Raw genomic sequence first — 110,267 nt, 5'->3', positions numbered from 1 at the left:
ATCCCGATGTCGCCCGCATGCTTCTGACCATGAAGGCGCTGACCCAAGGGGCACGCGCCATCTCCTATGCCTGCGCTCACGCGATCGACATGTCCCATCGCGCCGGTGACGATCGTCGCCACTGGCAGGAGCGCGCCGCTTTGCTGACGCCGATCGCCAAATCCTTTTCGACCGATGCCGGCGTCGACGTCGCCTCGCTCGGCATTCAGGTGCATGGCGGCATGGGCTTCATCGAGGAGACAGGCGCGGCGCGGTATCTCCGCGATGCCCGCATCGCCCCGATCTATGAGGGTACCAACGGCATCCAGGCGATCGACCTCGTCACCCGCAAGCTGCCGCTCTCCGGCGGCGAGCAGGTGAACGGCTTCGTCACCGAGCTTCAGCAGATCGCCGATAGCGTCCGCGGCTCCAATCTCGATGGTTTCGGCGAGACTGCCGTAAGGCTCGATGCCGCGATCGTCGATCTCGAACAGACGACCGCCTGGCTGATGAAGGCGCTTGCCGAGGAGAGAGCCGCCGAGGCGCTCTCGGGCGCAACGCCCTATCAGCGCCTCTTCGGCCTCGTGCTCACCGGCTGTTACCTCGCCAAGGGCGCTCTCGCCGAGGCCGCCGATGGCGCAGGTGAGGGCCGCATCGCGCTCTGCCGCTTCTCTGCCGAAAACCTGCTCGCCGAGACCGCAGCCCTTCGCGACCGGGTCGTCAATGGCGCGGCAAGCCTTGCCGCCGCCCGCATCCTGCTTGCCTGAGGAGACCCCATGACCGACCACATCATCGTCGAGCAGCCTTCCGCCTATCCCGGCGTCCAGTCCATCCGCTTCAACCGGCCGGAAAAGAAGAACGCCATCACCCGCCCCATGTACCGCATCATGGCCGATGCTTTGAATGCGGCCAATGCCGATCCCGGCATCCGCGCCACCGCCTTGCTCGGCACCGAAGGCTGCTTCTCGGCCGGCAACGACCTGAACGATTTTCTCGCTGCCGCAATGGGCGGCCGCGGCCTGGAGCAGGAGATCCTCGATTTCCTCTATGCGCTGGTGAATGCCGAAAAACCCGTCGTTTCCGGCGTCGATGGTCTGGCGGTCGGCATCGGCACGACGATCCATCTCCATTGCGACCTGACCGTCGCCTCCAGCCGCAGCCAGTTCCGCACGCCCTTCGTCGATCTGGCGCTGGTGCCGGAGGCCGGTTCCAGCCTCGTCGCGCCGCGGCTGATGGGACATCAGCGCGCCTTCGCCATGCTGGCCGCCGGCGAAGCATTTTCGGCCGAGGAGGCAAGGCAAGCCGGTCTGGTCTGGAAGGTTGTCGAACCAGGCGAGGTCGATTCACTGACGCTTGGCCTGGCTGCCAAACTCGCGGCCAAGCCGCCGGAGGCGCTGCGCATCGCCCGCGATCTTATTCGCGGCGATCGTGGCGAGATCATCGCCCGGATTGACGAAGAGGCCCGCTATTTCTCCGCGCGGCTGAAAAGCGCCGAGGCCCGGGCGGCCTTCGAAGCCTTCATGCGCCGCTAAACGTCGCCTGACATCGTTTTTCAGGCAGCCGGCACATTGAATACTTCGCCGGCCCTGAGCGGCCGAAACCGTTCGGGGGGAATATCATGCTCGCTCATTGCGTCTTGCAACGCTCTTGCCGGCGCGTCGACCGCTTCATTTGTCAGTTGGAACGTGGCGAAGTGATGCCCGGCCACATAGGCCGCATTTGCTAACTTCATCCCCATCACCGCCTCCCGCGGATTCTGGTGCTGCCCTTTCATGAACCAGCGCGGCTCATATGCGCCGAAGGGTAAAATAGCCAAGCGAAAGCTGCCATGTTTCCGCTGTGCCGCTTTGTAATTGATGCCGTGGTGAAAGCCCGTATCTCCGACGTGATAAATTTTTCCGGCTGGAGTCGACAAAACGAATGACGCCCAGAGTGCCATCCGGCGATCGGTGGTTCCGCGCGCGGACCAATGGTGTGCCGGCTCTGCATCAATGCTTATTCCGGCGTGGGAAATGTGCTCGCCCCAGTCCATCGATGTCGTCTGTATATCGGGCACGGCACGGCGAATGATCGTGTCATTGCCGAGTGGCGTCACGACACGCGGCCGATGCTTCGCACCCAACCGCCTGAGCGTTGCGATATCGAGATGATCATAGTGATTGTGCGATACCAGCACGAGATCGATTGGCGGCAAATCATCGAACGCGATGCCTGGTGGGACGACGCGCTTGGGTCCGGCAAAAGCGAAGGGACTTGCGCGTTCCGACCACACCGGGTCGGTGAGGATATTGAGCCCGGCGACCTGCACGAGCAGTGTTGCATGACCAACCATGGTCACCCTTAGATCCTCGCCGTCCACGCATGGATCCGGCTTGGCCGCCGGGTACGGACTTGGGACCGATTGCGGCCAACGCTGACGGCCACCGCCGAATTGCCAGCGCAGCAGGTCGCGGAAACCAAGGGGCTCGATGCCGTCGGGATTGAAGAAATGCGTGCCGTCGAAATGATCGGACACCGGGCCGTTATAGTAGGGGTTGCGCCTTTTGGTCTTTCCGACAGGCACGCCTATTTCTCCAGTGTCGCCACCACCTCGACATGCGAGGTCCAGAGGAACTGGTCGATCGGCGTTACGCCAGTGATCCGGTAGCCGCCCTCGACGAGGATCGCGAGGTCGCGCGCCAGCGTCAGCGGATTGCAGCTGACGGCCGCGATCTTCTTCACGCCTGAGCGGGCAAGTTCCTTGCACTGGAATTCGGCGCCGGCGCGCGGCGGATCGAAGACGACGGCGTCAAAGGGCTTGAACTCCTGCGTCATCAGGGGACGGCGGAAGAGATCGCGCTTTTCGACGCTGACCGGCTTCAGCCCCTGGGTGTTGCGGGCGGCGTGATCGAGGGCTGCGAGCGCCTTTGCCTCGGCTTCGACGGCATGCACGCGGCCGATCCGCGCCAGCTGCAGCGAAAACGTGCCGGCGCCGGCAAACAGATCGGCGATCCGTTTCGCCTTGCCCACATGAGCGAGCACCAGCTCCGCCATCGCCTGTTCCGCCGGCTTCGTTGCCTGGGTGAAACCGCCCGGCGGCGGCGCAACCTGGATGCCGCCGAAATCGACCAGCGGCTTCGACGGCTCGATGAGGATTTCGCCGTTCAGCGAAACGCGGGCGATGCCGCGCAGGCTGAGCACCGTCTCCACCGCCTTGCGCCGCTGCGGGTCGGAGAGTTTCTTCACCTCGTCGACCGAGATATCGAGGCCGGAAAGCGTTTCGAGCACGGAGATCCGGAAGGGCTCGGCATTGGTCGCCAGCGATGCGGCAATCGCCCTGATCGCCGGCAGTCGGGCGATGATCCCTGCCGACGAGATCGGACACTCCTCGATCGCGACGATATGATGGCTTTCGGCCTGGTTGAAGCCGATCAGCATGTCCTTCTCGGTCTTGCGTGCCGCAAACACCACGCGCCGCCGTTCGCCAGGGCGGGCCGGAACGATCTCGCCGACCTCGGGTGTCAGCCCTTTCGATTTCAGCGCGTCGATGACCAGCTGGCGCTTGAAGGCGCGGTAGGGGGCATCTGCCAGGTGCTGCAGCGTGCAGCCGCCGCAGGTGCCGTTCAGGCCATCCGGGCCGAAATGCCGGCAGGGCGGCTCCTGCCGGTCGGGCGAGGGCGTGGTGATCGACATGATCGTGCCCTGGCTCTTGACGCGGGCGATCGCCACCGTTTCCCCGGGCAGGGAGAAGGGTACATAGACAGGTCCGCCGGCATTGCTGGCGATGCCGTCGCCCTGGGCGCCGAGTTTTTCGATCGTGACGGTTTCGGTGCTCACGGTTTCAATCCTGCCAGAAGGAATTCCTGATTGCCGTCGCCGCCGGAAATCGGGGAGGGGATGAGGCCGAGGCTGTTCCAGCCCATGTCCTCGATGAACCAGCGCTGCAGTTCGGCAGCGACGGCGGGCGCCGAGGCGGGATCCTTCAGCAGTCCGCCCTTGCCGATCGCCTCGCGCCCTGCCTCGAACTGCGGCTTGACCAGCAGCACGGCGATAGCACCCGGCTCGGCGATCTCCAGCGCCGGCGCCAGCGCCAGCTTCAGCGAGATGAAGGAGACGTCGGAAACGATGAAGGTGGCGGGATGGCCGATATCATCTGCCGTCAGGTTGCGGGCGTTGAGGCCTTCCTTGCTGGTCACGCGCGGGTCGCCTGATATGCGCGGATGCATCTGCCCATGGCCGACATCGATCGCGGTGACATGGACGGCGCCCCTTTGCAGCAGCACCTCGGTGAAGCCGCCGGTGGAAGCGCCGATATCGAGACAGTGATGACCAGCGGGATCGAGCCGGAAATGCTCGAGCGCGGCGGCAAGCTTCAGCGCGGCGCGCGAGACATAGTCCTGCGCCGGATCGTCGATCTCGATGACGGCATGCTCGCCGAACAGCGCGCCGGCTTTGGTTACCACCTGGCCGCCGATCCTGACGGTGCCGCGCTGGACGGCGTCGCGGGCGCGCGAGCGGCTGGCGAAAAGGCCGCGGGAGACGAGAAGCTGGTCGAGACGTTGACTGTTTTGATCGGACATCGGCTGTGAATGACCGGCAAAGCCGCCGGTTGCAAGCATTTTGTTCCCAAGAGTGTCATTGACCCTCAAAAGCTTTCGGCGATAATCCTGCCGCGGCGATCGCGGGGCGGGCCGCAGACACGGGGGTGTTTTATGCTGAAGCTCTTCACTCTGCCTGTCGTGGGGCCCGTCGCGGTGGGGCCTATCGCTGCGGGGCTTGTTGCGGCGGGGATAGCATCGCCCGCATTTGCGAACGATACGATGGCCGAGGTCAAGACCGGCGGGCTGATCTTCGCCCAATCCGACGATGTCAGCATGGCGCAAGAGGATCTTTTCATCTCCGCTTCGGAAGTGCGGGTCGACTATGTCTTCGAGAACAGCTCCGACAAGGATGTCGAAAGCCTGGTCGCCTTCCCAATGCCTGACATCACGGGCCAGATCGACAACATCTCCGCCATATCAGATTATGACAGCGACAATTTCCTGCATTTTTCCACCGTGCAGGATGGCAGGCCGATCAGCGCCAAACTGCAGCAGCGCGTCGTCTCGCTCGGTATCGACGTCACCGACGAGTTCGCCAAACACGGCATTCCTGTCCTGCCCTACAGCCAGAAGACCGCCGAGGCGCTCGCCAAGCTTCCCGAAGCGGTCCGCAAGGACTGGATCGCCCGCGGCCTGATCTATTCCATGGGTGCGGGCGATGCCGGGGGCGATCTCGTGCCGCTCTGGACGCTGCGCTCGACCTATTGGTGGCGCACCACCTTTCCGGCGAAGAAGAAGGTCAGCGTCGAGCATCGTTACAAGCCGGCCGTCGGCGGCACCGTCGCCATCAGCTTTCTCGAAAATGGCGAGCCGAAGGGCGAACGCTTCGAGGAATATTCCCGCAAATACTGTCTGGACGGAGATTTCGTCAGGGTTGCCCAGCAGCGGGCCAGGGAAGCCGAGGCCGGAGGGGCGAACTATACCGAAAGCTGGATCTCCTATGTGCTGTCGACCGGCGCCAACTGGGCGGGGCCGATCCGGCGCTTCCAGCTGACGATCGACAAGGGCAAGCCCGCCAGCCTCATCAGCTTCTGCGGCAGCAACGTGCAGAAGATCGGTCCGACGACCTTCCGGATGACGGCTGAGGATTTCGATCCCGCGAAGGATTTCGACATCCTGATCCTCAATCCGCCGGAGGCGGCACAATAATCATCGGCCCCGACCGCCGCAGCGCACAAATTTAAACAAATTTAAAGCCCGTCCGCATAGGTTTGGCTTGATTGCAGCGGTTCGTCCGAACTGTTTCGTGCCATGACGGCGCCGGCATCCTATCGCCAATCATGTTCTCAGGTTCAGAAGTCCCTGCGGTTGCGCCTTTCGCGCCACCCGCCTTTTGCCGCGTCGACTGTCGTCAGGAGAAATCACCGATGTCCGCCAAAAACATATCCTTGAACGGTAAGCTTGCGGCCACGTTCGCAGCCCTCATTCTCATCTTCGTCGCCGTTTCCGCTTTCGTTTATTCCAAGGCGATGGCGTCGGCGGCCGCTTCCGCCGAGCAGGAAAAGTCCGAGCTGCTCGTCAACCAGATCGACGATGCGCTGCAGGCGATGCTCGAACAGGCCGTCAATCTGCGCGGCTTCATCCTTTTCCGCAGTGACAGCACCTATGGCGATGTCTTCGCCAATCGCGAGCGCATGCTGAAGGCGATTGCCGCTGCCAAGCAGACGGCGGCTGATGAGCCGCAGCTGGTCGAGATGATCGACGGCATGCAGAAGGCCGCCGACCTCTATTTCCATGAACTGGCCGAGCCGCAGACCAAGGCGCGCAAGGAAACCGACATGCCGATCGAAGAGGTCGTCAAGATCGGCGTCAACGCCACCAAGGGCCAGCTCGACGGCTTCCGCCAGGCCTCCGCCAAGATTAAGGCCAGCGCCCGTGAAAAGTCGAATGCGCTCGCCGCGGTCCGCGCCGATGCCAACCGCGATCTGAAGACGACGCTGCTTGCCGGCGGCATCCTCGCCTCGCTGGCCGCTGCCGTGCTCGCCTGGCTGATGTCGCGCACCATCGTCCGCCCGGTCGTCGGCATGACCGCGGCCATGGATCGCCTCGCCGGCGGCCAGAACGACATCGAGGTTCCGGCGGTTGAGCGCGGCGACGAAATCGGCCGCATGGCCCAGTCGGTGCTGGTGTTCAAGCAGGCTGCCATCGAGAAGCTGCGCCTTGCCGGCGAGACCGACCGCATGCGCGATGACGCCGAGCGCCAGCGCCGGGCAAACGACGAGCAGAAGGCGCGCGAGGAAGGCGAGCTTCGCCATGCCATCGACGCTTTGGCGGGCGGCCTTGCCGAGCTTGCCAATGGCGATATGGCCGGTCGTATCCAGACGCCGTTCGCCGCGCAATATGACAGCCTGCGCAATGACTTCAACCAGGCCGTCGAAAAGCTGCAGGCCGCTCTGCAGTCGGTCGGCCGCAACGCCTCGGCGATCAATGCCGGCGCCGGCGAAATCCGCTCGGCTGCCGACGATCTCGCCCACCGCACCGAGCAGCAGGCTGCCGCCGTCGAAGAGACCGCTGCAGCGCTTGAGGAAGTGACGACGACCGTACGCGACAGCGCCAAGCGCGCCGAGGATGTCGGCAATCTCGTCGAGCGCACCCGCCTCGGCGCCGAAAAATCCGGTGAAGTCGTCCGCAAGGCGGTCTCCGCAATGCAGCAGATCGAGAAGTCCTCGGGCGAAATCTCCAATATCATCGGCGTCATCGACGACATCGCCTTCCAGACCAACCTCTTGGCTCTGAACGCAGGCGTCGAGGCAGCGCGCGCCGGCGATGCCGGCAAGGGCTTTGCCGTCGTCGCCCAGGAAGTGCGCGAACTCGCCCAGCGTTCGGCCAAGGCCGCCAAGGAGATCAAGGCTTTGATCACCACCTCGGGCGAACAGGTCGTCGCCGGCGTCTCGCTCGTCGGCGAGACCGGCAAGGCGCTGGAAGCGATCGTTTCCGAGGTGCAGGAGATCAACCACCACGTCAACGCCATCGTCACCGCCACCCGCGAACAGTCGATCGGCCTGCAGGAGATCAACACCGCCGTCAACAACATGGACCAGGGCACGCAGCAGAATGCCGCCATGGTCGAGGAGCAGACTGCGGCAAGCCATGCGCTCGCCCAGGAGGCAAATGCCCTCGACGAGCTGCTGCGCCAGTTCAAGCTCGGCGAGGCAGCCCCAGCGCCGCGGGCAACCGTTGCCACCGCAAACGCCCGCCCGGTCGCCTCTCCGGCCCACGCTCTCACCCGCACCGTCGCCAAGGCCTTCGGCGGCAGGCAGGCGAGTGCCGCGGCTACCGTTCAGGAAGAGTGGACGGAGTTCTGAGAAGCGCTTTCTTCGGAAAGGCACGTTGAACAAAGGGGGCGGTGCAGTGATGCGCCGCCTTTTTCTATTGAGATGACCTGCTTGGCGGCCCCCTCATCCGCCTGCCGGCACCTTCTCCCCGAGGGGAGAAGAGTTTTGCGGCGACGTTTCGATTCCCTCTTCTCCCCTCGGGGAGAAGGTGCCCGTAGGGCGTATGAGGGGGCCACACGGCACGCCCTCACATAGCCTCGGCTACCCAGCAACCCCAACCGCAACACCGCGCCCCAGCGCCTTGAACACCGTCGAGACGATGCCGGCGCGGTCGAGGCCCGCATGGGCGTTCATCGCTTCGGGCTTGGCCTGTTCCATCCAGATGTCGGGCATGACGAGCGAGCGCAGTTTCAGGCCGTTGTCGAGCAGGCCTTCGTTGGCGAGGAAGTGCATCACATGGCTGCCGAAGCCGCCGATCGAGCCTTCTTCGACGGTGATGACGATCTCGTGGTGGCGGGCAAGCTGGCGGATCAGCTCGTGATCGAGCGGCTTGGCGAAGCGCGCATCGGCGACCGTCGTCGACAGCCCCGCGGCGTCGAGATCCTCGGCGGCGAGCAGACAATCGGCCAGCCTTGTGCCGAAGGAGAGCAGCGCTACTTTGGTGCCTTCCTTGACGATGCGGCCCTTGCCGATCTGCAGGATTTCGCCGCGCGCCGGCATGTCGACGCCGACGCCTTCGCCGCGCGGATAGCGGAACGAGATCGGCCCGGCATCATAGGCGACAGCCGTGCGCACCATGTGCTTGAGTTCGGCCTCATCGGCGGCCGCCATCACCACGAAGCCGGGCAGGGTGGTGAGGAAGGCGGTGTCGAAGGAGCCGGCATGCGTCGGCCCGTCGGCGCCGACGAAGCCGGCGCGGTCGATCGGGAAACGCACCGGCAGTCCCTGGATCGCCACGTCGTGCACGACCTGGTCGTAGGCGCGCTGCAGGAAGGTGGAATAGAGGGCGGCGAAGGGCTTGTAGCCTTCCGCCGCAAGGCCGGCGGCGAAGGTCACGGCATGCTGTTCGGCGATACCGACATCGAAGCAGCGCGACGGAAAGAGCTCGGCGAGCTTGTCGAGGCCGGTACCATTCGGCATGGCGGCGGTGATGCCGACGATCTTGTCGTCGAGCGCAGCCTCCTGCACCAGCGCTTCGGCAAAGACGCTGGTATAGCTCGGCGCATTCGGCTTGACCCTGGCCTGGGCGCCGGTGATGACGTCGAACTTGTTGACGCCGTGATATTTGTCGGCAGCTGCTTCCGCCGGCGGATAGCCCTTGCCCTTCTGGGTGACGACGTGGATCAGCACCGGTCCGCGGCCATTGTCGCGCACATTGCGCAACACGGGCAGCAGGTGGTCGAAGGAATGCCCGTCGATCGGGCCGATATGGTAGAAGCCCATCTCTTCGAACATCGTGCCGCCGGTGACATAGCCGCGCGCATGCTCGACGGCGCGGGTGATCGCCCGGTCGATGTTCTTGCCGAGATAGGCCGTCAGCTTCTTGCCGAGATCGCGGAAGCCCATATAGGTGCGGCCCGAGGCGAGGCGGGCGAGATAGGCGCTCATCGCGCCGGTCGGCGGCGCGATCGACATGTCGTTGTCGTTGAGGATGACGATCAGCCGGGCATCGAGCGCGCCGGCATTGTTCAGCGCCTCATAGGCCATGCCGGCCGACATCGCCCCGTCGCCGATGACGGCGATGACCCGGCGATCGGTCTTGTCGAGATCGGCGGCAATCGCCATGCCGAGGCCGGCCGAGATCGAGGTCGAGGAATGCGCCGCCCCGAAGGGATCATATTCGCTCTCGGCCCGGCGGGTGAAGCCGGACAGCCCGTCTTCCTGGCGCAGCGTGCGGATGCGGTCGCGCCGGCCGGTGAGGATCTTGTGCGGATAACATTGATGGCCGACATCGAAGATCAGCCGATCATCAGGCGTGTCGAAGACGCTGTGGATGGCGATCGTCAGTTCGACGACGCCAAGACCGGCGCCGAGATGACCGCCGGTACGCGACACCGCATCGATCATCTCGTCCCGGACTTCGCGGGCGAGCTGCGGCAGGTCGCGATCCTCGAGCTTGCGCAGGTCGGCGGGATAGATGACCTGGTCGAGCAGGGGGGTCTTCGGCAGTTGTGTCACGGGCGGGCGCTCTTTCTTGCTTTTCCTTGTTCCGCTTTATTCGATTAGATTGCGGCAAAACAAGTGCATTTCAGGAACCGAAGGTTTTCACCCTAGAGCATGACGCTGAAAAGTGTGAGCGGTTTTGCACGATATCACGCTCTATTTCTGTGGTTAATCGAAGCCGGGTCGGCGAAATCGCCATGAGGTGGGGAGGCCCGATCTTCGCCGGGGCGTGTGCCGCTTCTCCCTGCTGTCGCGGTGGCAACCGAAGGAGAGGCGCTTGAATATGACACGGAATGGTAGCAAAGTCGCCGCACTGGCTGGGGGGACGGGGCATGGGAACGATTGTTGCAGCGCACGCCTATGTGAACAACGAGGTCGCCTATGTGGCCTGGGACATAGACGCCAAGATCGATGGATGTCTCGGATTTGAAGTCGTCCGCGTCTATCTCGACGAGCAGGGGAACGTCGCGAAAAGACCCGATGGTGCGGATGACCGCGTAACCTGTGCCGCGTGGGTCGCCTTCAAGGGTCAGCGCAATCGACACTGGCTGCCGCAAACGACGTCGCTCTGGCCGGTGCAGAAGCTGTCCTGGCGCGATCTCACGCTGCGCAAGCGGCGCAACGAAATGAGACGGCGGCCGGACGAGGTCCACCTGCGTTACGAAATCCGTCCGCTCGGCGACCTGAAGCCGGGCATGCAGGCAGCACCCGATCCGACGCCGCAGCTCGTCGAAATCAACAAGCGGGACGGAAACGGCAGGCCGGTCAAGAAGGCCGACGGCACCTATGAGAAGATCGCGGTCAAGGCCTATGAGGGCCCGCCGCGGCCGCTCGGTTATCTCGGGCCGGCTGTCGCCAGCAATCCCGTCCATGTGACGCGCAAGCGTGGCGCCTTCGAGTCCACCTTCACCAACGGCATCCTCGCCGCGCAGTGGCTGAGAAACGTCCTGCTGGAGGACGGCGTGAAGCAGCCGAACGAGCTGATCGAGATGATTTCCAACCCGTCGAACGGCATCCGCAAATATCTTGCCGGCGATGTCATTCCGATGCTCAAGGGCTTCATCAATGCGCCCGGCCGCTTCCTTGTCGCCCTCTACGAACTGGAGGACGAGGAACTGCTGGAGCTGCTGCTTGCCAACAAGGACAAGTTGCGCATCATCCTCGCCAACACCGGAAAGGTCGGCGACGCCTGGGATGTGCGCAATGCGCATGCACGCCAGGCGCTGGTCGATGCCGGCGTCGAAATTCACCACCGGATGTTCAACAATTCGAGCCAGATCGGCCACAACAAATTCGTCGTGCATATTCCGTCCGATGGCGCTGCGCGCAGCGTCTTCACCGGCAGCACCAACTGGACGGCGACGGGGCTTGCCGGCCAGTCCAACAACGCGTTGATCGTTCGGAACGATGCGGTTGCCGCCGCCTATGTCACCTATTGGGAGCGGATGCTGGAAGACAATGCGACGCTGGAAGCGCCCATCGAATTTGATGACGGCATGCCCGACAACCAGCAGAGCAAGGAGTTCCGACGCTTCAACGAGACGCCTTCTCTTGTCCCGATCGGCGATGAGGCCTCGGGGCATTCGGTCGAGGCGTGGTTCTCACCGAACATGCAGAGCCGCAGAAAGGGCAAGGCAACGCCGCCCGATCTTCGCGAAGTCTACCGGCTGATGCGCCGTGCCGAACATGCGGTGCTGTTTCTGGCCTTCTATCCCGGTCAGTCGGGCAGGGATTGCATTGTCGGCGAGGCGATCGATATCGGCCTCAAGGACCAGAAGCTGATCGTCACCGGCGCGGTTTCCAGCGCCCAGGCCATGCCCAACTACGTCGCCGGCAAGAAGAACGATCCCGACGATGAGGACGACGATGTCGACGCCGTCTCGCCCCACACATTCGAGGAGGCCAATGTCTCGATCGTCCGGGCTTCGCGGATCGACGACCGCCAGCTGTTGGCGGATTTCGGCGCGGAGGAACTGACGGCCAAGAAGGTGGGCGCCATCATCCACGACAAGGTGCTGGTGATCGATCCCCTGTCGGAGGATTGCGTCGTCGTGCTCGGCAGCCACAATCTCGGCTTCAAGGCCTCTTACGGCAATGACGAAAACATGCTGATCGTCAAAGGCGACCGCGCGCTTGCCGAGGCCTATGCGGTGCATATTCTCGATGTCTATGACCACTATCGGTTCCGCGCCGTCGAGGCGGAATTGAAGCGCCAGGGCAAGAAGGGCTGGTCGGGCTTTCTCAATGTCGACGACAGTTGGCAGGAGGGCTACGTCAACCGCACGAAGGGCGCGCTGACGCGATATTTCGCCAAGGGTTGAAGGTCCGGAGAGGTCGACAGCCGCGCTCCGCTGCTGCCGTCAGCCCTCCGGCAAAGGCACGAATTCCTCTTCGTCGCCGGGCACGATGTCGAAGCGGCCGGAGCGCCATTCCTCCTTGGCCTTTTCGATCCGCTCTTTCGAGGACGACACGAAATTCCACCAGATATAACGTTTCGAATTCAGGCTGGCACCGCCGAAGAGCATCAGATGACAGCCATCGCGGCCGGCTTCCAGCGTGATTGCATCGCCCGGCCGGAAGACCAGCAGCTGGTCGGCGGCAAAACGGTCGCCCGATATGACGACCTCGCCCGAGAGCACGTAGACGGCGCGCTCTTCATGGGCCGCGCCGAAGGGAAATTTGGCGCCGGGCTGCAGGTCGAGATCGACATAGAGCGTGTCGGAGAAAACGCCGACCGGCGACGTCATGCCTTCGAACGAGCCGATGACCACACGCCCGCGCACGCCTGTTGTCTCGATCAGCGGCATCTCGGTCTTTTCCGTATGGGCGAAGGAGGGATCGATCTCCTCCTTGTCGTCGGGCAGCGCCAGCCAGGTCTGCAAGCCCGACATCAGCAGCGGATGGCCGCGCAGATTGTCGGGTGTGCGCTCGGAATGCACGATGCCGCGGCCCGCCGTCATCAGGTTGATATCGCCGGGGCGGATGACCTTTTCGGTGCCGAGGCTGTCGCGATGGCGGATCTCGCCGTCGAAGAGATAGGTGACCGTCGACAGGCCGATATGCGGATGCGGCTTGACGTCGAGCGCCTCATCCGGCTTCAGGATCGCCGGACCCATGCGGTCGAAGAAGATGAACGGCCCGACGAGCCGCCGCTGTCTCGTTGGCAGCGCGCGGCGCACCTGAAACCCGCCGATATCGCTGGTGCGCGGGATGATCAGGTTCTCGATTGCGTCGCAGGCGAAGGCATCGCCGGGCAGGGGATCTTTACCGGGAAAGAAGGACATCAGGGATCTCCGATCGCAAAGGCTTCAGGCACAGATAGTGCCTGGAGCGCCGCACGTCCAATCGGACGCGCTAAGGACGCTCCAGCACCTGAAAGCGCGCCGCACGTCCAATCGGACGCGCTAAGGACGCTCCAGACGTGAAAGTGCGCCGCGCGTCCAATCGGACGCTGCATGGCTCAGATCGCCGTGAAGCCGTTATCGACGAAGAGATGCGCACCGTTGACGAAGCTCGACTCGTCGCTGGCGAGATAAAGGGCGGCGCGCGCCACATCCTCCGGCTCGCCGATCCGTCCCTGCTGGGCGGCAATGGCGGCGTCGGAAACATCGACACCGAGCGCCTGCAGGTCGGCCACCTCGCGCAGGCCGTGCGGCGTGCGGATGAAGCCGGGGCAGACGGCGTTGCAGCGGATGTTGCGATCACGGAATTCCACGGCGATGGCGCGGGCAAACATATGCACCGCCCCTTTGGTCGTGTCGTAGAGCACTTCCATCGGCGTGGCGGCGACCGCCGAGATCGACGAGGTGCAGACGATCGATCCGCCGCCGCTTTCAATCATCTTCGGCAGCACCGCCTTGGTCATCAGGAACATCGAGCGCACATTGACGGCGTGCAGCCAGTCCCATTCCTCGACGGTCGTTTCCAGGAAAGGTTTGATGACGATCGTGCCGGCATGGTTGAAGAGCACGGTGACGGCGCCATAACGCGCCTCGACACCGGCGACGGCGGCATTGACGGCGGCTTCGTCGGAAACGTCAGCCGTCCAGCATTCGGCCTCGCCGCCGGCATCACGGATCGCTTTGACGGTCTCGGCGGCTGCATCGCCATTGCGGTCGATGATCGCAACGCGCGCGCCTTCCGCTGCAAAAAGCTTCGAGGCGGCACCGCCCATGCCGGTCGCGCCCCCCGAGACAATGGCGACCTTGCCCTTCAATCTGTCCGACATTTTTCCGTCCCCTCATTGTTTGCAAGGGGATCATAGATCGGTCTGAAGCCGATCGCCAAGCGCCTTAAAGAGAGTTCCGGTACGCCTCAGGCGCCGTCGAGCGGCTCGACGGCCTGCGGCTTGCCGGCGCGGTCGAGCCGGATCTTCTCGATGCGGTTTTCGGCGGCCGAAAGCAGGGTTTCGCAATGTTTCTTCAACGCTTCGCCGCGCTCATAGATTTCGATGGATTCATCCAGCGCCACATCGCCGCGCTCCAGCCGGGCGACGATGCTTTCGAGTTCGGCAACCGCCTTTTCGAAGGAAAGGCCCGATACCTCAGGCTTGGCGCTGTCAGTCATTCTCAACCCTTCATCATTCGCAGAATATGCATGCCCGCCGATTCGGCGAGTCCCTCGAGATCATAACCGCCTTCGAGCAGGCTGACGACCCGGTTCTTGGCGTGCCGGTCGGCCAGTTCGAGCACGCGCCCGGTCGCCCAGTCGAAATCCTCGCCGGTCAGGTTGATCTGCGCCAAGGGATCGCGGTGATGGGCGTCGAAGCCGGCGGAGATGATGATCAGATCCGGCCGGAAATCGTCAAGGGCCGGCAGCACGCGCGATTTGAACGCCTCGCGGAAATGGTCGCTGCCGACATTCGGCGAAAGCGGCGCATTGACGATGGTGTTGTGCTTGCCCTTCTCGTCCTTGGCGCCGGTGCCGGGATAGAGCGGCATCTGATGCGTCGAGCAGAACAGCACCGAGGCATCGTCCCAGAAGATATCCTGCGTGCCGTTGCCGTGATGCACGTCCCAGTCGACGATGGCGACACGCTCGGCGCCATGCATTTTTTGTGCGTGGCGAGCGGCGATCGCCGCATTGTTGAAGAAACAGAAGCCCATCGCCGTCATCTTCTCGGCATGGTGCCCCGGCGGGCGGGCGGCGACGAAGACATTGTCGGCCCGGCCGGTAAAGACGTCGTCGACTGCGGCCATCGCCCCGCCTATGCCGGTCAGCGCCGCCTGCAGGCTCTTTGGGCTGGCATAAGTATCGGCTTCGATCTGGTTGATCTCATCCTCTTCCTCGGGGATCTCCCGCATCACGGCGATGAGATGTTCTTCGGGATGGGCCAGCAGCACCGCATCCTCGCTCGCCTGCGGCGCTTGCCGGCGCTCCAGCCGCTCGAAATTCGGATGTTCCAGCGCGACATTGATGGCGCGGATCCTGTCCGATCGCTCCGGATGGCCGGCGGGGGTCACGTGTTCCAGGAAGATCGGGTGTTCATAAAGACGGGTGCTCATGGAGACACTCTATCGGTCGCTTATGTCATGTGCCACAGCAGATGGGGCATCGCCCGACGATTTCAACAAGCGCCGTTGCCGCGCCGTCCGACCGCCCGCTCTATTTTTGCGGCATTGCGCCGGTTACCTCGGAGGCGCTGTAACACTTTGAACTGTTGTATAATTTCATCCCTAAACCGGTTTCAGTTTAAGGAATTATGCAGTACTGTCATCAATGGGGAACTTTGTAAGGCAGTTGCGTTGATGAGTCAGTCGAAACGTCCTGATGTGACGGACATACGCGTGCCGTTTCGCGATGTCGATATGAACGGCCGAATGTTTCTGGCCTCCTATATTTCCTATGCCGAATCCGTACTTGCAAGCTTCTGGTCGTCGCGGCCCGATGTCGATGACGAACCGGTCTATAGCCCCAGCAAAGTTTCCTGCATGCTCCACCGCCCACTGCACTACGACGAGCCGGTCACCTTCACCACCACCGTCGACAAGATCGGCATGCATTCCATCGGCTTCCTCGTTTCGATCGACACCGGGGAGGAGCGTGCCGCCGAGGTCGAGATCATCTGGCAGGCCCGCACCCGCGAGGACCAGTCGCCGGCCTCGCTGCCGGAGGAAACGCGCGACTGGCTGTATCGGTTTCTGGATTAGGGTGCCGTGCGGACGGCGGGATACGCTTCCGTTTTCAAGCTGGAGTCCAATCACCTGGCCGCCATGCTTGCGACCAGATCGCTGAACCTCTCTCCCTGAATGCCGACATGCGTCCGCAGCAGGCGGCGGGCTTCGTCGCCGTCTCCGGCAAAGATCGCCTCGACGATGGCGCAATGTTCGGAGAAGGAGGTCGACAGGCGGTTGCGCACGCGCAGCTGGAGGCGGCGGTAGGGCCGCAGGCGGCGGTGCAATTGCAGGCATTGCTCCTCGAGGAACTCGCTGCGGCCGGCTGCGTAGATGGCCTTATGGAATTCCTCATTGTCGTAATAATAGGCGTCGCTGTCACCGGCCGCGGCCGATTGTTCGCAGCGGCTGTGGGTGGCGGTGATCGCTTCCCGGGAGGCCTTGTCCAGCCGTCGGGCGGCGAGCGACCCGGCCAGGCCCTCCAGCTCGGCCATCACCTCGAACATTTCATAGACGCGGTGCGGCCCCGGATCGATGACAATCGCGCCTCTGCGCGGCCGGATTTCGATGAGGCCGATCGCATCGAGCTGCATCAGCGCCTCGCGCACCGGTGTGCGGGAAACCCCGAAACGCGTCGCAAGCACCATTTCGTCGAGCCGCTCACCGGGGGAGAACTCGTTGGAAAGAATTGAATTTTCAATTTCATCCCGAAGCCATCGGCCGACATTTTCGGACATACGTTTCACTTCCATCATACATAAACACGATTCTTGTATACACGATTGTTGACCTCGTGTACGAAGAGTGGCATTCTACATACTACCGGTGAAACCCGACGATGGGAAGCAGCCGTCAAAACGATCCGTGCACCCGCGGCCGGCAGAAGAAACCAGCGGAAGAGAGGAGAATGGCATGTCTGAGGCTTCCTTCTTCACCGACATGCTGCAGAGCATCACCGATCGCGGACGCCAGCTTCTGTTTTCCGGCGCGCGCGCCACGCAGGCCGCAGCCAAGGCCGATCTCCAGACGCTCTGTGAAATGCTGCTGTCGAGCCGGGGCGAAGCCTCGGGCATGGCGCTAGCCGCCGAGATTCTCGATCGCTGGGAGGCGCTCGACAGTGAGGGCGCGCAGGCATTTCTCGATATGCTGCATGAAAAGTTCGGGCCCGACACGGTGAGGCTCGACCAGGCGATTGAAAACTACCGCACCGACAAAAGCTCTGCCGCAATCATTGCCCTCCACCAGGCAGCCGAGCCGCGTCGACAGGAGCTTCTGCGCCGATTGAACCATGCCCCGAACGGCACGGCCAAGCTCGTCCGGATGCGCCAGCAGCTGCTTGCGTCCAAAGACCAATCCGAAGGTTATCACGCGCTTGACGCCGACTTCACCCATCTGTTCGGCTCCTGGTTCAATCGCGGTTTCCTGACGCTGCGTCCGATCGACTGGACGACGCCGGCTTACATCCTTGAAAAGATCATCAAATACGAGGCCGTGCACGAGATCGCCGGCTGGGAGGAACTGCGCCGCCGTCTGGCGCCGGCCGACCGTCGATGCTTTGCCTTCTTCCACCCCCGGCTGGCCGACGAGCCGCTGGTGTTCGTCGAGGTGGCGCTGACACGATCGGTGCCGAGCGCGATCGGCGATGTGCTCGTCGAGGGCAGGGAGCAGATCAATGCCGACGAGGCGACGACGGCCGTCTTCTATTCGATCTCCAACTGCCAGGACGGCTTGCGCGGCATCTCGTTCGGCAACTTCCTGATCAAGCAGGTCGTCGAAGACCTGCGCAGAGATCTGCCCGGCCTGAAGAATTTCGTAACGCTGTCGCCGGTGCCGGGTTTTGCCCGTTGGCTCGCCAAGGCGCGCCCGGAAACGCTGACGGCGCTCGACGACCCGAAATGGCCCGACAACGAGAAGACGGCGGCCGAAGTGGAGCGCGTGCTGCTGCCGCTTGCGGCGCGCTATTTCCTGACCGAACGGACGCCGGAGGGCCGCCCCGTCGATCCCGTCGCCCGCTTCCATCTCGGCAACGGCGCTCGACTGGAAAGACTGAATTTTCTCGGAGACCGCTCGGCCAAGGCGATGCAGCAGGCCCACGGCCTGATGGTCAACTATCTCTACAAGCTCGACGACATCGTGGCCAACCACGAGGCCTTAGCGCAGCGCGGCGAGGTGATTGCCTCGCCGGCCGTCAAAAGCCTGCTCAGCCAGACCGACGAAAGCCGCCGCAGCGGCAATGGCCAGCAAGGCTCCCGGCCATTCGCACAGATAATGAACACCACGCTTGGAGGAGGGCGAAAGTGAGCAACCATCTTTTCGACGCCATGCGGGCGGCTGCGCCCGGTGACGCACCGTTCATCCGGATCGATGACACCCGTACATGGACCTATGACGACGCCTTCGCTCTTTCCGGCCGGCTTGCCGGCGCGATGGACACGCTCGGCATTCGCCCGGGCGACCGGGTGGCGGTGCAAGTCGAAAAAAGCGCCGAGGCATTGATCCTCTATCTCGCCTGCCTTCGAACCGGCGCGGTCTACCTGCCGCTCAACACCGCCTATACGCTGGCCGAGCTCGATTACTTCATTGGCGATGCGGAGCCGCGTCTGGTGGTCGTGGCGCCGGCTGCCCGGGAAGGCGTGGCGGCGATCGCCAAGTCCCACGGCGCGATCGTCGAAACGCTCGATGCCGATGGCCGCGGCTCGTTGCTGGATCTCGCCCGCGATGAGCCGGCCGACGTTGTCGATGCCTCGCGCACTGCTGACGATCTGGCGGCGATCCTCTACACTTCGGGAACGACGGGCCGTTCCAAGGGGGCGATGCTCACCCATGGCAACCTGCTCTCGAACGCCCTGACCTTGCGGGACTATTGGCGCGTCACATCAGACGACCGGCTGATCCACGCCTTGCCGATCTTCCACACCCATGGGCTGTTCGTCGCCACGAACGTTACGCTGCTCGCCGGCGCCTCGATGTTCCTGCTGTCGAAATTCGACGCCGACGAGGTCGTTTCGCTAATGCCTGAGGCAACGATGCTGATGGGCGTGCCGACCTTTTACGTGCGCCTCCTGCAGAGCCCGCGCCTCGACAAGCAAGCGGTCGCCAACATCCGCCTGTTCATCTCCGGTTCGGCGCCACTGCTTGCCGAAACCCATACCGAGTTCCTTGCCCGCACCGGTCACGCCATTCTCGAGCGCTACGGCATGACCGAAACCAACATGAACACGTCGAACCCCTATGAGGGGAAACGCATTGCCGGAACGGTCGGCTTCCCGCTGCCTGACGTGACGGTGCGCGTCACCGATCCCGCCACTGGGCTCGAGCTGCCGCCTGATGAAACCGGCATGATCGAGATCAAGGGGCCGAACGTCTTCAAGGGCTATTGGCGTATGCCGGAAAAGACCGCGGCCGAATTCACCGCCGACGGTTTCTTCATCAGCGGCGATCTCGGCAAGATCGACCGGGACGGCTATATCCACATCGTCGGCCGCGGCAAGGACCTGGTGATTTCGGGCGGATACAACATCTACCCGAAGGAGGTCGAGGGCGAGATCGACCAGATCGAGGGTGTGGTCGAGAGCGCTGTCATCGGCGTGCCGCATCCCGATTTCGGAGAAGGTGTCACTGCCGTCGTCGTGCGCAAACCCGGCGCCGTGCTCGACGAAAAGACCATCGTCAGCGCCCTTCAGGACCGTCTCGCCCGCTACAAACAACCCAAGCGCATCATCTTCGCCGACGACCTGCCGCGCAACACGATGGGCAAGGTTCAGAAGAACATCCTGCGGCAGCAATACGCCGATCTTTATACAAGGACCTAGAGCAATTCCAGGAAAAGTGTGAAGCGGTTTTCCGCCGGGAATTGCGTAAAAACAAAGACTTAGAGCGGTTCTGCGTTTCCATGAAAAGCTGAACCGCTCTAAGGCGGTCGCGCCCTCTGGGAGGAGGGTGCGCCGGCATCCCGCATCGATCTTGAACACAACAGCTACGGCGCTGGAGGCGTCGGAGGGAGGGGAATCATGGGTATTGAATTACTGGCCATAGGCCTGCTGGTCGCCATGTTCATCATTGCGACGATCCAGCCGATCAACATGGGTGCGCTCGCCTTTGCCGGCGCCTTCGTGCTCGGCTCGATGATCCTCGGCATGAAGACCAACGATATATTTGCCGGTTTTCCGAGTGATCTGTTCCTGACGCTCGTCGCCGTCACCTACCTCTTTGCGATCGCGCAGATCAACGGCACGATCGACTGGCTCGTCGAATGTGCCGTGCGCCTGGTGCGCGGGCGGATCGGCTTGATCCCCTGGGTGATGTTCCTGGTCGCCGCCGTCATTACCGGCTTCGGGGCTCTTGGGCCGGCCGCGGTCGCCATTCTCGCGCCCGTCGCCTTGAGCTTTGCCGTGCAGTACCGCATTCACCCGGTCATGATGGGCCTGATGGTGATCCATGGCGCGCAGGCGGGCGGCTTTTCGCCGATCAGCATCTATGGCGGTATCACCAACCAGATCGTCGCCAAGGCCGGCCTGCCTTTTGCGCCGACCTCGCTGTTTCTCTCCAGCTTCTTCTTCAACCTGGCGATCGCGGTGCTGGTCTTCTTCATTTTCGGCGGCGCAAAGGTGATGAGGCAGGACGCCGCATCGCTTGGCCCCTTGCCCGAACTCCATCCCGAGGGCGTGTCGGCGTCGATCAGAGGTCACGGCGGCACGCCGGCAAAACCGATCAGGGAACATGCCTATGGGACGGCGGCCGATACCGCGACGACGCTGCGCCTGAACAATGAGAGAATTACCACCTTGATCGGCCTGACGGCGCTCGGCATCGGCGCCCTGGTCTTCAAGTTCAACGTCGGCCTCGTCGCCATGACCGTGGCGGTCGCCCTGGCGCTGTTGTCGCCGAAGACCCAGAAGGCGGCAATCGACAAGGTCAGTTGGTCGACCGTGCTGCTGATTGCCGGCATCATCACCTATGTCGGCGTCATGGAGAAGGCCGGAACGGTCGATTACGTGGCGAACGGCATATCCAGTCTCGGCATGCCGCTGCTGGTGGCGCTGCTGCTGTGCTTTACCGGCGCCATCGTCTCGGCCTTCGCCTCCTCGACCGCGCTGCTCGGCGCGATCATCCCGCTCGCCGTTCCCTTCCTCCTGCAAGGGCATGTCAGCGCCATCGGCGTGGTCGCGGCGATCGCCATCTCGACGACGATCGTCGATACCAGCCCATTCTCCACCAACGGCGCCCTAGTCGTGGCCAATGCGCCGGATGACAGGCGCGAGCAGGTGCTGCGGCAGCTGCTGATCTACAGCGCGCTGATCGCCATCATCGGCCCGATCGTCGCCTGGCTGGTGTTCGTCGTGCCCGGGCTGGTGTGACGGCGCATGTCGGCAGACGCGCTTGCCGGCCTGACGGTCGCCCACTCCTCAGGCTTGATCACCGTGTCAGACGATGAGTATGGCGCGGATATCGTTGACATTGGTCAGGGTCGGCCCGGTTTTGACGAGATCGCCGATCTCGTCAAAGAATGAATAGCTGTCGTGCGAAGCGAGATGAGCCCGGGCATCGAGTCCCTTCTTGAGGCCGCGCTCCAACGTGTCGGGAGTGACGACTGCACCCGCCGCATCTTCGGTGCCGTCGATGCCGTCGGTATCGCCGGCAATCGCCCATATTCCGGCATGTCCCTTGAGGGCCACCGCAAGCCCGAGGAGGAATTCGGTGTTGCGGCCACCGCGGCCCGCGGCTTCGCGGCCGATCGACACCGTTCCTTCGCCGCCCGACAAAAGAACGGCAGGTCCGCGAACGGGAAGCCCCTTGATCTTTGCGGATAGGGCGATGCCCGCCATGACCGTGCCGAGCTCGCGCGCCTCTCCCTCGATGGCATCGCCGAGGACAAGTGGTTGCAGGCCTGCGCTGGCGGCCGCTTTTGCCGCGCTCTCCAGGGCCAGCGAGGGGGCGGCGATGATGCGGACATCGCTCTCGAGATCGGCGGGCTTCGGCGTCTCGTCACCGCTGTCGAGGACGGCGCGTGCCGTATCGGGCAGGACGATCCTGTAGCGGGATAGGATGCCGCGAACCTCGTCGATCGTGCTTTGATCGGCGATCGTCGGGCCGGAGGCGATGGATGCGGGATCATCGCCCGGCACATCGGAGATAACAAGGGTAACGACTTTCGCGGGCCGGGCGGCCAGGCCGAGACGGCCTCCCTTGATCCGCGAGAGGTGTTTGCGAACGGCGTTCATCTCGGAGATCGTCGCGCCGCTCGCCAGAAGCGCACGATTGACGCTCTGCTTGTCCGCTAAAGTCATGCCGCCCGCCGGAGCGACCAGAAGCGCCGACCCGCCGCCCGAGATGAGAGCAATCACCAGATCGTCCGGTGTCAATCCGCGAACGGCCTGCAAAAGATCGGCAGCCGCCGTTTGGCTCATCGCATCCGGAACGGGGTGCGATGCCTCGATGATGCGGATACGACCGGCAGGCACCGCGTGACCATAGCGTGTGACGACGACGCCGGAGACATCAACATCCGGCCAGGCGCTGTCGAGAGCGGCGGCCATGGCCGCCGACGCTTTTCCGGCGCCGACGACGATGCATCGGCCTCTCGGCTTGTCCGGGAGGTTCTTAAGAATCGCCCGCTGCGGATTGGCGCTTTCGACCGCTGCGTCAAAGATCTGATGCAGCACTGCCCGTGCTTTCTGATCGGTCCAGACCATCGGTGGATCGTTCAGACGTTCGATGCGTGGATTGCATCGACGACCGCGTCGGTGACTTCCTTGGTGTTGGCCGTTCCGCCGACGTCTGGCGTCAATATGCCTGCCCCCGTCACCCGTTCGACGGCCCGCATCAGGCGTGCGGATGCATCTGTTTCACCGAGATGGTCGAGCATCTGCGCCGCTGTCCAGAAGGTCGCCACCGGGTTTGCGATGCCCTTGCCGGTGATGTCGAAAGCAGAACCATGGATCGGCTCGAACATCGACGGGAAGCGGCGTTCCGGATCGATGTTGGCGGTCGGCGCGACGCCGAGGCTGCCCGCGAGCGCGCCGGCAAGGTCCGAGAGGATATCGGCATGGAGATTGGTGGCGACGATGGTGTCGAGGCTCCTGGGATTGAGGGTCATGCGGACGGTCATGGCGTCGACGAGCATCTTGTCCCAGGTGACATCGGGGAATTCCGTGGCCACTTCGGCCGCGATTTCATCCCACATCACCATGCCGTGCCGCTGGGCATTGGATTTGGTGACGACGGTCAGGAACTTGCGCGGCCGGGACTGGGCGAGCTTGAAGGCATAGCGCATGATGCGGGTGACGCCGACGCGGGTGAAGATGGCGACCTCAGTGCCGACCTCTTCCGGCAGCCCCCTATGGGCACGGCCGCCATGGCCGGAATATTCGCCTTCGGAGTTTTCGCGGACGATAACCCAGTCCAGATCGCCCGGGCCGCAGTTGCGCAGTGGCGGCGTGATCCCGGGCAAAATCTTCGTCGGGCGAACATTCGCATACTGGTCGAAGCCCTGGCAGATCGGCAGCCGCAAACCCCAGAGCGTGATGTGGTCGGGAACATCCGGCGCGCCGACGGCGCCGAAATAGATGGCGTCGAACTTCTTCAGCTGCTTCAAGCCATCGGCCGGCATCATGACGCCGTGTTTTTTGTAATAGTCGGATCCCCAGTCGAAATTTTCGACGTTGAACTTGATCCCGCCTTCGCGCTTCTCGATGGCAGCCAGGACGCGTGTGCCGGCCGCGATGACTTCAGGACCGATGCCGTCGGCGGGGATGGTGGCGATTGCATATTCACGCATGGCTATTCTCCGATCGTGTCAGGGGTGATCAGTGTTGACTGGCGGCGCGGGTATCAGCCGCCTTGGGGCCGGACCGCGCCAGGACGAGTGTGAGGATTGCCGAGATCACCAGGAGCCCGGCGACGAAATAGAGGCCACCGGCGAAACTCCCGGTCGTGTCCTTGATCCACCCGATCATCGACGGACCGACGAAGCCGCCGAGATTGCCGATGGAGTTGATGGTGGCGATGCCGGCCGCCGCAGCCGGGCCGGACAGGAACAGGGTCGGCATGCTCCAGAGCGGCGGCTTCGAGCAGCTGATGCCGATGTTGACGAGGGTGAGAGCGATCAGGACCATGTATACGCTGGTCGCACCCGTTGCGAAGGCCAGCCCTGCGGCCGCCAGCAGGCAGGCGCCGACCACGTGCCATGTCCGTTCGCCCGTCCTGTCGGAATGACGCGCCCAAAGAACCATGGCGACCACGGCGAAAATGCCGGGAACAGCATTGATGAAGCCGACCTCGAACGCCGACAGGCCGAACTGTTTGATGATCTGCGGAGCCCAGATGCCCAAGGTGTAAAGCCCGGCAGAGGTGCCGAAATAAACCAGGGCGAGGGCAAAGACGCGGATGTCGGCCAGTCCCGCCAGGATGCTGTGGCTGGCCAGGCTTTTGCCCGCCTGTTCGGCATTCATTGTTTTGACGAGCCAGCTGCGCTCTTCATCCGTCAGCCATTTCGCCTTTTCCGGGCGATCGGTGAGATAGAAGAGGACGATGACACCCAGGATGATGGCTGGGGCTGCTTCGATCAGGAACATCCACTGCCAGCCGGCAAGGCCGAGAAGACCGTGCATTTCCATCAGCGCACCGGAGACCGGCGACCCCAGGACCGTGGAGAGCGGTGCTGCGGCCATGAAGATCGCGGTCACCGCGGCGCGGCGGCGGGCCGGGAACCAGAAGCTGAGATAGAGGATGATACCGGGGAAAAAGCCCGCTTCGGCGACGCCGAGAAGAAAGCGCAGGATGTAGAAGCTGGTGGTCTCCTGCACGAACGCCATGAGGCCGGAGACGATCCCCCAGCTGATCATCACCCGAGCGATCCAGATGCGGGCGCCGACCTTGTTGAGAATGAGGTTCGAGGGAACTTCGAAAAGGAAATAACCGACGAAGAAGATGCCCGCGCCGATGCCGAAGACGGTGGACGAGAAGCCGAGGTCCTCATTCATCGTCAGGGCGGCAAAGCCGATATTCACGCGGTCGAGGAACGCGATGAAATACAGCAGCATGATGAACGGTACGATGCGGAATGTGATTTTGCGCAAGACACGCGTTTCCAAGTCGTGAGTCACGACGGTCTCCTCCCGGAATGGATGATAACAGAGCGCACCTCCTGCGCTTGTGAACATCTATGACCACCGCCGGCTTGATCCTCAAGCGACACAAGAATATATAAAAATTTGATATAATCGAATTCCGGAGCAGACGTTCGTGGACCTGAACCAGCTTCGATGTTTCGTGTCGGTGGCCGATGAGCTTCATTTCGGGCGGGCCGCCCAAAAGCTCGGCCTCCTGCCGGCGTCGCTGTCGCGGCACATACGCCTGCTTGAGGAATCCCTCGGGACGCGGCTGATGGCGCGAACGACGCGCAGCGTGTCGCTGACGGAAGACGGCCTCGTCCTCCTGGAAGGCGCGCGGGAGATCCTGGCCAAGACCGAAGCTCTTCAGCAACGGTTCCACACGTCCCGCCAGGCAAGAGCGGATGTGCTGCGGATCGGGGCGATCGACAGCGCGGCAGCAGGGCTCGTTCCGATGTTGCTGCACGATTTCCGGCAGCAGTGCCCCGACGTCTCGACGCAGTTGTTGGAAGACAAGACAATCAGGCTGATCCCCAAACTCTTGTCGGGCTCATTGGATTTGGCATTCATCCGCGCCCCCGATATCGTCGACCCCAAGCTGAAGACGATGTTTCTTTTCCATGAGACCGCGGTCGTCGCCATGTCCGAGAACCATCGGCTGGCGTCGAGAGCCAGCGTGAGAATCGAAGACCTCGCCGACGAACCGTTGATCGTCCCGGAGCGTCGGTCGCGCCCTCATAGCCACGACCTGACGATGAAGCTGTTCATCGAGGCGGGACTGCAGGCACGGGTGGCCCAGCTTGCGGAAGAAAAGCAGACGATCGTCAACCTCGTGGCCGCGCAGATCGGGCTGGCGATCGTACCCCAATGGACATCCCGGCTCGCCGTCAGCGGCGTCCGTTACATCGCTCTGGACATGGAAGGCAGGGCTGCCATGAACAAGCTTCCCCTCTCGGTCGCGTGGTTGAAGGGCGTCCGCGATCCCGGACGAGACCGCATTCTGACCATGCTTCAAGACAAGCTGGCCCATTATGCCGAGCTTGCCTGACACTCGAGATTGCCGCTGCGTCACAATGACGGCGGGCACCACCGCGCACGCTTGTTCGAAACGGCTCTCGATGATAAGAAAATCGCATGGACAACACCCTGATCAGCACTTTCGTGATGATGATGCTGCGCTCATAGCGTGGCGGGTTTCGTGCGTCCATAATGCACCAGTGACCGCCCTCGAGGCGGTCTTTTCATGGGTCGATCCGTCTCGCGGGGCAAACAGCCTTTCGAAAGGAAACGCCGATGAACAAGATCTACATCACCACCTCGATCCCCTATGTGAACGCCGCGCCGCATGTCGGCTTCGCCCTCGAACTCGTCCAGGCCGATGCCTATGCCCGCCATTTCCGGCTTCTCGGCCACGACATCAGGTTCCAGTGCGGGACCGACGACAACAGCCTGAAGAACGTCCGGTCGGCGGAAGCCGCGGGGCTGCCGGTGAAGGACTTCGTCAATGCCAATGCCGACAGGTTCGAGCGCCTTGGCGGACTGCTCGATATCTCCAACGAGGAATTCGTCCGCACCTCCCGCGATCCCAGGCATACCGCCTGCGTTCACGCCCTGTGGAGGGCATGCGCTTGTAATGGCGACCTCTATCGCAAGGCATATGAAGGCCTCTATTGCGTCGGTTGCGAGCAATTTTACGAGCCGTCCGAACTCGATGACGGGCGCTGCCCGGAACATGGCATTGCCCTTGAGGCCATCCGTGAGGAGAACTGGTTCTTCCGTCTCTCCCGATATGGCGACCGGCTGCTTGAACTCGTCGAGACCGGCACGCTTCGGATCGTTCCAGCCCATCGGCGCAACGAGGTCCTTGCCCTGCTGCGGCGGGGCCTGAGCGATATCAGCGTGTCGCGCAGCGCCGAGCGGGCGCGCGGTTGGGGCGTTCCCGTCCCCGATGGGGATGAGGTCGTCTACGTCTGGTTCGATGCCCTGGCGAACTATCTCACAGGTCTCAGCCACGGGTCCGATCCAACCCTGCTGCAGCACTATTGGAACGGCGGCCAGCGCATCCACGTCGTCGGCAAGGGTATCTCCAAATTCCACGCCATCTACTGGCCGGCTATCCTGCTTTCCGCCGGTCTGCCGCCGCCATCGTCGATCCTGGTGCACGGCTACGTCACGGTGGACGGCCGGAAGATCGGCAAGTCGGCCGGCAACGGGATCGATCCGGAAGGCATCATCCAATCCTACGAAACGCCGGATGCGCTGCGATATTTCCTGCTCCGGCACATTCGATCGGCAGACGACGGCGACTTCTCGGGCGAGCGTCTTGAAGCCGCCTGGTCGGGAGAGTTGGCAGGGCAACTCGGCAATCTCGCCAACCGGGTGCTTGCGCTGCTGTCCGCCTCGTTCAACGGCATCGTGCCGCCCGTGCCGGACAATGACTTCGTCGAGGCGGCGGCCCGCCTTCCGGCGAAGGTGGCCCGGGCCTTCGATGCCTACGAACTCCATGTCGGCCTCGCGGATATTTTCGAATTTGTCGGCGAGGCGAACAGGCGGTTCACACAACGCGCACCATGGGCGGATGCCAAAACGCTGCTTGACGATCTCGCGCCGGAGGACCGGAAGGCGACCGCCGCGCGTCTCGGCGCTTGCCTGGCCGAACAGGTCCACGGCCTTGCGATCGTGGCCCGCTGCCTCCTGCCGTTCTTGCCAAGCTCGGCCGCAAAGCTGCATTCCAGGCTGAGGATACCGGCTCCGCGCCTCTACCGGGACCCTTTGATCGTGGCTGGGATCAAAGCCGCTCCGCAGGCCGTGCTCTTTCCCCGCAGAGCGACGGCTTGAAGGGGAACCAGTCTAGGGATTCTCTGCGCTGCAATTTAGGCAGCGCGGAGTTCGAGCCTGCTAGGAGGAGGCAACGCGGAAAACGCATGACCGGAGATTCCGGTGGTTTTCGCTCGGGTCTTTCCGGCTCGGACACTTGTTCTTGATGACCGATGATACGCTTGCTATGATTCACTTCTGGGGGCCCCTCCAAACCTGCTGCCGGGTTGAAGGGCAGATTTTCCATTGAAGGCGACCGTGTCCATAAAGGTCGAAGTGTAATCGGCAGACTTCGACCAAGACAACGGATCGTCTGATGTTACACGCCACAATTAAGTTTGCTCCCTCCAATATAGCTGCACTGAAAAAGGCACTGAGAAAACAGTACGCGAATGTCAGATCATCGCATGCCGATGAAGCACTGGCTGCCTCGTTTGGGTTCAGATCATACGCAGCAATGCTCAGCGTTTTACATCAAGTCAGTGGCTCGGCTCGGTTGATGATTCAATTGGACGCTGCTCTGCTCCTGGTTCGCCTTGAGCAACTGGGATATAACGGGATCCCTCTACAAGCCTTGCGGCGGCTGACTTGGGAAGTGCCATACCCTGACCGCTGGCAAGACGACGAATTGCAACAGTCTCTCAAGGGCCGCTTCGCACCAATTGCAGCGAATTCGGAATGAAGAGCAGATTCCTTCCGCGTCGCGTCCCCATGCCTGGCGTGGAGACCCATTGCTGAGGTCTGCCATGCGCCGCCGTAAGAGGCGTAGCACGACTATGACGCGGGCGGCCGAACGAGAGCCCATCACGCCCGCCCTTGATGCAGCCGGCGACTTCCTCTGCTCACGGAGCAAATAGCTCTCTTTTTTGACGTGATCCTGAATGTCATGAAAGTTTCATATTCAGGCTATTTCCAGGAGTGGGAAAGTAATCTACTATTTTAGTCAGGAAACGAGATTTCCTGAAACAACGAAAGGATACTGATTGGAGACATTTCTTGTGGCTACCGGAATCGTTGGAGGCTTCGCACTGATCTTTGCGCTGATCGCAAGGGCAGAAAGAACCACCCAGACCACCGCAAACACCAAGCGCAGGTGGGGCAATTCGGAAGGCTCCGGCGATGGAGGGGGAGGCTGGTTCGACGCCTCAGGCGACGGCGGCTGTGATGGCGGGGGAGATGGTGGAGGAGGAGACTAAATCAAACTGAAATCGATAGAATGCCCGACCGCCTCAAGGCGGTTTTTTGTTGCCCGGATTCCGGCCGTGACGGCAATAGACCGGAACGGAGACAGGGCTGCTGACGCTATCTGCCCGGCAAGTGGCCATACTGAGCCACGATTATAATTCCCACGCCAAATGCGAGTATATTGCACCAATGCCCAAGTCCAGGTAGTAGATGGCTAGGGTTTGGGGGGAATCGCTATGGTAAAATTTCAAGCCGGCAGCCCGTATATTTACGGTGTCGACGCACTACGATTTGTGTGCGCATTGATGGTGACGGTATTTCATCTTGGATTTGCTTCCTGGGCTTCGCCCTTATATCTGAGACCCTACAAAATGCCTCTGATTGAGAATGTCGCCCAACCCGGATGGGTCGGCGTCGAATTGTTCTTCGTCATATCGGGGCTCGTCATCGTCAACTCTGCCGCTGCAGCCACTCCGATGTCATTTCTCAAGGGACGAATTCTGCGGCTTTATCCGGCGGTATGGATTTGCGCATCACTGACGCTGATTGTCATCGCCACGCAAGATGTGAACAGACGTGTCATCAAGAACTACCTCAGATCGATCACTCTCTATCCCGGCGGCCCATGGATCGATGGTCAATATTGGACCCTGGCATGTGAGATCTGCTTCTACGCTCTGGTCTTCATCCTCTGCGCGACCGGTCAAAAGGTGAGGATACCTGCCTTGGCGCTCGGCCTGTCGCTGGCCAGCACCGTTTTCGTTGCCCTGTTAAACGCCTTTCCCGATTCAGACAGTCTGGCCATATTCACGGAGACGGCCTGGCGGGCCATCCCGTTTTATTATGGCTGCCAATTTGCCATCGGCATCTACATCTACATATGGCTTTTGTCTCAAACTCGGATGAGCCGAATTTCCTGGGTGGGTTTTGCCTGCGCCTTGGTGACTGGGGCTGCCCAGATATATATGGCGGGCGAAAATACCAGCGACCGCACTCTCGCCGCAGCCGGTCATTCCTTCTCGCCGCTTCCCGCAATCGCAATCTGGGTGGCGGGACTGATATCGATCGTCGCCGGCGTGACTTATGCCAGGCAGATCAGTCGTCTGCCGACCGGCTTCCTGCAATCGGTCAAAACCCTCGGCGCGATGACCTACCCGCTTTATCTTCTGCATTTCGCGATCGGCGTTCAACTTCTCGACTGGCTGACCGGTCTGGGGATGACACCGCTGCTGGCGCTGGCTTTGGCCGTTGCAATCATCTGTGCAATGTCGCTGGCTGTGTGCAAATGGGGAGAGCCTCCCATCCGCAGCATTTTACGATCGGTCTTCGACAGGCTTGGGCAGCGCGGTGCTGGTTTGCAGGCGAAAGAGTCTCGGGTGTAGGTGAGCCGAGGAGCCGCACGCCAGCTTGGTCAATCCAACGGCATCACAAAGGTGAAGCGTGTCTCCTCGTCATCGGAACTTACCATGATCGTCCCGCCATGGGCGCGGGCGATTTCCGAGGCGATGTGTAGACCGAGCCCCAATCCTCTTTGACTTGTCCCGGCTTCGCCTTTGAAGAAAGGTTGAAAGAGCCCTGTCATCGCATCGCTGGAAATCGGGGCGCCGCCATTGGCGATCCAAAGCTCCAGCCTTTGCTCGTCAGTTGCCGCAGAAAACCGCACCGGTTCATCCGGCGTTCCATGGGTCAGGGCATTGCCCAGAAGATTGGAGACCAGCTGACCGATCCGGCCGCTGTCGCAATTTATCGGTCCGTCGAATTCGATGCTTACCTCGATTGCGCGGTCGGGATGGCTGGAGCGGAGTTCATCGATGACCTGCCGCAAGATCGGCTCGAGATCCTCCACTTGCCTCTTGAGCGTGATGCCGCCGCCCAATTGTCCGCGCGCGAAGTCGAGCACGTTGTCGATCAGGCCGGACATGCGGATGACGCTGCCCTGCATCAAATCGAGAATTTTCGTGGCGCGATCGGTCTGCTCTTCCTTTCGCAGCATGCGCGCCGCGGCCGCGATCGAGGCAAGCGGGTTGCGCAGGTCATGGCCGAGGATGGCGATGAACTGTTCCCGCAGCTCGGCGGTTTCCTGTTCGAGCTCGAGCTGGGATTTGACCATGGCACTGGCCGCGTCCGCGGCGGCGCGCGCGTCGACCAGTTCCCGTTCATACCGGCGACGCTCGGCGGCCTGAAACATCGTCACACGGGTGAAAAGCAAGGCGCCGTCTTCGGCACGCCTTTCCATTGCATTGGCGAGCACGGGCAGCTTTCTGCCATCTGATGTCACAAGATCGAGGGCAACCTCGTTGAAAAACCCCTGCATGCGCAGCAAGGGCGCAAAATGGGTTTCGTAGAATATCCGGCCCGGCATGTTGAGCAGATCATGGAGCCGTTTGCCGAGAAGCTGATCGACAGGGATGCCGATCCAGGCCGAAAGCGTCCGGTTCACCTTGACGATGCGCCCGTCCGGCTGCAGCGAAAGATAGCCGCAGGGTGCGTTTTCGTAGAGGTCCTCGAGGTCCTCGGTCGGCGGGGAGCCTTGCGTGCCGGCGCCGGTCATCAGACGAACCGCCGGATTGCCGATATGACCTCGCCGGGAGCGCTGAGGTTGGGGCAGTGGCCACTGGCGTTCAGCACGACCAATTGACTATCGGGGATCTGTTGATGGACGAATTCGCCGATCTCTTCGGAGGCGATGATATCGTCGCGGCATTGAAGGATCAGCGTTCTGGCGGTGACGCGCTGGAGGTCGCTGCGATTGTCCGACGTGAAGGTCACCCGTGCGAAGGCCTTGGCGATCTCGGGATCGGTGCGGCAGAAACTGTTTGTCAGCTCTTCGGCGAGTTCCGGTCGATCCGGATTGCCCATGATGACAGGCGCCATGGCGGCAGACCAGCCCATGTGATTGTCGTCCAACGACTGCAGGAGGTCGTCTATATCAGCCGCGCTGAAACCGCCGATATAGTCACCGTCGTTGATATAGCGCGGCGACGGCCCGACAAGGACCAGGCTTTCAAACAGGTCCGGCGCCTCAAGCGAGGCGATGACGCCGATCATCGCGCTGACGGAGTGCCCGACGAAGACCGTTTGCGTCAGGCCGAGCGCGCGGCAAATTTCCACGAGGTCATCGGCATAACCGGATAGGGAAGAATATTTTCCGGCATCATAAGCCGCAAGATCGGATCGTCCCGCGCCGACGTGATCGAACAGCACCGTCTTGAAGTCACCTTCGAAAGCCGGCGCCACGAAGCGCCACATGTTCTGGTCGCATCCGAATCCATGCGAAAAGATCATCGCACGCTGACCATCGCCGCGGATTTGAACATGATTTCGATCGATGACGGTCATTTCGTCCTCTTCCCTGCTTTCGTAGCATGTTCGGGCTGTTTTGGATTGAGGAAAGATTATCCAGCCGCCAGCCGTTTGCTGCACAGCTCAGTCCATCACTTTCCGGAGCTTGAAGAAGAACCGCCGAGGGTCGTCGCGCACGCACATCATTCCGGCAATCTCGTCATCGTCAATCCTCCGGAAGTAGTCCACGATCGGCTGTTTGTCGTAGATCATCGCAGCCGTTTCGATGCCGTCGAGGGCCTGAAGCCGCAACGAAGCGGTCGTGCCTCTCGCTCGAAGCATCTTCTGCAGGTATGAGAACCAGCTGCGGGCGACGAACGTCCGGCCAAAGGGCGCCAACTTGATCGCCAGCCTAACCGGTAAGAAACTTGGCTCGAGCGGCACGAGTCGGCCCGGTCTCCACGTGAAGAGCAGGGCGTCCGCCCGCATGTCGGAATGGAAGCGCTTGCCAAACCAGTTGAGATTCTCGAGCACGCCGTCCAGTGGATGATCCGACGGAATACCGAGGCCGCTCCAAAGGCCGACCATCTCCTTCGGCTGGACAGGATCCAGCGAGCGGAACCAGGCAGCCATCTCCTCCTGCCGGTCGCCTCGCATGGGTTCTCCTTCAGGAACGTTCATTGCGGAAAAATGAAAGGAAGGTTTGGAAGTTCCCGCTCCTGCGGACCGGGCGGAGCGCCCGGTGAAGGCTTTCGCTTTTGGCCATATGCGTCTTTAAGCCCAACGGCCCCCGAAAGGGCCGTCGGGTATTCGTAGACAATAACGGCTTGTGCGTCAGGCGCGCGACGGCAGCAGGGGATAACCGACCATGACGGCACGGCCAAGCAGGGCTGCGACGAAAGCCTTGATCACATCGCCGGGAATGAAGGCCATCGAGCCGACGAAGGCTTTCGTGAAGCCGAGGCCGGCGACGGTGGCGAGATAGGTGATGCCGAAGGCGTAGAGCACGACGATGCCGCCGGCCATGGCGGTGAGGAAGAAGCTCACCGTCTGCACCAGAGCGGATTGCTGATGGTTGACCAGCCGTTCGCTGAGATAGCCGGTGACGAAGGCGGCAAAGATCCAGCCGATCAGGAAGCCGGCCGTTGGTGACGCGAAGATCGCAAGCCCGCCGCGGCCGCCGGAAAGCACCGGCAGGCCGATGGCGACCAGCACCAGCACGATCAGCACGGCAATCGCCCCGCGCCGGGCTCCGAGCACGACGCCGGCCATCATGACGCCGAGGGATTGGGCGGTGATCGGCACCGGAATGAAGCCGAGCGAGATCGGCGGCAGCAGGCCGAGCGCCACGATGATCGCGGCAAAGAGGGCGGTAAGAACGAGGTCGCGAGTGCTCATCATGAATTCCGTGTTTATTAATCTTTAACTCACATGCCGCCGAATACCGCGCGCGTCAATCGCCGCGGCGATATTATCCGCATCCCTGAGCGTCAGGATGATCAGCGGCGCAAGCAGCGTTATCGGCCGGATTTTCAGCCCGCGCGCCCTGTGCGCCTCGCAAATCGCCTGATAACGGCCGACGATCTCAGGCACGAAACGCAGCACCAGCCCCAGCGCCAGGCCGATATCGTCGGCCTGCACCCAGCCGGTGCGTTCGAGCGGGCGGGCAAGGGCGGTCACCTCGTCGATGAAGGAGGTGATCGACGTCGTCGCCGTCACCGTGGCGGCGAGCAGCATCAGTGCGGTCAGCCGCAGCAGGGGTACCAGCGCCTGCTGCCAGGGATTGAAGATCAGGTTGAAGAGCGCCACGACCGCAATCGTCAGGAAGATCGGGCGCAGCCGCCTGAGGGCATCGGCAAACGGCAGGCCGACCATGCCATAGAGAACCGCCGTCAGCAGCACGGCGATCGAAAGCAGGACGAGGTTCTGGCTGATAAACAGCAGGACGCCGAAGGCCGTCAGCGACAACAGCTTCAGCCGCGGCGAAAGCCGGTGCATCACGCTGTTGCCCTCGACATAAAGCGACTGCATCAGGCGGCGATCTCCCTGTAGCGAGCGATCGCCTCGGCAGCCGGCGCATCGGCGGCAAGCCGGCCCTCATGAAACAGCAGCACCCGCTCGAAATCGGCGATCAGGTCGAGATCATGGGTGATGACGATGGCGCTTTCCGGGAGCCCGGCGATAATCTTCTCGACCAGCGCCCGGTTCTTGAGATCGAGCTGGTTGGTGGGTTCATCGAGGATGAGAATGCCCGGCCCCGTCGCCAGCACCGAGCAGAGCGCGGCCACCTGCAGCTCGCCGCCGGAAAGCTCGTGCGCGCGGCGATCGGCCAGCGCCTCAGCGCCGAAGCGGGCCAGCACCGCCTGGACCTTCGCCTCGATCTCCGCCTTGGTGAAGCCGCGCCGCTTCAGCCCGAAGGCGATGTCGTCTTTGACGATCGGCAGGATGATCTGGTTCTGCGGCGATTGGAAGATGAAGCCGACATCGGCCACCGCAGATTTCTCATCGCCGGTGTCGCGGCCATTGACGGTGACGCGGCCGATCGACGGCTTGGTCAATCCGTTGATCAGCCGCGCGAACGTGGTCTTGCCGGAACCGTTCAGCCCGATGACGCCGATGCGTTTCCCACTGATGCCAAGCGTCAGCGGCTGCAGCGCCACCCGCGCCCCGAAACTGACCCCCGCACCTTCGAAACGAATATCCAAACCCATCCCTCGCATTTTTCGCCGGCGGAGATTGCCGATGCCGGCCCTCATCCGCCTGCCGGCACCTCTGCCTGGGTCGGGCCACGTGTCTCGACCCGTCCTTCGGACCCCCGCTCGCGGGGAGAAGGGATATGCCGCGCCGGCTTCCTTTACCCTCGACATTGCGTTTGGCACGTCCCCTCGCCCCGTTTGCGGGGAGAGGGTTAGGGTGAGGGGTAGCCGCAGCCATTGCGCCAACCTGACAGCAGTGCTTCTACACGGGGAATCGAGGATGATGAAAGCGCAAATCGCGATGTTGATATTGGCTCGATATTGGGTGGCCAGAGCAACTCCAGCAAAAGTGCGCAGCGGTTTTGCGTCCGGGATTGCGGAAAACAAAGCTAGCGCATTTCCGTGACTCGAAGAAAAACGGAATGCGCTAGGAAGATTTTCCGGATTATGATGCGGTCATGACGAATCTGCTTTCCAATTCCGACGCCCGCCGTGTCTTTCTTGCCAAGCAGGGCCTCAGCGCTCCGCCGAACCGCGCCTTGACCAAGGACGGCCTGCTGCAGCTCATCCATGAGCTGGGTTTCGTCCAGGTGGACAGCATCCAGACGGTGGAGCGGGCGCATCACCAGATCCTGTTTTCCCGCAACCAGACCTACAGGCGCGAGCATCTCACGGCACTGCTCGAAAAGGATGGCGCGCTGTTCGAGCACTGGACGCATGACGCTTCCATCCTGCCGAGCGCCTTCTTCGTCTATTGGAAACACAAGTTCCGTCATCAGGAGCAGGTCATCATCGAGCGCTGGCGCAAATGGCGCGGCGAGGGTTTCGAGGCGGCGTTCGCCGAGACCTATGAGCGCGTTGAGCGCAACGGCGCGATCCTCGCCCGCGAGATCAAGGCCGACGGTCACGTTTCCGGCGGCTGGTGGAACTGGCATCCGAACAAGACGGCGCTCGAATATTTCTGGCACACCGGCAAGTTCGCCATCGCCGGCCGCTCGAATTTCCAGAAGATCTATGATCTCACCGAGCGCGTCGTCCCGGCCGAGTTCCGCGAACCGGAGGTGAGCCGCGAGGAATTCGTCGACTGGGCCTGCCGCAGCGCGCTTGCCCGGCTCGGCTTTGCCACCCATGGCGAGATATCGGCCTTCTGGAACCTGGTCTCGCCCGATGAGGCCAAGGCCTGGGTCTCAGCCCATCGCGACGAACTGATCGAAGTGCTGATCGAACCGGCGCTCGGCGGCAAGGCGCGCCCGTCCTGGGCCTTTGCCGATTTCCTCTCGACCCTCGACGATTACCCCGGCGCGCCGCCACGCATCCGCGTGCTCAGCCCCTTCGACCCGATGATCCGCGACCGCAACCGCACCGAACGCCTGTTCGGCTTCTTCTACCGCATCGAGATTTTCGTGCCCGAGCCGAAGCGCGAATATGGCTACTACGTCTTCCCGCTGCTCGAAGGCGACCGGCTGATCGGACGCATCGACATGAAGGCGGATCGGAAGAAATCGACGCTCGACGTCAAACGGCTCTGGCTGGAACCGGGCGTGAAACCTTCGGCCGGGCGATTGGAGCGGCTGGAGGCGGAGTTGGATCGGGTTGCGCGGTTCGCCGGTGTGGAGAAGGTGGTGTTGCTCGACGGGTGGAGAGGGTAATCCCTTCTCCCCTCGGGGAGAAGGTGGCGGCAGCCGGATGAGGGGGCTTCATGGCACGCCGCTCAATATTGCCCTTCGCTCGCGCTCAGTGCACTCGCTCCTAACATCGCTCACCCCTCATCTGTCCTTCGGACATCTTCTCCCCGCTGGGGAGGAGAGGAGGAGCCGCTCAGCAGATCTCCGTCTTGCTGATCTTGATCCCGAAACCTTCCAGGCCGACATAGTGGCGCTCGCGGCTGGTGAGCAGCTTGATCGAGCTGACGCCGAGATCCTTGAGGATCTGGGCACCGAGGCCGATTTCCAGCCATTCGCTGTCGCGCGTCTGGGCTTCGGCATGGGCTTCGCGGCCCTGGTTGCGGGCCTTGCGGCCGTTGTCGTGGTGGCCGACGCCGACCGAGCCCTCGCGCAGATAGACGATGACGCCGCGGCCTTCCTCGGAAATCTTCCGCATGTAGAAATCGACCGGGCTGTTCTTGCCGAAGAGATCCTCGGCGACATTTTCCGGATGCAGGCGCACCGGGATGTCGACGCCGTCGCGGATGTCGCCGAAGACGACGGCGAGATGCTGCATCGGATCCCAGGGCAGGGAATAGGTATGAGCCTTGGCCTTGCCGAACGGCGTGTCGACGTCGAAGCTGGTGCCGAGCTCGATCAGCGTTTCCTTGCGCTGGCGATAGGCGATGAGATCGGCGACGGAGACGAGCTTCAGCCCGTGCTGTTCGGCGAAGTCGACCACCTGCGGACCGCGCGTGACGGTGCCGTCATCGTTGACGAGTTCGGAGATGACGCCGATCGGCGGCAGGCCGGCAAGCTTGCAGAGGTCGACAGCGGCTTCGGTATGGCCGGAGCGCATCAGTACGCCGCCTTCGCGCGACACCAGCGGGAAGATGTGGCCGGGGCGGACGAAATCGGCGGCGCCGACATTCGGATTGGCGAGGTTGCGCACCGTCAGCGTCCGGTCGTCGGCCGAGATGCCCGTCGTCGTGCCATGCTTGAAATCGACCGACACGGTGAAGGCCGTCGTATGGGCCGAATCGTTTTCCGCCACCATGGCGTTGAGGTTGAGGCGCTTGGCCTCTTCCTTCGGCATCGGCGCGCAGACGATGCCGGAAGTGTGGCGCACGATGAAGGCCATCTTCTCCGGCGTGGTATGGACGGCGGCGACGATCAGGTCGCCTTCGTTTTCGCGGTCATTGTCGTCCATGACGACGACGATCTCGCCGGCTTCGAAGGCCCTTATGGCGTCGACGACGCGCTTTTGGTCATAAGACATGGGCGAGCGCTCCTATTTCAGACGGCCGGTCTGGCCGCGGTCGCGAAGATAATGGTCGGCGATCGCGCAGGCGACCATCGCCTCGCCGATCGGCACGGCGCGGATGCCGACGCAGGGGTCGTGCCGGCCCTTCGTTCGGATGTCGACATTCTTGCCATCGGCATCGATCGACTGGCGTTCGGTCAGGATCGATGAGGTCGGCTTGACGGCGAAACGCGCCACCACCGGCTGCCCGGTGGAGATGCCGCCGAGAATACCGCCGGCATTGTTGGAAAGGAAGATCGGCGTGCCGTCATTGCCCATGCGCATCTCGTCGGCATTGTCTTCGCCCGAGGTTTCGGCAGCGGCAAAACCATTGCCGATCTCCACGCCCTTGACGGCGTTGATCGACATCAGCAGCGAGGCGATATCCTGGTCGAGCTTGGCATAGATCGGCGCACCGAGACCGGCAGGCACGCCTTCGGCGATCACTTCGATGACCGCGCCGATCGATGAGCCGGTCTTGCGGATGCCGTCGAGATATTCCTCCCAGACCGGTACGATCGCCGCATCCGGCGAGAAGAACGGGTTCTGCCCGACCTGGTCCCAATCCCAGTTGCGGCGGTCGATCTTATGCTTGCCGATCTGCACCAGCGCGCCGCGCACGGTAACACCTGGTACGACGAGGCGGGCGATGCCGCCGGCGGCAACCCGTGCGGCGGTTTCGCGCGCCGAGGAGCGGCCGCCGCCGCGATAATCGCGAATGCCGTATTTGAGGTCGTAGGTATAGTCGGCATGGCCGGGGCGGTATTGCCGGGCGATCTCGCCGTAATCCTTGGAGCGCTGGTCGGTATTTTCGATCAGCATGGAGATCGGCGTGCCGGTGGTCGTCATCGTCTCGCCATCGGCGTCGAGCATGACGCCGGACAGCACCTTCACCAGATCGTCCTCGCGCCGCTGCGTCACGAAACGGGATTGCCCTGGCTTGCGCTTGTCGAGCCAGACCTGCAGCTCCTCGAGCTTGAAGCGCAGCCCCGGAGGGCAGCCGTCGACGACGCAGCCGAGCGCCGGACCATGGCTTTCGCCCCAGGTGGTTACGCGGAAGAGGTGACCGAATGTATTGTGCGACATGTGTTCCCACGGTGGCGCGCCAAAGCCGGTTGCGCCATTGCTTGAAAAGGCGCGACACTCATAGGCCAAAAAACCGTCCAGGCAAAAGCCTTTCTTTGCGTCAAACCGGCAGGTGCGGAAATGCTGTTTCGGTCTTCTGGCGCGACCATCTTTTCGCGGGCTGGGAAGGGGTCAGGCTGAGGCCGATCGGCGGGCGGCGGTCATGAGGCCAGCCGCCACCCCGTTCCTGTGGCTTCCGCAGAGAAATCCTCGAAGGAGAGGGGCCGCGAGAAGGCAAAGCCCTGCAGGATATCGCAGCCGAGATCGCGCAGCAGTTCGGCATGCGCTGCCGTCTCCACCCCTTCGGCCACCGTCTCGACGCCGAGCGAGCGGGCGATCTCGATGATCGAGCTGACCAGCGCCCGCTCCTGCGAGGCGTTGACGATCGGCTTCACCAGTTGGCGGTCGATCTTCAGCCGCTTGGGCTTCAGCTTCAACAGGCTGACGATCGAGGTATGGCCAGTGCCGAAATCGTCGATCTCGATATCGATGCCGAGCGCCTTGATGCGTTCGAGATTCTGCGAGGCAACATCTTCGCTCTCGTCGAGAAAGATCGATTCCACCAGTTCGAAGGAGAGTTCGCCGGGGCGGATATGCAGATCGGCGAGCGATTCCAGAAGGCTGCCGTCATGCAGCCGCCGCGCCGAGACATTGACCGAGACTTTGGGCACGGTGATGCCGTGCGCCGCCCAGCGCATCTTGTCGCGCAGCGCCGTTTCCAACACGATCCGGTCGAGCATCTGCACGACATTGATCTCGTCGGCGATGCGCAGGAACTTGTCCGGCGTCAGCAACCCCTTGGAAGGATGCTTCCAGCGCACCAGCGCCTCGACGCCGGTCAGTTCCATCGTCCGGGCCGAGAATTGCGGCTGGTACCAGGCGGTGAATTCGCAATTGTCGATGCCGGCGAGGATCTCGTCGGCCGTGCGCTTGGTGTTGATGATATCGGCCTGGAGATTGTGATTGAAGAATTCGAAGCGGTTGCGGCCCATGCTCTTGGCGCGGTAGAGCGCGATATCGGCATTGATCAGCACCTTGCGTGCATCGACATGGATGCCGTTGGCAAGCGCCACCCCGATCGACACGCCGCAGCGGCAGGAGAAACCCTGGAAATCGATCGGCTGGCGCATCTCCTCGATGATCCGCGCCGATAGCTGCGCCATCTCCTTATCCCCGACGTCGAGCGCGAGGATGACGAATTCGTCGCCGCCGATGCGCGCGACGACGTCGCTGCCGCGGACATTCTTGGCGAGCACCTTCGAGGCATGCACCAGCATCGCATCGCCGGCGGCATGGCCGAGCGTGTCGTTGATGTCCTTGAAGCGGTCGAGATCGATGTGCAGGATCGAAAATTTCTGCCGCTGTTGGCGGCCGTCATTCGTCAGGCTTTCCAGGGCGATGTCGAGCTTTCGGCGGTTGGCGAGTGCGGTCAGCGGGTCGTGCAGCGAATTGTGCTCGATCCTGTTCTTGGCAGCCTCGAGCTCGATATTCTTGGCGACCGCCTCGTCCTTGGCGGCCTTCAGCCGGATCGTCATCAGCACGTCTTCGGTGGCGTCGAAGGCGATGCCCATGATCTTCATCTCGCCGGTCCCCGTCTGGTGGACCTTGCCGACCGAGCGCACATAACGCACCGAGCCGTCGTCGACGATCACCCGGCAGACGAGTGTGTGCGTATCTCCGTTCTGCCTGAGGTGGCGGGCGCTTTCGAGTGCGAGAGACCGGTCCTCGGGGTGGATGCAGCCAAGCCAGGTCTCCTCGGTCATGAAGCCGTTGCGCGGCGCAAGCCCATAGAGCTCGTGCATGCGCTCGTTCCAGATCGAGCCGCCCCGGCCGGGCCGCGCCTCCCATATGCCGCACTGATAGGAATTGAGCGCCAGGTCGAGCCGGCTCGAAAGCTCGGCGAGCTGCCCCTCGCGGCTCGACAGCTCTTCAAGCGCCAGCTCCAGCTCGGCATTCTTGACCTCGCTCATATCCTTGGCCTTGCGCAGCGTGTCGGTGGTCACCGCATCGGCGGTCACGTCCCAGACGATGCCGATCGTCTTGCCGACGCCGCCGGCATCCGTATAGAAGGCGCCGACCGAGCGCAGATGCCGGATGCCGCCGTCGCCGAGCAGGATGCGGTATTGCGCCGTGCAGGCAACGCCGGCGACGCTGCAGCTGAAGAAATGCACCTCGGCGGTTTCACGGTCCTCGGGCAGGACCGCCGCCAGCCATTCGTCGAGCGCCCGGCTGCCTTCCTGCGCCGGCTTGCCGTGCAGGGCCGCCGCGCGTGCGTCCCAGAGCAGGCTGCTCGAATCATCCTGCAGCTCCCAGATGCCGATATTCGAAGATTCCAGCGCCAGATTGAGCCGCTGCGACAGTTCCAGCAATTTCGCTTCGCGCGTCTCCAGCTCGGTAATGTTGCGATTGCGCTCGCCGAGCAGGAGAGTCGCGAAGAAGATCGGGATGATGATGATGCAGCCGGCGGCAACGACGATCAGCCGCAGCTCGGTCTGGTTTTCCGGGATCGCGTCCCAGCCGCTGTTCGGCACGACGGAAAGCTCCCACTTGCCGCCGGCAAAGCCGATCTTCTGGCGCATCGGATCCTTGGCGTCGATATCGGACGACCCGAAGAAGGGGGCTGCCGTTGCGCTCGCCGCCGGCAAGCCGATATCGCGGATGGCGATGGAGAGATGGTCGAGATGCGGATAGCGTTCCTGATTCTCACGGTCGCGCGCCGGCATCAGCCCGGTCGCCTCGTAGAACATCTTCTGGTCGATGACGAGCTCGACCGCTCCCCAGATCCGCCGCTGGCCGTTCTCCTTGACGAAGACCGGGAAGAATATGGCAAAGGCACCCCGGCCATCGGTGCTGACCGGACCGTAGAAGCGCGCCGACTGGTCGCCGGTGGCGGGCGTTATCGCCTGGCGGAAGAAGAGGGCTTCGCGCACGTCGCGGCCGATCCGCTCAGTGCCCGATTGCGGCGGGTAGACGTTGCTGACGATGAAATCAGGTGCGACGGCGATATGAATGAAAGGCGGATTCTGGATCAGCAGCCAGTTGATCTGGCGCTCCATCTCGTCCCGGTTCGCCGCGCTGACGGAGATCAGGTTCGCAAGGTCGCGGACGATGCTGAGGTCCATGCTGATCTCAGCCATGACCCGGGCGCGGATGAGATTCGCCTCGCTTTCGGTGCGGATATGAAGTTCGCGTTCATAAGCTGCAGTATTGGCCCGGTCGAGGCCGAAGCCGACCATGATGACGACAAGGGCGACGAGCGACGAAACCAGAAACGAGACGCGGGTATTCTTCAACACGCGCCGCAACTGCTTGCTGTCGCTGAGCCTGGATAACAAAATGAAACTCCCCTGTTGGCGAGCAACTGTAGGACGCGCGGGTTAATTTACGATTGCCCGCAGGCAGTGCCGAAAAATCCTGGGAAGGGGAAAACCGCAGTGAATGCGGCATCTTGATTATATTTAAAATCCTATTCATCAATTGGGCGGGAAAAGCCATTCTTACGGGCAATTTTCGCCATATTCAGGAGCTTATCTGTGGCCAGTCATTTTTTCGTGCAGCCTCTCGTGCAGCGTTTCAAAAGGATTGTCGCCATGCGTTTCGTCGTCGCCACGCTTTTGGCAACAGCAAGTTTCCTGTCGCCGATGAGCGGTTTTGCCGAGAGCGCCGATGTCGAGGCGACGATCAAGAAGGTCGATACCGCCAACCTCGTGCTGACGCTCGATGACGGCAAGACCTATCAGGCGCCCGAGGAATTCAATTTCGACGGCCTCGAGGCCGGCGTGAAGGTGATCGTCTTCTATACCGAGGTCGACGGCAAACGCGTCATCAACGATCTCGATATCGTCAAATAGGCAATTCTCTGCAGTATGACCGGGTGAGGTCGCGCTCATGGTTGCCCCTCACCCTAGTCCTCTCCCCGCTCGCGCGGCGAGGGACGTGCCCTACGAGATGTAGATGGGGACGGAGAGGGCGCGGCATGTCTCTTCGCCCGGTTTACGGGGGTCCGAAGGACGGGTCGAAACGAGGGGCTCGACCCCGGCTGGTGGCGGCAGCCGGATGAGGGGGCTCATATCGGCAATCTCCCGGGCCAAACAAGTCGCTCCTATCCCCCTCCGACCTAACTGAGCGCCCTGCGGCGCCCTACAGCCAGACGATCGTCCGCTCGGCGGTGTCGATCCTGGCGATCCGGTCCTGCGGGATTGCGCCTTCCGCAGCACTGCTCTTCGGCAGGTCTGAAATCGTCTGGAAAAGCGTGCGGATGACGCCGCCATGCGTCACGCAGACCGTCGGGCGATCGACGGATTGCAGCCATGAGCCGGTGCGCCAGGAGAGGATTTCATAGCTTTCCGCGTCATCGCCGGGCGGGATGAAATCCCATTTGGAAGCGTTGCGTTCCGCCACCCGCTCGCGCTGCGTCGCCTTCAGCTCCTTGAGCGTCGAGCCCTCCCAGTCGCCGAAGGAAATCTCCACCAGCCGCGGATCGGTGCGATAGGCGAGCGGCGGCAGCCCCATGGCGGCGCGCATGATTTCCATCGTCGCGCGCGTGCGTGCGAGCGGGCTTGCGACAAAATCGAATTCGTCGACTCTGTTGCCGAGAATCTCGGCAAGTGCCACGCCGTTCTGCCGGGCCTGTTCCAGGCCCGTGGCATTCATCGGGATATCTTTTTGACCTTGCAGGCGGCGCTCGGCATTCCAGGCGGTCTGGCCGTGTCTGATCACGTAGATAAGCACGGTCTCAGCCCCACTCGAAATGCTCTAGTCCTTGACGACGGAAATGTCGGGCGCGTCGACCGCCTTCATGCCGATGACATGATAGCCGCTATCGGCATGGTGCACTTCGCCGGTGACGGAGCGCGACAGATCCGACAGGAGATAGAGGCCGACATCGCCGACTTCCTCGATGGTGACGGTGCGGCGCAGCGGTGCGTTATATTCGTTCCACTTCAGAATGTAGCGGAAATCGCCGATGCCCGAGGCGGCAAGCGTCTTGATCGGTCCGGCCGAGACGGCGTTGACGCGGATGTTCTGCGGTCCGAGGTCGACAGCGAGGTACTTGACGCTCGCTTCGAGCGCAGCCTTGGCGACGCCCATGACGTTATAGTTCGGCATCACCTTTTCGGCGCCGTAATAGGTCAGCGTCAGCATGGCGCCGCCATCCGTCATCAGCTTCTCGGCGCGGCGTGCGACCGAGGTGAAGGAATAGACGGAGATCTGCATCGTCTTGGCGAAATTGTCGGCCGAGGTGTCGACGTAGCGGCCGGTCAGCTCGTCCTTGTCGGAAAAGCCGATCGCATGCACGAGGAAATCTATCTTGCCCCAGAGCTTTTCGACGTTGCCGAAAACCTCATCGATGGTGGCTTCGTCGGCGACGTCGCAGTGGCCGACGAGCGTCGCGCCGATTTCGGCGGCCAGCGGCTCGACGCGCTTCTTCAGAGCATCGCCCTGATAGGTGAGCGCGACTTCTCCGCCCTGCGCATGAATGGCCTTGGCAATACCCCACGCAATCGAACGATTGTTGGCGACACCCATGATGACGCCGCGTTTGCCTGCCATGAGGCCGGATGCTTGAGCCATATTTCGCTCCCTAGGAATTCTGATCGATCCTGCCTATGGCATAGGCCGTTAATCGGTTCAAGCTTGGCCTGGATCATCAACTGTTAGGTATCGTAACAAAGGGTGCGATTGTCATAAAAATTTCACAGGAACAGGCCTTCGCGCATGCTCCGCATGAGATCGGTGACTTTGTCGTCGGGCTTTTCCCACAGGATAATGCGCAATTCGACGACGAGATCGCCTCTCCCACCCTCTTCGCGGGGCAATCCCTGGTCGGGGATTCTGATCGTCTTGTCCGAGCCCGACCATGCGGGAATGGTAATCTTGAGCGGCCCGCTCGGCCCCTCGATGCGCGCCTCGGTGCCGAGCACGGCATTTTCGATGCTGAGCGGCAGCACCGCGTGCAGATCGAAACCGTCGACGGTGAAGCGCGGATCGGCTGCGATGCGGATGTTGATGACGGCGTCGCCCCGCTGCATGCCCGGCAGCTTGAAGCCTTGACCCTTGAGCCTGATCTCATGACCGTCCGTCGTGCCTGCCGGCAACGCGAAGCCGATTTCGCGGCCCTCCGGCAGCGACGCGGTGATCCAGCCGCTCTTCAAGACGTCGTCGATCGTCACCGTCGCCGTCGTCACCTCATCCGGTGCCTTTTCCAGGCCGGTATCCTTGGCGCCGGTGAAACGGCGCACCAGGTTTGTCAGGATGCTGAGCGGCAGCGGCAGGTTGGCGCCGGCATTGGCCGCAGCCTCGCCGGTCTCCTCGTCGCCCTTGGGCTCGGCCTCGGCGGCGTCGCCGTCTGCGCGCCTGCCGGTCTCGCCCGTCTGCTGATTCTGTGTCTGCTGGTATTGTGCCTGCTGGGCGCGGCCCTGCGCCTGGCCGCCGGCCGCAGCGCGCGCCTGGGCGCCGAAAATGCGCTCCACCATCTCGTCGGCAGGCTCAGCCGCTCCCGCCTGTTGCCTGGCGCCTTCGGCGGCCGACTTCTGGGCGGCGCGTGCAAGCTCTTCCATCACCCGCTCGGCATTGGCCTGCGCCGCCTTGGCGCGGATCGCAGCCTCGCGCGCGGCCTGGCGCTGCTGCATGATCGTCTGTTCTTGTTTCTTGGCTTCCGCCATCCGCACGGCATTGTCGAACAGGCTGCGTTTACGCGGGTCCTTCAGCGTTTCATAGGCGCGGCCGATCTCGGCGAACCGGGCCGTCGCCGTCGGGTCGCCCTGATTGTGGTCGGGATGGGCTGATTTGGCCATGTTGCGCCAAGCCGCCTTGATCTCGTCTGCTGCCGCGTCGCGCTTGACGCCCAGAATTTTGTAAGGATCGCGCATGTCAAAACCGCCGGTGTTGCGATGCGGGAAGCCACGTCCTTGCCCGGCACCCCGAAACTCCAATATCAAGTGCGCGGCGCCACCCGCCGCAAAAGGCAGGGAGAGCCACTCTCAACGCCGATCGTGCGTTGGAGTTGCTAATCACTTCTTATTTCTATGGAGAGATGTGGGGTGTTTCGCCCCGAATGGTTAGCTCTTTGCTAAGCATTCGGCGGAAAGGCGTCGGGCGTTAACCTGTCGGCGAGCCGGATCAGCTTTCCCGCGGGATCAACTTTCCGGCTGAAAGCTCAAAAGCTGCCAGTTGCCGCCGCCGACGAGGCAGGTCTTGCCGTAGAATTTGGCGATGCCGACATAGGAATGCCGGGTCGTGCGGAACTGGCGGCAGACCTGGCCTTGCTCGTTGTTCTCGACGATGGTTTCGATGACGCCGGCGCTGCCCGTCGATGCATTCGCCCAGGGAAGCGGCTGGCCCTCGAGCCGCTGCACGTCGGCCGAGGTCACGGCGTTGCGCACGGTCATCTCGTCGGAAAGCGTGTCGGTGCTCGGCGGCGTCTGCGGCACGGTGCCGGTGGCAACCGAGCGGTCGACCTTGGCCTCGCTCAAGAAATCCATGCCGCTGCCAACGCAGCCGGAAAGCGAAAGCATGGCGACGCCGATGACGAAGAACGCGCTGCTGCGTCGCCGCAGGCTCTTTGTATGGCGATATGACTTTGCTATGACTTCCACCCTGCGTCCTGTCCAGTTACCAAAAGCTGGGCGAGTTTTGAATAATCCGGGGCATTTGAACCAATATGTCGGCAAACGAGTTAACAAGCGGTGACTTTACCGAAAGTGGCGAACCCTTCAAGCTCTTTGCCGAATGGCTGAAAGAAGCGGAGGCTTCCGAACCCAATGACCCGAACGCGGTGGCGCTGGCAACGGTCGATGAGGATGGTCTTCCCAATGTCCGCATGGTTCTCCTGAAGGGATTCGATGAAGACGGTTTCGTCTTCTACACCAATTTCGAGAGTCAGAAAGGCCGTGAAATTCTGGGCCAGAAAAAGGCCGCCATGTGCTTTCACTGGAAAAGCCTGCGCCGCCAGGTGAGGCTGCGCGGCCCCGTCGAGATCGTCACCGATGCCGAAGCCGACGCCTATTTCAAGACGCGTGCGCGCGGCAGCCGCATCGGCGCCTGGGCGTCCAAGCAGTCCCGCCCGCTCGAGAGCCGATTCGCGCTGGAGAAAGCCGTGGCCGAATATACCGCCCGTTATGCCATCGGCGAGATTCCGCGCCCGGCCCACTGGTCGGGCTTTCGCATCCGCCCGACCTCGATCGAATTCTGGAAGGACCAGAAATTCCGCCTGCATGACCGTGTCGAATTCCGCCGGCCTTCACCGGAAGGCGAATGGGACAAGGTGCGGATGTATCCCTGACGGGCTTACCTGCCCATCAGCTTCAGCGGGATCCCGGAGGCGAGCGCCGAGACGTAGCGCCGCTTCTGGTAGAAGCCGTTGAGCGAAAGGCGCGGGAGATAGCCGGTCAGCTGTGCTGCCGGCAGCCCGGGTTGCGTGGTGACCGCGAGGGTAAAGCCGAGATTGCGCGCAATGCGCGCCTCGCGGGCGGTCGCAGCCGCCGGCGTGCCGTAGGGATAGGCGATCGTATCGGGACGGATGCCGGCCACCGCCTCGACATAATCCGCCGAAACCTGCATTTCGATTCGCGCTTCGGCTTCCGGCAGGCGGGCGAGCGCGCGATGGCTGATCGTATGGGCGCCGAGGGATGCGAGCGGATGTGTCGCCAGCCATTGCAATTCGTCGGGATCCATCACCAGATCGCGGACGATATCCGTCGGCTCGATGCCGTTTTCCCGTGCCAGCATATCGATGGCGGCGACGGCATGCGCCTCGTTGGAGCCGTGGATGTAAGCGGCGAAACGATCGAAGGCAGTCCATTGCTGCTGCGGGGTGTCGAGCCCCAGCCGCTCGCTGCCGCGGCCGAAATCGAAGCGGATTTCCGGTGCCCGGCGCAGGAGGATGGCGAGCGTCTCCCACCAGATACTATGCGAGCCCTCGGCAAAACCCTTCGCGACGAATACCGTAAACGGCGCCTGATGCCGCTCGAACACCGGCAGCGCATATTCCACATTGTTGCGGTATCCGTCGTCGAGCGTGAAGGCTGCGAACGGCGGCCCGCCCTCGGGTTCTGCCAGCAGCACCGGCACCTGATCGAGCGGCACGAAGCGATAGCCCTTCCGCCGCAACCGGCTGAGCGCCGCGTCGAGAAAACGCGGGGTGATTTCGAGATGCGCATTCGGCGCGAAGGCTTGCGGTACATGCGGGCGGACATGGTGCAGCGTGAAGACGACACCACGTCCGCGCGCTTCGCGCATCAGTCCGGCAGCGGCGAGCAGCCAGGAAAGCTCGAGCCCGGCGCCGATCGCCGCGCGTTTTGCCAACCGCTTGAATTGTCCCGTCATGCGCCGTCCGTCCCTTGCCTATGCGGGAACCTAGCAGCGGCGACTTAAGCCTTGCTGAATCCCGATTCGGCACGGGTCTTTGATTTCTTGTTAACCAAGGCGATGAAAAGACTAGAAAAATGATAGGCGTTGCCTCAAAGTCGCGCCAAACTTACGGCTTCTGTCACATTACGGCACAAATGCCGGTCCTGTCGCGGATCAACGTTTGAAGGGCCAGCGCATCAGGGGCCAGCGTCAGGGGCAAGCAGATGAGGGGAAGTGTATGAGAAAGCTTTTGGCGGCTGTTTTGACCGTAACGCTTGCCGTTTCGGCGCCGCTTGCAGCCCTTGCCGGCAACGCTTCGCTGATCCTCGATGCCCGTACAGGCAAGGTTCTCGCCGCTGAAAACGCCGATACGCTGAACCATCCGGCCTCGCTGACGAAGATGATGACGCTCTATCTCACCTTCGAGGCGCTGAAACGCGGCAAGATCGCCTGGGATACTCCGATCACAATGTCGAAATACGCCGCCGCCCGGCCGCCGACCAAGCTTGGCGTCAAGGCCGGCGGCACGATCACCGTGCGCGAGGCGGTCTATGGCATGATCGTCAAATCCGCCAATGATGCCGCCTCCGCCATGGGCGAGAAGCTCGCCGGCTCTGAAAGCGCTTTTGCCCGGATGATGACGGCCAAGGCCCGCCAGCTCGGCATGAGCCGCACCGTCTTCGTCAACGCCTCCGGCCTGCCGGACGGCCGCCAGGTGACCACGGCGCGCGACATGTCGACGCTCGCCGTCGCGCTGATGAAGAACTATCCGAACGAATACCGCCTGTTTTCGGCGGCAAGCTTCAATTTCCGCGGCCGCACCGTGCGCGGCCACAACAATCTCATGTACCGCTACCAGGGCATGGACGGCATCAAGACGGGCTACACCAACGCTTCCGGCTTCAACCTCGTCAGCGCCGTCAAGGACGGCAACCGCCGCGTGGTCGGCGTCGTGCTCGGCGGCCGCACCGCCCGCAGCCGCGACGCCAAGATGGCTGGTTTGCTCGACCGTTACCTCGGCCGTGCCTCCTCTTCCGGCGGCGCCAAGCTGGTGGCGAGCGTCGGCGCCAAGGAGGCTGTCGAAGTCGCGTCCGCCGCCGACGATTCCGATGTTCCGGTGCCGCTCAACGCACCGCGGCCGGCCGATGATCTCGGGGCCAAGAGCCTGGCTTATGCCGATGACGCCGTCGTGCCGCTGGAGCGTCCGGTCGCGATGGAGGAGATCCTGAACGCCGGCAAGACGCCGAAGACATCGGCAGAGAGGGCCGATGGCGACTGGCAGATCCAGATCTCGGCTGCTCCCAGCGCCGATGCGGCGCGTGCGCTTCTCGCCCAGGCGCAGTCGGAAGGCGGCGCGCCGCTCGTTTCCGCCTCGCCCTATACCGAGGCTGTCGGGCAGGGGGCCAACAGGATCTATCGCGCCCGCTTCGTCGGCTTCGCCAGCAAGGATGCCGCCGTCTCGGCCTGCGATGCGCTGAGGCAACGCTCCTATGACTGCATGCTGCTGCCGGACCACAGCTGATCGCCGCGACACCACTGCGACAATTCACCCTGGACAAGCAACGGGAATCAGCGTCTCCTCCGTAAACAAAAGGAGAACATCCATGTTGCGTCGTCTCGCCGACCAGTTCGAAATCTCATCCTCTGTTCACGTCGCTGCCAACAACATCGAGCGCGATGCCGACTGGTTCCTGCTGAAACTGCAGGAGGAAATGGGTGAACTGACCCAGGCATGGAACCGGCTGACTGGCCGCGGCCGTGCGAAAGGCCGCTCTCCTGAAGACATGCAGCGCGACCTGGCCGACGAGACCGCCGACGTTCTCGGCCATCTTCTGCTGTTTTCCCGCCACAACGATCTCGATCTTGCCGCCGCGATCGAACGCAAGTGGCTGTTTCGGCCGGGCAACACGTTTTAAGAGGGATCGTCTATCTTCGGAAAATCCGGCTGCGCCTCCGGCCTTGCCGACCGGAAGGCTTCAAGCGTCACGCAGCGCTGTTCGACCGCAAGCAGCAGCGGATAGGGCGAAAGATCATGGCCGAGACGGCGGGCATTGCTCATCTGCGGAATGAGATGCAGGTCGGCCCAGCCCGGACGATCGCCGAAACAGAAGGGCGACGAGACCTTGCGCTGTCTGAGCGTCTCTTCGAGCGCGGTAAAGCCGAGGCCCAGCCAGCGCGCGAGCCACCGTTTCACCTCGGCTTCGCCAGCGCTGAGTTCATCGCGCAGGAAATGCCGGACGCGCTGAACTGTCAGAGCGTGCATTTCCGCAGCGATATGGGCGGCAAAACCTCTCGCCTCGGCGCGCAGTGCGGGATCCTCGGGCAGGAGGCTCGGGTCGGGATAGGCCTCCTCGATATAGGAGAGGATCGCTGACGACTGCGGCACGACACGGCCGTCGCCGATATCGAGTGCCGGCAGCAGCCCCTGCGGATTGGGTCTGTGATACTCTCCGGGCTCAAGCGAACTCACCGGAACGTAACGATAGGAAATGCCCTTGAGGTTGAGGGCGATCCGCACCCGTTCACCCGCCGAATTCTGCCATCGCGAGATCAGCAGCATCATTACCGTCCCAAAGCTGGAGTCAGCCGACCTTATATCGGTAGAATTTGCTGTCCACCGCCATCAGCGGAAAGGAGCGGGGCAGAGCGCTCTTGGCAATCTCGCTAAAGCCGTTCTTCTCGTAAAAACGATGCGCGGCGACGAACTTGTCCGTCGTGCCGAGGAAGATATCGGTGATGCCGGCATCCCTGGCGTGAGCGATCAGGCGATCGAGGAGCAGCGCCGCCACGCCGTGTTCGCGGCCGCGAACCTCGGCTGAGACGAACATCTTGCGCAGCGCCGCCTGGTTGTTGCCGATATCCTTCAGCCCGACCGTGCCGACGATGGCGCCGTCCTTGACGGCGACCCAGAACTGCCCTTTGCCGGACTGGTAGAAATCCGGGATGACCCTGAGATCCGGCTGCGCATCCGCGGTGATGTCGATGCCGAATTCCTCGCGCTGGATCGGCAGGATCACCGAAAGCACGGCATCGGCGTCATCTGATGTGAAGGTTCTGATTTCGATGTCCGCCATCTGAGAATCCTTTCGCCTCAGGTCTGCGTGCCGCCGACCGTCACCTGATCCATGCGCAGATGCGGCTGGCCGACGCCGACGGGAACCCATTGGCCGGCCTTGCCGCAATTGCCGATACCGGTATCGAGCTTCATGTCGTTGCCGATCATCGACACCCGTTTCATTGCATCCGGTCCGTTGCCGATCAGCATGGCGCCCTTGATCGGCGCGCCGACCTTGCCGTTCTCGATCAGATAGGCCTCGGTGCAGCCGAAGACGAACTTGCCGGAGGTGATATCCACCTGGCCGCCGCCGAAGGAGACGGCATAGATGCCCTTCTTCACCGAGGCGATGATCTCCTCGGGCGTCTTGTCGCCACTGAGCATATAGGTGTTGGTCATGCGCGGCATCGGCACATGCGCATAGCCCTGGCGGCGGCCGTTGCCGGTGGGCGCCATACCCATCAGCCGGGCATTCTGCCGATCCTGCATGTAGCCGACGAGCTTGCCGTTTTCGATCAGCACGTTGTAGGCCGACGGCGTGCCCTCGTCGTCGATGGTGATCGAGCCGCGGCGGTTGTCGATCGTGCCGTCGTCGACGACGGTGACGCCGGGCGCGGCGACCATCTGGCCGAGAAGGCCTGAAAAGGCCGACGTCTTCTTGCGGTTGAAATCGCCTTCCAGCCCGTGACCGACCGCCTCGTGCAGCATGACGCCCGGCCAGCCGGAGCCGAGCACAACGTCCATCGTGCCCGCCGGCGCATCGATCGCCTCGAGATTGACGAGCGCCTGGCGCAGCGCCTCGTCGGCGCCATATTGCCAGCTGCCCTCGGCGATGAAGTCACCGAAGCCGATGCGCCCGCCATGGCCGTAGGAGCCGCTCTCCTGCCGCTCGCCTTCGCCGACCATCACCGAAATGTTGATGCGCGTCATCGGCCTGATGTCGCGCACGCGGTGCCCGTCAGCGCGCAGGATATCGACGACCTGCCAGCTGGCGGCGACCGAGGCCGTCACCTGCCGCACCTTATCGTCCTTGCCCCTGAGATAGGCGTCGATGTCCTGCAGGACCTTGACCTTTTCCTCGAAGCTCGGCTGGCCGATCGGGTTCTCGTCGCTGTAGAATTTCTTGTTGGTGCCCTGGGGTGCGGCGGCATAGGAGCCGGAATAGCCGCGCGTCACCGCGCCGACCGCATCGGCCGCCCGCTTCAGCGCTGCCACCGACAGATCGCCGGCATGCGCGTAACCCACAGCTTCGCCGGCAACGGCGCGCAGGCCGAAACCCTGTTCGGTGTTGAAGCTGCCGCCCTTCAGCCGGCCATTGTCGAAGGTCAGCGCTTCCGCCTGCGCATGCTCAATGAACAGTTCGCCGTCATCGGCGCCGGACAGCGCCTCGGCCACATGCTTGCGCATCGTCGCTTCATCGGCATCGAAAAGCGTCAGGAGATCGGTGGTCATGTCTTGTGCTCCGCTGAAGAGCAGGAGTGCTCATAGCCGATGTAGGTCTGTTGGATAGTCCGAGCAAGCCCCGGCCTCAGGGCAGGGCGTCGAAGCCTTCGGCGAAGCCCTTGAGGTCGACCGGGATGCCGATGCCTTCTTCCGGGGTCTGGAAGACGATGAAGGTTGCCTGGGCGCCGCTGCGGAAGGTCTTGAGCAGTTCGTCCTCGAGCACGACCTCGGCATAACAGCCATCGGCGAAGCAGCGGACGAAATAGGCGCGGCCGATATCCTTGCCGTCGACATTGAGCCCGAGGCCGTTCGGCAGCAGCACGCCGAGCGGCGCGAGCACGCGGAGAATCTTCGACTTGCGGTCGGCCGTCTTCAAGACGACGACGGAAAGCCCGACTTCTGGACGATCCTCGGCGATAACATTCTGCATCAGCGCGCATTGTTCGGTCGCAGCCCCGGCCGGCTTGTCGCAGACGACAGACCATGCGCCGTGATTGGACTTCACCGTGCCCGGCGCCTGCGGCTGCGTCTGGCCGGGCGTCACCTGTTCGATATTCGGCTTGGCGGCATTCGGCTGTTGCGGCGCGGGGGCAGGGGCCGGCGCGGCAGCGGGCGGCTTGGCCTGTGACGGCGTGGGTTGCTGTGCGAAAACGGGCGTCGTCGCTGCGGCCGCGATGCTGGCAGTCACGAGAAGCGACTGCACGAGGGAACGGAAACCCATGGAAACCTCTGGATATCGAATCATTGCGGCTATTGTTGAAGCTGCCCACCAAAAATGAAAAGCCCCACCCCGTGAAAACCGGGGGACTGCGGCGGAAATTGGACCTTTCCGAAATAATGTGCGGCGCGCGGATTGGCCGGAAAGCCGATTTTTCATATGCTGATGAAAAACTTGGGATGTTTTGCCGTTCAGGGCTGCCTACACTTTGAGCAAAAATGCCGCATAGACAATTGCTCTGACCTGTTGCGGCAAATGCCAAACTGTGGTTTGAAGCGCTGAAGATGGCAAGGATTCTGCGTTCTATTTTGCAGGTCAAGCGCTCGAGGGAGATAATAAGGTGATGAAGAAGGCTTATGCAGCCCTGACCACGCTGGTCTGTCTGCTTTTTGCTTCCGGCACATATGCCGACCAGCCAACGCCGTGGCAGGCAACGCTGCAGCCGGCGGCAACGCCGATCATGCGGGAAATCCACTGGTTCGAACAATATACCCTGTGGTTTATCGTTCCGATCACGCTCTTCGTTCTGGTCCTGCTCATCGTCGTCTGCGTCAAGTTCCGCGCCAGCGCGAACCCGGTTCCCTCGAAGACGAGCCACAATACGCTGATCGAGGTTGCCTGGACCGTGGGGCCGGTCCTGGTGCTGCTCCTTCTCGCCATTCCTTCGTTCAACCTGCTGACGGCGCAGCTGACGCTGCCTGAAAATCCCGACGTCACCATCAAGGCGACCGCCACCCAGTGGCAGTGGAACTATGAATATGAAGGCTCGGGCGAAAGCCCGCTCGCTTTCGATTCCTACCTCCTGAAGGATCAGGACCGCGCGAGCGCCGGCAAGGAAGACAAGTCGATCTATCCCAGGCTTCTCGCCGTCGATAACGAGCTGGTCCTGCCGGTCAACAAGACGGTCCGCGTTCTCGTGACCTCGGCGCCGACCGACGTCATCCACGCTTTCGCCATGCCGTCCTTCGGCGTCAAGATCGATGCCGTGCCGGGCCGTCTGAACGAGACCTGGTTCAGGGCCGAGCGCGAAGGCCTGTTCTATGGCCAGTGTTCCGAGCTCTGCGGCAAGGACCATGCGTTCATGCCGATCGCCATCCGCGTCGTCTCCGAGGACAAGTATAAGCAGTGGCTGACCACGGCCGCCAGCGACCTGCCCGGCGCCTACAAGACACTCATGGCCGCAACCGATGGTCCCGCAAAGACCCTCGACGTTGCCGAAGCACAGTAATTAAAGGGGATCGGGACAATGGCTGGACCTTCCGCTCACGACGATCATTCTCATGATCACGCCCATCACGACCACGCGCATGACGATCACGATCACCACGATCACGGGCACAAGCCGAGCTTTGCCAATCGCTGGCTGTTCTCGACCAACCACAAGGACATCGGCACGCTCTACCTGATCTTCGCGATCATTGCCGGCATCATCGGCGGCGCGCTGTCGGTTGCCATGCGCATGGAGCTGCAGGAGCCGGGCATCCAGATCTTCCACGGCCTGGCCTCGATGGTCTACGGCTATGAAGGCGATGCCGCGATCGATGGCGCCAAGCAGATGTTCAACATGTTCACCACAGCGCACGCGCTGATCATGATCTTCTTCATGGTCATGCCGGCGATGATCGGCGGCTTCGCCAACTGGATGGTGCCGATCATGATCGGCGCGCCCGACATGGCCTTCCCGCGCCTGAACAACATCTCCTTCTGGCTGATCGTTCCCGCCTTCGCGCTGCTGCTGCTGTCGATGTTCGTCGAAGGCCCGGCAGGCGCCTATGGCACGGGTGGTGGCTGGACGATGTATCCGCCGCTGGCGACAAGCGGCACGCCGGGACCGGCGGTCGACCTTGCGATCTTTGCGCTCCACATTGCCGGCGCCTCGTCGATCCTCGGTGCGATCAACTTCATCACCACGATCCTCAACATGCGCGCTCCGGGCATGACGCTGCACAAGATGCCGCTGTTTGCCTGGTCCGTGCTGATCACCGCCTTCCTGCTCTTGCTGTCGCTGCCGGTTCTGGCCGGCGGCATCACCATGCTGCTCACCGACCGCAACTTCGGCACCTCCTTCTTCTCTCCGGAAGGCGGCGGCGACCCGATCCTTTACCAGCACCTGTTCTGGTTCTTCGGTCACCCCGAGGTCTACATCCTCATCCTGCCGGGCTTCGGCATGATCAGCCACATCATCTCGACCTTCTCGAAGAAGCCGATCTTCGGCTATCTCGGCATGGCCTACGCCATGGTCGCGATCGGCGCCGTCGGCTTCGTCGTCTGGGCCCACCACATGTACACGGTCGGCCTGTCGCTCGACGCGCAGCGCTACTTCGTCTTCGCCACGATGGTCATCGCCGTTCCGACGGGCGTGAAGATCTTCTCCTGGATCGCGACGATGTGGGGCGGCTCGATCTCGTTCCGCACGCCGATGCTCTGGGCGATCGGCTTCATCTTCCTGTTCACGGTCGGCGGCGTCACCGGCGTCCAGCTCGCCAATGCCGGTCTCGACCGCTCGCTGCATGACACCTATTACGTCGTGGCTCACTTCCACTACGTTCTGTCGCTCGGCGCCGTCTTCGCGATCTTCGCCGGCTGGTACTACTGGTTCCCGAAGATGACCGGCTACATGTACAACGAGTTCGTCGGCAAGCTGCATTTCTGGATCATGTTCATCGGCGTCAACCTGGTGTTCTTCCCGCAGCACTTCCTCGGCCTCGCCGGCATGCCGCGCCGCTACATCGATTATCCGGATGCCTTTGCCGGCTGGAACTATGTGTCCTCCATCGGCTCCTACATCTCGGCCTTCGGTGTGCTGATCTTCCTCTACGGCGTCTTCGAAGCCTTCGCCAAGAAGCGCGTCGCCGGCGACAATCCGTGGGGTGAGGGTGCGACGACGCTCGAATGGCAGCTGCCTTCGCCGCCGCCCTATCACCAGTGGGAACAGCTTCCGCGCATCAAGTAATTTGCGCGGACATCAGGACGCCGCATTCGATACGGCGTCCTGATCTTGAGACATGCAGGACGGAATGATGACGGTCATCGACAATCACGGGGCGCTTGCAAAGGACGGCGAATTGTCGGAAGCGAGTGCGCGCGATTATTTCGAATTGTTGAAGCCACGGGTGATGTCGCTCGTGGTCTTCACTGCCTTTGCCGGTCTTGTGCTGGCGCCGGGCCATATCCATCCCGTCCTCGGCCTGATCGCCATTCTCTGTATCGCCGTCGGCGCCGGCGCCTCCGGGGCGCTGAACATGTGGTATGACGCCGATATCGACGCCGTCATGAGCCGCACCGCCAACCGTCCGATCCCGGCCGGCCGCATCGCGCCGTCGGAGGCGCTCGCCTTCGGCCTGGTGCTCTCGGGCTTTTCGGTCGTGATCCTCGGCCTGGCCGTCAACTGGCTCTCGGCCGGCATCCTCGCCTTCACCATCTTCTTCTACGCCGTCATCTACACCATGTGGCTGAAGCGCTCGACGCCGCAGAACATCGTCATCGGCGGCGCCGCCGGCGCCTTCCCGCCGATGATCGGCTGGGCCTGCGTGACCAACAGCGTGACGATCGAGAGCACCGTGCTCTTCATGATCATCTTCCTGTGGACGCCGGCGCATTTCTGGGCGCTTGCCCTCTTCAAGATGCGCGATTACGAAGCCGTCGGCGTGCCGATGCTGCCGAATGTCGCCGGCGAGCGGGTGACCAAGCATCAGATTGTCGCCTATGCGGTGCTGACCGCCATCTGCGCAGTCTTGCCGACCGTCCTCGGTTTCGCGAGCCTCGGCTATGGCTTCGTCGCTGCGGCGCTCGGCGCGATCTTCATATACTGTTCCATCGCCGTCTGGCGCATGCCCGACGGCGATCTGAAGATGATCCCGGCGAAGAAGCTCTTCGGCTTCTCGATCTTCTATCTCTTCGCCGTGTTCTCCGCCTTGATGATCGACCGGCTGGCTTCGGTGCTGGTCTCGCATGCGGGAGGTTGGTTCTGATGGAAATGGTCAAGCTGACGGAAGCGCAGCGCAAGTCGCGCCGCAACCGCAACGTCGCCCTCGGGCTGGTGCTTGCCGGCCTCGTCATTCTCTTCTACGCGATCACCATCGTGAAGATCGGCGGGGGAATGGCTGGATGAGCGAAAACGCCGGTACACCGAAGAAGCAGGGCCGCAACAACGGCGCCGTCGTGATGATGTGCCTGAGCTTCGTCTTCGGCATGGGGGCGATGAGCTATGCCGCCGTGCCGCTCTACCGCATCTTCTGCCAGGTGACCGGTTATAACGGCACGACCCAGCGCGTCGACCAGGTGTCGAGCGTCGTGCTCGATCGCACCATGCGCGTCACCTTCGACGCCAATGTCGCGCCCGGCCTGCAGTGGGACTTCAAACCGGTCGAGCGTGAGGTCAATCCGAAGATCGGCGAGACCATTCAGGTGAATTTCACCGCCGAGAATCGCTCGAACGAAACCCAGCGCGGCCAGGCGGTGTTCAACGTCACCCCGGGCGAGGCGGGCGTCTATTTCAACAAGGTGCAATGTTTCTGCTTTACGGAAACGGACCTGAAGCCGGGCGAGAAGCTCGACATGCCGGTGGTGTTCTACATCGATCCTGACATCGTCAAGGCGGTGGAATCCAAGAACATCCATACGGTGACGCTGTCATATACGTTCTACCCGAAAGAGGGTCCGAAGCCGGTGGCTTCGAATGAGGGTGGAGCGGAGAAGATTGAAAAGAAACTTTGATCAAGGCTCGTTTCCGGCTATGCCGGGAGCGGAGTGAAGGAAGACATCCGGGGATAGCTACATGGCCGATGCTCATCAGAAGAATCACGACTATCACATCATCGATCCGAGCCCGTGGCCGATTCTCGCCTCGCTCGGCGCCTTCATCATGGCGATCGGCGGCGTCTGCTACATGCGCTACCTGAACGGCGGTTCGTTCAAGGTCGCCGGTGCGGAGCTTGCCAATCCCTGGCTTTTCTATATCGGCTTCGCTCTGGTCATCTATGTCATGTACGGCTGGTGGGCCGATACGGTGAAGGAAGCCCATGAGGGCGCCCACACCCGCGTCGTCTCGCTGCACCTGCGCTACGGCATGATCATGTTCATCGCTTCGGAAGTGATGTTCTTCGTTGCCTGGTTCTGGGCCTATTTCGACGCCAGCCTCTATCCGAACGAAGCGATCCAGGCCTCGCGCCTGCTTTACACCGGTGGCGTCTGGCCGCCGAAGGGCATCGAGGTCCTCGATCCCTGGCACCTGCCGATCTACAACACGGTCATTCTGCTGCTCTCGGGCACGACGGTCACCTGGGCGCACCATGCGCTGCTGCACAACGACCGCAAGGGCCTGGTCCAGGGCCTGACGCTGACGGTGCTGCTTGGTATCTTCTTCTCCAGCGTCCAGGCTTACGAATATGCCCACGCGCCCTTCGACTTCAAGAATTCGATCTACGGCGCGACCTTCTTCATGGCGACCGGCTTCCACGGTTTCCACGTTCTGGTCGGCACGATCTTCTTGGCTGTCTGCCTGATCCGCGCGCTGCGCGGCGACTTCACCCCGAAGCAGCATTTCGGCTTCGAGGCAGCCGCCTGGTACTGGCACTTCGTCGACGTCGTCTGGCTGTTCCTGTTCTTCTGCATCTACGTCTGGGGCGGCTGGGGCGCTCCGGTCGCCGGCTGATCGGAACGATATTTGAGAAAAGGCGGGCCCGGTGCCCGCCTTTTTTGTTGGTGGGTGTCGGTTTACTCGACCTCGGTCACGACTGTTCGCGCCAATGGCGGCCCCTCACCCTAACGCTCTCCCCGTTCTGACGGGGAGAGGGGACGTGCCCCGCGAGAGGGCCTGTGGGGAACGGAGGGGTGCGGCGTATCCCCTTCGCCCCGCGAGCGGGGAGAAGGTGGCGGCAGCCGGATGAGAGGCCGCCACCGGCAATCTCTGCGACCGAGGTAAGGGCTCCGCGCCCGCTCTCCATCGCCTCAGCGCATACCGGCGATCCGTTCGAAGGCCGAAGGCTCGGGAATGCCGAGATCCAGCTGATGGCGGATCGCCTCGGCGCATTCGAGCGGTGTCAGCACTGACGTATCGACCTCCATATCGTAGATGCCGGGCCGATGCACCTCGTCCTGCCAGCGTTGCACTGGTTCTGGAATGGGCACTTCCTCCGTGGCCCTGAGATAAAGCGTCTCGCGCCCTTCCTGGGCAGTTTCGCGCCGCTGCATGATTGTCTCGATCGGACAGCGCACGCCGACGAACAGCACGGGAAAATCCTCCAGTCGCCGGGCGCAATCGGCAAGAATGCCGAGCGGCTTGGTATAGCTGTCATGGTGGCCGAGATCGGCGATGACATTGAGGCCGAACCCGGCATGGATGGCGATCGACTCGTAAAGGGCGGCATAGAGGAACGGCACCAGCTCTTCGAGGTCCGGCCGTTCGCCGCCCGGCCTGAGGCCGATGCCGGGCAGATAGCGCTTCGGTGTCATGGCATTGTAGCTGTCAACGCCGAGGTTGATCCACGGCCCGTCGAAATGTTCCTGGACTGCGCGCGCAATGCTGGATTTTCCGCTTCGCGGCGCGCCGTTCAGGATGATGATCTGTGCGGAGTGGCTATCGTTAGTCATCAGTCTTCTTCTGTTTGGCGCGAATCGCTGAGGCGAAAAAGCGCAGGCATTTCCCTTCGTCCTGCGAATAATTTATGGGAGAGTTAAGGCAGCGTCGAAAAAGCCGCGGCCGCAAGGTTACGCAAAGGAATGGCATGAACGAGGACAGCGCCCATTTTCCCCCCGTCGATCCGGTGAAAACCGGCATCAAGGGCTGCTGCCCGCGCTGCGGCGAGGGCAAGCTGTTCGATGGCCTGTTGGCCCTGAAGCCGCGCTGCGCCGCCTGCGGCCTCGATTATTCCTTCGCCGATTCCGGTGACGGCCCGGCCGTCTTCGTCATCCTCATCGTCGGCTTCATCATCATCGGCATGGTGCTGTGGCTGCAGGTGAATTACGGGCCGCCGATCTGGGTGCATATCATGCTCTTCGGCCCGCTGACGATCATCCTGTCGCTCATGACGCTGCGCTGGTTCAAGGGCATCCTGATCGCCATGCAATACCGTCATAATGCCCGCGAAGGACGCCTGAGTGATTGATATCGACCATGCCGCCCCGCGCCGCCGGCTGCCTGTGGCAACCGGCATCCTGGTGCTGATCGCGCTTGCCATCCTGATTTCGCTCGGCACCTGGCAGGTGGAACGCCTCCACTGGAAGGAGGGCCTGCTTGCCGATATCGCCGAACGGCAGGTCGCAGCACCCGTGCCGCTGGCCGATATCGAGGCGATGGCGGCTGCAAGTGGCGATATCGAATACCGCAAGGTCACCGCCACCGGCCGCTATATCAACAACAAGGAGCGGCACTTCTTCGCCACCTGGCGCGGCCAGACCGGCTATTACATCTATACCCCGCTGGAGCTTGCCGATGGGCGCGCGCTCTTCGTCAATCGCGGCTTCGTTCCCTTCGAGAACAAGGAGCCGGAGATGCGCATGCAGGGCCAGCTGACGGACCAGCAGACCGTCACCGGCCTGGCGCGCCAAAAGCTTCCCGGCAAACCGTCCTGGGTGGTGCCCGACAACGACGTCGCCAAGAACATCTTCTACTGGAAGGATCTCGACGTCATGGCGGAGAGCGTCGGGCTGGACAAGGCCCGCGTCATTCCCTTTTTCGTCGATGCCGATTCCACCCCCAATCCGGCCGGCCTGCCGATCGGCGGCGTCACCCAGGTCGACCTGCCGAACGACCACCTGCAATATGCCTTCACCTGGTACGGGCTCGCCGCCGTGCTCGTCGTCGTGGTGGCGATTTCCTGGTTCCGCAGGGGGAGCAAGGCACCCCCGCAATAGTATTGCTTCAATTCCTGGCCATATTGGGCTAGAGGTCCCTTATTCCCATGCGGGACGGAATTCTTGACGGAACAGACATGAATATTGCGGCGAAACCTCCCTTGACGATCAGGCTCTGCGGCCCACGCGGCTTCTGCGCCGGCGTCGACCGCGCCATCCAGATCGTCGTGCTGGCGCTGAAATCCTATGGCGCGCCGGTCTATGTGCGTCACGAGATCGTCCACAATCGTTATGTGGTCGAAGGGCTGGAGGCCAAGGGCGCCGTCTTCGTCGAGGAACTGGACGAAATCCCGGCCGAACATCGCGCCCAGCCGGTGGTCTTCTCCGCCCATGGCGTGCCGAAATCCGTGCCCGAGGATGCGACAAGCCGCAACCTCTTCTATCTCGACGCCACCTGCCCGCTGGTCTCCAAGGTCCACAAGCAGGCGATGCGCCACAATCGCCTCGGCCGCCATGTCGTCCTGATCGGCCATGCCGGCCATCCCGAGGTGATCGGCACGATGGGGCAACTGCCGGAGGGCTCGGTGTCGCTGATCGAGACGATCGAGGATGCCGACGCCTATACGCCTGCCGATCCCGACAATCTCGGCTATGTCACCCAGACGACGCTGTCGGTCGACGATACGGCCGGCGTCATCACCCGCCTGCATGAGCGCTTCCCGAACCTGACGGCGCCGGCGGCCGATTCGATCTGTTATGCGACGACCAACCGCCAGGAAGTGGTGAAGCAGGCGGCCCCCGGCTGCGATCTCTTCATCATCGTCGGCGCCCCGAATTCGTCCAATTCCAAACGCCTCGTCGAAGTGGCGCTCAGGGCAGGGGCGAAGAAATCGATCCTCGTGCAGCGCGCCGCCGAGCTCGACTGGGATGAGATCGGCGCGATCTCGACGCTCGGCCTTTCCGCCGGCGCCTCCGCCCCGGAGGTCATCGTCAACGAGATCATCGAGGCCTTCCGCGCCCGCTTCGACGCCCGTGTCGAACTTGCCGAGACGGTGCAGGAAAACGAACATTTCCTCGTCAACCGCGAACTGCGCAGCATCGAGCTGACGACGGCCGACATGGCCTTCGTCAACGGCTAGATCGAGCCTTATCGCAGCCCGGCCAGTCGGTCGGGCAATCCAATATCAACAATGCAAAGACGAGACCTCACTTGGCAGTCTATACCGATATCGCCGAAGACGATCTGAAATGGTTCCTGACGGAATATGACGCAGGCACGCTGCTGTCCTACAAGGGCATCGCCGAAGGCGTCGAAAACTCCAACTTCCTGCTTCACACTTCCAAGGACCCGCTGATCCTGACGCTCTATGAAAAGCGCGTGGAAAAGACTGACCTGCCTTTCTTCCTCGGCCTGATGCAGCATCTCTCCGCCCGCGGTCTGTCCTGCCCACTGCCGCTGCCGCGCCGCGACGGCGCGCTGCTCGGCTCGCTGTCCGGCCGTCCGGCTGCGCTGATCTCCTTCCTCGAAGGCATGTGGCTGAGAAAACCGGAGGCCAAGCACTGCCGCGAGGTCGGCCGGGCGCTGGCCGAAATGCATGTGGCCGGCGATGGTTTCGAGCTGAAGCGGGCGAATGCGCTGTCGATCGACGGCTGGCGGGGGCTCTGGGAGAAATCCGAGGCGCGCGCCGACGAGGTCGAGCCCGGCCTGCAGACCGAGATCCGCAGCGAACTCGACTTTCTCTCCGCACACTGGCCGCAGAGCCTGCCGGCCGGCGTCATCCATGCCGACCTCTTTCCCGATAACGTCTTTTTCCTCGGCGATGAGCTCTCCGGCCTGATCGATTTCTATTTCGCCTGCAACGACCTGCTCGCCTATGACGTCTCGATCTGCCTGAATGCCTGGTGCTTCGAGAAGGATGGCGCCTATAACATCACCAAGGGCACGGCGATGCTTGCGGGCTACCAGAGCGTCCGGCCGCTGAGCGAGGCCGAGATAGCTGCCTTGCCGGTGCTGTCGCGCGGCTCGGCGCTGCGCTTCTTCCTGACCAGGCTCTATGACTGGCTGACGACGCCCGAAGGCGCCATGGTCACCAAGAAGGACCCGCTTGAATATCTCCGCAAGCTGCGCTTCCACCGCCAGATCAAGTCGCCGGCCGAATACGGATTGAGCCTATGAAACACGTCGATATCTTCACCGACGGCGCATGCTCCGGCAATCCCGGCCCCGGCGGCTGGGGCGCCGTGCTGCGGTATGGCGATGTCGAAAAGGAGCTTTGCGGCGGCGAGGCGGATACGACCAACAACCGCATGGAGCTGCTGGCGGCAATTTCGGCGCTATCGGCCTTGAAGACGCCTTGCGAGGTCGATCTCTATACCGACAGCGCCTATGTCAAGGACGGCATCTCCAAGTGGATTTTCGGCTGGAAGAAAAACGGCTGGAAGACCGCAGACAAGAAGCCGGTGAAGAATGCCGAGCTCTGGCAGGCGCTGGAGGAAGCCCGCAGCCGCCACAAGGTGACGCTGCACTGGGTCAAGGGCCACGCCGGCCACCCCGAAAACGAACGCGCCGACGAACTCGCCCGCCGCGGCATGGAGCCGTTCAAGAAGGGCAAGGCGGTTTCGTTTTAGCCTGGCACGGCAGATATTGATTCGCGTTGCCAAGACATCCGATTCGCGCCAGTCGGTCCATTTTGTCGTCAAGACTCCACGCGAAACATACAGAAAACTTACGATAGGGACTAATGCTCACAGGAAAAATGCAGCGTTAACAAACCGTTAGCAGTAGCCCTGTAACAGCCTGATTCCACACAGATTTCGGGCGTAGGAAGTCAATAGAAACAGCCGCTTAGCGCAGGCTTTAGACAGCGGCGCCCGTAAGCATCCGTTGACGATGCTCGCTGTTTACACTCATATTTCCTTCGCCTGCGTTCGCGGGTCGATACGACAAAGGCCGGGGTTGCAGCCCCGGCCTCGTGTCGAATGTACCGGATGCCTCGGTCGGCAAAACGGATCACCCCTAACACCCCGAAGATACGCGGGGAGGCTGGTCTGTCAAGCCGATCGAGGTTCCTAACCCAAAAGGAACTCGAAAATGAAGCATATATATCGTCTCACTCTCGATGATGCCGTGCAGGTCTGGCTCGCAAGATGGAGCGGCGCGTACCAGCACGAAATCGCCGCGCGCTTTAGCGTCAATCAGGGCCGCGTTAATGAGGTTCTCAAGGGCAAGCGCCACTCCGGCAGCGAGCAGATCGCTCGGGAAAAGCGAGACCTTCATTGATTTAAGGGGTCTCGCGCCCCCTTAAGCTTGAAGACCTCCGCCGGAACTGTCAAACCTTCCGGCGGAGGGTAGCTGTTGGCAATACCTCAAGACAGATTGCTCGGACGCTCGATATTCCGAGCCAAAGTATAGTAGGGCCACATTCAATTGCTCTCATTGCGGCGTGCGCGCCAACCCGTGACGGTCGATTTGGCAACTGGCAAGAACACCTCCTACTGCGCCGTCCCCGCGCCCTGGATCAGCCGGTGCAGATATTCAAGCTTGGCCACGACAGGCGAGGACAGCACGAAGGGGTAGGAGTCCGGCTGGCCCATGCTGCGCTGGATGGCGTTGATCGCGAGGCTCAGCGGCACCCAGGCGCTGACCAGCTGTTCGGCGCTTCTGGCCCTGTAGGGGATGAAATCCACCTCGCCTGATATTTCCTCATGGCCGCGCGGATCGATCGCGATGCCGAAGGCGCGGGCCGTTTCCAGCGTATCGACGATATGGAGGTAATGCGCGAAGCATTCGGCGAAATCTTCCCAGGGGTGCGACGCCGCATAGGCGCTGATGAAATTGTCCTGCCATCCCAGGGGGGCGCCGCCGGCATAATGGCTCTGCAGGGCTGCGGCATAATCCTGCCGCTCGTCGCCGAAGACGGCGCGGAAATCGGCAAGGCCGCCCCGATCGCGCACCAGCTTGTTCCAGATGAAATGGCCGGCCTCATGGCGGAAATGGCCGAGCAGGGTACGATAGGGTTCGTTCATCGAGCTGCGCGCCTGTTCGCGCGTCGCATCGTCGGCCTCTGCGGCGCGGATGGTGATCAGGCCTTCCTCGTGGCCGGTCATAGCCGGCACGACATAGCCGTTGCTCTCGATCGAATCCTCGAGGAAATCGAAGACCAGGCCGCCCTGCGGGTCTTGCGCCCGATCGGGATGCGGCAGCCTCCAGCGCAAGAGCGAATAGAACAGATGGCGCTGCGCCTGGCTGATGCGCCGCCAGCGGTCGATGCCGTCCTGGCTGTCGGTGTTCGGCACCAGCCGGTTATGGCGGCAGGCCACGCAGAATTCGCTGTTCCCATCGCCGTCCACCAGCCAGTTGCAGATGTCGAGGCCGGCATTGGCGCAGAAGCGGACCTCACGCTCGGGATCGGAAACCAGCTGCCAGAGGATCTCGTCGCGCGGCTCCAGCGCATGCATGGCGAGATCGCCGGGCAGGAAGCCGAGGCGATGATTGCAGCGCACGCAGTGGCGATTGTCGAAGTGGACGACCTGATCGCAATTGTCGCAGGCAAAAAGCTTCATCGTGTCTATCTCTGCAAAGCATTGGCGTGGGGGATTAAAAATGCCTGCCGCGCGAGGGCGCAGCAGGCATGGTGATAAAGGATGAGCGTATGGCTCAGAGCCGGTCGACGGCGCCCTTGAGCTTGTCCTTGACCTTGCCGGTTGCGACCTGGCCCTTGCCCTTGGCTTCCTGGACGGCGCCCTTGGCCTGCATTTCGCGATCGTCCGTGGCCTTGCCGACCGCCTGCTTGGTCTTGCCGGCAATTTCGTTTGCCTTACCGGAAATCTTGTCGCTGGTGCTACCCATATGTGATGTCTCCTTGGTCGGCATGGGCCTCTTGCCCATGCTTGCCGAAATGAAACGTCACTTGCGGCTATTCGTTCCCACTGGCGCAAGCCAGCTGTTTCTCACGCCAGCTGTTCTCAGGCCAACTGCTTTTCAGGCATGCCCGGCTTCAGCCGAAAGCATGGCGGCGGTCACGCCCATGCCGGCGAGCGCCCGCTCGTATTTGTCGTCGAGACTGCGGTCGAAGATCAGTTCCTCATTGGCCGGGCAGGTGAGCCAGCCATTGTTGACGACTTCGCTCTCCAGCTGGCCGGCTGCCCAGGAGGAATAGCCGAGCAGCATCGTCGCCCGCGTCGGCCCGTTGCCCTTGGAGATGGCGCGCACGATGTCGAGCGTCGCCGTCAGGCAGATATCGTCGCTGACCGGGATCGAGGAGTCGCTGGCATAATCGTCCGAATGCAGCACAAAGCCGCGGCCGCTCTCCACCGGGCCGCCGGTCTGGATCGGGAAGTCGCGGGCGCGCTTCGGCAGCACGATCGAATCTTCCTGCTTGATCATGTCGAGATGCTGCAGCACATCGGTGAAGGTGAGGCTCTGAGGACGGTTGATGACGAAGCCCATGGCGCCGGCATCCGAATGCGCGCAGATGTAAATCACGGTGCGCGCAAAATTGCGGTCTTCCATGCCGGGCATGGCGATGAGGAACTGGCCATCGAAGAAGCCACGTTCCCGTCTGTTCTTCAGCGTCGATAAGGACATCGTTCCTCCTGCTGCCAGACCGCACCAAGGCCTCGACAAGAGAAACATGGGCCAATGTCACACATCAATCAACTGAAAATGAAGATTTAAATCGCCGCGACTTCTGGCGGTCAAACACCGCTTTCGGTAAACCTTTGTTCCATGATGATTATTTCCTCAGTCCCGCGCGGTTTTTTGATTGCGGTCGTTTCGGCGGTCGCAGCACCTGTGCCGTTTTCTTCGGTTCATGCGGAAATGAGCGGCTGGGCGGAGAACGAAGGCGGCCGCATGCGCCTGGTGGCGCTTGCGCCCGATGCCGGCGGCAAAATCCGCGCAGCGCTTCAGATCGAGCCGAAACCCGGCTGGATCACCTATTGGAAAGAGCCCGGCGGCAACGGCATTCCGCCCCAGCTCACCATCGCGGCGGAAAGCGGCGTCACGCTCGATGCCATCGCCTATCCCGTTCCGAAACATTTTTTCAACGGCGCGATCGAGGATATTGCCTATGATGCGCCGGTGACGCTGCCGCTTTCGCTGAGTGCGGCCGGTAAAGGCCCGGTCGAGATCGATGCCAGTGCCTTCATCGGCATCTGCAAGGATATCTGCATTCCCTTCCAGGCGAATTTTCAGCTGAAGCTCGGCCCGGCCATGCAGTCGCGTCCGCAGGAGGAGGCGATCCTCCAGGCCGCCGATGCGAGCCTGCCGAAGCCGCCATCGGCGGATTTCGACGTGACCGCGCATGCGATGTCGCCGGACAGGAAGACGCTGTCGCTGACGCTGGTTTTGCCGAGTGAGGGGCCGAGCGACGGGAAAGCCGCCGCGCCCGATATCATCGTCACCGGCCCGAGCGGCTATGCCTTCACCAAGCAGATCGGCGGCAAACGCGACGGCGCCACTTTCAAGGTCGATGTATCCATCGGCAAGCTGCCGAAGGATTACGACATATCGGGCAAGCGCTGGGGCGTGCTGGTGATCGACGGCGCAAGGGCGATGGAGACGACTCTTGCCTTTGAATGACTGGTCTTGCCTTTGAATGACCGGGTCTTATAGTCGCCGCAGAACCCCCGCGGCGCCCGCCGCCGCCAAGGCAGAACCCCAAAGCCACAACTCAAGGAGAAGACCATGACCATCGCGATCGGCGACAAGCTTCCTGCCGCCACCTTCAAGGAAAAGACGGCCGACGGTCCGGTCGAAATCACCACCGATCAGCTCTTCGCCGGCAAGCGCGTCGTGCTCTTTGCCGTGCCGGGCGCCTTTACGCCCACCTGCTCGCTGAACCACCTGCCGGGTTATCTCGAAAACCGCGACACCATCCTCGGCAAGGGCGTCGACGATATCGCCGTTGTCGCCGTCAACGACTGGCACGTGATGGGCGCCTGGGCGCAATCATCAGGCGGTATGGGCAAGATCCATTTCCTCGCCGATTGGGATGCCGGCTTCACCAAGGCCGTCGGCCTCGACGCCGACCTCTCCGCCGGCGGCCTCGGCCTCCGCTCCAAGCGTTATTCGATGCTGGTCGAGGACGGCGTGGTGAAAGCCCTCAACGTCGAGGAAAGCCCCGGCCAGGCAACCGTCTCGGGCGCTGCCGCGATGCTGGAACAGCTGTAAGCGTTCATTCCTGATGGATGAAGGGCGGCCCTTCGGTCGCCCTTTTCGATCGTGTGAGCCTTCGGTGGGAGTCGAGCGGCGTCTCGCTCAACCGGCCACCATTTCCATCGTGTCACGCCATGTGAAATGCGACGTGCGCTTCGAGATCAGCCACCGACCGCCCTGGCGCACATATTCGTCGTTGTAATAGACGCCGTTGGTATTCCTCATCTTTTTGCCATCGACTGTATTGACGAGGACAACGAGGCAGTAATGCACAGCCGTCGCGCGGTCTCCGTCAATTTCGGCGGTATGCTGACCATTGATATGGTAGGCCGTCTCGAAATTGGCCATGAAGCCGGTAAAGGTCTCCCGAATCTCCTTGCGACCCTTGAGCGACGCAAAAAGCTGTCCTTCGAAGTAGGTGTCGACAACGGCGTCTTCGGTAAACAGCAGCGACTGGGTGGCCAGATCTTTCTGATCGGCGAGATTGGCGAAAGTGTCGACGAGTGCCTTGATGGCGGCCCGGTCTTCGAGTGCCTGGATGCGTTGTTCCAGAGTGTTGTCTTGCATGGAAATCTCCTTGAGTTGGAACGAATTGGTGGGTTGCGCTTCAGGTGACGTCGACCGGCTCCTCGGCGACTGGGACGATGATCGAGGCGGGGCGACGCTGCCGGACGATCAGGACGAGAACGAGAACAAGCGCGAGCGCCATCATCGCGGCCGAGCCCGTCAACGCCATCGTGACGCGATGGGCGAGAAGTGGGATGCCTTCCAGGCCGCTGGCGCCGAAAGCCGTAACGGCGACCAGGATCGCAAGGCCAAGGGAACTGCCGAGCTGATGGGCGACGTTGACCACGCCTGAGGCGGCGCCGGCATCGGCCCCGGACACGCCTGATATGCCCGAGGCCGTCAGGGGGCTCAGGACGAAACCCTGGCCCCAGCCGATCAGGATCATCGGCAAAGCGACGTCAGCCAGATAGTTCGCATCGGCGGAGACACGGCTGAGCCAAGTCATGCCGATAAGGGTCAGGACAAAACCCGTGGCAAGCAGGCGGGCGTTGCCGAACCGCTTCGTCAGCTGCGGCACGGCCATCGCGGACGCAAAGTTCACCAGTGTCGCCGGCAGGAAAGCCAATCCAGTGGCGGCGGCGCTGTATCCAAGAACACTCTGCAGGAACTGCGTCGTGAAGAAAAAGAAGCCGATCATTCCGCCGAGGAAAAGAACTCGCGCTGAATAGGCCCCGACGCGTTCGCGACTGGCGAAGAGACGCAGGGGCATGATCGGTTGCCGAGCACTCCGTTCGATGGCGACAAAAGCCATCAGCAGCAATATGGAGGCCGCGATAAGGCCGATGGTCAGGCTATCATGCCAGCCATGGGTCGCCGAACGGATCAGGCTGTAGACGAGCGCCACCATGCCGATCGTCGAGGTCAGGCCCCCGGCAATATCGAGCCGCCCCGACTGCCGTCCCGTCTCGGGAACAAAGCGGATCGCGGCGAGGATCATCCCGAGGCCAATCGGCAGATTGATGAAGAAGCCGACACGCCATGACAGCCACTCGGCCAATACGCCGCCGAGCACGAGGCCGACGCTGGCCGCAATGCCGGCGACCGCGCTGTAATAGGAAACCGCGCGGGTGCGCTCGGTCCCTTCGGCGAACGTCGTCTGCAGCAATGCCAGCGTGGCTGGCGCAAGAATAGCGCCGCCGATCCCCTGAACGGCACGCGCGCCGATCATCCAGGCCGGCGTCTCGGCAAGACCGATGGCGAGCGAGGATGCGGTAAAGAGAGCGAGGCCGATGGTGAGCATGCGCTTGCGGCCGAGAATGTCGCCCGCTCTTGCACCCAGAAGCAGGAAACCGCCGAAGGTGAGGGTATAGGCGCTCTGCACCCAGGCGAGTTCAGGGTCGGAAAAGCCAAGTTCACGATGGATGTTCGGAAGACCCGTCAGCACGATCGACGTGTCGAGCACGAGCATCACGTAGCTGGTGAGAATGATGATCAGGATCGCGGTCTTGTTGACCGCGTACGGTGGAGGTTTCGCCATGTTCTTATCTTTCTTGGTCAGGCCGCGCCGTGGTCTTCGTCCGTGACCTTCTCCATCCAGTCGACGGCCTTGCCGTGGAGGGATTCATGGAAGGCGATGTGCGTCATCGCGACGTGGTCCGGCCCGGTTATCGGACGGGTCTCGGCTGGAGGGCTGGCTGCCTGTGCGTGGGATCTCATGGCGCTCTCCGGAACCGTCATTACGGCGATGGCCGCCGATGTCCCAAGAGATAGCATTCGGCTATTCTGCCGATTAGATTGCTATTCCCGCATGTGCTTTTGAGAAATTCTCATCAATGATCAGAACGTGATGGACGATATCGCAACGCATCGACCAGCACGCTGAAGGCCGGAGACATCTGGCGGCGGCTCGGATAGTAGAGGAAGTAACCATCAAACAGCGGATTCCAGTCGTCGAGAACGGTGACAAGCCGCCCGCTCTCGATGGCATCTCGTGCATGATCCTCGAACAGGTAGGCAAGTCCCACGCCCCCGAGCGCCGCTCTCATCACCATCTCGGTGTTGTTGAAAGCCAACGGGCCATCGACACGGACACGAACCTCCCGGCCGTCCTTTTCGAACTCCCAAACCAGATAGCCTCCATAGGTCGGCAGTCTGATGTTGATGCAGTCATGGGCGGTCAGGTCCTGCGGCGTTGACGGTTTTGGGTGGCGCGTGAAATAGTCTGGCGAACCAACGACCACCATCCTCATCTCAGGTCCGATCCGCACGGCGATCATATCGCCGTTGAGCTGCTCGCCGAGCCGAATTCCGGCATCGTAGCGCTCCGCGACAATATCGGTGAGCGCTCCATCCACCGTGATCTCAAACTTGATGTCCGGATATTCTGGAAGAAGTCGCTCTATCGCCGGCCAGAGGATCGATGTCGTCGGATGCTCACCGGCGGTGATCCGAACCGTTCCAGCCGGTTTGTCGCGCAGTTCTGTAAGAGCCGCCAGCGCGGTATCGATGCCGTCGAAATGCGGCTCGATCGAGTGCAGCAACCGCTCGCCGGCGTCGGTCACGGAGACGCGCCGGGTCGTTCTTGTCAGCAACCGAACGCCGAGCCGCTCCTCGAGCAGCCGCATCGAATGGCTGAGCGCCGAAGGCGAGACGCCAAGCTTCGCCGCCGCTCTCGTAAAGCTCTGCTCGCGCGCGACGGCGAGGAAAACAGTGAGGTCGTTGATGCTGTCTCGGGACATTTTTGAATTCTGCTCAATACCGAATGCGGATTTTGCAGCCTAATCGTCTTTTCGCCCATGGACTAGATGAAGAGAGCAGGCAGTGGCCCAAGCACATCTCGACCAGAAAGGCTGTTCTCGATGAACCATGCAGCATCAGGAAGCGCCGAGGAGGAGATCATCGCCCTTTCGCTGGACAAATTCCGTTGGAAGACATCCGGCCGTATCGATCTGGTCGAGGAACTTTTCGACGACGATCTGCACTTCGTCCACATCACTGGGCAGGTGTCTTCGAAGCGAGCGTGGATCGAAGAGTTGCGATCCGGCCGCTTTGTCTACAACCGCATCGAGCCGCGTGGCGCTTCGGTTGCGGTCGAAGGCGATCGAGCCACGCTCCGAGGCAAGGCCGTTTTCACGGTGACCATAGGGGGACACCGAGGACAGTATCGTCTGGCTTTCACCGAAGTCTATGTCCGCAAACCCGCCGGGTGGAGGCTCGTGGAGCTTCTCACCTCGACCTACTGAGGGAAATCAGCATGACCAACATCCTTATACTCGGTGCCAACGGGCAGTTGGCGCGCAACACGACGCGGATGCTCCTCGACAGGACGGACGCCAATCTCACGCTTTATTTGCGCCGGGCGAGCCGTCTTGCCAACCCGGCGCCTGAAAGAGCGAGGATCGTCGACGGCGACGTTCTCGACAGCGCGGCGCTCCGGTTGGCGATGGCAAAGCAGGACGTCGTCTATGCCAACCTTTCCGGAGATATGGCTCTCCAGGCACGGTCGATCATCGATGCCATGCACGCGGCGGGGCTGAAGCGGCTGATCTTCATCAGTTCGATGGGCATCTACGGTGAAGTCCCCGGCGAGAAATATCGCAGCATCCTCGATCCCTATCGGGATTCTGCGGCGCTGATCGAGCAGTCGGATCTCGACTATACCATCCTGCGGCCGGGCTGGTTCACTCACGACGCCGAGATCAACTATCAGATCACCAGAAAGGGCGAGCCTTTCAAGGGACACGACATCTCGGTGGACAGCCTGTCGGCCTTGATTGTGAAGCTCACGTCCGATCCCGCATTGCATGTCCGCGAAAGCCTCGGCGTAAGCAGCGGGTGAAATGCGCCACAAGCGGACTCGGATGGTCGAGACTCCAAGCGGGATGGACGCTACTGCGACCGTCTTCGCCGAGCCGTCAGACGAGCGACGAGCCCGCAAAAACCCAGGACCACCATTGGCGGAACTGCATGCGCATATTCGCCGTGGAAGAGAACCGTCGCCACAGCCGCCAGCATCACGGCACTCCCGAGCAGGGAACCGTAAAGGCGCAATGGTTTGACGATGAGCATGACTGCTGCGGTGAATTCGCAGACGGCGGTCAGATAATGGAAGCTTTCCGGATAGCCCCACCGGGCGTAGTCCGCGGCAATTTCGGGGCTGACGAAGGTGTTGCCATAGGCGCCGATGAAGAAGAAGGCTGCAAGCAGCCAGGCAATGACGTTTGCCAGGGATAGGTTGACGAGAGACATCGGCGCGATCTCAACGCGGTGCTTGCAGAGCGAGAATGCGGCTCGCCAGACGCCAGCCCTCCGGCGTCCGCCGCAGCCGGTCGGTATAGGTCACGCTCGCCACCGCCCCATTCGACAACAGGCCAAGCCCCTTCGAGACGGTGGCGATTTCGTCGCCCGCGCCTTCCTGAACATACACATTCGTCGTGTGATGGGCTTTCGCATGACCGTCCTGGCTGGCCATATGGCAGATCGCTGCAATGCCCGTGACCGGCGCAAAGCCGAAAACGCTCGAGTCGAAATATGCATCCTCGGTAAAGACTTCACCGAACCTGTCCCATGCATGGTTGTCGACGAGGTGGGCCCAGAGCGAGAGGATTTGGTTGATCTCGGCGATGTCATCCGTCGTTGGTTTCATGTCTCGTGATCCTTGAAAGGGGATGGGTGCGAATTCGCTATCGCGGCGAAAAGGCGGATGCCGCGTCCTCGGGACGCCACATCCGCCGTGTCGGCTGAACGGTCCTGCGCATGCCGGGCCGTCAAGCGCCCGGCCGCGGGCCGTCACCAGTTGATCGGGCCATTGGTGTTGAAAAACTGGCCGGTCGGTCCGGCGTCATCCAGCAAAGCATATTTGACCGGTGCCCGAACGCCGTCTTCGATCGTGATGTAGCCGCCGCCTCTGTTCAATTCGGTCATGACATAACCGGGGCAGACGGCATTCACCTTGATCGGCGTATCTTTCAGCTCAAGGGCAAGCTGCACGGTCAGCATGTTGACCGCCGCCTTGGAGGCGGCATAGCCAAGCCATTTGACATCGGGGGACGGATTGTTTGCATCGCCCGTCCACCAGAGCGAACCCACGCTGCTGGAAAGGTTGACGATGCGGCCACTGGCCGCCTTGCGGATCAGCGGCAACAGTTTCTGGGTCACGACCACCATTCCGATGAAATTGACCTCATAGGATTCACGCAGGGTTTCGATGGAGGCGACGCTGGGGAAATCGTCGGTGTCGAGCAGCAGGATGCCCGCATTGTTGATCAGGATGTCGAGCCTGCCGAACCGCTCGCCGATCGAAGAGGCGGCGGCGTCGATCGTATCAGGGCGGTTGAGATCGATCTCGATCGCTTCGACCGCCAAGCCCTCCGCACGCAATGTTTCGGCCTTTGCCCGCCCGGCTGCAAGATCGCGTGCCCCGAGAAGGACGAACACGCCTTCACGGCCGAGTTGGCGAGCCGTTTCAAAACCAAGGCCGCGGGTCGCGCCGGTGACGAGCGCGATCTTTTGATATGTGGACATTTTATCTCCCGAGCAGGCGCATTCGCATGGCGAGGCTGTTTGCAATGACGTTGCTTAGCAACGCATCGTGAATTTGCACGGAAAATTATGTCCGTCAACGACAAATGTCACTAAGTGACATTTTGTTCGAAGTGGACGATGCCGGCGGCGCGATCGAAGAGATCGGCAAGTGACATGGCCGCTCCTCCATCCACCCAACTGTTTATCGATGCCCGAATGAGCGCGAAAACCGTTCCCGCGATCGTATAGGCGACAACATCCGGGAGCGGAGACCGTCTGTCCGGCGAGGCGAGAATATGGGCGACTTCCTCGATCAGTTCGGCGATCATCTGTTCCTTTCGCGCAGAAATGCTCCTGTTGGAGCGGATTGCCGTCTCGATGGCGAGAAAGAATCGTGACTTTTCATCGAAAGCCAAAAGCATCGCCCGCGCGGCAGCAAGCAGTGCGACAACCGGCGGCTCCGAGGCGAGCCGCTCCGTCAGTTCCGCACGGACGATCGTCATGCCATCCTGCACCCAGCTGACGATCACATCCTCCTTTGTAGGGAAATAGCGAAGCAGGGTGCGGGGCGACACGCTGACGGCGGCAGCGATATCGGCAATGGTCGTCTCCTCGAATCCACGCTTGTGGATCAGCTCCAACCCGGCCTCGAGCAGCTGCGCGCGCGTGCGATCCTTCTTATCTTCCCGAAGTCCCAAAATTGTCTCCACGCTGAACGGCGAGCTTCTTTTGACACATCATGCCATTTGTCGTCCAGCGACAGAAATTCCGGGTGGTGGGACATCTGCACAGAGCACCGCTGCCGTAAGGCCCGCCTCGTCCTCCGGGGTCCCTGCGGGCATCTCAGGATGAGGCCGGAGAGAGAGCGCGTCCTGGAATGGACCGGCGGCCGTTTGTCGCGCTTTTCAATTGTGTGAGCAACTGCGCGCTCCCGCCTCAATCTCGCCGCAATCGTTATAACATAACCGTAATGTTATTACATTGTAGGATGCGCCATGCCCCCGAGCCCCGACCGCCCCTCCGTCAGCCTGCTGGGACAGTCGGCATTTTCTAGGGTCATCGGCATCACGCTGGTCCTTGCCGTGCTCTGGCTGGCGATCCACTGGGCGGTTCTGCTGCCATGACGCCGCTGATCCGTCTGGAGAATCTGACCGTCGCCTACAACAGGCACCCCGCCGTCCACCACGTCTCCGGCGCCTTCGCCTCCGGCAGCCTGACGGCGATCGCCGGGCCGAACGGGGCGGGCAAGTCGACGCTGCTGAAGGCGATCATGGGTGAGCTTCGCCCGGCTGAGGGCAAGGTCGAGCATCGGTTGGGGCGGGCGGAATTCGGTTACCTCCCGCAAGCGGCCGAGATCGACCGGCGCTTTCCGATCTCGGTGATCGACACCGTCATGCTCGGCGCCTGGAAGAAGGTGGGAGCCTTTGGCCGCATCGCGTCCGGCGAGATGAAAAGGGCAGGCGAGGCGCTCGCCGCCGTTGGTCTCGAAGGTTTCGGCCGGCGCCATGTCGGGTCGCTCTCGGCCGGCCAGTTCCAGCGCGTGCTCTTTGCCCGCCTGCTGCTGCAGGATGCCGGCATCATCCTGCTCGACGAGCCGTTTACCGCAATCGATGCCCGCACGACCAGGGACCTCGTCGATATCGTCACCCGCTGGCATGGCGAGGGCCGCACGGTGATCGCCGTGCTGCACGATTTCGAGCTCGTCCGCACGCATTTCCCGCAAACCCTGCTGCTCGCCCGCGAGCTTGTCGGCTGGGGTCCGACCAGTGAGGTCATGTCATCCGCCAATCTGTTGAAGGCGCGCGCCATGGCCGAGCGCTGGGATGAGGATGCCGTTGCCTGCGATCCCGAACAGGCGCCGGCGGCATGACGGCTTACGATCTCTTCCTCGCACCCTTCGCCGATTTCGGCTTCATGCGCCGCGCCCTCGTCGCCTGCCTCTGCCTCGGGCTCGGCTCCGGCCCGATCGGCGTCTTCCTGATGCTCAGGCGCATGAGCCTGATGGGCGACGCGATGAGCCATGCCGTGCTGCCGGGGGCGGCGATCGGTTATCTCGTCGCCGGCTCCTTGTCGCTGACGGCGATGGGCCTCGGCGGCCTGATCGCCGGCCTGTCGGTGGCGCTGCTGTCCGGCGCCGTCAGCCGGATGACCGTGCTGCAGGAGGATGCGAGCTTTGCCAGCTTCTATCTCGCGTCGCTGGCGCTCGGCGTGCTGATCGTCTCGCTGCGCGGCTCGAATATCGATCTGCTGCATGTGCTCTTCGGCACCATCCTGGCGATCGATGCGTCGGCCCTTTATCTGATCGGCGCGATCACCTCGCTGACCCTCGTCATCCTCGCCTTCATCTACCGGCCGCTGGTGGCCGAATGCTTCGATCCGGGATTTCTGCGCGCCGTCGGCGGGCGCGGGCCGGTCTATCATGTGCTCTTCCTGCTGCTCGTCGTGCTGAACCTCGTCGCCAGCTTCCAGGCGCTCGGCACGCTGATGGCGGTCGGCCTGATGATGCTGCCGGCAGCCATCGCCCAGCTCTGGTCGCGCAGCCTGGCCGTGATGATGGCGATTGCGGCCGGAAGTGCCGCCGCATCCGGCTATCTCGGCCTGATCGCCTCCTACCATCTCGAACTCGCCTCCGGCCCGACGATCATCATGACGGCGGCGATCCTCTACGGCTTTTCGATTTTTTTCGCGCCCTCCGGCCTGGCCCGGCGCTTCTTTCCCCGCCCGCATTTGAAGGGCTGATCCCAAGGAGACTTCGATGAATCCGAAAAGACTGCTTCTCTCCGCAGCAATCCCCGTTTTGATGGCGCTGTCGGCCATACCCGCCTCCGCCGAAACGCTGAAGGTTGTGGCGTCCTTCACCGTGCTTGCCGACGTCGTCAAACAGGTCGGCGGCGAGCATGTAAAGGTGACGAGCCTCGTCGGGCCGAACGGCGATCCCCATGAATTCGAGCCGTCGCCGGCCGATGCGAAGAATTTGAACGCGGCTCAAGTGACCTTCGTCAGCGGCGAGGGCCTGGAGGGCTGGATGGACCGGCTGATCACCGCCTCGGGCTACAAGGGCAAGCCGGTCACCGTCTCCGAAGGCATCGACACCCGTACTATGGAAGAGGACGGCGAGAAGATCACCGATCCGCATGTCTGGAACAGCCCCGTCAACGTCAAGATCTGGGTCGCCAATATCGAAAGGGCGCTGTCGGCGGCCGATCCGGCCGATGCGAGCGCCTTCAAGGCCAATGCCGAGAACTACACCAAGAAGCTTGACGCGCTGAACGCCTATGCCCATGCGAAATTCGACAAGGTCGCCGACGATCGCCGCAAGGTGCTGACCAGCCATGATGCCTTCGGCTATTTCGGCCGCGAATATAATATCAGCTTCCTCGCCCCGCTCGGTCTGTCCACCGAGAGCGAGGCCTCTGCCGCCGACGTCGCCAAGCTGATCGAGCAGATCAAGAGCGAGCGGGTGAAGGCCTATTTCTTCGAGAATTCCAATGATCCGCGCCTGGTCAAGCAGGTCGCCAAGGCAACCGGCGCCGAGCCCGGCGGCGAGCTCTATGTCGAATCGCTCTCCGACGCCAAGGGACCGGCGCCGACCTATGAAAAGATGTTCAAATACAATGTCGACCAGCTCGCCGCCGCCATGGCGAAATCGAGCTGATCAATTGAGGGACTGCGGGGTTTGCCCCCGCAGTCTTCACTGATTGAGGTCGAAGACCAGGATGCCGGCAAGGCCTCCGTCCGTCGAGGAGACGATGCGCTCGCCCACAGCCACATGTTCGGGATGGATGAGATAAGCGTCGCGGGCCTCCGCACTTTCGAAGGTCACCGCAAAACCGTCGACGAAGCCGCCATGCAGCCCCTCGGGCGAAACGTTCGGCCCGTATTTGATATCCAATATGCCGGGAATGACCTGTTTCAGGGCGACGATCGCGTCGAACAGCGATTGTTTGTCGTCGGCCGTCATCGCCGTCTTCAGCCGCAGGAATACGCAGTGCAGGATCATCATGGTCCTCCCGATTTTCTTTGGCTGGAGAATAGCGGCGAAAACCGGGAGAGCAATGAGATTTATTTTCACGCAGGCGTTGCGCTGCGGGCCGGGCCCCGGGCAGATTACATCTCGTCGGTCTTGACCAGGGGCCGCTTGTAGATCTGCTGGACGAGATCGCTCGCCAGCGTGCGGGCTTCGTCCTTCTGGGCCGCCGTCATCGGCCGGCAGGTGTTCCTGGTGTTTGAACTGTCGAGCACGGTCGTCGAACCGGAATTGGCGATGACCAGATGCCAGCTGCAGGAGGCGACCCTGTCGATGGCGACAGCACCATGGCAACCGGTGGACAGGCAGAAGGCAACGGTGACCTGCGCCCCGTGGTCGCCTTTATAGGCCAGCTCGACGGCTTTCTTGATATCCGTGACCCATCGCTGGCATTGCGCCTGTTTCGCCCCCGGCTCGCAGCTCTTGGTGACGGGAGTGATGTCGCCGGCCTGAAGCGGCGATACGCAAAAAACACCCATCGAGAGGGCGAGCAGAAACTTGAGCATGGGATTTTCCTTGTGCAAGCATTGAGAGGCGCACATCGCAGGCCATTGGTCAATGGCCGTTTATGGGAGGAAAGGGGCGTGACTGACAGCTTTCAGCCAACACCATCCTGTAATCGACCGCTCTCGTCTGCTACTGGACGATGATTGGGGCGGCGCTTTCCGGAAAGGCCTCGGCTTGCTGCTCTATCGCCTTGCTTGGAGACAATGAACATTCGTCATTTCCGGACGAGACAGTGCCGGATTCCGAGCGCGTGCCATGGGTGATCGCGGATGCTTCCGCGACATGGATTCCTGGCTATTTCCGCAGGATTTTCTCCATCGCTTTCCCCTTCGCGAGTTCGTCGATCAATTTGTCCAGATAGCGGATTTCCCGCATTGTCGTTTCTTGGATGTCTTCCACGCGGACACCGCAGATCACGCCGGTAATCAATGATCGGGAGGGATTCATCTGAGGCGCTTGCGCAAAGAAATCCTCGAAGTTGGTCTTCTCTGCCAACTGATCGTCCAGGCTCTGCCGGCTATGGCCCGTCAGCCAACAGATGATGTCATCGACCTCTGTCTTCGTGCGCCCCTTCTTCTCTGCCTTGGCGACATAGTGGGGATAGACGCTCGCGACGCTGACTGAATAGATGCGATGCTTCGTCATGCCTGCTCCTCAACGTTCCGGATGTTTTCCGGCTTGAGATAGCTGACTTCAAGTCCTCACAAGCGGCCGATAATGGGTAAGCTTCCGCGGGCGCGAAGTAGATCGGTGCAAAGGCGGCATCTCTACAGCGCCGCGCATCTTCGACCGGATTGCACCAACAACGGACATCGGCTCGGCTTGGATAGACGACCGCTACGGGGTCGGGAGCTGACTGGCGGCCTTCAGGCGTCTATGGTGGAACAACTGTCATTCGTTTAGCTGCAACGTTACAAGGATAGGACGCAAATGGCGTATGACGAAGGGGAGCACGTCAAGGAGGTCTTCGCCTATTTCGGTCGGGCATATTACGAAGCGGGCGTGCTGGAAACGGGACTTGCGATTGCGCTCATGCAGATCGCTTTCCTGAGCCGCGTCCGCGATCAATATTTGGCTGATCGGGGAAAGTCCTTTGATCGGACCCAGTACGAAGTTGAATTCGATCGCTTTATGGAGAGCCAACACGCCCAGACACTAGGCAATCTTATCAAGCGCGTTTCGGCATTGCCCGAGCTTAGTGACAACCTAAAAGAAAAGCTCAGGAACGCTAAGAAACGCAGGGATTTTCTGGGCCATCACTACTTCAGGGAAAGGGCAGTCGAGTTCTGCAATCGCGCCGGCCGCGACAAGATGATAGCGGAACTGCACAATGATGGCGATATGTTTGAAGCGATCGATCGCGATCTTTACGCTGAATTGGCTCCATTCCGTGAGAAGCTTGGAATGGGCGGAGAGAAGTTCCAAAAGTATCTCGCGCAGTTTTATGATGCACACGGCGTCGAGCCCTTAACGGACTAGCCATTGCAAGCAAAGTGAGCACAAGAATCTTTGGGGGAAAAATGCCTTGGTTTGAAGGGTTAGCAATAGGAAGTCCTGCCTATCAGATTGCATCGTCAACGAATCTCCGGGTGCGTGTCGTGGCAGGTCCCGGCACGGGCAAATCGTTCGCGATGAAACGTCGGGTGGCACGACTCTTGGAAGAAGGGATCGCCCCAGCGTCGATCCTGCCGGTCACGTTTACTCGAGTCGCCGCAGAAGACCTCCATCGTGAGCTAGTGAACATGGACGTGGCAGGTAGCGACGGATTGACTGGTGTTACGCTTCACAGTCTCGCCATGCGTATGCTGATGCGAAATCACGTGCTTGGCGCAACCGGCCGAGTGCCGAGGCCGCTTAACGAATTTGAACTGGAACCGCTCATTTGCGACTTGATGGGCGCACATGGAGGAAAGAGGACGGTAAAGAAGTTCAAGCAAGCGTATGAAGCGGCTTGGGCTCGACTGCAACATGAACAGCCGGGATATGTCCTCGTTCCCGCAGACGCGGCGTTTCAACAGGACCTACTAAATTGGCTCCGCTTTCATCGCGCCATGCTAATCGGCGAAGTGATTCCCCAGCTTTACCAATATCTGCGAAACAACCCCGCGGCGCAGGAACGCAATGAGTTCCAACACATACTGGTTGACGAATATCAGGACCTCAACCGTGCTGAACAATCGGTGATCGAGCTTCTTTCCGATCACGCACACGTCTGCATTGTCGGTGACGACGACCAATCGATCTATAGCTTCAAGCACGCTCACCCGGATGGGATTCGGGAATGGCTTGTTGCAAATGCTGGCGCGGATGATCTCGGGCTAGATGATTGTCGCCGCTGCCCCACCCACGTTGTTGAGATGGCTAATAGCCTGATAGGCCAAAATCTAATCAGACCAGTGCCTCGCGCGCTGGCTCCGCTGCCCGCCAATGGGCCGGGCGACGTCAGAATTATTCAATACCAGTCGCTCGCAAACGAGGTGAATGGCGTTGCGAACATCATCGCAGGGATGGTTACGAACGGCACACCTCCCGGCGACATATTGGTGCTTGCGCAGCGTGGTGTGATTGGAACGCCGATCTACGAGGCGCTTGTCGCCCGGCAAATTCCAGTACGTTCCTACTATGCGGAAGCGGAACTGGACGCGCTGGAAGCCCGCGGCGCGTTCGCGAAGCTGAAACTCCTTATCGACAGAGACGACCGTGTCGCCCTGCGATGGTTGATCGGCATTGATGGTAATAATTGGCACGCGGCAGGCTACCGTCGTGTGCGCGACCATTGCGAGGCTTCCGGTCTGACACCGTGGCAGACGCTAGAGCAGATCGCGGCGGGAAACCTTTCTTTGCCTCATACTGGCGGAATCGTCGTCGCCTTCAATGACCTCGTGGCGGAGCTTAATGCGTTGGAGGTGCATCCGGACCTAGCGTCTATCGTCGATGAGCTATTCCCGGATGGACAGATTACAACACGCGACATCCGGCAACTGTCGCTCGACATTCTTGCCGAAATGGACATGGACGAAGGCATTGAAGGTGAGGACATCAACGGTGAGTTCCTGTCGCGGCTTCAAGAAGCGATAAACCAGCCCGACATCCCATCGGAAATCCAAGACGTAAGGATTATGAGCCTTCACAAGAGCAAGGGGCTTAGCGCGCCTGTCACAATCATCGCGGGCTGCATACAAGGCTTGCTCCCAAAGCAGCCCGACGACACACTCCCCGTTGCGCAGCAAGCCCTAGAAATGGAAGAGCAACGGCGGCTGTTCTATGTCGGCATCACGCGGGTAAAAGCAGCGCCAAATGCCGGCAAGCCGGGCACGTTGATTCTGACCTACTCACAGACGATGCCGGTGGCATCCGCCCTTGGGGCTGGCATCGCGCCAGCGCAGACGCAATATGGCATCGCGTCTCTTCATGCGAGCCAATTTGTCGCCGAGCTAGGTCCGACAGCGCCACAACCAATTGCGGGCTAGGACATTGGCGACTCGCGATGAACTCTACGCAAAATTCGGCATAACGGCGGAAGCAGCACAACTATTCGAGGTTGAACTCGGCTCGCTGCTTCTCTGCGCCCGCGCGATTGAACAAGGCTGGAGGTTCAAAGCGGACTCCGACAAGGCGCGGAAACTCCTTCGCGACATCGACCGGAGCACGTTGGGCCACCTACTTCATAGCTTGAAAAAATGCGTAGAGCTTGACGATGGATTGGCTGATCGCTTCGCGTCCGCGCTGCAAACGCGGAACAGGCTGTTTCATCGCTTCTATGAATCCCACAACTTCAAAATCCAGACCGACAAAGGACGCGATGCGATGATGGCTGACCTTGAGGCTATGCACGTCGAGCTTTTCAACGCATGGCAGATCGTCAGCGGTATGACCGCTGCGGTAACAGCATTCTTGCTTGAACTAAGAAGTAGAGCTTAAGCGCTGCATCGATCTGCAGTGCATATTCGCCCGCGAGGTCCGCTTTTCACCGAGGGCAAAGTCTGCTCAAACGTCTGAATGGAGGCGCATTACCGCCCGGCAGCATTGGCTCGGTCGGTGATTTCTGACCGCATCTCTGCTAAAGCTCGGAAGCAAATCGCCCGCGATGTCACCCACTGCCGAAGTGTGAAGGGCGCAACGGACTGACGGGCCTCTCGCTTATCAGGCCTCTTGTCTTGAAGGAGGAACGCCAGGATGAGCACCGACCTGGATACCGTGCGGTCCTATGATGCGGTCGCGGCGGAGTACGCTGCGGAGGCCGCGGCGATGCCCGAATGGGTCGCGACAGAGATCGATGCGTTCGTGACCGGGCTGGGCGGCTCGGGCAGGGTGCTGGAGATCGGAAGCGGTGGCGGGCGAGATGCACTTGCGCTTGAGAAGCGGGGGATTAGCGTCCGGCGCACCGACGTTGCAAAGGGTTTCGTCGAACTGCTTCGCGAAAATGGCTTCGAGGCCGACCTGTTGGACCCGCTGACCGAAGACTTGGCCGACCCGCAGCGTCCCGGCACGCCGTACGACGGGATCTGGGCCTGTGCCTGCCTGATTCATGTCGCGCGCGAGGATTTCGGCACGGTGCTCGGACGGCTTGCCGAGGCGACCCGGACCGGTGGCCGATTGCACGCCTCGGTAAGAGAGGGCGAAGGCGAGGACGTGTCCACACATGGCAGTGCTGCAGCGCCCCGGCGCTACGTCGAGACGTACTGGCGCGAGTTTGCCCTGCGGTCCGCACTCACGGACGCCGGCTGGATCGTCAGCGAGGTGCGTCTGTGCGTCGGAAAGCCCCATGATCGATGGCTGAGCGTTCGGGCGAGTCGGGCGTGACGCACATAGAACTTGCGGGAATGGCCGTTCCGCTCAGGCCCGTTTCGTCAGCGGAAAGCGGTCGCGCAGCAGCCGCAGTACCGATTCCGAAGGGATCGGCGGCCCGAACAGGTAGCTCTGGCCGTAGCTGCAGCCCATCTTGGCGAGTTCGATCGCGTCCTCGTTGGATTCGATCCCCTCGGCCACTACCTTCATCTCAAGCTCGCGCGCCATCGATATCACCGACCGGAGCACGGTCGCCTTCTTGTCGCTGCCGTCGCGCACCAGCGCCTTGTCGAGCTTGATCGTGTCGAAGGGGAAGCGGGTGAGATAGGCGAGCGACGAATAGCCGGTGCCGAAATCGTCGAGCGCCAGCCCGATGCCGGCCTCCTTCAGCTTCTGCAGCACGAGGCGGGCCTGTTCCGGATTTTCCATCACCATGGATTCCGTCAGTTCGAGCTTGAGCCGCGAGGGATGGCAATGCGTCTTGGCGAGAACCGAGCGCACGTCGTCATAGAGCTCGTTGTTGAGCAGCTGCACGCTCGACAGATTGATCGAGACGAAGATCGGCAATTCGCCGGTCTGGTGCTGCCAGCTCATCAGATCGTTGGTCGCCTGTTCCAGCGCGAACATGCCGAGCGGGCCGATGAGATCGGAGGACTCGGCGATCGGAATGAATTCGGATGGCGGGATATTGCCGCGTTTGGGATGTTCCCAGCGCATCAGCGCCTCGAAACCGGCAATCTCGACATCCTCAAGCCTGGCGATCGGCTGATAGACCATCGACAATTCCTTGCGCTCGATGGCGCGGCGCAGATCTGTTTCCAGCTGCAGCCGGTCGGTGCCGAAATCGCGGAAGGCCGGCTGGAACGGTTCGACGCGGTTGCCGCCCGCCCGTTTTGCCCGGTACATCGCAAGCTCGGCATCGCTGAGCAGGCCGGTGGCGCTTTCCTGCCGGTCGACCCAGGAGGCGAGCCCCACCGAGGCCGTCAGGATGATCTCGCGATTGGCGAAGTTGATCGGCACCATGATCGCCTTGCTGATCGCATCGGCGAAATCGGCGACCTTGGCCGGATTGTGCTCGGACACCAGGATCAGGCCGAACTGGTCGCCGGCAAGCCGGGCCAGCGTGTCCTGCGGCTTCAACAGCCGGCGCAGGCGCCGCGTCAGGGCGATCAGGATGTTGTCGCCGGCAGCGACGCCGAGCGAATCATTGACCAGCTTGTAGCGGTCGATGTCGATCACCATCACCGTCGGCCGCAGCGTGTCGCCGCCCGGCGCCAGGGCCAGCACCGATTGCAGCCGGTCGAGGAAGACCTGGCGGTTCGGCAGGCCGGTCAGATTGTCGTGCAGCGCATCGTGCAGCAGCCGCTCGACGGAATTCTTCTGCTCGGTCACGTCGACGATCGTGCCGACGCAGCGGATGATCTCGCCGTTCGAGCCGAGCACCGGCCGGGCGCGGATCAACAGCCAGTGGAAATGCCCGTCCTCGGCGCGGATGCGGAACTCGTGGTTCAGCCGCCCGCGGCGATGTTCGAGCAGCACGTCGAGTGTCGCGCGGAAGCGGTCGCGGTCGTCGGGATGCAGCCGCGGCAGCCAGTTGCGCGCCGCGCCATGCATGGTCCCCGGCGATAGGCCGAGCTTGGTCGAGACATCGGGAATGGTAACCACGCGGTCGCGCGCCACATCCCAGTCCCAGACCATGTCGCCGGAGCCGGTCAGCGCCAGCGATTGCCGCTCGAGATCGGAAAACAGCCCCTGCTGGAACGCGCCGCCGGCAAAGGCATGCTGCATCACGGTGAAGCCGATCAGAAGCACGATGAGCACCAGGCCGCCGCCGAGGGCGGGCTGGATGATATCGTTGTCGAGCCGCCCGGTGACCGTCAGCCACGCCCCGAACAGCCAGACGAGGATCAACGCCCAGGCCGGCACCAGCAGGATGGCGCGGTCGTAGCGGTTGAAGCCGAGATAGATGATGAGCAAGAGCCCCATCGTCGCCGTCAGCGCGAAGGAAAGCCTGGCGATGCCGGCGGCGATCGACGGATCGTAGATCGCCACGCCGAAGAGCAGGGCAAGGCCGAGCACCCAGGCAAGCGTGGCGTAGCCGAGATGCGCATGCCAGCGGTTGAGGTTCAGATAGGTGAACAGGAAGATGACGAAACTCGACGCCAGCGCCACCTCCGCGCAGGCGCGCCATATTCGCTGGTCCGCCGATGCGACGCTGATGAGCTTGCCGAGGAAGCCGAAGTCGACGCAGATATAGCCGAGCACCGCCCAGGCGAGGGCCGCCGTCGCCGGCAGCATCGAGGTGCCCTTGACGACGAAGAGAATGGTCAGGAACACGGCGAGCAGGCCGGCAATGCCGAGCACGATGCCGCGATAGAGCGTGAAGGCGTTGATCGTATCCTTGTAGGCGTTCGGTTCCCAGAGATAGATCTGCGGCAGCTCCGGCGTCGACAGTTCGGCGACGAAGGTGATGACGGCGCCGGGGTTCAGCGTGATGCGGAAGACGTCGGCCTCGTCGCTCGGCTGCCGGTCGAGCGCGAAGCCTTCGCTCGGGGTGATGGCGCTGATGCGCTGCGAGCCGAGATCCGGCCAGAACAGCTTGGAATTGACCAGGCGGAAATGCGGCGCGACGATGACGCGCTCGAGCTGTTCCTCCGAGACATTGGCGAGCGCAAACACCGCCCAGTCGCCCTGATGGTTCTCCGAGCTTGCCCTGACCTCGATGCGGCGGCGGATGCCGTCGGCGCCCGCGGCCGTCGAAACCTGGAAGGCCTCGCCCTGGTTGACATAGATCTCGGTCGTCGCGGTCAGGTCGAGCGCGGTATCGTCGCGGGAAATCTTCACCGGTTCGGCCGCCTGGGCCGTACCCGCCACGAAGGCGAAGGCCGCCAGGAAAAGGGCTGCGATCACCGCGATCACTCGTCCGGACGGTGACTTGGGCAGCATGCGGTCTCTGGTCATCGGCTGTCGGTTTTCCTGCCTTTATCCGTATCGGTGGCGAGACGTGAAAACATCACATGATCATGCCACTGACCGTTGATCTTCAAATATCCGCGCAGATAGCCTTCTCGCTGAAACCCGGCCTTTTCAAGCAGACGGATGCTGCGCGCGTTATCTGGAATACAGGCTGCTTCGATACGGTGCAACTCAAGCCCGGTGAAGATGTAAGGAATAACCATTTGCAGGGCGGCGAACATGTGCCCCTGGCCAGCATGGCGCTCGCCCATCCAGTAGCCGATCATGCAGCTTTGTGCCGCACCCCGCCTGATGTAGCCGATGGTGATGCCGCCGACGAGCGTCATGTCGCCTTTGAGGAAAATGAACAGCGGGACCGCCTGGCCCGAGGCATATTCCTGCTTGCCGCGGATGACGCGGGCGCGATAGGCGCCCTCCGTCAACTCGTCGCGCCGCCAGGTCGGCTCCCAGGGTTCGAGGAATTTGCGGCTTTCGGCGCGCAGCCGGTGCCACTGGTTGAAATCCTGGTAGCGCGGCAGGCGCAGGAGATATCTGTCGTTCTCCAGCTCCACCGCTTCCGGCTGCCGAGACAGAAACCGAAAAACGGATTTTGCCATCGATTACTCCCGGCAGACGGACGTCGGATCAGCTTGCCTGCAGCGTCTTCGACGCCGGGACCGAAAGCGAGGCGGTGATGTCTTCCATCGGCGCGAGCTGCTCCAACGGCCCGATCGCCGAAAGCGTCGGCACCGTGTCGTAGAACAGCCGGCCGGCAAGGTCGGTCAGCCGCTCGATGGTGATGCCTTCCAGCCGCTCCATCATCTCCGGATTGGAGATCGGCCGGCCGTAGAGCATCATCTGCCTGGCGATCTGGCCGGCGCGGGCAGCCGGGCTCTCCTGGCCCATCAGCAGCTGGGCGCGGATCTGGGCGCGGGCGCGCTCGATTTCCTTCTGGTGGATGGCATCGGTGGATTTGTGCAGCTCGTCGATGATGACCGGCAACAGTTCCGGCAGGTTCTCGCCGCCGGTCGCGGCATGAATGCCGAGGATGCCGGTGTCGGAAAAGCCCCAGTGGAAGGCATAGACGGAATAACAGAGGCCGCGGAACTCGCGCACTTCCTGGAAGAGCCTGGAGGACATGCCGCCGCCAAGAATATTGGCAAGGATCTGCGAGCAGTAGAAATCGCGGGCATGATAGGGCTTGCCCTCGAAGCCGAGCAGGATCTGCGCGTCCATCAGGTCGCGCGGTTCGCGCACGCTGCCACCGATATAACGCGCCGCTTCCATGACGGGCGGGGCGGAAGGCGAAGTCGGCAGGCTCGCAAAACGATCCTCGACCATGCGGACGAATTCATCATGCTCGACGGCGCCGGTCGCCACCACGAACATGCGGTCGGTCGTGTAGTTGCGGCCGAGATAGCCGCGGATCTGCTGCGGCGTGAAGGAGACGACGGTCTCCGGCGTGCCGAGGATCGCCCGGCCGAGCGTCTGGTCGCGATAGGCGGCTTCGGAGAACCGGTCGAACACCACGTCGTCGGGCGTATCGTTGGCGGCGTTGATCTCCTGCAGGATCACCTGCTTCTCACGCTCCAGTTCCTCCTCCTCGAAAGCCGATTCCGTCAGGATGTCGGCGAGGATATCGACGGCGAGCGGCACATGATCCTTGAGCACGCGGGCATAATAGGAGGTCGTCTCGGTCGAGGTCGCGGCGTTGACTTCGCCGCCGACATCCTCGATCTCCTCGGCAATCTGGCGGGCCGAGCGGCGCGCCGTGCCCTTGAAAGCCATGTGTTCGAGCAGGTGGGCGATGCCGTGCTCGTCTCCCGTCTCGTTACGCGATCCTGATTTGATCCAGACTCCGAGCGCGACACTTTCAAGGTGCGGCATGGTTTCTGTGACTACTGTCAGCCCGGATTTGAGCCGGGTGCACTCAACTGTCATTGGCTATCTTTCTGCGCCTGCTGTCGTCTCGCCACGGGCATGTTTGCCGATAAAAGTCTCAACGGCTTTCAGCTCCGGCTTGATGATCTGGAAACGCTCCTCCCTGTGCATCACATCAGCAAGCCACGTCGGAAGCGCCGGGTCAATACCGCAAGCGGATTTTACGGCGACGGGGAATTTCGCCGGATGCGCGGTCGAAAGCGTCACCATCGGCGTATTCGGCTTCTCTTTCTTCGCCGCAACGAAGACGCCGATCGCCGAATGCGGATCCAGCAGATAACCGGTCTCGGCATGGGTCTTGCGGATCGTCTCGGCCACCTGTTTCTCGCTGGCGCGGCCGGCGCGGAAGTCGCGGCGGATCGCCTTCAGCGCTTCAGGAGCAATCTCGAAGCCATTGGATTGTTTGAGACTCTCCATCGCCGCGCGCACCTTCGAGGCGTCGCGCCCATAGGCTTCGAACAGCAGCCGTTCGAAGTTCGACGAGATCTGGATGTCCATCGACGGCGAGCTCGTCGCCTTGACCGCCTTCATGTCGTAGCGGCCGGTCTTCAGCGTCCGCGCCAGGATGTCGTTCTCGTTGGTGGCGATCACCAGCCGATCGATCGGCAGGCCCATGCGCTTGGCGCAGTAACCGGCGAAGATGTCGCCGAAATTGCCTGTGGGCACCGTGAACGAGATCTTCCGGTCGGGTCCGCCGAGGGCGACGGCCGCCGTGAAATAATAGACGATCTGGGCCATGATGCGGGCCCAGTTGATCGAGTTGACGCCGGAGAGACGAACCTTGTCGCGGAAGGCCACGTCGTTGAACATCGCCTTCACCAGGTTCTGGCAATCGTCGAAATTGCCCTCGACGGCAAGCGCATGCACGTTTGGCGAAGACGAGGTCGTCATCTGCCGCTGCTGCACCGGCGACACCTTGCCGTGCGGGAAGAGGATGAAGATATCGGTGCGCTCGCGGCCCGCAAAGGCGTCGATCGCCGCCCCGCCGGTATCACCCGAGGTGGCGCCGACGATCGTCGCCCGCTCGCCGCGCTTTTCCAGCGCATAGTCCATCAGCCGGGCGAGCAGCTGCATCGCCACGTCCTTGAAGGCGAGCGTCGTGCCGTGGAAGAGCTCCATGACGAAGCTGTTCGGCCCGGTCTGGACGAGCGGCGCGATCGCCGGGTGGCGGAAGGTGCCGTAGGCCTCGTCGATCATCGCCCGGAACGTGTCGTCGGGGATCTCGCCGTTGGTGAAGGGCGACAGGATGGTGAAGGCCACTTCCTGATAGGTCTTGCCGCGCAGTGCCCGGATCTCCTTCTTCGAGAAGCTCGGCCATTTACGGGGAACGTAGAGCCCGCCGTCGCGCGCCAGCCCGGTCAGCAGGGCGTCGCAAAAGCCGAGGGAAGGGGCCTCGCCGCGGGTCGAGATATAGTCCACGTTCGTCATCCTTGATCTATCGCTGGAAGAAATCCGGCCGGGCGCAGCCGTGGCTTGCTCTGCCGAAAATTGGAGAGGGGCTGCCCCGTAGGCACGCCATCGCGGGTATCCTGTTGAAGTTGCCCGCATCCGGCGGCGAAAAGTGCATCAAAACGGCGCTTACCCAATCGATTTTTGTTTGCGCCGCTGATATAGACCATCGCAAACCGTCATGAAAGGCCTCGCGGAAAAGACATGGGGCCTCCAAGAAACGCTTGTACAAGGGATGGAATATGGTGCTCGGCAAGGTCTCGCGTCTCATCGTCTCCGCATCTTTTCTTGCCCTGCTCGCCGGCTGCAACTCGCTCGGCATAGGCGGAGACAGCAAGTCGTCTGCACCGCCGACCCAGCCGAACGGCACCGCCCAGATCATGCCGCTGGCACCCGCCAACCCCTCGTCGAACAATCCGTCGATCGGCACGGCCACGACCGCGCAGGGCACCGTTGCCCCGGTCGTCCAGGGCGCCTGCCCGCAGATCTTCATGCGTGACCAGGATGCGATCTTCCGCACCTATGCCAAGGGCAAGAAGGACGATCCGCAGCAGATCGTCTACCAGGCCTCCTTCGGCGATTACACCCGCCAGTGCACGCTGAACGACACCAACCTGACGATGACGGTCGTCGCCCAGCTGCGCCTGATCACCGGCCCGGCCGGTGCGCCGGGCCCGCTGACGCTGCCGATCCGCGTCACCATCCTCGACGGCGAGAACGTGCTCTATTCCGAGGTCACCAAGTTCGCGACCGAGATCCCGGCAGGCGCGCCTGGCACGCAGGTGATCTTCCGCAAGGAAGGCATCAAGATGCCGGTCGGCGCCGGCGCCCTGGTGCGCGTCAATGTCGGCTTCGACACCCAGCCGGCGAAGACCAAGAAGAGCAGCTAAGCAATTCGGCCTTCGGCCTACACCGGCCTGGGAGCTCATCGATAGCGGCCCCTCATCCGGCTGCCGCCACCCGGTCAGGCTAGGGTGAGGGCAGTCGTACGCTCAAACCAGAGCGGGCTAGCGGGCTTCGGGCGCTTCAGAGAACGTTGTCCCAGGCGGCCAAGGCGGCGACGACGCCCGGCAGGTCGTTCATGCGCGAGATCGCCGTTTCGGCGCCGGCATCGGTCAATTTATCGGCATGGGCGGGATAGCTGTGCGAGGCGCCGGTAAAGCCGATGACGCGCATGCCGGCGGCGCGCGCCGCATGCACGCCGTGCACGGAATCCTCGACCACGACAACCTTGTCGGGCGAAACTCCCATCTGGCTTGCGCCGTGCAGGAAGATGTCGGGCTTCGGCTTGGCGCGGTCGGGGCCGAGATCCTTGGCGGAGAAAATGTTGGGTGCAAACAGCGGCTTCAACCCCACCTTGGTCAGCATCATGTCGAGCCGCTTGGTGCTGGAATTCGAGCAGATGCAGCGCTTCATCGGCAGCCGGGAGACGGCGAATTCGACCCCCGCAATGGCCTTGACGTCCTGCGCCAGCCGGAGGTCGAGCATCTTTTCCGACTTGTCGAGCAGCGAGGCCGAAAGCGGGATGCTCGCCTCGCGCTCGATCTGCAGCAGGATGTTGCGCCATGTCATGCCGGCGAAACGCTCGCCCATTTCCTCGACGCCGATCGGGTAGCCGGCCTCCGTCAGCAGCGCGGATTCGACTTCCGCCGCGATGATTTCGGAATCGACGAGAACGCCGTCGCAGTCGAAGATGATGAGGTCGAAGCCGTCCATATGTTCACGCCTTGCTGAAATCTGGGCCGAAAGCCTGGGTCTTGTCCGGGGATGCTGCGGCTTTACACGATGCCCGCCCAAAGCTCAACCGGATCTCAAGCATGGCTGCGATGCGGCAAGCGACCGGCTCCGGCGTTGCTGCCGGATCGGCGGCGTAAGCCACCGTCATCCAGCCCTCGACAAGCAGGAACTCGCTTGCCACCGAAGGCGCATCGGAGGGAGCCGGAAGGCACAATCGCACGCCGCATCAGCCGAATGCTCGCCTGGCATCGTGCGCGGCGCTATAGAGTGAGAGCGCCTGGAGATGACCGTGGAATGACGTCGGCGGGATTGCCCGCCAACGTCATGGCAAGCTTAAAGCGAGCTCAGAAATGCGAGGGACGGCATAAAGAAATATTCGCCTCCCTTCATCTTCACCGCTTGAGGAACGGTTGCAACGGTCTTGAGGGAGCCGGGATCACCCCAGATGGCCGCTCCTTCCATATCTGGTCGCGCAGCATCTTGTTTTGTTTGACCGATGACCGGATCGACCCCAGGCGCTGGAAAGCCGGTCGGCACAGCTGGGAAACCGGGATTGTTGGCCCAATTTTTCTGCGTGAATTCGAACTGATTGCCTATATCACTGTTGAACGCCATGAATAACAGGCCGACGTATTTACTCGGTTTGTTCTCGATCCTGCCATCGTTCGGATTATCTGTTCGCACGCCATAGGTTTGGCCGCGTCGGGCCATGAGGTGCTTTCGTTCGCCAGCACTGTTTTCGAACCCGCCCGACCCGCGCGGATTGGTTTTTCGGATATGCCCTGAAAAGGGACACTTTGCGCCGCTCTTGTCGCTGAAGTAGTTGAAGTTGTTCGGGACGGGTGACTCAACGCCGTCTTCTGACTGCATCGTGACCGGCGTTCCGTCCTCAAAGCGCCCGACGACCATGGCGCCGGCCCTTTCGTCATCAGCTCCGAACAAGCGATCTGCAAGTTTCTGCTCTTGCCTTTTGAACCGGCGGACGTTTTGTTCCAGCTTCCGGTATACGAAGTAACTTCCGAAATGAACGGCCGGATCGGGCGCTGCTGGATCAGGAACAATAACCTGTTCTAATGGGAAAGCCGGATCCCAGTTGGCAATTCCATCTGTCGCGTTTTCTTCCGCGTCGATGTCTTCCAGCAGAAACAGCGGCTGGCTGCGCCCATCGACATAGCCGAAGTGTTCGATACCTTCTCTATTGTCATTGTGAAGACCCAGGCCATCTTGCGTCCCCACGATTGTTACCCCATGCGAGGCCTGGATCAAGTTTACCACCTGATCGTGAGCAGTGACCTTGGTGTCATTGAGCATATCTCCCACCAGAACGACCGCATGGATGGGATTGCGAAAATAAGAATCCCACCTGCTGACATCAGGGTCATTCAAGTCGGATTTTTGCATGCCCGCGCGAAATATCGGATCGCTCGGCCTTTGGGCGATTTGGAGGGCTTGATAGCCCTCGTCAGTAAGGCCAAGCCCGATGTACGGCGTTCCCGGCGTCGAAGGTTTGGCTTTGAATGCTTCAATTTCCATTAAATGTTGCTTTGCCGATTTCATCAGCGTCGTGGAAATTGCCCGAAGGAAGTTTTTCGCAGCTTCCTTATCGTCAAACCGCAGAAAAAGCAGAGTCAAAAACTCACGAACATGCGCCTTGATGATGTTCGGCTGAAGGTTGTCAAGCATAGTGCTGTCGTCGGCAGATGGATTTTTCCATGAGATTGGAGAATTTAACGTGACGGACATCTTGCGTTCCTCCGTTAATGACATCGTCATTAAACAACAGGTAGCATATTAGAGTCAACGCAACCATTTATTGTTTGATTTGTATTTCCGATGGCGTGTTGAATCTTTTGCCGTTTTTGATCTGCAAACGACCCTATTGGCATCAGGGTGCGCTAGATGTCCTCGATGCTGCGGGTGAGGGTGGTGGACTTTGATCTGATTTATCACCCGCCCACTTGGATAGGCTCTGCTGCCACTGCTGGAGAGTGCAGGCACTGCCGGTCGCCCTCCGCTGAGAAGATGATCGGGCGACTTTCCGCCGCCCGGCGCGCCCAGCCTTTGTCCAAGAAACTTGACAGCAGGGCCTCGCCGAGACGGCCGGCAAGATCAGCCCGCCTTTCGTTACAGTCGAGGCAGGAGCGGCAGCCGCAATGATCTGAGGTCCTCGACGTCGCGGGAATGGAAATGGCGAGCAGACAGAAGCCGTCAGGCCGCCAGCTGCCCGCTCCGGCGTCCAGCGGCAGATGGCGTCGAAGCCGTCGCGCGCAGCTTGAACCGGGAAACGAGTTCACGCAGCTTGGCGGCTTCCTCGGCGAGATGACCGGATGCCGCGGTTGACTGCTCCACCATCGCCGCGTTCTGCTGGGTCACCTGATCCATGGAATTGACGGCGGTATTGACTTCGGCAAGGCCGGTCGACTGCTCTCTTGCCGAGACGGCGATGGCATCCATGTGCTGATTGATGCGGGCGATCTGTTCGCTGATCGCCTTCAGAACCTGGCTGGTGTCGAGAACCAGCTTGACGCCGCTTTCCACTTCCACCGACGATTTCTGGATGTGACCTTTGATTTCCTTTGCCGCCTGGGCCGATCTCTGCGCGAGTTCGCGCACTTCCTGGGCCACCACCGCAAAGCCCTTGCCCGCCTCTCCGGCGCGCGCCGCTTCGACGCCGGCGTTCAGCGCCAGCAGGTTGGTCTGGAAGGCGATCTCGTCGATCACGCCGATAATGCTGGAGATCTGCTGCGACGAAGCCTCGATGCGGCGCATCGCCTCTTCGGCATGCGACACGACCTCCGAAGACTTGGCGGCATTGCGGTTCGCATCGGTCGCTTCCGTGCGCGCCTCGTCGGTGCGCTTGCTCGAGTTCGAGACATTGGCGGTGATCTGATCGAGCGCTGCGGCGGTTTCTTCGAGCGAGGCAGCCTGCTGTTCGGTGCGTTTTGACAGATCGCCGGCCCCGGATGCGATTTCCCGGGTGCCTTCGTCGATCGCGGCAATGGCGGCCGCAATGGCGCCGAGCGTTTGGTCGAGCTGGCGGATCGACATGTTGAAATCATGCCGGAGGCCCTCGAAATCAGGTGCGAACGGCTCGTCGATCTGGAAGGCGAGATCGCCGGATGCAAGCCGCTTCAGGCCGGCGGCAAGGCCGGATGTCGCCGCCCGCAGCCGAATGGCTGCATCTTCGTCGGCCTGTTTGCGGGCCGTCAGCCGTTCGGTTTCGCCCTGCAACCGGGCTGCCTCGGCGTCTTGCTCGAGCTGCCTGTTGGCAATTGCCGCCTGGCGGAAGATTTCGACGGCCGATGCCATCGTTCCGATTTCGTCCGAGCGGCCGATCCCGGTGCAGGCAATGGCCGTGTCACCGCCGGCAAGCCTTTGCATATCGTTGGAAAGCGCCAGGATCGGCTTGGTTACGGTCTTCCGCGTCAGGAAATAGAGACCAATGGCGAACAATGCGGCTGCGGCCAGAAGTGCTTTCAGAGCGATATCGACCGAAGCCTTGACGTCGGCGCTACGCTTGGAGATTTCGTCTGACGCGGCGGTGATCTCATCGCCGGCCTGTTCCATGGCCGTTTCCAACGTCGAGAACTGCTGCATGAATGCGGGCAAGGCCTTCAATGCTGCCGAGGGATCCTGGCTTGCCAGATCCACGATTTTCGTGGCGCTCTCGATATAGCTCAGAAGCGGAGGTTCGATGCTGGCAAGCAGCGCTTTGGTCTTGTCGTCGGCGGCAAGTGCCTTGTTGGCGGCAATCATCTCGCGAAACGACGCGTCGTGTTCCACCAGGTCCGCCTTCACCGCGGCCGCTTCTATGCCCGCTGCCGGATTGGACGCCAGCATCGATGCCAGCACGTCCGCGCGCATCGCGTCATGCATCATGTCTGCCTGCATGTGGTTGCGCAGAATTTGCGCCGACCGGGCAACGTCGGCGTTGTTTTCCGAGAGGGTCGAGGCCGACCAGATGCCGACCCCCGTGGCGCCACCCGCCAAGGCGAAAATCGCGATGCTCGCAATGATGATCTTATGCTGGATCGACGCCATGACAGGGCTCTCTCGTTAATTTAGAACGTGAGAGTACCGGAATATGCTTAATGATTTCTCAGCACCGGTCCTTAGTGGCGTGAAAACAACAGGTTGCATTCGATATTTCATTTTCGATTAAAGGTTGATCCGCCCATCGTGGCCGCTCATTGCTGCTTCATGGTCTCAGGCGTAGCATGCAGGTGCACAAGGAGAGGGACCATGAGGCTTTCAGCTTTCGTCCGACCGGCGGCAGCCGTAGTGCTGCTGTTTGCCTTCACATCCACCGACGTCATCGCCAGGGGCAAGCACCGAAGCTGTGCGCAGCTGCAGGCGATGAAGGATAATGCCCTGACCGGCGGAAAGCATGCCGGGGATGGCACCGACAAGAGAGCCAAGGTCGAAAGGAAGATGAGGAAGAAGGGCTGCCAGAGCTAAGCCGCCGATAGCGTGCGAGTACCGAGAGAACATGGACCGGCAGCAGGCGAGCCTGTTACCGAAACGGCAGACTGCGCCTTCGTTGAGGACGGCGCGAGATCCATCAAATCCGCGTCATGCAGTTCTAACCGAAGCCCCAGGACTACCTTTGGCAAACTCATGCACTAGATGGCGATCGAGGAGGACGTCACCGCCGCTATGGGGAGGAGAACAAGCGGCATGCCAAGGAACGGACGAAGAGGAAGACCGCATGACGATCGAGGACATCATCGAGACCCTGGAAAAGACTGATATGCCCGACAGCCGGATCGACGCCTTCATCACCTGTGCTTTCCTGCTGAAGCAATTCCGGCCGGCCGAACCGGACGATTTCGACGGTCCCCACGACTATATGCCGAGCAGTATCAAGTCGCCGCATGGTTTCCTGATGGCGCGTTCGTTCACGCATGATGTCAATCACGCCATCGATCTGTGCCGGGAGGTGCAGCCGGATGCGGTTTGGCACCTCGCCTGCGGCCGCCAGACATCGGACGAGTCGCTTTACGGTGCGCAGCTGCGCGAGATCGATGAGGGCGAAAGCGTGCTCGGTGAAGCCGAGAGCAACCACGCGGCGCTGGCGCTCACTCTTGCGGCGCTGCGGGCGCATGTGCGGCAGGAAGATGAAAAGAGGGCAGGGGCATGAGGCCGCCGGAAACGGCCTTGGAACCTCCTGCAGACCGGCAATAAGCTACGGATCGACCGGAAAAAGCGTCAGGAACTGCCGGTCGCCTTCCGGCGAAAACAGGATCGAGCGGCTCTCGGCCGTGCGCCGCGCCCAGCCCTTGTCGAGGAAGCTTGACAGCAGCGCCTTGCCGAGGCTGCCGGCGAGGTGGGTGCGTCTTTCGCTCCAGTCGAGGCAGGAGCGGCAGAGCGGCCGGCGCGAGGATCTGAGGTCGCCGACATCGATGCCGATGCATTTGAGGTCGCCTTCGCCCTTTTCCGTCAGCGCCAGGCCGTTGCCGACCGCCTCGATCGAGCCGGAGGCAATCAGGCTGTCGAGCATGCGCACGCCGTAATCACCGGCAAGATGATCGTAGCAGATGCGCGCCTTGCGCAGCGCCGGCTCCTTCGGTCCCGGCTGGTGGCGCAGGTGCCCGCGTCCGGCGGCAAAACCCATCATGCTTTCGATCAGCCGGGCAACGGCCTCGTCGGCGAGGGTGAAATATCGGTGGCGGCCCTGCTTGCGCTGGGCAAGCAGCCCACCGGCTTCGAGCTTGGCGAGATGGGTGCTCGCCGTCTGTACGGTGATGCCGCCGACGCCGGCAAGCTCCGTCGCCGTCAGCGCCCGGCCGCCGATCAGCGCCGCCAGCATGTTGGCGCGGGCGGGATCGCCGATCAGCGCGCCGATCTGCGCAATGTCTGGGCCTTCCTTCATAGTTCGATCGTAACCGAAGCATCGCCGTCAGGCAATGTGCGAAAACGGCCCAGGAGAGCACTGAGACAACAAAGGAGAAAACCATGATCACCTGCTTCATCCGCTATCAGATCGACCCCTTCAAGAAGGAAGCGTTTGCCGAATATGCCCGCAACTGGGGCCAGGCGATTCCGAAGAACGGTGCCGACCTGATCGGCTATTACGGCCCGCACGAGGGATCGGCGACGACGGCTTACGGCGTCTATAATATCGAGAGCCTCGCCGCCTATGAAGCCTATCGCGCCCGGCTGGCGTCCGACCCGCTCGGCCGCGAGAATTACGAATTTGCCCGACGCGAGCGCTTCATCCTGAAGGAAGATCGCATCTTCCTCAAAAATGTCTCCGCCCCTCACGCCAAGCTGGTGCTGCCATGATCGCCGTCATCTTCGAAGTCGTGCCCTATATGGGCGAACGCCACAAATATCTGGATCTTGCCGGCGAGTTGCGCAGCGAGCTCGAAAAGATCGACGGCTTCATCTCGATCGAGCGTTTCGAGAGCCTGACGAACCGCGGCAAGCTTTTATCGCTCTCCTTCTTCCGCGACGAGGCGGCCGTCAAGGAGTGGCGCAATCTCGAGGCGCACCGGGCAGCGCAGCAGGCCGGCCGCGGCGGCATCTTCGCCGATTACCGCCTGCGGATCGCCAGCGTCGTCCGTGATTACGGCATGTTCGAACGCGACGAAGCGCCGGCCGACAGCCGCAGGATTCACGATGCCGCCTGATCGCCGGCATCGGCAAAGTCTGCCGCTCACTCATCGGCCGGCCGAATAAATTCCCGAAATCGGCCACCGCTTCAGGCTTTGGTAACTAAGTTGCGTAACCATAACGGACAGTTAAGCGTAGAGCGTATGAGTGAGTATCAGAATGGCATCAGTTTTTCCGCTTGCCGACCTCAAGGCTTCCGTCAAGTCGGATTCCCGGCCGGGATCCCGGTCGGATTCCTGGGTTGACACGATCATCAAGGGCGATTGCGTCAGCGCCCTCGAAGCGTTGCCCAGCCACTCCGTCGATATCATCTTTGCCGACCCGCCGTATAATCTCCAGCTCGGCGGAACGCTGCATCGTCCCGATCAGTCGCTGGTCGATGCGGTCGATGACGAATGGGATCAGTTCGCCTCCTTCGAGGCTTATGACGCCTTCACCCGCGCCTGGCTGCTGGCCTGCCGGCGGGTGCTGAAGCCGACAGGCTCGATCTGGGTGATCGGCTCCTACCACAATATCTTCCGCGTCGGCGCCACGCTGCAGGATCTGAACTTCTGGATCCTCAACGACATCATCTGGCGCAAGACCAACCCGATGCCGAATTTCAAGGGCCGCCGTTTCCAGAACGCCCATGAGACGATGATCTGGGCGAGCCCCAACGCCAAGGCCAAGGGCTATACCTTCAATTACGATGCGATGAAGGCGGCCAATGACGACGTGCAGATGCGCTCCGACTGGCTGTTCCCGATCTGCAATGGCGGCGAGCGGCTGAAGGGCGAGGACGGCAAGAAGGTGCATCCGACGCAGAAGCCGGAAGCGCTGCTTGCCCGCGTCATCATGGCCTCGACCAAGCCCGGCGATATCGTGCTCGATCCTTTCTTCGGCTCGGGAACGACGGGTGCGGTCGCCAAGCGTCTTGGCCGCCACTTCGTCGGCATCGAGCGCGAACAGGATTATATCGATGCAGCCTCGGCCCGCATCGCCGCCGTCGAGCCGCTCGGCAAGGCGGAACTGACCGTCATGACCGGCAAGAAGGCCGAAGTCCGCGTCGCCTTCAACGTGCTGGTCGAAAGCGGCCTGATCAAGCCCGGCCAGGTGCTGACCGACGCCAAGCGCCGCTACAGCGCGATCGTGCGCGCCGACGGCACCGTGGCCTCAGGCGGCGAGGCCGGCTCCATTCATCGTCTCGGCGCCAAGGTGCAGGGTCTCGATGCATGCAACGGATGGACCTTCTGGCATTTCGAAGACGGGCAGTCCCTGCGCCCGATCGACGATCTCAGGTCCGTCATCCGCAGTGATCTGGCAAAGGTGGAGTGAGCACCACCTTCGCAAGATCGAGATACCTTCTTCCGATTTCCCTCCAGTTGCGGGAGAAGGCCAAGGCGCCCGGAGTTCAAGCTCCGGGCGTCTTCTATTTGCGCTGTACCAGCAAAACTGCGCAGCGGTTTTGCTGGAACGCGGTCATCAGAACTCTTGATAATCGGTGACCTCGACCCGCGTGACGCGCCCTTCCGCATTGAAGGTGATTGTCTCCTCGCCCTCGCGGATCAGCGGCTTGCCCGTCTTGCTGTGGGTGGCGCGCACCGACCAGACCGATCGGCCGGAGAGCGGCGTCAACGTTTCCACCAGCGAATTTTCCGCCGTCTGATCGGGATAGTCGTCGAAATAGCGCCGGAAGGCAGCCATGATCTCAGGCCGGCCGGCAAGACTGCCGACACCGTTCGAGACATAGGTCGCATCCTCGGCGAAATAGGCCTCGATGGCGGGAAAATCGAGGGCGTTGATGGCGGCGTGAAAGCGCTCGATTTCTTCTGCGGGGTCGAAAGCCATGGATCTCAGACCTTCAATCCGTAAGCGGCGAGATCGCTGCGCAGCTTCTCCGCACCCGAAAACAGCACCGCATTCCAGCCATAGGCCTTGGCGCCTTCGACATTGACCGGCGCGTCGTCGATGAAGATCGTGGCCGCGGGATCGAGGCCGAAGCTTTTCGTATGCGTCTCGTAGATGGCGATATCCGGCTTGATCAGGCCGACATCGCCGGAAACGGTGACGCCGCGCGGTCGGTTGAGGAAGGCGAAGCGTTGCTGCGCCTCGCGGAAGGTGTCGGAGGCGAAGTTGGTCAGCATCGTCACGTCGCGCCCTTCGGCGATCAGCCCCTCCATGATCGCGACGCTGTCCTCATAGGCGTGCGGCACCATCTCGTGCCAATATTTGCGGAAGGCGCGGATCTGTTCCTCACGTGCCGGGTGCTGTTCGATCAGCAGCGCTTCGGCCTCCGCCCAGCTGCGGCCGCGGTCCTGCTCGATGTTCCAGTCATGGGTGCAGATATTGGCGAAGAACCAGTTGCGCTCGGCCTCATCCGGGATCAGGCGGCTGAAGGGAAGATGCGGATCGTAATGAATGAGGACTTTGCCGATATCGAAAACAATATGCTTTATGCCGGTGGTCATGGTCATCCCTTGGATGTTTTAAACGCGAGAGGAATAGCCGCTGCGATCGCTTTTTTCATGACGGTCGGCAGCGCCTGCGCTTCAAGATTTGTAACCGGCTCCCACCATCCGTCATTCGTGCCGACCTTATCGGCAATCGCTGCGCGCCAGATCGACAGCCTGAGCTCGAAATGGGTGAAGACGTGGATGACGGTGCCACAGGCCTGCCATGCCGCCTCGAAGGGCGCGGCCGCAGCCGAGGTCTCGCCGTCCATGCGCGCCGTCCAGGCTGTCGTCGGCACCTCGGTCATGCCGCCGAGCAGGCCGCTGTCGATGCGCCGCCGCAGCAGGATTTCGCCATCGCCGGTCACCGCGATGAAGGCCGCGCCATAGCGCACCGGCTTCTCCTTCTTCGCCGCCTTGACCGGATAGATCTCGGGATCGGAAAGCTTGAGCGCCTCGCAGGCGCCGCGGAACGGACAGAGCGAACAGGCCGGCCGCTTCGGCGTGCAGATCGTCGCACCGAGATCCATCATCGCCTGGGCGAAATCGCCGGGGCGTTCTGCCGGCGTCAGCAGCGCCACCTTTTCCTTCATCGCGGGCTTGGCGGCCGGCAGCGGTGTTTCGATCGCATAGAGCCTGGAGATCACCCGCTCGACATTGCCGTCCATGACGGCCGCCTGCCGGTTGAAGGCAATGGCCGCGACGGCGGCGGCCGTATAGTCGCCGATGCCGGGGAGCGACTTCAGCCCCTCTTCGGTATCGGGAAAGATGCCGCCATGCTCTGTCGCCACCGCCTCGGCGCATTTCTTCAGGTTGCGGGCCCGGGCGTAATAGCCGAGCCCCGCCCAGGCGGCCATGACAGCGTCGTTCTCGGCCGCGGCAAGATCGGTCACCTCGGGCCAGCGCTTGAGAAAGCGCTCGAAATAGGGTTTGACCGCCTGCACCGTCGTCTGCTGCAGCATCACCTCGGAAAGCCAGACGTGATAGGGATCGGCCTTGACGCCGCGGGCCGCCATGCCGGGCGAGACACGCCAGGGCAGGTCGCGGTGGTGGCGATCGTACCAGTCGAGGAGGGGCTTTGCCGAGGGCGTGTCGAGTGTGGTGATCGTCATGATTTGCCGCGATGGGGGGAAGTGCCTATACTTGGCGAAGCAATGCCGCGCGATCAAGTCGGCCGCGCCAATTGCCTGTGCGATTGACGGCAGGGCCCAAGGGTTTCGATGAGTTATCCACGCAAAGATGTAAAGCAGATTTCCGAGCTGGCAAACGGGCTGATCGATCCCGTCCTGGCGCGGCGCGCCGGCATCAACACGGCGCTGCTCGGTTCGTGGAGCGAAATCGCCGGCGAGGATTTCGCCGATTGCACCCGGCCGGAAAAAATCGCCTGGGCCCGCGGCGGCAATGAGGCCGGCGGCTTCCGCCCCGGTGTGCTCACCATCGCCTGCGAAGGCGCGCGCGCGCTGTTCCTCACCCATGCCCAGGGCGAACTCATCCAGCGCATCAACAGCTTCTTCGGCTTCGCCGCCGTCCACCAGATCCGCATCGTCCAGAAGCCCGTCTCACAACCCATCCGCCGCTCCCGCACCCCGGCGCCGCTGAAAGGCGAAGCCGCCCGCAAGCTCGAAGGCATGATGGAGGGGATCGAGAACGACAAGCTGCGCCAGGCGATCCAGCGCTTAGGGACCGCGGTGATGGGGAAGCGGGGGAATCAGCGCTGACGTCCAGGACCGCCGCTAAACGACACCCTTCTTCAGGATGAAATTGCCGTAGGGCCGGATCTCCCCCGTCTGAACCACCGCAAAGCAGGATTCAGCCAGTGGATAATAGGCGAAGCGCTCGATGGGCCTGCTCGTGATGCTGCGCTTTTCCGCCGTCGAGCAGAGCAATTCCACATCCGCATGAACCGGTAGCATGATGCCGGTCTGATCCGGATCCTCCATATGCATGAGCGGCTGTTCGACGAAATGATCGAGCGGCATGACCGCCAGGATCGCCGCTATGGCGTCTGAGGCGCTGGCCGCGTTCATCGACACGAGTTTGCCGCTGACGGTCTTTTTCGACACGCGGCACGCCGAGAAATTCTTGTCGACGATGGCGATCTCGTCGCCGTGGCCCATCGCGCTCAATAGCCACAAAAGATCCGGGCAAAGAATCCCGGGAATGTTTTTCAGTGCCATATTCGTTCCTCCCTTTGCATCCGTATATCACCATAAATCGCAGAAGAAAACGCTTGCGCAAACGTTTCGATGGCCATATAGCGGTTTTTAACATTTCATTGGAGGATGAAATGGGCCGGGTGACCGCCGAGGCTGAGGAGGCTTGTTCAGGGTGGTTGAATCTTTCGATTTTGTTCTGGGAATTGACGCGGCGGCAGTTTGAAGCTGCGCGTCAGGCGTGACGGGGAGGTCTGCAATCATGGCGACAATCACTGACGTTGCACGCGCCGCGGGCGTCTCGGTCTCGACCGTGTCGCACGTCGTCAACGGCACCCGGCATGTGAACGAAGCGACGGCGGCGCTCGTCAAGGACGCGATCGAAAGTCTCGGATTCGTGCCGAATGCTGTGGCCCGGTCTCTGGTGCGATCCTCGACCGACGCGGTGGGTATCGCGATCTCGATCAGCACCAATTACTATTTCAACGATATCGTATCTTCTATCGAGCGAGCCTGCGCCGCCATCGGGCAGCTCGTTTTTCTCTGCGACACGCAGAACGATCCGGAGACCGAGTTGCGGCTGGTCCGTGAACTCGTTCAGCGGCGGGTGGATGGGGTAATTCTGGCTCCATCCTGTGATCCGGAAAACCGCGCCATCGACTATCTCAAATCGTCTCGCATGCCCTTCGTGCTCGTCGACCGTCTGACGGTTGCCGATGCGGATGGGGTTTGCCTGGACAATGAGACGGCGATGGAGACGCTGATCGACCACCTGGTGGGCCACGGCCACCGCCGCATCGGTCTCATCGCCGGCGAGCCGGGGCTGCTTTCCACGATCGAACGCGTGCGTGGATACGTCGGCGCCATGCGCAAGCACGGGCTCGAGATCGATCGTAGCGTGATGAGCGAAGGCAATGCGAACAGCGCGGATGCACGCCAGTCGGCGCTTGCGATCCTCAGTCGGGCGGACCGACCGACGGCGATCGCCTCGGGCAACAATCTGGCCACCATCGGCGTCATGCGCGCGGTGCGGGATCTTGGATTGCGCATCTCCGAGGATCTGGCGCTGATCGGCTTTGACGATTTCGATTGGGCTGACTGTTTCGAGCCGCGGCTGACCGTCATGGCGCAGCCGAGCGAGATGATCGGCATGCAGGCTGCGGAAATGCTGGCCAGGCGGATCAAATCGAGCACGGAAAACGCGCGGCAGGTCCGTCTGCCGGCAAAATTGGTAATTCGCCGCTCCTGCGGCTGCGGAGGGCATTGAAATGACGTCGGCGCTGGCTCTTGCTGGGATCACCAAATCCTTTCCGGGCGTGCGCGCCCTGAAGGGCGTGTCGTTTTCTCTGCAGCCTGGAGAAATCAGGGCGTTGGTGGGTGAGAATGGGGCTGGAAAATCGACGCTGATGAAAATCCTCTCCGGCGCCTATTCGGCCGACGAGGGGAGCATCGAGCTTTTCGGCGAAGCGGTGCTCGATCCGACGCCGGCCGGGATGATTGCCCGCGGCGTCGCGGTCATCTATCAGGAACTGGCGCAGGCGCCGCACCTGACCGTCGCCGAAAACGTTCTGATGGGGCGGCTGCCATGCAAGGGCGCCCTAATCGACTGGGGCGAGGCAAAACGCCGGACGATGGAGGTCGTTGAACGGCTTGGTTTCGACGTCGATCCGACCGCACGGATCGGCACGCTCTCCGTTGCCAAGCGCCAGATGGTCGAGATCGCCAAGGCGCTGGCCCGCAATGCGAAGATCATCGTTCTCGACGAGCCGTCGGCGGTGTTGGCGCAGGCAGAGATCGACCAGCTGTTCCGGGTTGTCCGGCAGCTGGCTCGTGAGAGCGGCGTTGCCTTCGTCTATATTTCGCATCGCCTGCGCGAGGTTTTCGAACTGAGCGACACGGTCACCATCCTGCGCGACGGCACAGTCATCCACAACGGACCTTCCAATGGCCTGACGACGGACGATCTCATTCGCAGCATGGTCGGCCGGGAAGTGGGGGACGTCTTCCCCACCCGCACGCCCCGGATCGGCGAGGAAGCGCTGTCCGCTCAGGGCATTTCGACGCCAGCGCTGCTCAAAAACGTCAGCATCCATGTTCGAAAGGGCGAGATTGTCGGTCTTTTCGGGCTGGCGGGTGCAGGCCGCACCGAGCTTCTGCGCGCCATCTACGGCGCTGACCCGCGCGGTGCCGGCGAGGTTAGGATCAACGGCGCGATGGCCAGCATCGGTTCGCCGCGCGCCGGCATCACCAAGGGGCTCGGCCTGGTGCCGGAAGACCGCAAGACGGAAGGCCTCTTCCTGATACAGAGCGTCGGCTTCAACATCATGTCGGCCAGCCTCGCGCAGATCGTCCGTTTCGGACTTCTGTCGCTCCGCCGCGAGCGCAAAATAGTCAACGGTCTGATCGAGCGGCTGCGGATCAGGACGCCGAACGCCGCGGCAGCGACGCAGAACCTTTCGGGCGGCAATCAGCAGAAATGCGTGCTGGCCCGGCTCGTCAGCGCCGGATGCGAGATTCTGCTGGCCGACGAACCCACACGCGGCGTCGATGTCGGAGCCAAGCGCGAGATCTACGACCTGCTGGTCGAACTGGCCGAAGCCCGTGGGCTGGCAATCGTCATGGCTTCTTCCGAACTGCCGGAAATCCTTGGTTTGTGCGACCGGCTCTACGTTTTGAGAGAGGGTGAGGTGACGGCTGAACTCGACGCACGCACAGCAACCGAAGAAGACGTCATGCACTTCGCGGCACTACATTAATGAGGGGACTACCATGAAATATCTTCCGCGCGGAACGGGTCTTGCCGGTGCATTGATCGTACTGATCATCGCCGCCTCGCTGATCTCTCCTCATTTTCTCAATCCTATCAATACCCTGAACGTCCTGAGGCAGGTCGCCCTCTACGGGATCCTCGGCATCGGCATGACATTCGTGATCCTCACCAAGGGGATCGATCTCTCCGTTGGGTCGATCGTCGCGCTGGTTGGCGTCACCGGCGCGGTCCTGATGGAGCAGGGGATGCCCATCCCGCTGATGGTGCTGATCTGTATCGCCATCGGCGCCCTCGTCGGCTGCGTCAACGGCTTCGGCATTTCCTATTTCCGCATTCCGGCCTTCATCATGACGCTCGGCTGCATGGTCATGGTGCGCGGCTTCGCGCTGATGATCGCCGATGGTGGAACCGTCAATCCGGGAAAGCTCGCCGACAGTTTCTTCGTGCTCGGCGGCGGCTACATGCTGGGCGTGCCGACACCGATCTACGTCTTTGCGGCAGTCTGCATCATCGCCGCCGTCGTGCTCAGCTTCACGCAGTTCGGCCGGGCCATCTATGCGGTCGGCAGCAATGAGGAAGCGGCGAGGCTCTCCGGCATCAACGTGCCGCTCGTCATCTTCAGCGTCTATATCATTTGTGGTGTGCTGGCAGCGCTTTCCGGCCTGATTTTCCTATCCCGTCTGTCCGTCGGCGACCCGAATTCCGGCCTCGGCCTCGAACTGGAGGCAATCACGATCGCGGTGATCGGCGGCACGTCGCTGTTCGGCGGCGAAGGCACTGTTCTCGGCACGATCGGCGGCGCCATGGTGCTGGCCATCATCGCAAACATTCTCAATCTCGCAGGCGTTTCACCATTCTCACAGCAGGTGGTGAAGGGTGCGATCATCGTTCTTGCCGTGCTGCTCGAAGCCGGAAGAAAACCACGCAAGTAGCGTGTTAACCAGAGGGAGGACTTAAAATGCTCAACATCACCAGACGTATGCTCATCATCTCCGCCGGGCTCGCCACCGTCTTGACGGCCGCCCCCGCCTTCAGCGCCGACAAGATCATCATCGGCTTCTCGCAGGCGAGCTCGAACTCGGCCCACCGCAACACGATGACCAAACGCAACCAGGCCTATGCGGCGGAACACTTCAAGGATGTCGATCTGCTCGTCACCAACGCGGAAGGCAAGTCCGCAAAGCAGATTTCGGATGTCGAAAGCCTGATGGTCCAGGGCATGAAGGTTCTGATGATTTCGGCGCAGGATAGCGCCGCTATCGCTCCGACCATCAAGCAGGTCCTGGCTGCCGGCATTCCGGTGATCACGCTCGAGCGCAGCCTCGATATTCCCGTTACGCTGCATGTCGGCCCGCACAACAAGCCCATCGGCACGCTTGCCGGCAAGTACATCGCCGAGGCGCTGAAGGGCAAGGGCAATGTCGTCGAGATCAAGGGCGACCCGGCTGTGGCTCCCGCGGTTGAACGCCATGAAGGATTTGCCGAAGCCATTGCCGGCACCGATATCAAGGTGATCGCCGAAACCCACGCCGACTGGGACCAGGAGAAGGCGTTGAAGTTCATGGAAGACACGCTTCAGCGTTTCCCGGCGGGGCAGATCCAGGCCGTTTACGCCCATAACGACAATATGGCGTTTGGTGCACTGCGGGCGATCCAGGCTGCCGGCCGTGACAAGGAAGGCATCCTCATCATCGGCATCGACGGCGAGAATGCCGCCATCCGCGCCGTTGCCAAGGGCGATCTGACCGCGACCTTCACCTATTCCACCGTCGCCCCTGAAGGCGTCATTGCCGCGCACGCGCTTGCCACCAACGACACCGCAGCGCTGGAAAAGCTCGGAACTTTGACGAAGAAGGACGATGGCTCGATGGAAATCGAGATCGCGTCGAAGATGATCACCAAGGAAAATGCCGCCGAGTTCTTCTGCAAGGGCTTCGGCGACGACCCCGAATGCAAGTGATCCGGTAGACTGCGAAGTCCGGCGCGACAACAGAAGCGCCGGACTTTGGTTCGAGATACAAAGATCAGGCCGCCCGGTCGGCGGCGGGTCGAGCGGCCGAACGTCAGCTAAAAGCTTGAGCATAAAGCCTCTTTTGAACTCCGTTCCAAGTGTATTACACTGTAATCACTTGATGGGAGTAACAGGAATGCGCAGCAGCAAACCTATTACCGTGACGCTCGGCAGCCAGCAGAAAAGCCTGGAAGCGCGGCTGGAATCTGGCGCCTATAGTTCGGCGAGCGAGGTTATCCGCGCTGCATTGCGCGCGCTCGACCGGGAAGAGGATGCGATCAACGAAATCATGCGTCTGAAAATCCGCGAGGCGATCGACGGCCCGGGTTCGGATATCGATGCCGATCTTGTCTTCGAGCGGCTCGAACGTCTGCACGCCGAGCGGATGAAGGCTGAGGGCGGTGGCGCATAAGGTTGCGTTTCGTCCGCGAGCAGAGAAGGATCTGCTTGATATCTACGAATTCCGACAATCCCTTGGCGGCCATCGAATTTATCCGCCGGTTGAAGCAGGTTTGTCATGATCTCGAGGACATGCCGGAAGGGGGAGCGCCGCGCGAGGATTTTGCCCCGGGCGTGCGAATTCTGGTTTTCGAGCGGCGTGTGACGATCGCTTACCGGATCGTGAAGGATCGGGTGCAGGTGTTGAGACTGTTTTATGCCGGCCGAAATACGCCTTCGGCCTTCCGTGAAAACTGAGAACCGCCGATTTCGGACGCAACGTGCGCTTTTGGTCCCATCACGGTCACAATTCTTTGAAGGAAGTTGGTGATCCGTGGCTTGTGAGCGGCCGCAAGCCGTTATATCGCACAATCACGCCGTCAATCTCATTAGTTATGGGGAACCCATGCAGATGTCCGAAATGCAACTGACGAAACGCCGCCTGCTCAGCGGTATCGCCATCGCCGCAGCTGCCGTCGCGCTTGTCGCCTGCAACGACAGCAAGGACGCTGCCGATGCTTCGTCTTCCGGCAAGACCATGGCCGACGGCACCAATGTCGACACCATGCAGACGGCGGCCACAGCGGCGACCGACATGCCGGAGTCTGACGGCGATGTCGATATGGCCGAGGTGCTGAAGCCCGGCGCGCTGCCGGAGATGGCGCTGGGCAAGGCCGACGCCCCGGTCAAGATCGTCGAATATATGTCGATGACCTGCCCGCATTGCGCCCACTTCCACAACACCACCTTCGACACGATCAAGCAGAAATATGTCGACAGCGGCAAGGTGCAGTTCATCATCCGCGAATTCCCCTTCGACCCGCGCGCCGCCGCAGCCTTCATGCTCGCCCGCTGCAGCTCTTCCAATCCGGAACAGTTGAGCACGCCGGAACAGTATTTCCCGATGGTTTCGATGCTGTTCAAGCAGCAGCAGATCTGGGCCGCCGCCGATGACGGCCGCGCCGCACTGCTGCAGATGTCGAAGCTTGCCGGATTTACTGAGGATAGCTTCACGAAATGCTTGACGAACCAGAAGCTTCTGGATGAAGTGAACGCCACGCGGGAAAGAGGTTCCAAGGATTTCGGCGTCAACGCCACCCCGACTTTCCTCATCAATGGCAAGCGCTACTCTGGAGACATGCCGGTTGACACCATGTCGAAGCTCATCGACAGCCTGCTCTGAACCGGATCGTTTCGATAGAACGGGCGACGGCGAAAGCCGTGCGCCCGTTTTTTTGTGGCTGCGTGACAAGCCCGCCCCGCGCGCCGGAGCTTCTGCATGAAGTTCAATAAGCTGCGCCTGGTCGGCTTCAAATCCTTCGTCGAGCCGACGGAATTCATCATCGAACGGGGGCTGACCGGCGTCGTCGGGCCGAATGGCTGCGGCAAGTCGAACCTCGTCGAGGCGCTGCGCTGGGTGATGGGCGAGAATTCCTACAAGAACATGCGCGCCTCCGGCATGGACGACGTGATCTTTTCGGGTTCCGGCAACCGCCCGGCGCGCAACACCGCCGAAGTGGCGCTCTATCTCGACAATGGCGAGCGCACCGCACCGGCCGCCTTCAACGATAGCGACGAGATCCAGGTCACGCGCCGCATCGAGCGTGAGCAGGGCTCGCTCTATCG

The 110,267-nt window shown here is 61.9% G+C and carries 115 protein-coding genes and 2 pseudogenes (2 of these 117 only partly in view); 59 read left to right on the top strand and 58 right to left on the bottom strand.

Annotated elements, in window-relative coordinates:
* Positions 1-746, top strand: the 3' end of a protein-coding gene (locus tag FHT69_RS19775; protein ID WP_183905855.1) for an acyl-CoA dehydrogenase. It extends 1,033 nt beyond the left edge of the window; only the last 746 of its 1,779 coding nucleotides appear in the window; the start codon falls outside the window, past its left edge; it ends in the stop codon at positions 744-746.
* A 9-nt stretch (positions 747-755) separates the two neighbouring features.
* Positions 756-1,511: a crotonase/enoyl-CoA hydratase family protein gene (locus FHT69_RS19770; RefSeq protein ID WP_063476442.1), complete on the top strand. Its 756-nt coding sequence runs from the start codon at positions 756-758 to the stop codon at positions 1,509-1,511.
* Between the two features lie 20 nt (positions 1,512-1,531).
* Here FHT69_RS19770 and FHT69_RS19765 read toward each other — a convergent pair whose 3' ends face one another.
* The 3 genes from FHT69_RS19765 to FHT69_RS19755 are packed head-to-tail and all read right to left on the bottom strand — an operon-like array spanning position 1,532 to position 4,577.
* Positions 1,532-2,542, bottom strand: coding sequence for an MBL fold metallo-hydrolase (locus tag FHT69_RS19765; protein WP_183905854.1), 1,011 nt, complete (start codon positions 2,540-2,542; stop codon positions 1,532-1,534).
* Between the two features lie 2 nt (positions 2,543-2,544).
* Positions 2,545-3,795 carry a class I SAM-dependent RNA methyltransferase gene (locus FHT69_RS19760; RefSeq protein ID WP_047615384.1) on the bottom strand — a complete coding sequence of 417 codons (1,251 nt, stop codon included), beginning with the start codon at positions 3,793-3,795 and terminating at the stop codon, positions 2,545-2,547.
* Positions 3,792-4,577, bottom strand: a complete 786-nt coding sequence (locus FHT69_RS19755) for a TlyA family RNA methyltransferase (RefSeq protein WP_244604797.1) — start codon at positions 4,575-4,577, stop codon at positions 3,792-3,794. Before FHT69_RS19755 ends, FHT69_RS19760 begins: the two co-directional genes overlap by 4 nt.
* A gap of 93 nt (positions 4,578-4,670) precedes the next feature.
* On the opposite strand from FHT69_RS19755, the gene FHT69_RS19750 reads away from it, so the two are divergent.
* Both FHT69_RS19750 and FHT69_RS19745 read left to right on the top strand, forming a co-directional pair.
* Entirely contained in the window at positions 4,671-5,708 is a 1,038-nt protein-coding gene (locus tag FHT69_RS19750; protein ID WP_245434913.1) for a DUF4424 domain-containing protein, read from the top strand.
* A gap of 218 nt (positions 5,709-5,926) precedes the next feature.
* The gene (locus tag FHT69_RS19745; protein WP_097622951.1) at positions 5,927-7,864 is read left to right on the top strand and encodes a methyl-accepting chemotaxis protein; all 1,938 of its coding nucleotides are present in this window, start codon (positions 5,927-5,929) and stop codon (positions 7,862-7,864) included.
* 231 nt (positions 7,865-8,095) lie between these two features.
* Here FHT69_RS19745 and dxs read toward each other — a convergent pair whose 3' ends face one another.
* Positions 8,096-10,012: a 1-deoxy-D-xylulose-5-phosphate synthase gene (gene dxs / locus FHT69_RS19740; protein WP_097542842.1), complete on the bottom strand. Its 1,917-nt coding sequence runs from the start codon at positions 10,010-10,012 to the stop codon at positions 8,096-8,098.
* A gap of 317 nt (positions 10,013-10,329) precedes the next feature.
* On the opposite strand from dxs, the gene FHT69_RS19735 reads away from it, so the two are divergent.
* A complete protein-coding gene (locus tag FHT69_RS19735) occupies positions 10,330-12,318 on the top strand; it encodes a phospholipase D-like domain-containing protein (RefSeq protein ID WP_097622950.1) in 1,989 nt (662 codons plus the stop codon).
* Positions 12,319-12,357: 39 nt separating this feature from the next.
* Here the strand turns inward: FHT69_RS19735 and FHT69_RS19730 are convergent, their stop codons facing one another.
* The 4 genes from FHT69_RS19730 to FHT69_RS19715 all read right to left on the bottom strand — a co-directional run bounded on the left by FHT69_RS19730 (position 12,358) and on the right by FHT69_RS19715 (position 15,501).
* Complete coding sequence (locus tag FHT69_RS19730; RefSeq protein ID WP_047613896.1) at positions 12,358-13,281, bottom strand: pirin family protein; 924 nt, start codon at positions 13,279-13,281, stop codon at positions 12,358-12,360.
* Positions 13,282-13,457: 176 nt separating this feature from the next.
* Complete coding sequence (locus tag FHT69_RS19725) at positions 13,458-14,225, bottom strand: SDR family NAD(P)-dependent oxidoreductase (RefSeq protein ID WP_047613898.1); 768 nt, start codon at positions 14,223-14,225, stop codon at positions 13,458-13,460.
* Between the two features lie 86 nt (positions 14,226-14,311).
* Positions 14,312-14,563: an exodeoxyribonuclease VII small subunit gene (locus tag FHT69_RS19720; protein ID WP_047613900.1), complete on the bottom strand. Its 252-nt coding sequence runs from the start codon at positions 14,561-14,563 to the stop codon at positions 14,312-14,314.
* 2 nt (positions 14,564-14,565) lie between these two features.
* Positions 14,566-15,501 (bottom strand): histone deacetylase family protein, encoded by a 936-nt coding sequence (locus FHT69_RS19715; RefSeq protein WP_047613902.1) that lies wholly within the window; start codon positions 15,499-15,501, stop codon positions 14,566-14,568.
* A gap of 243 nt (positions 15,502-15,744) precedes the next feature.
* Here FHT69_RS19715 and FHT69_RS19710 point away from each other — a divergent pair, with 243 nt between their 5' ends.
* A complete protein-coding gene (locus tag FHT69_RS19710; protein ID WP_047615391.1) occupies positions 15,745-16,146 on the top strand; it encodes an acyl-CoA thioesterase in 402 nt (133 codons plus the stop codon).
* Between the two features lie 50 nt (positions 16,147-16,196).
* Here FHT69_RS19710 and FHT69_RS19705 read toward each other — a convergent pair whose 3' ends face one another.
* Positions 16,197-16,847 (bottom strand): GntR family transcriptional regulator, encoded by a 651-nt coding sequence (locus FHT69_RS19705; protein WP_047614433.1) that lies wholly within the window; start codon positions 16,845-16,847, stop codon positions 16,197-16,199.
* A gap of 175 nt (positions 16,848-17,022) precedes the next feature.
* On the opposite strand from FHT69_RS19705, the gene FHT69_RS19700 reads away from it, so the two are divergent.
* The 3 genes from FHT69_RS19700 (at position 17,023) to FHT69_RS19690 (ending at position 21,467) form a co-directional block, all read left to right on the top strand.
* A complete protein-coding gene (locus tag FHT69_RS19700) occupies positions 17,023-18,411 on the top strand; it encodes a malonyl-CoA decarboxylase (RefSeq protein WP_132574129.1) in 1,389 nt (462 codons plus the stop codon).
* Entirely contained in the window at positions 18,408-19,922 is a 1,515-nt protein-coding gene (locus tag FHT69_RS19695; protein ID WP_047615397.1) for a malonate--CoA ligase, read from the top strand. The genes FHT69_RS19700 and FHT69_RS19695 overlap by 4 nt, the downstream gene beginning before the upstream one ends.
* A 198-nt stretch (positions 19,923-20,120) precedes the next feature.
* A complete protein-coding gene (locus tag FHT69_RS19690) occupies positions 20,121-21,467 on the top strand; it encodes an SLC13 family permease (RefSeq protein ID WP_047613909.1) in 1,347 nt (448 codons plus the stop codon).
* Positions 21,468-21,533: 66 nt separating this feature from the next.
* Here the strand turns inward: FHT69_RS19690 and FHT69_RS19685 are convergent, their stop codons facing one another.
* From FHT69_RS19685 to FHT69_RS19675, 3 genes are read right to left on the bottom strand one after another with little or no spacing between them, the layout of a single operon-like run.
* Positions 21,534-22,802: a glycerate kinase gene (locus FHT69_RS19685; RefSeq protein ID WP_183905853.1), complete on the bottom strand. Its 1,269-nt coding sequence runs from the start codon at positions 22,800-22,802 to the stop codon at positions 21,534-21,536.
* An 11-nt stretch (positions 22,803-22,813) separates the two neighbouring features.
* The gene (locus tag FHT69_RS19680) at positions 22,814-23,887 is read right to left on the bottom strand and encodes a tartrate dehydrogenase (RefSeq protein WP_047613913.1); all 1,074 of its coding nucleotides are present in this window, start codon (positions 23,885-23,887) and stop codon (positions 22,814-22,816) included.
* Positions 23,888-23,915: 28 nt separating this feature from the next.
* Complete coding sequence (locus FHT69_RS19675) at positions 23,916-25,214, bottom strand: MFS transporter (protein ID WP_183905852.1); 1,299 nt, start codon at positions 25,212-25,214, stop codon at positions 23,916-23,918.
* A 139-nt stretch (positions 25,215-25,353) separates the two neighbouring features.
* Between FHT69_RS19675 and FHT69_RS19670 the strand changes: the two genes are divergently transcribed.
* From FHT69_RS19670 to FHT69_RS19655, 4 genes are all read left to right on the top strand, one after another.
* Positions 25,354-26,268 carry a LysR family transcriptional regulator gene (locus FHT69_RS19670; RefSeq protein ID WP_183905851.1) on the top strand — a complete coding sequence of 305 codons (915 nt, stop codon included), beginning with the start codon at positions 25,354-25,356 and terminating at the stop codon, positions 26,266-26,268.
* A gap of 245 nt (positions 26,269-26,513) precedes the next feature.
* Entirely contained in the window at positions 26,514-28,058 is a 1,545-nt protein-coding gene (gene metG / locus FHT69_RS19665) for a methionine--tRNA ligase (protein ID WP_183905850.1), read from the top strand.
* A gap of 295 nt (positions 28,059-28,353) precedes the next feature.
* Complete coding sequence (locus tag FHT69_RS19660) at positions 28,354-28,719, top strand: hypothetical protein (RefSeq protein ID WP_097595263.1); 366 nt, start codon at positions 28,354-28,356, stop codon at positions 28,717-28,719.
* Between the two features lie 739 nt (positions 28,720-29,458).
* Positions 29,459-30,604 carry an acyltransferase family protein gene (locus FHT69_RS19655; RefSeq protein WP_047613918.1) on the top strand — a complete coding sequence of 382 codons (1,146 nt, stop codon included), beginning with the start codon at positions 29,459-29,461 and terminating at the stop codon, positions 30,602-30,604.
* A gap of 29 nt (positions 30,605-30,633) precedes the next feature.
* On the opposite strand, the gene FHT69_RS19650 is transcribed toward FHT69_RS19655, so the two are convergent.
* From FHT69_RS19650 to FHT69_RS19625, 6 genes are all read right to left on the bottom strand, one after another.
* Entirely contained in the window at positions 30,634-31,773 is a 1,140-nt protein-coding gene (locus FHT69_RS19650) for a PAS domain-containing sensor histidine kinase (protein WP_047615404.1), read from the bottom strand.
* On the bottom strand, positions 31,773-32,561 hold the full coding sequence (locus FHT69_RS19645) for an alpha/beta fold hydrolase (RefSeq protein WP_063476460.1): 789 nt from the start codon (positions 32,559-32,561) through the stop codon (positions 31,773-31,775). The genes FHT69_RS19650 and FHT69_RS19645 overlap by 1 nt, the downstream gene beginning before the upstream one ends.
* 87 nt (positions 32,562-32,648) lie before the next feature.
* On the bottom strand, positions 32,649-33,185 hold the full coding sequence (locus tag FHT69_RS19640) for a GXWXG domain-containing protein (protein WP_183905849.1): 537 nt from the start codon (positions 33,183-33,185) through the stop codon (positions 32,649-32,651).
* A gap of 153 nt (positions 33,186-33,338) precedes the next feature.
* Complete coding sequence (locus FHT69_RS19635) at positions 33,339-33,902, bottom strand: biotin transporter BioY (protein ID WP_047614436.1); 564 nt, start codon at positions 33,900-33,902, stop codon at positions 33,339-33,341.
* 24 nt (positions 33,903-33,926) lie between these two features.
* Positions 33,927-34,535, bottom strand: coding sequence for an energy-coupling factor transporter transmembrane component T family protein (locus tag FHT69_RS19630; protein WP_097542830.1), 609 nt, complete (start codon positions 34,533-34,535; stop codon positions 33,927-33,929).
* Complete coding sequence (locus FHT69_RS19625) at positions 34,535-35,209, bottom strand: energy-coupling factor ABC transporter ATP-binding protein (protein WP_183905878.1); 675 nt, start codon at positions 35,207-35,209, stop codon at positions 34,535-34,537. Before FHT69_RS19625 ends, FHT69_RS19630 begins: the two co-directional genes overlap by 1 nt.
* A gap of 449 nt (positions 35,210-35,658) precedes the next feature.
* On the opposite strand from FHT69_RS19625, the gene FHT69_RS19620 reads away from it, so the two are divergent.
* Positions 35,659-36,849, top strand: coding sequence for a winged helix-turn-helix domain-containing protein (locus FHT69_RS19620; protein ID WP_183905848.1), 1,191 nt, complete (start codon positions 35,659-35,661; stop codon positions 36,847-36,849).
* A 169-nt stretch (positions 36,850-37,018) separates the two neighbouring features.
* On the opposite strand, the gene ribB is transcribed toward FHT69_RS19620, so the two are convergent.
* The 3 genes from ribB to FHT69_RS19605 form a co-directional block, all read right to left on the bottom strand.
* Positions 37,019-38,122: a 3,4-dihydroxy-2-butanone-4-phosphate synthase gene (gene ribB, locus FHT69_RS19615; protein WP_029867871.1), complete on the bottom strand. Its 1,104-nt coding sequence runs from the start codon at positions 38,120-38,122 to the stop codon at positions 37,019-37,021.
* A gap of 12 nt (positions 38,123-38,134) precedes the next feature.
* Entirely contained in the window at positions 38,135-39,232 is a 1,098-nt protein-coding gene (gene aroC / locus FHT69_RS19610) for a chorismate synthase (RefSeq protein WP_029867869.1), read from the bottom strand.
* Between the two features lie 200 nt (positions 39,233-39,432).
* Positions 39,433-42,606, bottom strand: a complete 3,174-nt coding sequence (locus tag FHT69_RS19605; protein ID WP_063476464.1) for an EAL domain-containing protein — start codon at positions 42,604-42,606, stop codon at positions 39,433-39,435.
* Positions 42,607-42,861: 255 nt separating this feature from the next.
* Between FHT69_RS19605 and FHT69_RS19600 the strand changes: the two genes are divergently transcribed.
* Complete coding sequence (locus FHT69_RS19600; RefSeq protein WP_003569889.1) at positions 42,862-43,122, top strand: DUF1344 domain-containing protein; 261 nt, start codon at positions 42,862-42,864, stop codon at positions 43,120-43,122.
* Positions 43,123-43,411: 289 nt separating this feature from the next.
* Here the strand turns inward: FHT69_RS19600 and FHT69_RS19595 are convergent, their stop codons facing one another.
* From FHT69_RS19595 to FHT69_RS19580, 4 genes are all read right to left on the bottom strand, one after another.
* Positions 43,412-44,002, bottom strand: a complete 591-nt coding sequence (locus tag FHT69_RS19595) for a histidine phosphatase family protein (RefSeq protein WP_028756337.1) — start codon at positions 44,000-44,002, stop codon at positions 43,412-43,414.
* Positions 44,003-44,026: 24 nt separating this feature from the next.
* Positions 44,027-44,845 carry an enoyl-ACP reductase FabI gene (gene fabI / locus FHT69_RS19590; RefSeq protein WP_003588115.1) on the bottom strand — a complete coding sequence of 273 codons (819 nt, stop codon included), beginning with the start codon at positions 44,843-44,845 and terminating at the stop codon, positions 44,027-44,029.
* 122 nt (positions 44,846-44,967) lie between these two features.
* Positions 44,968-46,143: a J domain-containing protein gene (locus FHT69_RS19585; RefSeq protein WP_028756336.1), complete on the bottom strand. Its 1,176-nt coding sequence runs from the start codon at positions 46,141-46,143 to the stop codon at positions 44,968-44,970.
* Positions 46,144-46,410: 267 nt separating this feature from the next.
* Positions 46,411-46,869 (bottom strand): RT0821/Lpp0805 family surface protein, encoded by a 459-nt coding sequence (locus FHT69_RS19580; RefSeq protein WP_029867866.1) that lies wholly within the window; start codon positions 46,867-46,869, stop codon positions 46,411-46,413.
* A 65-nt stretch (positions 46,870-46,934) separates the two neighbouring features.
* On the opposite strand from FHT69_RS19580, the gene pdxH reads away from it, so the two are divergent.
* Positions 46,935-47,555 (top strand): pyridoxamine 5'-phosphate oxidase, encoded by a 621-nt coding sequence (pdxH, locus tag FHT69_RS19575; protein WP_017963103.1) that lies wholly within the window; start codon positions 46,935-46,937, stop codon positions 47,553-47,555.
* A gap of 5 nt (positions 47,556-47,560) precedes the next feature.
* Here pdxH and FHT69_RS19570 read toward each other — a convergent pair whose 3' ends face one another.
* Positions 47,561-48,598, bottom strand: a complete 1,038-nt coding sequence (locus tag FHT69_RS19570; RefSeq protein WP_028756243.1) for a polysaccharide deacetylase family protein — start codon at positions 48,596-48,598, stop codon at positions 47,561-47,563.
* Between the two features lie 262 nt (positions 48,599-48,860).
* Between FHT69_RS19570 and FHT69_RS19565 the strand changes: the two genes are divergently transcribed.
* Entirely contained in the window at positions 48,861-50,144 is a 1,284-nt protein-coding gene (locus tag FHT69_RS19565) for a D-alanyl-D-alanine carboxypeptidase family protein (RefSeq protein WP_028756244.1), read from the top strand.
* 82 nt (positions 50,145-50,226) lie between these two features.
* Positions 50,227-50,538 (top strand): pyrophosphatase, encoded by a 312-nt coding sequence (locus FHT69_RS19560; RefSeq protein WP_028756245.1) that lies wholly within the window; start codon positions 50,227-50,229, stop codon positions 50,536-50,538.
* Here the strand turns inward: FHT69_RS19560 and maiA are convergent.
* The 4 genes from maiA to FHT69_RS19540 all read right to left on the bottom strand — a co-directional run bounded on the left by maiA (position 50,535) and on the right by FHT69_RS19540 (position 53,865).
* Positions 50,535-51,182, bottom strand: a complete 648-nt coding sequence (gene maiA, locus FHT69_RS19555) for a maleylacetoacetate isomerase (RefSeq protein ID WP_183905847.1) — start codon at positions 51,180-51,182, stop codon at positions 50,535-50,537. The genes FHT69_RS19560 and maiA overlap by 4 nt on opposite strands.
* A gap of 22 nt (positions 51,183-51,204) precedes the next feature.
* Entirely contained in the window at positions 51,205-51,696 is a 492-nt protein-coding gene (locus tag FHT69_RS19550; RefSeq protein ID WP_028756247.1) for a GNAT family N-acetyltransferase, read from the bottom strand.
* Positions 51,697-51,713: 17 nt separating this feature from the next.
* Positions 51,714-53,129 (bottom strand): metalloprotease TldD, encoded by a 1,416-nt coding sequence (gene tldD / locus FHT69_RS19545; protein ID WP_028756248.1) that lies wholly within the window; start codon positions 53,127-53,129, stop codon positions 51,714-51,716.
* Positions 53,130-53,205: 76 nt separating this feature from the next.
* On the bottom strand, positions 53,206-53,865 hold the full coding sequence (locus tag FHT69_RS19540; protein ID WP_028756249.1) for an invasion associated locus B family protein: 660 nt from the start codon (positions 53,863-53,865) through the stop codon (positions 53,206-53,208).
* A 316-nt stretch (positions 53,866-54,181) separates the two neighbouring features.
* Between FHT69_RS19540 and coxB the strand changes: the two genes are divergently transcribed.
* From coxB to FHT69_RS19510, 6 genes are all read left to right on the top strand, one after another.
* A complete protein-coding gene (gene coxB, locus FHT69_RS19535; protein WP_029867860.1) occupies positions 54,182-55,066 on the top strand; it encodes a cytochrome c oxidase subunit II in 885 nt (294 codons plus the stop codon).
* A gap of 18 nt (positions 55,067-55,084) precedes the next feature.
* Complete coding sequence (gene ctaD, locus FHT69_RS19530) at positions 55,085-56,791, top strand: cytochrome c oxidase subunit I (RefSeq protein WP_028755767.1); 1,707 nt, start codon at positions 55,085-55,087, stop codon at positions 56,789-56,791.
* Between the two features lie 67 nt (positions 56,792-56,858).
* Complete coding sequence (locus FHT69_RS19525) at positions 56,859-57,809, top strand: heme o synthase (protein WP_028757357.1); 951 nt, start codon at positions 56,859-56,861, stop codon at positions 57,807-57,809.
* Positions 57,809-57,949: a hypothetical protein gene (locus FHT69_RS19520; RefSeq protein ID WP_028755765.1), complete on the top strand. Its 141-nt coding sequence runs from the start codon at positions 57,809-57,811 to the stop codon at positions 57,947-57,949. The genes FHT69_RS19525 and FHT69_RS19520 overlap by 1 nt, the downstream gene beginning before the upstream one ends.
* Positions 57,946-58,554: a cytochrome c oxidase assembly protein gene (locus FHT69_RS19515; RefSeq protein ID WP_047613946.1), complete on the top strand. Its 609-nt coding sequence runs from the start codon at positions 57,946-57,948 to the stop codon at positions 58,552-58,554. The genes FHT69_RS19520 and FHT69_RS19515 overlap by 4 nt, the downstream gene beginning before the upstream one ends.
* 61 nt (positions 58,555-58,615) lie before the next feature.
* A complete protein-coding gene (locus FHT69_RS19510; protein WP_028755763.1) occupies positions 58,616-59,491 on the top strand; it encodes a cytochrome c oxidase subunit 3 in 876 nt (291 codons plus the stop codon).
* 296 nt (positions 59,492-59,787) lie between these two features.
* On the opposite strand, the gene FHT69_RS19505 is transcribed toward FHT69_RS19510, so the two are convergent.
* Complete coding sequence (locus FHT69_RS19505) at positions 59,788-60,429, bottom strand: chloramphenicol phosphotransferase CPT family protein (protein WP_183905846.1); 642 nt, start codon at positions 60,427-60,429, stop codon at positions 59,788-59,790.
* 134 nt (positions 60,430-60,563) lie between these two features.
* Between FHT69_RS19505 and FHT69_RS19500 the strand changes: the two genes are divergently transcribed.
* From FHT69_RS19500 to FHT69_RS19475, 6 genes are all read left to right on the top strand, one after another.
* The gene (locus tag FHT69_RS19500; protein WP_028757359.1) at positions 60,564-60,944 is read left to right on the top strand and encodes a DUF983 domain-containing protein; all 381 of its coding nucleotides are present in this window, start codon (positions 60,564-60,566) and stop codon (positions 60,942-60,944) included.
* The gene (locus tag FHT69_RS19495; protein ID WP_097595246.1) at positions 60,937-61,692 is read left to right on the top strand and encodes an SURF1 family protein; all 756 of its coding nucleotides are present in this window, start codon (positions 60,937-60,939) and stop codon (positions 61,690-61,692) included. The genes FHT69_RS19500 and FHT69_RS19495 overlap by 8 nt, the downstream gene beginning before the upstream one ends.
* Before the next feature lie 77 nt (positions 61,693-61,769).
* Positions 61,770-62,771 carry a 4-hydroxy-3-methylbut-2-enyl diphosphate reductase gene (ispH, locus tag FHT69_RS19490; protein WP_028755759.1) on the top strand — a complete coding sequence of 334 codons (1,002 nt, stop codon included), beginning with the start codon at positions 61,770-61,772 and terminating at the stop codon, positions 62,769-62,771.
* A 71-nt stretch (positions 62,772-62,842) separates the two neighbouring features.
* Positions 62,843-63,808, top strand: a complete 966-nt coding sequence (locus tag FHT69_RS19485; protein ID WP_029867845.1) for a homoserine kinase — start codon at positions 62,843-62,845, stop codon at positions 63,806-63,808.
* Positions 63,805-64,260 carry a ribonuclease HI gene (rnhA, locus tag FHT69_RS19480; protein WP_028755757.1) on the top strand — a complete coding sequence of 152 codons (456 nt, stop codon included), beginning with the start codon at positions 63,805-63,807 and terminating at the stop codon, positions 64,258-64,260. Before FHT69_RS19485 ends, rnhA begins: the two co-directional genes overlap by 4 nt.
* 463 nt (positions 64,261-64,723) lie before the next feature.
* Positions 64,724-64,912 (top strand): hypothetical protein, encoded by a 189-nt coding sequence (locus FHT69_RS19475; RefSeq protein WP_183905845.1) that lies wholly within the window; start codon positions 64,724-64,726, stop codon positions 64,910-64,912.
* Between the two features lie 212 nt (positions 64,913-65,124).
* On the opposite strand, the gene FHT69_RS19470 is transcribed toward FHT69_RS19475, so the two are convergent.
* The 3 genes from FHT69_RS19470 to FHT69_RS19460 all read right to left on the bottom strand — a co-directional run bounded on the left by FHT69_RS19470 (position 65,125) and on the right by FHT69_RS19460 (position 67,219).
* Positions 65,125-66,195, bottom strand: coding sequence for a putative zinc-binding metallopeptidase (locus FHT69_RS19470; RefSeq protein WP_183905844.1), 1,071 nt, complete (start codon positions 66,193-66,195; stop codon positions 65,125-65,127).
* Positions 66,196-66,289: 94 nt separating this feature from the next.
* Positions 66,290-66,481 carry a CsbD family protein gene (locus tag FHT69_RS19465; protein ID WP_003546001.1) on the bottom strand — a complete coding sequence of 64 codons (192 nt, stop codon included), beginning with the start codon at positions 66,479-66,481 and terminating at the stop codon, positions 66,290-66,292.
* Between the two features lie 132 nt (positions 66,482-66,613).
* Positions 66,614-67,219 carry a YqgE/AlgH family protein gene (locus FHT69_RS19460; RefSeq protein WP_028755755.1) on the bottom strand — a complete coding sequence of 202 codons (606 nt, stop codon included), beginning with the start codon at positions 67,217-67,219 and terminating at the stop codon, positions 66,614-66,616.
* 141 nt (positions 67,220-67,360) lie between these two features.
* On the opposite strand from FHT69_RS19460, the gene FHT69_RS19455 reads away from it, so the two are divergent.
* Together FHT69_RS19455 and FHT69_RS19450 are read left to right on the top strand one after the other, a co-directional pair.
* Complete coding sequence (locus FHT69_RS19455) at positions 67,361-68,215, top strand: protein-disulfide reductase DsbD domain-containing protein (RefSeq protein ID WP_183905843.1); 855 nt, start codon at positions 67,361-67,363, stop codon at positions 68,213-68,215.
* 105 nt (positions 68,216-68,320) lie between these two features.
* Complete coding sequence (locus FHT69_RS19450) at positions 68,321-68,806, top strand: peroxiredoxin (RefSeq protein WP_011650769.1); 486 nt, start codon at positions 68,321-68,323, stop codon at positions 68,804-68,806.
* An 87-nt stretch (positions 68,807-68,893) separates the two neighbouring features.
* Here the strand turns inward: FHT69_RS19450 and FHT69_RS19445 are convergent, their stop codons facing one another.
* From FHT69_RS19445 to FHT69_RS19430, 4 genes are all read right to left on the bottom strand, one after another.
* Entirely contained in the window at positions 68,894-69,358 is a 465-nt protein-coding gene (locus tag FHT69_RS19445) for a nuclear transport factor 2 family protein (protein WP_063476475.1), read from the bottom strand.
* A 40-nt stretch (positions 69,359-69,398) separates the two neighbouring features.
* Positions 69,399-70,835 (bottom strand): MFS transporter, encoded by a 1,437-nt coding sequence (locus FHT69_RS19440; protein WP_063476476.1) that lies wholly within the window; start codon positions 70,833-70,835, stop codon positions 69,399-69,401.
* A 17-nt stretch (positions 70,836-70,852) separates the two neighbouring features.
* Positions 70,853-71,014, bottom strand: a complete 162-nt coding sequence (locus FHT69_RS34830; RefSeq protein WP_409527534.1) for a hypothetical protein — start codon at positions 71,012-71,014, stop codon at positions 70,853-70,855.
* Positions 71,015-71,127: 113 nt separating this feature from the next.
* Positions 71,128-72,036, bottom strand: coding sequence for a LysR family transcriptional regulator (locus tag FHT69_RS19430; protein ID WP_063476478.1), 909 nt, complete (start codon positions 72,034-72,036; stop codon positions 71,128-71,130).
* Positions 72,037-72,156: 120 nt separating this feature from the next.
* On the opposite strand from FHT69_RS19430, the gene FHT69_RS19425 reads away from it, so the two are divergent.
* The gene (locus FHT69_RS19425; protein WP_063476479.1) at positions 72,157-72,540 is read left to right on the top strand and encodes a nuclear transport factor 2 family protein; all 384 of its coding nucleotides are present in this window, start codon (positions 72,157-72,159) and stop codon (positions 72,538-72,540) included.
* A gap of 11 nt (positions 72,541-72,551) precedes the next feature.
* A complete protein-coding gene (locus FHT69_RS19420) occupies positions 72,552-73,136 on the top strand; it encodes an NAD(P)H-binding protein (RefSeq protein ID WP_063476480.1) in 585 nt (194 codons plus the stop codon).
* Between the two features lie 50 nt (positions 73,137-73,186).
* Here FHT69_RS19420 and FHT69_RS19415 read toward each other — a convergent pair whose 3' ends face one another.
* The 4 genes from FHT69_RS19415 to FHT69_RS19400 form a co-directional block, all read right to left on the bottom strand.
* Positions 73,187-73,546 (bottom strand): DoxX family protein, encoded by a 360-nt coding sequence (locus FHT69_RS19415; RefSeq protein ID WP_063476481.1) that lies wholly within the window; start codon positions 73,544-73,546, stop codon positions 73,187-73,189.
* Between the two features lie 10 nt (positions 73,547-73,556).
* Positions 73,557-73,943 (bottom strand): nuclear transport factor 2 family protein, encoded by a 387-nt coding sequence (locus FHT69_RS19410; protein ID WP_183905842.1) that lies wholly within the window; start codon positions 73,941-73,943, stop codon positions 73,557-73,559.
* A gap of 143 nt (positions 73,944-74,086) precedes the next feature.
* Positions 74,087-74,821 (bottom strand): SDR family oxidoreductase, encoded by a 735-nt coding sequence (locus FHT69_RS19405; protein ID WP_183905841.1) that lies wholly within the window; start codon positions 74,819-74,821, stop codon positions 74,087-74,089.
* A gap of 110 nt (positions 74,822-74,931) precedes the next feature.
* Positions 74,932-75,519, bottom strand: a complete 588-nt coding sequence (locus FHT69_RS19400) for a TetR/AcrR family transcriptional regulator (protein ID WP_047613964.1) — start codon at positions 75,517-75,519, stop codon at positions 74,932-74,934.
* Positions 75,520-75,816: 297 nt separating this feature from the next.
* Between FHT69_RS19400 and FHT69_RS34580 the strand changes: the two genes are divergently transcribed.
* Genes FHT69_RS34580 through FHT69_RS19385 form a run of 4 tightly spaced genes read left to right on the top strand, consistent with a single transcriptional unit; the run spans position 75,817 to position 78,476 of the window.
* Positions 75,817-75,945 (top strand): hypothetical protein, encoded by a 129-nt coding sequence (locus FHT69_RS34580; protein ID WP_254961312.1) that lies wholly within the window; start codon positions 75,817-75,819, stop codon positions 75,943-75,945.
* Entirely contained in the window at positions 75,942-76,691 is a 750-nt protein-coding gene (locus FHT69_RS19395; protein ID WP_183905840.1) for a metal ABC transporter ATP-binding protein, read from the top strand. Before FHT69_RS34580 ends, FHT69_RS19395 begins: the two co-directional genes overlap by 4 nt.
* Positions 76,688-77,560, top strand: a complete 873-nt coding sequence (locus FHT69_RS19390; RefSeq protein WP_047613966.1) for a metal ABC transporter permease — start codon at positions 76,688-76,690, stop codon at positions 77,558-77,560. Before FHT69_RS19395 ends, FHT69_RS19390 begins: the two co-directional genes overlap by 4 nt.
* Positions 77,561-77,576: 16 nt before the next feature.
* Positions 77,577-78,476 (top strand): metal ABC transporter solute-binding protein, Zn/Mn family, encoded by a 900-nt coding sequence (locus FHT69_RS19385; RefSeq protein WP_183905839.1) that lies wholly within the window; start codon positions 77,577-77,579, stop codon positions 78,474-78,476.
* A gap of 36 nt (positions 78,477-78,512) precedes the next feature.
* Here the strand turns inward: FHT69_RS19385 and FHT69_RS19380 are convergent, their stop codons facing one another.
* Entirely contained in the window at positions 78,513-78,821 is a 309-nt protein-coding gene (locus FHT69_RS19380) for a Dabb family protein (protein ID WP_028755746.1), read from the bottom strand.
* A gap of 107 nt (positions 78,822-78,928) precedes the next feature.
* Positions 78,929-79,354, bottom strand: coding sequence for a hypothetical protein (locus FHT69_RS19375; protein ID WP_246780743.1), 426 nt, complete (start codon positions 79,352-79,354; stop codon positions 78,929-78,931).
* 82 nt (positions 79,355-79,436) lie between these two features.
* Between FHT69_RS19375 and FHT69_RS34300 the strand changes: the two are divergent.
* A pseudogene (locus tag FHT69_RS34300) lies at positions 79,437-79,562 on the top strand (TetR family transcriptional regulator); the annotation flags it as partial.
* 87 nt (positions 79,563-79,649) lie between these two features.
* Here FHT69_RS34300 and FHT69_RS19370 read toward each other — a convergent pair.
* Positions 79,650-80,000 (bottom strand): DUF2200 domain-containing protein, encoded by a 351-nt coding sequence (locus tag FHT69_RS19370; protein WP_183905837.1) that lies wholly within the window; start codon positions 79,998-80,000, stop codon positions 79,650-79,652.
* Positions 80,001-80,285: 285 nt separating this feature from the next.
* Between FHT69_RS19370 and FHT69_RS19365 the strand changes: the two genes are divergently transcribed.
* The 4 genes from FHT69_RS19365 (at position 80,286) to FHT69_RS19350 (ending at position 84,158) form a co-directional block, all read left to right on the top strand.
* Positions 80,286-80,834: a hypothetical protein gene (locus FHT69_RS19365; RefSeq protein WP_183905836.1), complete on the top strand. Its 549-nt coding sequence runs from the start codon at positions 80,286-80,288 to the stop codon at positions 80,832-80,834.
* 41 nt (positions 80,835-80,875) lie between these two features.
* A complete protein-coding gene (locus FHT69_RS19360; protein ID WP_183905835.1) occupies positions 80,876-82,825 on the top strand; it encodes an ATP-dependent helicase in 1,950 nt (649 codons plus the stop codon).
* 4 nt (positions 82,826-82,829) lie between these two features.
* The gene (locus tag FHT69_RS19355) at positions 82,830-83,276 is read left to right on the top strand and encodes a DUF3037 domain-containing protein (protein ID WP_183905834.1); all 447 of its coding nucleotides are present in this window, start codon (positions 82,830-82,832) and stop codon (positions 83,274-83,276) included.
* A gap of 255 nt (positions 83,277-83,531) precedes the next feature.
* On the top strand, positions 83,532-84,158 hold the full coding sequence (locus FHT69_RS19350; RefSeq protein ID WP_183905833.1) for a class I SAM-dependent methyltransferase: 627 nt from the start codon (positions 83,532-83,534) through the stop codon (positions 84,156-84,158).
* Positions 84,159-84,191: 33 nt separating this feature from the next.
* Here FHT69_RS19350 and FHT69_RS19345 read toward each other — a convergent pair whose 3' ends face one another.
* Genes FHT69_RS19345 through thrC form a run of 4 tightly spaced genes read right to left on the bottom strand, consistent with a single transcriptional unit; the run spans position 84,192 to position 90,467 of the window.
* On the bottom strand, positions 84,192-87,104 hold the full coding sequence (locus tag FHT69_RS19345) for a sensor domain-containing phosphodiesterase (RefSeq protein ID WP_028755742.1): 2,913 nt from the start codon (positions 87,102-87,104) through the stop codon (positions 84,192-84,194).
* Positions 87,101-87,715 carry a GNAT family N-acetyltransferase gene (locus tag FHT69_RS19340; RefSeq protein ID WP_028755741.1) on the bottom strand — a complete coding sequence of 205 codons (615 nt, stop codon included), beginning with the start codon at positions 87,713-87,715 and terminating at the stop codon, positions 87,101-87,103. The genes FHT69_RS19345 and FHT69_RS19340 overlap by 4 nt, the downstream gene beginning before the upstream one ends.
* A 28-nt stretch (positions 87,716-87,743) precedes the next feature.
* A complete protein-coding gene (locus tag FHT69_RS19335; protein WP_183905832.1) occupies positions 87,744-89,039 on the bottom strand; it encodes a M16 family metallopeptidase in 1,296 nt (431 codons plus the stop codon).
* A 3-nt stretch (positions 89,040-89,042) separates the two neighbouring features.
* Positions 89,043-90,467, bottom strand: coding sequence for a threonine synthase (thrC, locus tag FHT69_RS19330; RefSeq protein ID WP_047613972.1), 1,425 nt, complete (start codon positions 90,465-90,467; stop codon positions 89,043-89,045).
* A 263-nt stretch (positions 90,468-90,730) separates the two neighbouring features.
* Here thrC and FHT69_RS19325 point away from each other — a divergent pair, with 263 nt between their 5' ends.
* The gene (locus FHT69_RS19325) at positions 90,731-91,378 is read left to right on the top strand and encodes a hypothetical protein (RefSeq protein ID WP_028755738.1); all 648 of its coding nucleotides are present in this window, start codon (positions 90,731-90,733) and stop codon (positions 91,376-91,378) included.
* A gap of 136 nt (positions 91,379-91,514) precedes the next feature.
* Here the strand turns inward: FHT69_RS19325 and FHT69_RS19320 are convergent, their stop codons facing one another.
* From FHT69_RS19320 to FHT69_RS19305, 4 genes and pseudogenes are all read right to left on the bottom strand, one after another.
* The gene (locus FHT69_RS19320) at positions 91,515-92,204 is read right to left on the bottom strand and encodes an HAD family hydrolase (protein ID WP_028755737.1); all 690 of its coding nucleotides are present in this window, start codon (positions 92,202-92,204) and stop codon (positions 91,515-91,517) included.
* A gap of 354 nt (positions 92,205-92,558) precedes the next feature.
* Positions 92,559-93,968 carry a Dyp-type peroxidase gene (locus tag FHT69_RS19315; protein ID WP_183905831.1) on the bottom strand — a complete coding sequence of 470 codons (1,410 nt, stop codon included), beginning with the start codon at positions 93,966-93,968 and terminating at the stop codon, positions 92,559-92,561.
* A 203-nt stretch (positions 93,969-94,171) separates the two neighbouring features.
* Positions 94,172-94,378, bottom strand: a pseudogene (locus FHT69_RS19310) (hypothetical protein); the annotation flags it as partial.
* A 55-nt stretch (positions 94,379-94,433) separates the two neighbouring features.
* Positions 94,434-96,266: a methyl-accepting chemotaxis protein gene (locus FHT69_RS19305; RefSeq protein ID WP_028755734.1), complete on the bottom strand. Its 1,833-nt coding sequence runs from the start codon at positions 96,264-96,266 to the stop codon at positions 94,434-94,436.
* Between the two features lie 201 nt (positions 96,267-96,467).
* On the opposite strand from FHT69_RS19305, the gene FHT69_RS19300 reads away from it, so the two are divergent.
* Both FHT69_RS19300 and FHT69_RS19295 read left to right on the top strand, forming a co-directional pair.
* Entirely contained in the window at positions 96,468-96,683 is a 216-nt protein-coding gene (locus FHT69_RS19300; protein ID WP_028755733.1) for a hypothetical protein, read from the top strand.
* 250 nt (positions 96,684-96,933) lie between these two features.
* Positions 96,934-97,365: a hypothetical protein gene (locus tag FHT69_RS19295; protein ID WP_028755732.1), complete on the top strand. Its 432-nt coding sequence runs from the start codon at positions 96,934-96,936 to the stop codon at positions 97,363-97,365.
* Positions 97,366-97,410: 45 nt separating this feature from the next.
* On the opposite strand, the gene FHT69_RS19290 is transcribed toward FHT69_RS19295, so the two are convergent.
* Positions 97,411-98,097: an ArsR/SmtB family transcription factor gene (locus FHT69_RS19290; protein WP_183905830.1), complete on the bottom strand. Its 687-nt coding sequence runs from the start codon at positions 98,095-98,097 to the stop codon at positions 97,411-97,413.
* Between the two features lie 83 nt (positions 98,098-98,180).
* Here FHT69_RS19290 and FHT69_RS19285 point away from each other — a divergent pair, with 83 nt between their 5' ends.
* From FHT69_RS19285 to FHT69_RS19275, 3 genes are all read left to right on the top strand, one after another.
* Complete coding sequence (locus tag FHT69_RS19285; RefSeq protein ID WP_063476493.1) at positions 98,181-98,510, top strand: NIPSNAP family protein; 330 nt, start codon at positions 98,181-98,183, stop codon at positions 98,508-98,510.
* Complete coding sequence (locus tag FHT69_RS19280) at positions 98,507-98,857, top strand: antibiotic biosynthesis monooxygenase family protein (RefSeq protein WP_047613979.1); 351 nt, start codon at positions 98,507-98,509, stop codon at positions 98,855-98,857. Before FHT69_RS19285 ends, FHT69_RS19280 begins: the two co-directional genes overlap by 4 nt.
* Before the next feature lie 142 nt (positions 98,858-98,999).
* The gene (locus FHT69_RS19275; RefSeq protein WP_047613981.1) at positions 99,000-100,154 is read left to right on the top strand and encodes a site-specific DNA-methyltransferase; all 1,155 of its coding nucleotides are present in this window, start codon (positions 99,000-99,002) and stop codon (positions 100,152-100,154) included.
* 147 nt (positions 100,155-100,301) lie between these two features.
* Here the strand turns inward: FHT69_RS19275 and FHT69_RS19270 are convergent, their stop codons facing one another.
* From FHT69_RS19270 to mutY, 3 genes are read right to left on the bottom strand one after another with little or no spacing between them, the layout of a single operon-like run.
* Entirely contained in the window at positions 100,302-100,667 is a 366-nt protein-coding gene (locus FHT69_RS19270) for a nuclear transport factor 2 family protein (RefSeq protein ID WP_047613982.1), read from the bottom strand.
* Positions 100,668-100,672: 5 nt separating this feature from the next.
* The gene (locus tag FHT69_RS19265) at positions 100,673-101,287 is read right to left on the bottom strand and encodes an HAD family phosphatase (protein ID WP_183905829.1); all 615 of its coding nucleotides are present in this window, start codon (positions 101,285-101,287) and stop codon (positions 100,673-100,675) included.
* Between the two features lie 2 nt (positions 101,288-101,289).
* Entirely contained in the window at positions 101,290-102,381 is a 1,092-nt protein-coding gene (gene mutY, locus FHT69_RS19260; RefSeq protein ID WP_183905828.1) for an A/G-specific adenine glycosylase, read from the bottom strand.
* 108 nt (positions 102,382-102,489) lie between these two features.
* Here mutY and FHT69_RS19255 point away from each other — a divergent pair, with 108 nt between their 5' ends.
* Positions 102,490-102,987, top strand: coding sequence for a DUF721 domain-containing protein (locus FHT69_RS19255; RefSeq protein WP_028757158.1), 498 nt, complete (start codon positions 102,490-102,492; stop codon positions 102,985-102,987).
* A 15-nt stretch (positions 102,988-103,002) separates the two neighbouring features.
* Here the strand turns inward: FHT69_RS19255 and FHT69_RS19250 are convergent, their stop codons facing one another.
* Positions 103,003-103,446: an RbsD/FucU family protein gene (locus FHT69_RS19250; RefSeq protein WP_183905827.1), complete on the bottom strand. Its 444-nt coding sequence runs from the start codon at positions 103,444-103,446 to the stop codon at positions 103,003-103,005.
* Positions 103,447-103,499: 53 nt separating this feature from the next.
* On the opposite strand from FHT69_RS19250, the gene FHT69_RS19245 reads away from it, so the two are divergent.
* From FHT69_RS19245 to smc, 9 genes are all read left to right on the top strand, one after another.
* Positions 103,500-103,667 (top strand): hypothetical protein, encoded by a 168-nt coding sequence (locus FHT69_RS19245; protein WP_183905826.1) that lies wholly within the window; start codon positions 103,500-103,502, stop codon positions 103,665-103,667.
* A 17-nt stretch (positions 103,668-103,684) separates the two neighbouring features.
* Complete coding sequence (locus FHT69_RS19240; protein WP_097595224.1) at positions 103,685-104,689, top strand: LacI family DNA-binding transcriptional regulator; 1,005 nt, start codon at positions 103,685-103,687, stop codon at positions 104,687-104,689.
* 1 nt (position 104,690) lies between these two features.
* The gene (locus tag FHT69_RS19235) at positions 104,691-106,178 is read left to right on the top strand and encodes a sugar ABC transporter ATP-binding protein (RefSeq protein WP_063476499.1); all 1,488 of its coding nucleotides are present in this window, start codon (positions 104,691-104,693) and stop codon (positions 106,176-106,178) included.
* Between the two features lie 13 nt (positions 106,179-106,191).
* On the top strand, positions 106,192-107,124 hold the full coding sequence (locus FHT69_RS19230) for an ABC transporter permease (protein WP_183905825.1): 933 nt from the start codon (positions 106,192-106,194) through the stop codon (positions 107,122-107,124).
* Positions 107,125-107,150: 26 nt separating this feature from the next.
* Entirely contained in the window at positions 107,151-108,152 is a 1,002-nt protein-coding gene (locus FHT69_RS19225; protein ID WP_063476501.1) for a substrate-binding domain-containing protein, read from the top strand.
* 187 nt (positions 108,153-108,339) lie between these two features.
* On the top strand, positions 108,340-108,615 hold the full coding sequence (locus FHT69_RS19220) for a type II toxin-antitoxin system ParD family antitoxin (RefSeq protein ID WP_168333473.1): 276 nt from the start codon (positions 108,340-108,342) through the stop codon (positions 108,613-108,615).
* Positions 108,616-108,677: 62 nt separating this feature from the next.
* Entirely contained in the window at positions 108,678-108,899 is a 222-nt protein-coding gene (locus FHT69_RS19215) for a type II toxin-antitoxin system RelE/ParE family toxin (RefSeq protein ID WP_246780742.1), read from the top strand.
* Positions 108,900-109,053: 154 nt separating this feature from the next.
* On the top strand, positions 109,054-109,824 hold the full coding sequence (locus FHT69_RS19210) for a DsbA family protein (RefSeq protein ID WP_373289073.1): 771 nt from the start codon (positions 109,054-109,056) through the stop codon (positions 109,822-109,824).
* 96 nt (positions 109,825-109,920) lie between these two features.
* Positions 109,921-110,267, top strand: partial view of a chromosome segregation protein SMC gene (gene smc, locus FHT69_RS19205; protein WP_183905824.1) — the 5' portion only. 3,115 nt of this gene lie beyond the right edge of the window; 347 of the gene's 3,462 nt are visible here — the first part of the coding sequence; the start codon lies at positions 109,921-109,923; the stop codon falls past the right edge of the window.

This window comes from Rhizobium sp. BK008, from assembly GCF_014197345.1.
GTDB classification, from domain to species: domain Bacteria; phylum Pseudomonadota; class Alphaproteobacteria; order Rhizobiales; family Rhizobiaceae; genus Rhizobium; species Rhizobium anhuiense.
This window is presented reverse-complemented; position numbering and strand designations above follow the sequence as displayed.

What these genes read in the sequence shown, in the direction of transcription:
- aroC (WP_029867869.1), bottom strand. Translation starts at nt 39,232, where the DNA reads ATGTCGCACAATACATTCGGTCACCTCTTCCGCGTAACCACCTGGGGC.
- coxB (WP_029867860.1), top strand. Translation starts at nt 54,182, where the DNA reads ATGAAGAAGGCTTATGCAGCCCTGACCACGCTGGTCTGTCTGCTTTTT.
- FHT69_RS19715 (WP_047613902.1), bottom strand. Translation starts at nt 15,501, where the DNA reads ATGAGCACCCGTCTTTATGAACACCCGATCTTCCTGGAACACGTGACC.
- FHT69_RS19395 (WP_183905840.1), top strand. Translation starts at nt 75,942, where the DNA reads ATGACGCCGCTGATCCGTCTGGAGAATCTGACCGTCGCCTACAACAGG.
- FHT69_RS19645 (WP_063476460.1), bottom strand. Translation starts at nt 32,561, where the DNA reads ATGACCGTCATCGATCGAAATCATGTTCAAATCCGCGGCGATGGTCAG.
- FHT69_RS19255 (WP_028757158.1), top strand. Translation starts at nt 102,490, where the DNA reads ATGAGTTATCCACGCAAAGATGTAAAGCAGATTTCCGAGCTGGCAAAC.
- pdxH (WP_017963103.1), top strand. Translation starts at nt 46,935, where the DNA reads ATGTCGGCAAACGAGTTAACAAGCGGTGACTTTACCGAAAGTGGCGAA.
- FHT69_RS19290 (WP_183905830.1), bottom strand. Translation starts at nt 98,097, where the DNA reads ATGAAGGAAGGCCCAGACATTGCGCAGATCGGCGCGCTGATCGGCGAT.
- FHT69_RS19705 (WP_047614433.1), bottom strand. Translation starts at nt 16,847, where the DNA reads ATGTCCGAAAATGTCGGCCGATGGCTTCGGGATGAAATTGAAAATTCA.
- FHT69_RS19305 (WP_028755734.1), bottom strand. Translation starts at nt 96,266, where the DNA reads ATGGCGTCGATCCAGCATAAGATCATCATTGCGAGCATCGCGATTTTC.
- FHT69_RS19515 (WP_047613946.1), top strand. Translation starts at nt 57,946, where the DNA reads ATGAGCGAAAACGCCGGTACACCGAAGAAGCAGGGCCGCAACAACGGC.
- FHT69_RS19620 (WP_183905848.1), top strand. Translation starts at nt 35,659, where the DNA reads ATGACGAATCTGCTTTCCAATTCCGACGCCCGCCGTGTCTTTCTTGCC.
- FHT69_RS19385 (WP_183905839.1), top strand. Translation starts at nt 77,577, where the DNA reads ATGAATCCGAAAAGACTGCTTCTCTCCGCAGCAATCCCCGTTTTGATG.
- FHT69_RS19630 (WP_097542830.1), bottom strand. Translation starts at nt 34,535, where the DNA reads ATGCAGTCGCTTTATGTCGAGGGCAACAGCGTGATGCACCGGCTTTCG.
- FHT69_RS19650 (WP_047615404.1), bottom strand. Translation starts at nt 31,773, where the DNA reads ATGACCGGCGCCGGCACGCAAGGCTCCCCGCCGACCGAGGACCTCGAG.
- FHT69_RS19505 (WP_183905846.1), bottom strand. Translation starts at nt 60,429, where the DNA reads ATGACTAACGATAGCCACTCCGCACAGATCATCATCCTGAACGGCGCG.
- FHT69_RS19470 (WP_183905844.1), bottom strand. Translation starts at nt 66,195, where the DNA reads ATGAAGCTTTTTGCCTGCGACAATTGCGATCAGGTCGTCCACTTCGAC.
- FHT69_RS34830 (WP_409527534.1), bottom strand. Translation starts at nt 71,014, where the DNA reads ATGAGATCCCACGCACAGGCAGCCAGCCCTCCAGCCGAGACCCGTCCG.
- FHT69_RS19710 (WP_047615391.1), top strand. Translation starts at nt 15,745, where the DNA reads ATGAGTCAGTCGAAACGTCCTGATGTGACGGACATACGCGTGCCGTTT.
- FHT69_RS19250 (WP_183905827.1), bottom strand. Translation starts at nt 103,446, where the DNA reads ATGGCACTGAAAAACATTCCCGGGATTCTTTGCCCGGATCTTTTGTGG.
- FHT69_RS19680 (WP_047613913.1), bottom strand. Translation starts at nt 23,887, where the DNA reads ATGCGTGAATATGCAATCGCCACCATCCCCGCCGACGGCATCGGTCCT.
- FHT69_RS19475 (WP_183905845.1), top strand. Translation starts at nt 64,724, where the DNA reads ATGAAGCATATATATCGTCTCACTCTCGATGATGCCGTGCAGGTCTGG.
- FHT69_RS19220 (WP_168333473.1), top strand. Translation starts at nt 108,340, where the DNA reads ATGCGCAGCAGCAAACCTATTACCGTGACGCTCGGCAGCCAGCAGAAA.
- FHT69_RS19280 (WP_047613979.1), top strand. Translation starts at nt 98,507, where the DNA reads ATGATCGCCGTCATCTTCGAAGTCGTGCCCTATATGGGCGAACGCCAC.
- FHT69_RS19270 (WP_047613982.1), bottom strand. Translation starts at nt 100,667, where the DNA reads ATGGCTTTCGACCCCGCAGAAGAAATCGAGCGCTTTCACGCCGCCATC.
- FHT69_RS19655 (WP_047613918.1), top strand. Translation starts at nt 29,459, where the DNA reads ATGGTAAAATTTCAAGCCGGCAGCCCGTATATTTACGGTGTCGACGCA.
- FHT69_RS19445 (WP_063476475.1), bottom strand. Translation starts at nt 69,358, where the DNA reads ATGCAAGACAACACTCTGGAACAACGCATCCAGGCACTCGAAGACCGG.
- FHT69_RS19735 (WP_097622950.1), top strand. Translation starts at nt 10,330, where the DNA reads ATGGGAACGATTGTTGCAGCGCACGCCTATGTGAACAACGAGGTCGCC.
- FHT69_RS19365 (WP_183905836.1), top strand. Translation starts at nt 80,286, where the DNA reads ATGGCGTATGACGAAGGGGAGCACGTCAAGGAGGTCTTCGCCTATTTC.
- maiA (WP_183905847.1), bottom strand. Translation starts at nt 51,182, where the DNA reads ATGCTGCTGATCTCGCGATGGCAGAATTCGGCGGGTGAACGGGTGCGG.
- FHT69_RS19315 (WP_183905831.1), bottom strand. Translation starts at nt 93,968, where the DNA reads ATGTCCGTCACGTTAAATTCTCCAATCTCATGGAAAAATCCATCTGCC.
- FHT69_RS19360 (WP_183905835.1), top strand. Translation starts at nt 80,876, where the DNA reads ATGCCTTGGTTTGAAGGGTTAGCAATAGGAAGTCCTGCCTATCAGATT.
- FHT69_RS19390 (WP_047613966.1), top strand. Translation starts at nt 76,688, where the DNA reads ATGACGGCTTACGATCTCTTCCTCGCACCCTTCGCCGATTTCGGCTTC.
- FHT69_RS19350 (WP_183905833.1), top strand. Translation starts at nt 83,532, where the DNA reads ATGAGCACCGACCTGGATACCGTGCGGTCCTATGATGCGGTCGCGGCG.
- fabI (WP_003588115.1), bottom strand. Translation starts at nt 44,845, where the DNA reads ATGGCTCAAGCATCCGGCCTCATGGCAGGCAAACGCGGCGTCATCATG.
- ribB (WP_029867871.1), bottom strand. Translation starts at nt 38,122, where the DNA reads ATGTCTTATGACCAAAAGCGCGTCGTCGACGCCATAAGGGCCTTCGAA.
- FHT69_RS19335 (WP_183905832.1), bottom strand. Translation starts at nt 89,039, where the DNA reads ATGACAGTTGAGTGCACCCGGCTCAAATCCGGGCTGACAGTAGTCACA.
- FHT69_RS19600 (WP_003569889.1), top strand. Translation starts at nt 42,862, where the DNA reads ATGCGTTTCGTCGTCGCCACGCTTTTGGCAACAGCAAGTTTCCTGTCG.
- FHT69_RS19725 (WP_047613898.1), bottom strand. Translation starts at nt 14,225, where the DNA reads ATGTCGGACAGATTGAAGGGCAAGGTCGCCATTGTCTCGGGGGGCGCG.
- FHT69_RS19210 (WP_373289073.1), top strand. Translation starts at nt 109,054, where the DNA reads ATGTCCGAAATGCAACTGACGAAACGCCGCCTGCTCAGCGGTATCGCC.
- ispH (WP_028755759.1), top strand. Translation starts at nt 61,770, where the DNA reads ATGAATATTGCGGCGAAACCTCCCTTGACGATCAGGCTCTGCGGCCCA.
- FHT69_RS19730 (WP_047613896.1), bottom strand. Translation starts at nt 13,281, where the DNA reads ATGTCCTTCTTTCCCGGTAAAGATCCCCTGCCCGGCGATGCCTTCGCC.
- FHT69_RS19415 (WP_063476481.1), bottom strand. Translation starts at nt 73,546, where the DNA reads ATGTCTCTCGTCAACCTATCCCTGGCAAACGTCATTGCCTGGCTGCTT.
- FHT69_RS19585 (WP_028756336.1), bottom strand. Translation starts at nt 46,143, where the DNA reads ATGCGCGATCCTTACAAAATTCTGGGCGTCAAGCGCGACGCGGCAGCA.
- FHT69_RS19560 (WP_028756245.1), top strand. Translation starts at nt 50,227, where the DNA reads ATGTTGCGTCGTCTCGCCGACCAGTTCGAAATCTCATCCTCTGTTCAC.
- FHT69_RS19325 (WP_028755738.1), top strand. Translation starts at nt 90,731, where the DNA reads ATGGTGCTCGGCAAGGTCTCGCGTCTCATCGTCTCCGCATCTTTTCTT.
- metG (WP_183905850.1), top strand. Translation starts at nt 26,514, where the DNA reads ATGAACAAGATCTACATCACCACCTCGATCCCCTATGTGAACGCCGCG.
- FHT69_RS19500 (WP_028757359.1), top strand. Translation starts at nt 60,564, where the DNA reads ATGAACGAGGACAGCGCCCATTTTCCCCCCGTCGATCCGGTGAAAACC.
- FHT69_RS19225 (WP_063476501.1), top strand. Translation starts at nt 107,151, where the DNA reads ATGCTCAACATCACCAGACGTATGCTCATCATCTCCGCCGGGCTCGCC.
- FHT69_RS19450 (WP_011650769.1), top strand. Translation starts at nt 68,321, where the DNA reads ATGACCATCGCGATCGGCGACAAGCTTCCTGCCGCCACCTTCAAGGAA.
- FHT69_RS19275 (WP_047613981.1), top strand. Translation starts at nt 99,000, where the DNA reads ATGGCATCAGTTTTTCCGCTTGCCGACCTCAAGGCTTCCGTCAAGTCG.
- FHT69_RS19550 (WP_028756247.1), bottom strand. Translation starts at nt 51,696, where the DNA reads ATGGCGGACATCGAAATCAGAACCTTCACATCAGATGACGCCGATGCC.
- FHT69_RS34580 (WP_254961312.1), top strand. Translation starts at nt 75,817, where the DNA reads ATGCCCCCGAGCCCCGACCGCCCCTCCGTCAGCCTGCTGGGACAGTCG.
- FHT69_RS19455 (WP_183905843.1), top strand. Translation starts at nt 67,361, where the DNA reads ATGATGATTATTTCCTCAGTCCCGCGCGGTTTTTTGATTGCGGTCGTT.
- FHT69_RS19230 (WP_183905825.1), top strand. Translation starts at nt 106,192, where the DNA reads ATGAAATATCTTCCGCGCGGAACGGGTCTTGCCGGTGCATTGATCGTA.
- FHT69_RS19510 (WP_028755763.1), top strand. Translation starts at nt 58,616, where the DNA reads ATGGCCGATGCTCATCAGAAGAATCACGACTATCACATCATCGATCCG.
- FHT69_RS19770 (WP_063476442.1), top strand. Translation starts at nt 756, where the DNA reads ATGACCGACCACATCATCGTCGAGCAGCCTTCCGCCTATCCCGGCGTC.
- FHT69_RS19240 (WP_097595224.1), top strand. Translation starts at nt 103,685, where the DNA reads ATGGCGACAATCACTGACGTTGCACGCGCCGCGGGCGTCTCGGTCTCG.
- FHT69_RS19430 (WP_063476478.1), bottom strand. Translation starts at nt 72,036, where the DNA reads ATGTCCCGAGACAGCATCAACGACCTCACTGTTTTCCTCGCCGTCGCG.
- FHT69_RS19460 (WP_028755755.1), bottom strand. Translation starts at nt 67,219, where the DNA reads ATGTCCTTATCGACGCTGAAGAACAGACGGGAACGTGGCTTCTTCGAT.
- FHT69_RS19345 (WP_028755742.1), bottom strand. Translation starts at nt 87,104, where the DNA reads ATGACCAGAGACCGCATGCTGCCCAAGTCACCGTCCGGACGAGTGATC.
- FHT69_RS19640 (WP_183905849.1), bottom strand. Translation starts at nt 33,185, where the DNA reads ATGAACGTTCCTGAAGGAGAACCCATGCGAGGCGACCGGCAGGAGGAG.
- FHT69_RS19300 (WP_028755733.1), top strand. Translation starts at nt 96,468, where the DNA reads ATGAGGCTTTCAGCTTTCGTCCGACCGGCGGCAGCCGTAGTGCTGCTG.
- FHT69_RS19420 (WP_063476480.1), top strand. Translation starts at nt 72,552, where the DNA reads ATGACCAACATCCTTATACTCGGTGCCAACGGGCAGTTGGCGCGCAAC.
- FHT69_RS19440 (WP_063476476.1), bottom strand. Translation starts at nt 70,835, where the DNA reads ATGGCGAAACCTCCACCGTACGCGGTCAACAAGACCGCGATCCTGATC.
- FHT69_RS19295 (WP_028755732.1), top strand. Translation starts at nt 96,934, where the DNA reads ATGACGATCGAGGACATCATCGAGACCCTGGAAAAGACTGATATGCCC.
- FHT69_RS19635 (WP_047614436.1), bottom strand. Translation starts at nt 33,902, where the DNA reads ATGAGCACTCGCGACCTCGTTCTTACCGCCCTCTTTGCCGCGATCATC.
- FHT69_RS19370 (WP_183905837.1), bottom strand. Translation starts at nt 80,000, where the DNA reads ATGACGAAGCATCGCATCTATTCAGTCAGCGTCGCGAGCGTCTATCCC.
- FHT69_RS19700 (WP_132574129.1), top strand. Translation starts at nt 17,023, where the DNA reads ATGTCTGAGGCTTCCTTCTTCACCGACATGCTGCAGAGCATCACCGAT.
- FHT69_RS19660 (WP_097595263.1), top strand. Translation starts at nt 28,354, where the DNA reads ATGTTACACGCCACAATTAAGTTTGCTCCCTCCAATATAGCTGCACTG.
- FHT69_RS19320 (WP_028755737.1), bottom strand. Translation starts at nt 92,204, where the DNA reads ATGGACGGCTTCGACCTCATCATCTTCGACTGCGACGGCGTTCTCGTC.
- FHT69_RS19285 (WP_063476493.1), top strand. Translation starts at nt 98,181, where the DNA reads ATGATCACCTGCTTCATCCGCTATCAGATCGACCCCTTCAAGAAGGAA.
- FHT69_RS19375 (WP_246780743.1), bottom strand. Translation starts at nt 79,354, where the DNA reads ATGCTCAAGTTTCTGCTCGCCCTCTCGATGGGTGTTTTTTGCGTATCG.
- FHT69_RS19690 (WP_047613909.1), top strand. Translation starts at nt 20,121, where the DNA reads ATGGGTATTGAATTACTGGCCATAGGCCTGCTGGTCGCCATGTTCATC.
- rnhA (WP_028755757.1), top strand. Translation starts at nt 63,805, where the DNA reads ATGAAACACGTCGATATCTTCACCGACGGCGCATGCTCCGGCAATCCC.
- FHT69_RS19380 (WP_028755746.1), bottom strand. Translation starts at nt 78,821, where the DNA reads ATGATCCTGCACTGCGTATTCCTGCGGCTGAAGACGGCGATGACGGCC.
- FHT69_RS19750 (WP_245434913.1), top strand. Translation starts at nt 4,671, where the DNA reads ATGCTGAAGCTCTTCACTCTGCCTGTCGTGGGGCCCGTCGCGGTGGGG.
- FHT69_RS19745 (WP_097622951.1), top strand. Translation starts at nt 5,927, where the DNA reads ATGTCCGCCAAAAACATATCCTTGAACGGTAAGCTTGCGGCCACGTTC.
- FHT69_RS19410 (WP_183905842.1), bottom strand. Translation starts at nt 73,943, where the DNA reads ATGAAACCAACGACGGATGACATCGCCGAGATCAACCAAATCCTCTCG.
- FHT69_RS19755 (WP_244604797.1), bottom strand. Translation starts at nt 4,577, where the DNA reads ATGCTTGCAACCGGCGGCTTTGCCGGTCATTCACAGCCGATGTCCGAT.
- FHT69_RS19565 (WP_028756244.1), top strand. Translation starts at nt 48,861, where the DNA reads ATGAGAAAGCTTTTGGCGGCTGTTTTGACCGTAACGCTTGCCGTTTCG.
- FHT69_RS19425 (WP_063476479.1), top strand. Translation starts at nt 72,157, where the DNA reads ATGAACCATGCAGCATCAGGAAGCGCCGAGGAGGAGATCATCGCCCTT.
- FHT69_RS19465 (WP_003546001.1), bottom strand. Translation starts at nt 66,481, where the DNA reads ATGGGTAGCACCAGCGACAAGATTTCCGGTAAGGCAAACGAAATTGCC.
- FHT69_RS19540 (WP_028756249.1), bottom strand. Translation starts at nt 53,865, where the DNA reads ATGATTCGATATCCAGAGGTTTCCATGGGTTTCCGTTCCCTCGTGCAG.
- FHT69_RS19405 (WP_183905841.1), bottom strand. Translation starts at nt 74,821, where the DNA reads ATGTCCACATATCAAAAGATCGCGCTCGTCACCGGCGCGACCCGCGGC.
- ctaD (WP_028755767.1), top strand. Translation starts at nt 55,085, where the DNA reads ATGGCTGGACCTTCCGCTCACGACGATCATTCTCATGATCACGCCCAT.
- tldD (WP_028756248.1), bottom strand. Translation starts at nt 53,129, where the DNA reads ATGACCACCGATCTCCTGACGCTTTTCGATGCCGATGAAGCGACGATG.
- thrC (WP_047613972.1), bottom strand. Translation starts at nt 90,467, where the DNA reads ATGACGAACGTGGACTATATCTCGACCCGCGGCGAGGCCCCTTCCCTC.
- FHT69_RS19720 (WP_047613900.1), bottom strand. Translation starts at nt 14,563, where the DNA reads ATGACTGACAGCGCCAAGCCTGAGGTATCGGGCCTTTCCTTCGAAAAG.
- FHT69_RS19520 (WP_028755765.1), top strand. Translation starts at nt 57,809, where the DNA reads ATGGAAATGGTCAAGCTGACGGAAGCGCAGCGCAAGTCGCGCCGCAAC.
- FHT69_RS19570 (WP_028756243.1), bottom strand. Translation starts at nt 48,598, where the DNA reads ATGACGGGACAATTCAAGCGGTTGGCAAAACGCGCGGCGATCGGCGCC.
- mutY (WP_183905828.1), bottom strand. Translation starts at nt 102,381, where the DNA reads ATGACGATCACCACACTCGACACGCCCTCGGCAAAGCCCCTCCTCGAC.
- FHT69_RS19685 (WP_183905853.1), bottom strand. Translation starts at nt 22,802, where the DNA reads ATGGTCTGGACCGATCAGAAAGCACGGGCAGTGCTGCATCAGATCTTT.
- FHT69_RS19265 (WP_183905829.1), bottom strand. Translation starts at nt 101,287, where the DNA reads ATGACCACCGGCATAAAGCATATTGTTTTCGATATCGGCAAAGTCCTC.
- FHT69_RS19235 (WP_063476499.1), top strand. Translation starts at nt 104,691, where the DNA reads ATGACGTCGGCGCTGGCTCTTGCTGGGATCACCAAATCCTTTCCGGGC.
- FHT69_RS19340 (WP_028755741.1), bottom strand. Translation starts at nt 87,715, where the DNA reads ATGGCAAAATCCGTTTTTCGGTTTCTGTCTCGGCAGCCGGAAGCGGTG.
- FHT69_RS19525 (WP_028757357.1), top strand. Translation starts at nt 56,859, where the DNA reads ATGACGGTCATCGACAATCACGGGGCGCTTGCAAAGGACGGCGAATTG.